The 86363-nt window shown below is 35.9% G+C and carries 88 protein-coding genes, 1 tRNA gene, 1 other RNA gene, 1 pseudogene and 2 riboswitches; of the genes and pseudogenes, 23 read left to right on the forward strand and 68 right to left on the reverse strand.

Annotated features, from left to right (window positions below; translation table 11 throughout):
- Positions 1 to 268: 268 nt before the first annotated feature.
- Positions 269 to 469, reverse strand: a complete 201-nt coding sequence (locus tag J2S13_RS05865) for a YkzI domain-containing protein (RefSeq protein WP_307256789.1) — start codon at positions 467 to 469, stop codon at positions 269 to 271.
- Positions 470 to 621: 152 nt separating this feature from the next.
- Here J2S13_RS05865 and J2S13_RS05870 point away from each other — a divergent pair, with 152 nt between their 5' ends.
- Positions 622 to 1248, forward strand: a complete 627-nt coding sequence (locus J2S13_RS05870; RefSeq protein WP_307256790.1) for a YktB family protein — start codon at positions 622 to 624, stop codon at positions 1246 to 1248.
- Positions 1249 to 1322: 74 nt separating this feature from the next.
- Here J2S13_RS05870 and J2S13_RS05875 read toward each other — a convergent pair whose 3' ends face one another.
- The gene (locus tag J2S13_RS05875) at positions 1323 to 1598 is read right to left on the reverse strand and encodes a UPF0223 family protein (protein ID WP_307256791.1); all 276 of its coding nucleotides are present in this window, start codon (positions 1596 to 1598) and stop codon (positions 1323 to 1325) included.
- A 60-nt stretch (positions 1599 to 1658) separates the two neighbouring features.
- Positions 1659 to 2615: an NAD(P)H-dependent flavin oxidoreductase gene (locus J2S13_RS05880; RefSeq protein ID WP_307256792.1), complete on the reverse strand. Its 957-nt coding sequence runs from the start codon at positions 2613 to 2615 to the stop codon at positions 1659 to 1661.
- A 239-nt stretch (positions 2616 to 2854) separates the two neighbouring features.
- Between J2S13_RS05880 and J2S13_RS05885 the strand changes: the two genes are divergently transcribed.
- Positions 2855 to 4324, forward strand: coding sequence for an aminotransferase class I/II-fold pyridoxal phosphate-dependent enzyme (locus J2S13_RS05885; RefSeq protein ID WP_307256793.1), 1470 nt, complete (start codon positions 2855 to 2857; stop codon positions 4322 to 4324).
- A gap of 101 nt (positions 4325 to 4425) precedes the next feature.
- Here the strand turns inward: J2S13_RS05885 and J2S13_RS05890 are convergent, their stop codons facing one another.
- The 6 genes from J2S13_RS05890 to pdhA all read right to left on the reverse strand — a co-directional run bounded on the left by J2S13_RS05890 (position 4426) and on the right by pdhA (position 10084).
- Entirely contained in the window at positions 4426 to 4542 is a 117-nt protein-coding gene (locus tag J2S13_RS05890) for a GapA-binding peptide SR1P (protein WP_307256794.1), read from the reverse strand.
- A 218-nt stretch (positions 4543 to 4760) separates the two neighbouring features.
- Entirely contained in the window at positions 4761 to 4997 is a 237-nt protein-coding gene (locus J2S13_RS05895) for a hypothetical protein (RefSeq protein ID WP_307256795.1), read from the reverse strand.
- 220 nt (positions 4998 to 5217) lie between these two features.
- Positions 5218 to 6627: a dihydrolipoyl dehydrogenase gene (gene lpdA / locus J2S13_RS05900; protein WP_307256796.1), complete on the reverse strand. Its 1410-nt coding sequence runs from the start codon at positions 6625 to 6627 to the stop codon at positions 5218 to 5220.
- 4 nt (positions 6628 to 6631) lie between these two features.
- Complete coding sequence (locus J2S13_RS05905; RefSeq protein WP_307256797.1) at positions 6632 to 7918, reverse strand: dihydrolipoamide acetyltransferase family protein; 1287 nt, start codon at positions 7916 to 7918, stop codon at positions 6632 to 6634.
- 69 nt (positions 7919 to 7987) lie between these two features.
- Entirely contained in the window at positions 7988 to 8965 is a 978-nt protein-coding gene (locus J2S13_RS05910; protein WP_307256798.1) for an alpha-ketoacid dehydrogenase subunit beta, read from the reverse strand.
- A gap of 3 nt (positions 8966 to 8968) precedes the next feature.
- Positions 8969 to 10084 (reverse strand): pyruvate dehydrogenase (acetyl-transferring) E1 component subunit alpha, encoded by a 1116-nt coding sequence (pdhA, locus tag J2S13_RS05915; protein ID WP_307256799.1) that lies wholly within the window; start codon positions 10082 to 10084, stop codon positions 8969 to 8971.
- A gap of 775 nt (positions 10085 to 10859) precedes the next feature.
- Here pdhA and def point away from each other — a divergent pair.
- A complete protein-coding gene (gene def / locus J2S13_RS05920; RefSeq protein ID WP_307256800.1) occupies positions 10860 to 11414 on the forward strand; it encodes a peptide deformylase in 555 nt (184 codons plus the stop codon).
- A gap of 268 nt (positions 11415 to 11682) precedes the next feature.
- Here def and J2S13_RS05925 read toward each other — a convergent pair whose 3' ends face one another.
- On the reverse strand, positions 11683 to 12456 hold the full coding sequence (locus tag J2S13_RS05925; RefSeq protein WP_307256801.1) for a Cof-type HAD-IIB family hydrolase: 774 nt from the start codon (positions 12454 to 12456) through the stop codon (positions 11683 to 11685).
- A gap of 653 nt (positions 12457 to 13109) precedes the next feature.
- Between J2S13_RS05925 and J2S13_RS05930 the strand changes: the two genes are divergently transcribed.
- Both J2S13_RS05930 and rnjA read left to right on the forward strand, forming a co-directional pair.
- A complete protein-coding gene (locus J2S13_RS05930) occupies positions 13110 to 13316 on the forward strand; it encodes a DNA-dependent RNA polymerase subunit epsilon (protein ID WP_307256802.1) in 207 nt (68 codons plus the stop codon).
- A 6-nt stretch (positions 13317 to 13322) separates the two neighbouring features.
- Complete coding sequence (gene rnjA, locus J2S13_RS05935) at positions 13323 to 14990, forward strand: ribonuclease J1 (RefSeq protein ID WP_307256803.1); 1668 nt, start codon at positions 13323 to 13325, stop codon at positions 14988 to 14990.
- 137 nt (positions 14991 to 15127) lie between these two features.
- Here the strand turns inward: rnjA and J2S13_RS05940 are convergent, their stop codons facing one another.
- The 7 genes from J2S13_RS05940 to J2S13_RS05970 form a co-directional block, all read right to left on the reverse strand.
- Positions 15128 to 15793: a potassium channel family protein gene (locus J2S13_RS05940; protein ID WP_307256804.1), complete on the reverse strand. Its 666-nt coding sequence runs from the start codon at positions 15791 to 15793 to the stop codon at positions 15128 to 15130.
- Positions 15794 to 16018: 225 nt separating this feature from the next.
- The gene (locus J2S13_RS05945; protein ID WP_307256805.1) at positions 16019 to 16474 is read right to left on the reverse strand and encodes a TlpA disulfide reductase family protein; all 456 of its coding nucleotides are present in this window, start codon (positions 16472 to 16474) and stop codon (positions 16019 to 16021) included.
- A 74-nt stretch (positions 16475 to 16548) separates the two neighbouring features.
- Positions 16549 to 17097: a peroxiredoxin gene (locus tag J2S13_RS05950; protein ID WP_307256806.1), complete on the reverse strand. Its 549-nt coding sequence runs from the start codon at positions 17095 to 17097 to the stop codon at positions 16549 to 16551.
- Between the two features lie 355 nt (positions 17098 to 17452).
- Complete coding sequence (ccpC, locus tag J2S13_RS05955; RefSeq protein ID WP_307256808.1) at positions 17453 to 18328, reverse strand: transcriptional regulator CcpC; 876 nt, start codon at positions 18326 to 18328, stop codon at positions 17453 to 17455.
- A gap of 139 nt (positions 18329 to 18467) precedes the next feature.
- Positions 18468 to 19970 carry an MDR family MFS transporter gene (locus J2S13_RS05960; protein ID WP_307256884.1) on the reverse strand — a complete coding sequence of 501 codons (1503 nt, stop codon included), beginning with the start codon at positions 19968 to 19970 and terminating at the stop codon, positions 18468 to 18470.
- Between the two features lie 106 nt (positions 19971 to 20076).
- On the reverse strand, positions 20077 to 20541 hold the full coding sequence (cbpB, locus tag J2S13_RS05965; protein ID WP_307256809.1) for a cyclic-di-AMP-binding protein CbpB: 465 nt from the start codon (positions 20539 to 20541) through the stop codon (positions 20077 to 20079).
- Between the two features lie 749 nt (positions 20542 to 21290).
- A complete protein-coding gene (locus J2S13_RS05970; RefSeq protein ID WP_307256810.1) occupies positions 21291 to 21545 on the reverse strand; it encodes a YkuJ family protein in 255 nt (84 codons plus the stop codon).
- Between the two features lie 221 nt (positions 21546 to 21766).
- Between J2S13_RS05970 and J2S13_RS05975 the strand changes: the two genes are divergently transcribed.
- Positions 21767 to 22018 (forward strand): glutaredoxin family protein, encoded by a 252-nt coding sequence (locus J2S13_RS05975; protein WP_307256811.1) that lies wholly within the window; start codon positions 21767 to 21769, stop codon positions 22016 to 22018.
- 94 nt (positions 22019 to 22112) lie between these two features.
- On the opposite strand, the gene J2S13_RS05980 is transcribed toward J2S13_RS05975, so the two are convergent.
- From J2S13_RS05980 to J2S13_RS05995, 4 genes are all read right to left on the reverse strand, one after another.
- Positions 22113 to 22349: a hypothetical protein gene (locus J2S13_RS05980; RefSeq protein WP_307256812.1), complete on the reverse strand. Its 237-nt coding sequence runs from the start codon at positions 22347 to 22349 to the stop codon at positions 22113 to 22115.
- A gap of 69 nt (positions 22350 to 22418) precedes the next feature.
- On the reverse strand, positions 22419 to 23633 hold the full coding sequence (locus tag J2S13_RS05985; protein WP_307256813.1) for an EAL domain-containing protein: 1215 nt from the start codon (positions 23631 to 23633) through the stop codon (positions 22419 to 22421).
- A 421-nt stretch (positions 23634 to 24054) separates the two neighbouring features.
- Entirely contained in the window at positions 24055 to 24819 is a 765-nt protein-coding gene (gene fadH / locus J2S13_RS05990; protein ID WP_307256814.1) for a 2,4-dienoyl-CoA reductase, read from the reverse strand.
- Positions 24820 to 24999: 180 nt separating this feature from the next.
- Positions 25000 to 25215 carry a hypothetical protein gene (locus J2S13_RS05995; protein WP_307256815.1) on the reverse strand — a complete coding sequence of 72 codons (216 nt, stop codon included), beginning with the start codon at positions 25213 to 25215 and terminating at the stop codon, positions 25000 to 25002.
- Between the two features lie 250 nt (positions 25216 to 25465).
- Here J2S13_RS05995 and J2S13_RS06000 point away from each other — a divergent pair, with 250 nt between their 5' ends.
- Positions 25466 to 26341 (forward strand): metallophosphoesterase, encoded by an 876-nt coding sequence (locus J2S13_RS06000; RefSeq protein ID WP_307256816.1) that lies wholly within the window; start codon positions 25466 to 25468, stop codon positions 26339 to 26341.
- 333 nt (positions 26342 to 26674) lie between these two features.
- Here J2S13_RS06000 and J2S13_RS06005 read toward each other — a convergent pair whose 3' ends face one another.
- Complete coding sequence (locus J2S13_RS06005) at positions 26675 to 28777, reverse strand: RNA degradosome polyphosphate kinase (protein ID WP_370873972.1); 2103 nt, start codon at positions 28775 to 28777, stop codon at positions 26675 to 26677.
- Positions 28778 to 28797: 20 nt separating this feature from the next.
- Entirely contained in the window at positions 28798 to 30324 is a 1527-nt protein-coding gene (locus J2S13_RS06010) for a Ppx/GppA family phosphatase (protein ID WP_307256818.1), read from the reverse strand.
- Positions 30325 to 30557: 233 nt separating this feature from the next.
- Here J2S13_RS06010 and J2S13_RS06015 point away from each other — a divergent pair, with 233 nt between their 5' ends.
- Complete coding sequence (locus J2S13_RS06015) at positions 30558 to 31022, forward strand: YkyB family protein (protein ID WP_307256819.1); 465 nt, start codon at positions 30558 to 30560, stop codon at positions 31020 to 31022.
- A 138-nt stretch (positions 31023 to 31160) separates the two neighbouring features.
- Here J2S13_RS06015 and J2S13_RS06020 read toward each other — a convergent pair whose 3' ends face one another.
- From J2S13_RS06020 to ykzS, 8 genes are all read right to left on the reverse strand, one after another.
- Positions 31161 to 32066, reverse strand: coding sequence for a chemotaxis protein (locus tag J2S13_RS06020; RefSeq protein WP_307256820.1), 906 nt, complete (start codon positions 32064 to 32066; stop codon positions 31161 to 31163).
- A gap of 263 nt (positions 32067 to 32329) precedes the next feature.
- Positions 32330 to 33325: a magnesium/cobalt transporter CorA gene (corA, locus tag J2S13_RS06025; protein WP_307256821.1), complete on the reverse strand. Its 996-nt coding sequence runs from the start codon at positions 33323 to 33325 to the stop codon at positions 32330 to 32332.
- 182 nt (positions 33326 to 33507) lie between these two features.
- Positions 33508 to 33684 carry a hypothetical protein gene (locus J2S13_RS06030; RefSeq protein WP_307256822.1) on the reverse strand — a complete coding sequence of 59 codons (177 nt, stop codon included), beginning with the start codon at positions 33682 to 33684 and terminating at the stop codon, positions 33508 to 33510.
- 69 nt (positions 33685 to 33753) lie between these two features.
- Positions 33754 to 34617, reverse strand: a complete 864-nt coding sequence (locus J2S13_RS06035; protein ID WP_307256823.1) for an NAD(P)-dependent oxidoreductase — start codon at positions 34615 to 34617, stop codon at positions 33754 to 33756.
- A 280-nt stretch (positions 34618 to 34897) separates the two neighbouring features.
- On the reverse strand, positions 34898 to 35680 hold the full coding sequence (locus J2S13_RS06040) for an SDR family oxidoreductase (RefSeq protein ID WP_307256824.1): 783 nt from the start codon (positions 35678 to 35680) through the stop codon (positions 34898 to 34900).
- Between the two features lie 363 nt (positions 35681 to 36043).
- Positions 36044 to 37765, reverse strand: coding sequence for a phosphoenolpyruvate--protein phosphotransferase (ptsP, locus tag J2S13_RS06045; RefSeq protein ID WP_307256825.1), 1722 nt, complete (start codon positions 37763 to 37765; stop codon positions 36044 to 36046).
- Positions 37765 to 38031: a phosphocarrier protein HPr gene (locus J2S13_RS06050; RefSeq protein ID WP_307256826.1), complete on the reverse strand. Its 267-nt coding sequence runs from the start codon at positions 38029 to 38031 to the stop codon at positions 37765 to 37767. The genes ptsP and J2S13_RS06050 overlap by 1 nt, the downstream gene beginning before the upstream one ends.
- A gap of 393 nt (positions 38032 to 38424) precedes the next feature.
- Positions 38425 to 38613: a protein YkzS gene (gene ykzS, locus J2S13_RS06055; protein ID WP_307256827.1), complete on the reverse strand. Its 189-nt coding sequence runs from the start codon at positions 38611 to 38613 to the stop codon at positions 38425 to 38427.
- 163 nt (positions 38614 to 38776) lie between these two features.
- Between ykzS and J2S13_RS06060 the strand changes: the two genes are divergently transcribed.
- Positions 38777 to 38953, forward strand: a complete 177-nt coding sequence (locus J2S13_RS06060) for a YkvS family protein (protein WP_307256828.1) — start codon at positions 38777 to 38779, stop codon at positions 38951 to 38953.
- A gap of 144 nt (positions 38954 to 39097) precedes the next feature.
- Here the strand turns inward: J2S13_RS06060 and J2S13_RS06065 are convergent, their stop codons facing one another.
- Positions 39098 to 39211, reverse strand: coding sequence for a DUF6254 family protein (locus J2S13_RS06065; RefSeq protein WP_307256829.1), 114 nt, complete (start codon positions 39209 to 39211; stop codon positions 39098 to 39100).
- A gap of 118 nt (positions 39212 to 39329) precedes the next feature.
- Between J2S13_RS06065 and J2S13_RS06070 the strand changes: the two genes are divergently transcribed.
- Both J2S13_RS06070 and J2S13_RS06075 read left to right on the forward strand, forming a co-directional pair.
- Positions 39330 to 39941: a CPBP family intramembrane glutamic endopeptidase gene (locus J2S13_RS06070; protein ID WP_307256830.1), complete on the forward strand. Its 612-nt coding sequence runs from the start codon at positions 39330 to 39332 to the stop codon at positions 39939 to 39941.
- A gap of 149 nt (positions 39942 to 40090) precedes the next feature.
- A complete protein-coding gene (locus J2S13_RS06075; RefSeq protein ID WP_307256831.1) occupies positions 40091 to 40834 on the forward strand; it encodes a DUF8580 domain-containing lipoprotein in 744 nt (247 codons plus the stop codon).
- Between the two features lie 82 nt (positions 40835 to 40916).
- Here J2S13_RS06075 and J2S13_RS06080 read toward each other — a convergent pair whose 3' ends face one another.
- Positions 40917 to 41951, reverse strand: coding sequence for a YkvI family membrane protein (locus J2S13_RS06080; RefSeq protein WP_307256832.1), 1035 nt, complete (start codon positions 41949 to 41951; stop codon positions 40917 to 40919).
- Positions 41952 to 42270: 319 nt separating this feature from the next.
- Between J2S13_RS06080 and J2S13_RS06085 the strand changes: the two genes are divergently transcribed.
- Entirely contained in the window at positions 42271 to 44436 is a 2166-nt protein-coding gene (locus tag J2S13_RS06085) for an ATP-dependent Clp protease ATP-binding subunit (RefSeq protein ID WP_307256833.1), read from the forward strand.
- Positions 44437 to 44500: 64 nt separating this feature from the next.
- On the opposite strand, the gene J2S13_RS06090 is transcribed toward J2S13_RS06085, so the two are convergent.
- The gene (locus J2S13_RS06090) at positions 44501 to 46195 is read right to left on the reverse strand and encodes a M3 family oligoendopeptidase (protein ID WP_307256834.1); all 1695 of its coding nucleotides are present in this window, start codon (positions 46193 to 46195) and stop codon (positions 44501 to 44503) included.
- A gap of 160 nt (positions 46196 to 46355) precedes the next feature.
- On the reverse strand, positions 46356 to 46805 hold the full coding sequence (locus tag J2S13_RS06095) for a MarR family winged helix-turn-helix transcriptional regulator (protein WP_307256835.1): 450 nt from the start codon (positions 46803 to 46805) through the stop codon (positions 46356 to 46358).
- A gap of 272 nt (positions 46806 to 47077) precedes the next feature.
- Here J2S13_RS06095 and J2S13_RS06100 point away from each other — a divergent pair, with 272 nt between their 5' ends.
- Complete coding sequence (locus tag J2S13_RS06100; RefSeq protein WP_307256836.1) at positions 47078 to 48559, forward strand: ATP-binding protein; 1482 nt, start codon at positions 47078 to 47080, stop codon at positions 48557 to 48559.
- Positions 48560 to 48792: 233 nt separating this feature from the next.
- On the opposite strand, the gene J2S13_RS06105 is transcribed toward J2S13_RS06100, so the two are convergent.
- From J2S13_RS06105 to J2S13_RS06120, 4 genes are all read right to left on the reverse strand, one after another.
- On the reverse strand, positions 48793 to 49050 hold the full coding sequence (locus J2S13_RS06105; protein ID WP_307256837.1) for an aspartyl-phosphate phosphatase Spo0E family protein: 258 nt from the start codon (positions 49048 to 49050) through the stop codon (positions 48793 to 48795).
- Positions 49051 to 49362: 312 nt separating this feature from the next.
- Positions 49363 to 49851, reverse strand: a complete 489-nt coding sequence (locus J2S13_RS06110) for a methylated-DNA--[protein]-cysteine S-methyltransferase (RefSeq protein ID WP_307256839.1) — start codon at positions 49849 to 49851, stop codon at positions 49363 to 49365.
- Between the two features lie 15 nt (positions 49852 to 49866).
- Complete coding sequence (locus tag J2S13_RS06115; RefSeq protein ID WP_307256840.1) at positions 49867 to 52023, reverse strand: PAS domain S-box protein; 2157 nt, start codon at positions 52021 to 52023, stop codon at positions 49867 to 49869.
- A 156-nt stretch (positions 52024 to 52179) separates the two neighbouring features.
- On the reverse strand, positions 52180 to 52434 hold the full coding sequence (locus J2S13_RS06120) for a hypothetical protein (RefSeq protein ID WP_307256841.1): 255 nt from the start codon (positions 52432 to 52434) through the stop codon (positions 52180 to 52182).
- Positions 52435 to 52601: 167 nt separating this feature from the next.
- Between J2S13_RS06120 and J2S13_RS06125 the strand changes: the two genes are divergently transcribed.
- Both J2S13_RS06125 and J2S13_RS06130 read left to right on the forward strand, forming a co-directional pair.
- Positions 52602 to 53630, forward strand: a complete 1029-nt coding sequence (locus J2S13_RS06125; protein ID WP_307256842.1) for an acyltransferase family protein — start codon at positions 52602 to 52604, stop codon at positions 53628 to 53630.
- A 291-nt stretch (positions 53631 to 53921) separates the two neighbouring features.
- Positions 53922 to 55688: a B12-binding domain-containing radical SAM protein gene (locus J2S13_RS06130; protein WP_307256843.1), complete on the forward strand. Its 1767-nt coding sequence runs from the start codon at positions 53922 to 53924 to the stop codon at positions 55686 to 55688.
- Between the two features lie 123 nt (positions 55689 to 55811).
- Here J2S13_RS06130 and ykzE read toward each other — a convergent pair whose 3' ends face one another.
- The 3 genes from ykzE to J2S13_RS06145 all read right to left on the reverse strand — a co-directional run bounded on the left by ykzE (position 55812) and on the right by J2S13_RS06145 (position 57535).
- The gene (ykzE, locus tag J2S13_RS06135) at positions 55812 to 55940 is read right to left on the reverse strand and encodes a protein YkzE (protein WP_307256844.1); all 129 of its coding nucleotides are present in this window, start codon (positions 55938 to 55940) and stop codon (positions 55812 to 55814) included.
- Positions 55940 to 56101: a protein YkzP gene (gene ykzP, locus J2S13_RS06140; protein WP_307256845.1), complete on the reverse strand. Its 162-nt coding sequence runs from the start codon at positions 56099 to 56101 to the stop codon at positions 55940 to 55942. The genes ykzE and ykzP overlap by 1 nt, the downstream gene beginning before the upstream one ends.
- A gap of 78 nt (positions 56102 to 56179) precedes the next feature.
- Positions 56180 to 57535 (reverse strand): TrkH family potassium uptake protein, encoded by a 1356-nt coding sequence (locus J2S13_RS06145; protein WP_307256846.1) that lies wholly within the window; start codon positions 57533 to 57535, stop codon positions 56180 to 56182.
- 279 nt (positions 57536 to 57814) lie between these two features.
- On the opposite strand from J2S13_RS06145, the gene J2S13_RS06150 reads away from it, so the two are divergent.
- On the forward strand, positions 57815 to 58018 hold the full coding sequence (locus tag J2S13_RS06150) for an alpha/beta-type small acid-soluble spore protein (RefSeq protein WP_307256847.1): 204 nt from the start codon (positions 57815 to 57817) through the stop codon (positions 58016 to 58018).
- Positions 58019 to 58162: 144 nt separating this feature from the next.
- Here the strand turns inward: J2S13_RS06150 and J2S13_RS06155 are convergent, their stop codons facing one another.
- The 5 genes from J2S13_RS06155 to J2S13_RS06175 form a co-directional block, all read right to left on the reverse strand.
- The gene (locus J2S13_RS06155) at positions 58163 to 58930 is read right to left on the reverse strand and encodes a TerC family protein (protein ID WP_307256848.1); all 768 of its coding nucleotides are present in this window, start codon (positions 58928 to 58930) and stop codon (positions 58163 to 58165) included.
- 106 nt (positions 58931 to 59036) lie between these two features.
- A riboswitch (yybP-ykoY riboswitch) is annotated at positions 59037 to 59135 on the reverse strand.
- Between the two features lie 63 nt (positions 59136 to 59198).
- Entirely contained in the window at positions 59199 to 62279 is a 3081-nt protein-coding gene (locus J2S13_RS06160; protein ID WP_307256850.1) for an efflux RND transporter permease subunit, read from the reverse strand.
- A 244-nt stretch (positions 62280 to 62523) separates the two neighbouring features.
- A complete protein-coding gene (gene nhaC / locus J2S13_RS06165) occupies positions 62524 to 63900 on the reverse strand; it encodes a Na+/H+ antiporter NhaC (protein WP_307256851.1) in 1377 nt (458 codons plus the stop codon).
- Between the two features lie 400 nt (positions 63901 to 64300).
- Positions 64301 to 65872: a peptide chain release factor 3 gene (locus tag J2S13_RS06170; RefSeq protein ID WP_307256852.1), complete on the reverse strand. Its 1572-nt coding sequence runs from the start codon at positions 65870 to 65872 to the stop codon at positions 64301 to 64303.
- Positions 65873 to 65945: 73 nt separating this feature from the next.
- Positions 65946 to 66185, reverse strand: coding sequence for a YueH family protein (locus J2S13_RS06175; RefSeq protein WP_307256853.1), 240 nt, complete (start codon positions 66183 to 66185; stop codon positions 65946 to 65948).
- 291 nt (positions 66186 to 66476) lie between these two features.
- Between J2S13_RS06175 and J2S13_RS06180 the strand changes: the two genes are divergently transcribed.
- Positions 66477 to 67694, forward strand: coding sequence for a NupC/NupG family nucleoside CNT transporter (locus tag J2S13_RS06180; protein ID WP_307256854.1), 1218 nt, complete (start codon positions 66477 to 66479; stop codon positions 67692 to 67694).
- A 95-nt stretch (positions 67695 to 67789) separates the two neighbouring features.
- Here J2S13_RS06180 and J2S13_RS06185 read toward each other — a convergent pair whose 3' ends face one another.
- The 6 genes from J2S13_RS06185 to J2S13_RS06210 all read right to left on the reverse strand — a co-directional run bounded on the left by J2S13_RS06185 (position 67790) and on the right by J2S13_RS06210 (position 74268).
- A complete protein-coding gene (locus J2S13_RS06185; RefSeq protein ID WP_307256855.1) occupies positions 67790 to 68842 on the reverse strand; it encodes a M42 family metallopeptidase in 1053 nt (350 codons plus the stop codon).
- Between the two features lie 252 nt (positions 68843 to 69094).
- A complete protein-coding gene (gene metC, locus J2S13_RS06190) occupies positions 69095 to 70270 on the reverse strand; it encodes a cystathionine beta-lyase (RefSeq protein WP_307256857.1) in 1176 nt (391 codons plus the stop codon).
- A 6-nt stretch (positions 70271 to 70276) separates the two neighbouring features.
- The gene (locus J2S13_RS06195; protein ID WP_307256858.1) at positions 70277 to 71383 is read right to left on the reverse strand and encodes a methionine biosynthesis PLP-dependent protein; all 1107 of its coding nucleotides are present in this window, start codon (positions 71381 to 71383) and stop codon (positions 70277 to 70279) included.
- A gap of 68 nt (positions 71384 to 71451) precedes the next feature.
- Positions 71452 to 71561, reverse strand: a riboswitch (SAM riboswitch).
- 64 nt (positions 71562 to 71625) lie between these two features.
- Positions 71626 to 72648 carry an ABC transporter substrate-binding protein gene (locus J2S13_RS06200; RefSeq protein WP_307256860.1) on the reverse strand — a complete coding sequence of 341 codons (1023 nt, stop codon included), beginning with the start codon at positions 72646 to 72648 and terminating at the stop codon, positions 71626 to 71628.
- Positions 72649 to 72734: 86 nt separating this feature from the next.
- A complete protein-coding gene (locus J2S13_RS06205; protein ID WP_307256861.1) occupies positions 72735 to 73499 on the reverse strand; it encodes an ABC transporter permease in 765 nt (254 codons plus the stop codon).
- On the reverse strand, positions 73483 to 74268 hold the full coding sequence (locus J2S13_RS06210) for an ABC transporter ATP-binding protein (RefSeq protein WP_307256862.1): 786 nt from the start codon (positions 74266 to 74268) through the stop codon (positions 73483 to 73485). The genes J2S13_RS06205 and J2S13_RS06210 overlap by 17 nt, the downstream gene beginning before the upstream one ends.
- A 291-nt stretch (positions 74269 to 74559) precedes the next feature.
- Here J2S13_RS06210 and J2S13_RS06215 point away from each other — a divergent pair, with 291 nt between their 5' ends.
- The 3 genes from J2S13_RS06215 (at position 74560) to J2S13_RS06225 (ending at position 77202) form a co-directional block, all read left to right on the forward strand.
- Positions 74560 to 75384, forward strand: coding sequence for an MBL fold metallo-hydrolase (locus J2S13_RS06215; protein ID WP_307256863.1), 825 nt, complete (start codon positions 74560 to 74562; stop codon positions 75382 to 75384).
- Between the two features lie 175 nt (positions 75385 to 75559).
- Positions 75560 to 76816 (forward strand): NAD(P)-dependent malic enzyme, encoded by a 1257-nt coding sequence (locus J2S13_RS06220; protein WP_307256864.1) that lies wholly within the window; start codon positions 75560 to 75562, stop codon positions 76814 to 76816.
- A gap of 215 nt (positions 76817 to 77031) precedes the next feature.
- Entirely contained in the window at positions 77032 to 77202 is a 171-nt protein-coding gene (locus tag J2S13_RS06225) for a hypothetical protein (RefSeq protein ID WP_307256865.1), read from the forward strand.
- Between the two features lie 96 nt (positions 77203 to 77298).
- Here J2S13_RS06225 and J2S13_RS06230 read toward each other — a convergent pair whose 3' ends face one another.
- The 6 genes from J2S13_RS06230 to J2S13_RS06255 all read right to left on the reverse strand — a co-directional run bounded on the left by J2S13_RS06230 (position 77299) and on the right by J2S13_RS06255 (position 81388).
- Positions 77299 to 77934, reverse strand: coding sequence for a spore coat protein (locus J2S13_RS06230; RefSeq protein WP_307256866.1), 636 nt, complete (start codon positions 77932 to 77934; stop codon positions 77299 to 77301).
- 127 nt (positions 77935 to 78061) lie between these two features.
- Positions 78062 to 79213 (reverse strand): KamA family radical SAM protein, encoded by a 1152-nt coding sequence (locus tag J2S13_RS06235; protein ID WP_307256867.1) that lies wholly within the window; start codon positions 79211 to 79213, stop codon positions 78062 to 78064.
- Positions 79214 to 79408: 195 nt separating this feature from the next.
- On the reverse strand, positions 79409 to 79633 hold the full coding sequence (locus J2S13_RS06240) for a hypothetical protein (protein WP_307256868.1): 225 nt from the start codon (positions 79631 to 79633) through the stop codon (positions 79409 to 79411).
- A gap of 27 nt (positions 79634 to 79660) precedes the next feature.
- Complete coding sequence (locus tag J2S13_RS06245) at positions 79661 to 80587, reverse strand: DMT family transporter (protein ID WP_307256869.1); 927 nt, start codon at positions 80585 to 80587, stop codon at positions 79661 to 79663.
- Between the two features lie 104 nt (positions 80588 to 80691).
- Positions 80692 to 80997 (reverse strand): hypothetical protein, encoded by a 306-nt coding sequence (locus J2S13_RS06250; RefSeq protein WP_307256871.1) that lies wholly within the window; start codon positions 80995 to 80997, stop codon positions 80692 to 80694.
- Between the two features lies 1 nt (position 80998).
- Positions 80999 to 81388 (reverse strand): hypothetical protein, encoded by a 390-nt coding sequence (locus J2S13_RS06255; RefSeq protein WP_307256873.1) that lies wholly within the window; start codon positions 81386 to 81388, stop codon positions 80999 to 81001.
- A gap of 147 nt (positions 81389 to 81535) precedes the next feature.
- Here J2S13_RS06255 and J2S13_RS06260 point away from each other — a divergent pair, with 147 nt between their 5' ends.
- A complete protein-coding gene (locus J2S13_RS06260; protein ID WP_307256875.1) occupies positions 81536 to 81781 on the forward strand; it encodes a hypothetical protein in 246 nt (81 codons plus the stop codon).
- 15 nt (positions 81782 to 81796) lie between these two features.
- Positions 81797 to 82027: a hypothetical protein gene (locus tag J2S13_RS06265; protein ID WP_307256876.1), complete on the forward strand. Its 231-nt coding sequence runs from the start codon at positions 81797 to 81799 to the stop codon at positions 82025 to 82027.
- An 80-nt stretch (positions 82028 to 82107) separates the two neighbouring features.
- Here J2S13_RS06265 and J2S13_RS06270 read toward each other — a convergent pair whose 3' ends face one another.
- The 3 genes from J2S13_RS06270 to J2S13_RS06280 all read right to left on the reverse strand — a co-directional run bounded on the left by J2S13_RS06270 (position 82108) and on the right by J2S13_RS06280 (position 83380).
- On the reverse strand, positions 82108 to 82296 hold the full coding sequence (locus J2S13_RS06270; RefSeq protein WP_307256877.1) for a hypothetical protein: 189 nt from the start codon (positions 82294 to 82296) through the stop codon (positions 82108 to 82110).
- A gap of 12 nt (positions 82297 to 82308) precedes the next feature.
- Positions 82309 to 82746 (reverse strand): Hsp20/alpha crystallin family protein, encoded by a 438-nt coding sequence (locus J2S13_RS06275; protein ID WP_307256878.1) that lies wholly within the window; start codon positions 82744 to 82746, stop codon positions 82309 to 82311.
- Positions 82747 to 82912: 166 nt separating this feature from the next.
- The gene (locus tag J2S13_RS06280; protein ID WP_307256879.1) at positions 82913 to 83380 is read right to left on the reverse strand and encodes an Hsp20/alpha crystallin family protein; all 468 of its coding nucleotides are present in this window, start codon (positions 83378 to 83380) and stop codon (positions 82913 to 82915) included.
- 153 nt (positions 83381 to 83533) lie between these two features.
- Between J2S13_RS06280 and J2S13_RS06285 the strand changes: the two genes are divergently transcribed.
- Positions 83534 to 83674, forward strand: a complete 141-nt coding sequence (locus tag J2S13_RS06285; protein ID WP_307256881.1) for a hypothetical protein — start codon at positions 83534 to 83536, stop codon at positions 83672 to 83674.
- Positions 83675 to 83766: 92 nt separating this feature from the next.
- Here J2S13_RS06285 and J2S13_RS06290 read toward each other — a convergent pair whose 3' ends face one another.
- The 6 genes and pseudogenes from J2S13_RS06290 to J2S13_RS06315 form a co-directional block, all read right to left on the reverse strand.
- Positions 83767 to 84165: a thiol-disulfide oxidoreductase DCC family protein gene (locus J2S13_RS06290; RefSeq protein WP_307256885.1), complete on the reverse strand. Its 399-nt coding sequence runs from the start codon at positions 84163 to 84165 to the stop codon at positions 83767 to 83769.
- A 142-nt stretch (positions 84166 to 84307) separates the two neighbouring features.
- On the reverse strand, positions 84308 to 84514 hold the full coding sequence (locus J2S13_RS06295) for a YozQ family protein (protein ID WP_307256882.1): 207 nt from the start codon (positions 84512 to 84514) through the stop codon (positions 84308 to 84310).
- Between the two features lie 256 nt (positions 84515 to 84770).
- Positions 84771 to 85160, reverse strand: an RNA gene (rnpB, locus tag J2S13_RS06300) — RNase P RNA component class B.
- A 27-nt stretch (positions 85161 to 85187) separates the two neighbouring features.
- Positions 85188 to 85276, reverse strand: a tRNA-Ser gene (locus J2S13_RS06305).
- A 199-nt stretch (positions 85277 to 85475) separates the two neighbouring features.
- Entirely contained in the window at positions 85476 to 85961 is a 486-nt protein-coding gene (locus tag J2S13_RS06310) for a PaaI family thioesterase (RefSeq protein WP_307256883.1), read from the reverse strand.
- Between the two features lie 186 nt (positions 85962 to 86147).
- A pseudogene (locus tag J2S13_RS06315) lies at positions 86148 to 86363 on the reverse strand (IS4 family transposase); the annotation flags it as partial.

Below are 86363 nucleotides of genomic sequence, written 5' to 3' on the forward strand. Positions count from 1 at the left end.
GTCTATCATATAGGGGACACCTCTTCTGTATGGTAGTGATTTCTAGTCAATCTCACTATACCAAAGATTGAGGTGTTTTTTTATTTTAAAAAAGGTTGTCAAGCAATAAAATGAATAGACTTTAAACTCAATGCAGCCAACATTTAGCACCCATTATTTTGGTGCGAAAGTTGAGTTTCTAATAAAAACGGATCTAACCCTTTTCCTTTAGATCCGCTTCCCCTTCACCCTCATTATTCATGATGCACTAACCCGCTTCAGCTAAAAATTATGAAGTATATTCTTTTAATTGAATGAATTCATTCCGAAGTTCATGCAATTTTTGCTTACATTTTTTCATTTGTTTTTCATTTTTTTCTTGAATCGCTTCATAGAGTACCGCCAATTCATAATCTAATTCCAGGCGAAGGACTGCTAATCTTTCTTGGGCTTTGGATTTCTTCTTTTTTCCACTTGCTACCTGCTTCATGAAAAAGCACCCCTTTTTGAATCGATCACGCCGATTCCTTTTAATACATTGTATGAAATTCATGTTGGACTTGTAACAAATTTGTGTGTTTAAACTAGCTTTGAACAACTTTATGTTAAAATAATGAAAACGTTGATTTAGGAGGAACGGATATGAGTTTCAATGGATTCACTAAAGAGGATTTTGATGTGTTTGCAATAGAGGGGCTAGAACCAAGAATGGAGTCATTGAAGGCAACGATTCGACCTAAACTTGATTACCTAGGAAACCATTTCTCTCCTACATTGAGCGCATTAACAGGAGACGAAATGTTTTATCATGTAGCTAAACATGCACGCCGTACTGTTCATCCACCAAATGATACTTGGGTAGCCTTTGCAAATAATAAGCGAGGGTATAAAAAACATCCTCATTTCCAAATTGGATTATGGGGTTCACATTTATTCATATGGTTTGCCGTGATTTATGAAGCACCAACCAAAGTTCAAATCGGTCATTCTTTTGAAAAACATCTGGACGAAATTTATAAAATGACCCCACGTCATTTTGTTTGGTCTTTAGACCACATGAAGCCTGATGCATCAAAAATGGAGGATTTGTCACAAGATGATTTGCAAGCGATGTTTCAACGAATGCAAACGGTAAAAAAAGCTGAAATTCTTTGTGGATTCCATATTCCAAAAGATGAAGCGATTTTTATGTCTGGTGGAGAGCTTATAGAAACAATCGATGAGGTTTTTAAAAACTTAATCCCTCTTTATAAACTGGCAAGCCATTAAAAGCGGAATGTCGTATACCTCTAAATAAGGAAGGATGATCCAAAAGTTTTACTCTTTGGATCATCCCCCATTCTTTATGACTTCATCGCAATCCATTGGTCATTTCTAGATTCTTTCATTTTTTTCACAACATGATAGGATGAGTAACCACTTTCCTTTTCGAATTCCTTAAAAATTTTCTTCTCCTCAGCGATACTTGGAACAATTTCTTTAAATCGATGGTAATATTTTTTAAAATTATCCCTTTGTATCCCCTTTTCATAAGCTTTCTCAACCGCCTCAAAAAATTTGACCACATCGATCACTTCATTTGTCGACCAATCCATTGAAAAAGGATATTGATATTCCATGATGCAACACCTCATTGTACCTGAGTTTTCCATTCAAAATAAAAAATATGATATTTCTTATTATGACCAATGTGAGCGAATTGTTTCTCCTTGTTGGATCATTCTTGAAATGAGTTCTTCTACAGAAGGAACGTCTTCTATTAGCCCCATCACTTGCCCGGCCCATGCAAATCCTTCGTCTTCTTTCCCTTCGTGGATGTATCTTTTATTCGCAATTCCACTTATGTATTCTTTCAGCGATTCATATCCCAAGTGTTCTTTCTCAATACTTAAGATTTTCTCAGTCCAACTATTCGAAATCGCTCTTGCAGGAGCCCCTATAGATCGTTTAATCACAACCGTTCCATTTTCATCGCCCTCAACTAAAGCATTTTTATATAGTGATGATGCATGAACACATTCTTTCGTAGCAATGAATCTTGTCCCCATTTCAATTCCTTCTGCACCCAAACTTAACGCCGCCACTAGACCTCTTCCGTCTCCGATCCCACCAGAAGCAATGACTGGAATATTCACACTATCAACCACTCTCGGTACTAATACAAAAGTTCCTATATCATCCCTTCCAAGATGCCCCCCGCCTTCTTGCCCAACAACCATTACAGCATCTGCGCCTAATTTCTCTGCTTTTTGTGCTTGACGAACGGCTGCCACAAGAACAAGCGTCTTAATGCCCGTACCTTCAAGCATTTCAAAAATGGGTGTAGGATTGCCACCTGTCATCGAAATTACTGGAACATTTTCTTCTATGGCAACTTCTACATATTCCTTAAATGGGCGTCGTTGCTGTCCAATTGAAAAGTTCACACCAAATGGTTTATCTGTTAGCTTTCTTACTTTATGAATTTCCTCCCTTAAATCATCAGGACTAGAAAGTGACATTGCTGTAATCTGCCCCAAACCTCCTGCGTTTGACACAGCTGCTGCTAAGTCTGAATAAGCTAAATGAGCCAATCCCCCTTGTATAATCGGATATTTAATCCCTAATAATTCAGTTACTTTTGTATTCCATTTCATTTCATCATTCCCCCTTAATTTTTAAATTCTTCTATTTTTAATAAAATCCTGCTACAAGATCATAATTGAAATGAATTATACATAAAATAATTCTTTTAATCCATCTATCCTCAATGCTATAATCTTTTTGTTTCTTTAATAATTTTTCGCCACTTCTGCAACACAACAGTTTTCCCCTCTTAAATTTTGAAAGGGAAAAAGAATAGGCTTGTTATTTTTTATAAAGAGGTGTTTAATCATTGTCACAGTACCAAACGCCATTATTTAGTGGCTTATTAAAACATGTTGAGAAAAATCCCGTTCAATTTCATATTCCAGGACATAAAAAAGGGGCTGGAATGGATCCAGCATTTCGAGATTTTATTGGTAAAAATGCTTTATCGATTGATTTAATTAATATCGCCCCTTTAGATGACCTTCATCAACCGAGAGGAATGATTCATGAAGCCCAGCAACTTGCAGCAGAAGCATTTGGTGCAGATCATACATTTTTTTCAGTACAGGGAACAAGTGGAGCAATTATGACGATGGTCATGTCTGTTTGCGGACCAGGCGATAAAATTATCATTCCAAGAAATGTCCATAAATCGGTCATGACGGCAATCGTTTTCACTGGGGCGATTCCTATTTTCATTCACCCGGAAATAGACAAGAATTTAGGAATTTCACATGGAATAACGCCTGATTCTGTCGAAAAAGCGCTCAACCAACACCCTGATGCAAAAGGAATCCTTGTCATTAATCCTACTTACTTCGGGATTTCGAGCGATTTAAAGCAAATTGTCGAGATTGCCCATTCGTATCATGTCCCAGTATTAGTCGATGAAGCACACGGGGTTCACATTCATTTTCATGATAAATTGCCATTATCCGCTATGCAAGCAGGAGCTGATATGGCAGCAACAAGTGTTCATAAGCTTGGGGGCTCGATGACACAAAGCTCCATCTTAAACGTTCGAGAAGGTCTTGTTTTTGCAAAACGAGTACAAACGATATTAAGTATGCTTACAACGACCTCAACTTCCTATATTCTTTTGGCTTCATTGGATGTGGCCCGAAAACAACTGGCGACTGAAGGGAAACAACTAATTGATCAAACCATCGATTTAGCCCAGTCGATCAGAAGCCGGATTAATGAGATTCAACATTTATATTGTGTAGGTGAAGAAATTTTAGGGACGAAAGCGACCTATGATTATGATCCAACCAAATTAATCATCTCTGTGAAAGATTTGGAGATTACCGGATATGATGCAGAGAAATGGTTGCGGAAAGTTTACAATATTGAAGTGGAATTATCAGATTTATATAATATTCTTTGTATTATCACTCCAGGAGATAGTGAATATGAAGGTGATATACTCGTGGAAGCATTGAAAGAAATGTCTAATCAATTCTCACAAGAAACTGAGGAAGAACATATTGAAGTGCTTCTTCCAGATATTCCTTTACTGGCATTGTCCCCGCGGGATGCTTTTTATTCAGAGACAGAAGTCGTGCCATTTGAAGAGTCTGTTGGTCGAATTATTGCGGAGTTTATTATGGTATACCCACCTGGAATTCCAATTTTTATACCAGGAGAAATTATAACCGAAGAAAACTTAATGTATATTAAGAAAAATATGGACGTTGGTTTGCCTGTCCAAGGACCAGAGGATTTCGAATTAAAAACTTTAAGAGTGATAAAGGAATATGAAGCGATCAAATAAAACGAATAAACCTTCTAGGAATAGGAGGTTTATTCTATCACTTTTTAAAAGTAAACAAAAAACCGACTAAATAAAAGTCGGTAATCTATTATTATCAAATATTAATCATCTATTTCAGTGTGTTCTTCACAACCGCAATGAGAGTATAAAACCGTTACTTTTTCATCTTCAAAGTAGTCGATCGTTTCTAAGCAAGATTGACAAACGATTGTCCCCATAATAATCTTCCTCTCGAAGTTTATTTGAAAGCGTTTCCTGATCCTGTTTTAATAATAATATAACATATATACATTTTCAACCCCTAATTGTATGACACATTAATTTTTTCTTCCGAATTAATTATCCTTTACTGATAGTTAATCAGAAAATTCCGCCTTTTCAACGAATAAAATTGACAGGATAAAAAATGTCCATTATATTGATTTAAATACCTTTTTTATACATGAACGAATAAATAACGCAAACAGAAATAGAATAATAAACTACTTATTGTTACGATTCCAACTAGCTTAATTGATTGAATGAATTTATTTGCGATGATCCCACCTATATAGATGAAAATGATAAACATTACCCATTGGTACAAAGTATGATCGCCCTTTGATAGCCACTCGGCAATCGAATAACAACTCCAAACCAACAATTGTATGAGGAAGACAACATAAATTACCATGAGTTCACCAGCTTTAGCTTACTTTTTCTTTATGTATGAACAATGCAGCATGATTAATACTCTTATTGTCAATATATGTATTCATTACATCTCTAACACCTAATATTCGTATTTCCTATCTTTATATTGTTGAAATCGCCCTTAAAACACTCTTCCCGGTCCCAGACAAAGAAAAAAACCCTTTATTCAATAAATGAACAAAGGGTTCCTAACCTCATGATTAACGTACGATATGAATCGGAGTTCCAAGCGCTACTTCGGCTGCTTCCATTGAAATTTCACCTAATGTTGGATGAGCATGTATAGTCATCGCAATATCTTCAGCTGTCATTCCAGCTTCTATTGCAAGACCTAATTCAGCAATCATATCAGATGCGCCAGCACCTGCGATTTGAGCACCAATAATTAAGCCGTCTTCTTTACGTGTAACAAGTTTCACAAAACCTTCAGTACTATTAAGAGCAAGTGCACGTCCATTTGCTGCGAATGGGAATTTTGCACCGATTACTTCAATTCCTTCATCTTTTGCTTGTTGTTCTGTAAGCCCGACTGTTGCTAATTCTGGGTCAGTGAAACAAACAGCAGGAATCGCTAAGTAATCGATTTCTGAACGTTTACCAGAAATTGCTTCTGCAGCAATTTTTCCTTCATATGAAGCTTTATGTGCAAGTGGTGGTCCTTGAACAATATCACCAATCGCATAAATAGAACTAATATTAGTTCTGCATTGTTTGTCGATTTCGATTAAACCGCGGTCGGTTAACTTAACACCAACTTGTTCTAATCCCATTTCATCCGTATTAGGTCTGCGTCCAACTGTTACAAGTACATAGTCTGCTTCTACTTGTTCTTCTTTTCCTTTTGCCTCATATGTTACGACGACACCATTAGCCGTTTCTTCCGCTTTCTTTGCCATGGCTTTCGTAACAATATTGACACCTTTTTTCTTCAGGTTTCGTTTTACAAGTGCTGACATTTGTTTTTCAAAACCATTTAAAATTTCATCCGCACCTTCAACAATTGTGATTTCAGTTCCAAGATTAGCATAGGCAGTACTTAATTCAGCACCGATATAACCTCCGCCAATCACAACCATCTTTTTAGGGATTTCTTTTAAATTTAGAGCCCCTGTTGAGTTTAATACACGGTCAGAGAATTTAAAATTAGGAATTTCAATTGGTCTAGATCCTGATGCAATAATCGCATTTTTAAATGTATAAGTTTGGGCTGAGTTTTCATCCATTACACGCAATGTATTTGCGTCAACGAAATATGCTTCACCACGAACAATATCCACTTTATTTCCTTTTAACAGGCCTTCTACCCCACCTGTCAGTTTACTAACTACACTAGCTTTCCATTCTTGAACTTTTTCGAAGTTGACAGAAACATTTTCTGCAACAATTCCAATATCATCAGAATGCTTCGCTTGTTCATAACGATGGCCTGCTGTAATAAGTGCCTTAGACGGAATACAACCAACATTTAAACATACTCCACCTAAATTTTCTTTTTCAACAATAGTTACTTTTTGCCCAAGCTGCGCAGCCCGGATTGCTGCAACATAACCTCCAGGTCCAGCTCCGATCACGATTGTATCTGTTTCGATTGGAAAATCTCCTACTACCATTGTCTTACGCCTCCATTAGTAATAATTCTGGATTATTTAATAGACGCTTAATATGGTTAAGCGCATTTTGAGCTGTAGCACCATCAATAATTCGATGATCAAAGCTCAATGATAATGCTAACACAGGTGCAGCTATAATTTCACCATTTTTTACAATAGCTTTTTCTGAAATTCTTCCAATACCCAAAATAGCTACTTCCGGATGATTAATTACTGGAGTAAACCATTGCCCACCAGCAGATCCAATATTCGTGATTGTGCATGAGGCTCCTTTCATTTCTTGAGGAGAAAGTTTGCCTTCACGGGCTTTTGTTGCAAGCTCACTTATTTCTTGGGAGATCGCAAACATGGATTTACGGTCTGCATCTTTTACGACTGGTACTAACAATCCCTTATCTGTATCCGCAGCAATTCCAATATTATAATAATGTTTATGAATGATTTCCCCTGCTTCATCATCAAGCGACGTATTAAGTATAGGAAATTCACGTAATGCGCTCATTAATGCCTTCACAACATAAGGTAAGAAAGTCAGTTTAATTCCTTTTTGGGCTGCTACTTCTTTAAATCGTTTTCGATGATCCCAAAGTTTTGCCACATCGATTTCATCCATTAATGTTACATGTGGAGCCGTATGTTTAGAATGGACCATCGCATTGGCAATGGCTTTTCTTATTCCACTCATTTTTTCACGAGTTTCAGGATATTGACCTTCCGGAATGACTTGAACCTGATCTTTACTAGTAACCCCTGCCGATTGATCTTGGACTTCAACTTTTTCTTGTGATCTTGTCTCCCCGGAGATAAATTGATCAATATCTTCTTTTAAAACGCGACCATTTTTCCCCGATCCTTGAACCTTTTGAATATCTACCTCATGATCACGTGCATATTTACGAACTGATGGCATAGCGATGACACGATGTTTTGTTGAAGGTTCTTCCTCGTTTTGTTTTGGCAACTCTTGATCAGGTGAAGCTTGTTTGGGCTGCTGTTCCGGTTCTTTCGTTTCTTCCTCATGGGCGTCGCCCTTAAATTTTAGATCCTCATACCCCGGGGCATCAAATTTCACAAGAACGTCACCAACTACAGCAACTGTCCCTTCATTAACAAGAATTTCTTCTACTGTTCCAGTTACTGGAGAAGGAATCTCTACGACTGCTTTATCATTTTGCACTTCGCAAAGTACGTCATCTTCAGCTATTTGATCGCCTGGTTTTACAAACCATTTAACAATTTCACCTTCATGAATCCCTTCACCAATGTCCGGTAATCTAAATTCAAAAGACAATGTTTTCACCTTCCTATATAAAAATCTTTTTTCTTTCGAAGAAGAAATGGTAAGTCAACCCTTCACCATTTAAAATGTAAGGACTTTTTTTGCTGTTTCCATAATATCTTTAAAGTTCGGTAACCAAACGGCTTCCGCTTGTGGGAAAGGGAAGACAGTATCAGGTGCAGCTACACGTAAAACAGGAGCTTCTAAACTAAGAATAGCCCTTTCCGTAATTTCTGATACGATATTCGCAGCAATCCCTGCTTGTTTCTGTGCTTCTTGAACAACGATTGCCCGACCTGTTTTTTCGACGGAAGAAATAATCGTTTCAATATCTAATGGTTGAATGGTACGTAAATCGATCACTTCTACTGAATATCCTTCTTTTTCTAATTCATCCGCCGCTTTTAAAGATTCATGAACCATCGCCCCGTAAGTAATAACTGAAAGATCTTTTCCTTCACGTTTTACTTCTGCTTTCCCAATTGGAATGGTATATTCCCCTTCTGGTACTTCTTGACGGAATGAACGGTATAATTTCATATGCTCAAGGAAGATGACTGGGTCATTGTCACGGATCGCTGAAATTAATAATCCTTTAGCATCATACGGTGTAGATGGGATGATTACTTTTAATCCTGGTTGTTGAGCAACTAAACCTTCTAAACTATCTGCATGAAGTTCAGGTGTATGGACCCCACCGCCAAATGGTGAACGGATTGTAATAGGTGCATGATGACTTCCTCCTGTACGGTAACGCCAACGTGCCATTTGACCACTAATAGAATCCATCACTTCATAAACAAATCCAAAAAATTGAATTTCAGGTACCGGCCGGAAACCTTGTAATGTTAATCCAATCGATAAACCACCAATACCAGATTCAGCCAGTGGCGTATCAAATACACGGTCCTCTCCAAATTCTTTTTGTAGGCCTTCGGTTGCACGGAATACGCCGCCATTTACGCCAACGTCTTCACCAAACACTAACACATTTTCATCATTGCGTAATTCCGTGCGTAATGCATCGTTGATAGCTTGAATCATTGTCATTTGCGCCATGGCTTATTTCGACTCCTTTTCTCGATAAATTTCATATTGTTCTTTTAAGTTATAAGGCAATTCCTCATACATAATAGACATTAAGTCCGTTACTTTTTGTTTTGGTGTATCATCGGCTTTTTTGATGGCTACTTTAATATCTTCTTTCGCCTTTTCAATCACTTCATTTTCCATTTCTTCATTCCAAAGTTCCTGTTTTTCCAAATAGCTTCGGAAACGAACAAGTGGATCTTTTTTCTCCCATTCAGTGTCAAGGTCTGATGTACGGTAACGGGTCGGATCATCTCCAGCCATTGTATGAGGTCCATATCGATAACACATCGTTTCGATTAATGTCGGACCTTCCCCATTAATGGCGCGTTCACGAGCATCATGTACTGCGGAATAGACAGCAAGTGCATCCATACCATCAACTAAAATACTTGGAATGCCTACCGCAACCCCTTTTTGAGCAATCGTTTTAGCAGCGGTCTGCTTTTCACGAGGAGTAGAGATGGCAAATTGGTTGTTTTGAACAACAAAGATCGCAGGAGCATTAAAGGCACCGGCAAAGTTTATTCCTTCATAAAAGTCACCTTGTGAAGAACCGCCATCACCTGTGTATGTAATCGCCACTGCTTTTTTACCACGTTTTTTTAGCCCTAAAGCAACGCCGGCTGTTTGCACATATTGTGCTCCTATAATGATTTGAGGTGGTAAAACATTTAATTCTTCTGTTCCTTTTAACCCCGCAAAATGTCCACGTGACCATAAAAAAGCTTGGTATAAAGGTAAGCCATGCCATACGATTTGTGGAACATCGCGATAACCTGGTAGAATAAAATCTTCTTTTTCAAGTGCGAAATGAGAAGCAATTTGTGATGCTTCTTGGCCAGCAGTTGGAGCGTAGAATCCAAGACGACCTTGTCTATTTAAAGAGATGGAACGTTGATCAAGAATCCTTGTATAGACCATTCGCTTCATCAATTCTTGCAATTGTTCATTTGTTAAATCGGGCAGTGCTGCCTCATTAACAACTTCTCCTTTTTCATTTAAAACCTGTAACATTTCAAATTGCGCTTCTATATTTTCAAGCGTCTTTTTAACATCTACTTGTTCTTTATTTGTTTTTGCACCCATTCGTGTCACCTCTTCCTTTCTAATTAACGTTTGAGACATACCTATTTAATAGGGTACCCAAACCATCGATTTCATTACCTTTAATTCACACTTTCCTTTTTGATTTCTTTCCTTCAACCATCATATATTAGAAGGGGCTAGGCTTTAAAACTGTATTATTATGAAACAAAATAATTATAGTACAACTTTATAATTATATAAATTAGTTTAAACCACCGCTTGATAAAAAGTCAATAAAATTCCACCAAATTAAGATTTTTATCACAATCATTAGAAAATAAAATGTTAACTGTATTATAAAAAACAATAACACTGTTATATAATATTCCCTAAAAATTATCCGCTGTTATAGATTAGTTTTTTTATAAAGTGAGACTTCATCCCCCACTGAACATTAGTTGAGCTTATCGGGCCTTTAGGGGCAGTGATCATCCTCCACCTATCTTCTTTATTACCAAATCATTATGAGGTGAAGGTTTTACTGCCCATTAAGGCGGGATAAACAGATAACTGATTTGAATGAGCCATCTCTAAACCATTGCCCAAGGCCACATTCCATTCCCTATGTTCGCAGTCTTAATGAATTTGGTATATAATGTTTTTTTAAGGGACTCAAATTTCTTCCCAATGTAGGGTTATTCTCATTTACTTTATATGACTTCATTTAAACATCAACTTGTTTTCATAATGAATGAATTTACATTTTCAGATCCTAAGTTTTGTTTTATCATTTGGGATTTGTTTGTTTAGATTTTGAATTGGAGGAATGTGTAACATGATTACGATGAAAGATATTATTCGAGAGGGGCATTCAACTTTACGTGAGATTGCCAAGGAAGTGACTTTGCCCGCTTCTGATGAAGATAAAAACACGCTAAAACAATTAATGGAATTTGTGATCAATAGTCAAGATCCAGAAATATCAAAGAAATACAATTTAAGACCGGGGATTGGTTTGGCAGCTCCACAAATTAATGTTTCCAAAAGAATGATTGCTGTTCATGTGCAGGATGAGAATGGAAAATTATTTAGTTATGCTTTATTCAACCCCAAAATTGTTAGTCATTCAGTTGAAAAGAGTTATTTAGCTTCTGGGGAAGGCTGTTTATCTGTGGATCGCGATGTTCCTGGGTTCGTCCCTCGTCATGCTCGTGTTACGGTGAAAGGAATCAATCTAGATGGAAAAGAAGTAAAAATCCGGCTGAAAGGATTGCCTGCCATCGCATTTCAACACGAAATCGATCATTTAAATGGAATTATGTTTTATGATCATATTGACAAGAAAAACCCTTTTCAAACAATTGAAAATGCCATTGCTATTGGAAGATAAGGGCAAACTTCAGTGAAGATCCAGGAGTAACAAATGCGGAAGCGCCTTGTCCATCGGCATACGAATTTTGCAAGTTGAGACTGAGATAAAGGAAACGAGAGCGAGGTAGTTCACGAGCTGATGTTGACATATCGTAGGGAGAAAACGGAGAAATTCCGACGATAGTCGCTGAAGGCTAGCCGTGGACAACATTTTTAAGGTTATCCACAGTACTAAATTTTATAGTTTCCTAAATAGTAAAAAACCGAGTAGCAGACGCTCGGTTTTTTTACTCAATTAACCCAATCTTTTGAAGCCCCTTATAAATCCCATCTTCTTCAACATTTGTTGTGACAAAGTCAGCAACATGTTTCAATTCATCACAAGCGTTTCCCATAGCTATACCTGTTCCGGCAGCCTCAAGCATTTCAATATCATTTAAACCATCACCAAATGCATATACATCCTCCATTGAACCCCCTAAACGGTTCATCACTCTTTTAATCCCTTCAGCCTTTGAACCACCTGCAGGTAAAACATCTACGGAATAATGATGCCAGCGAATAAACTTAAAGTCCTGGAAATTTTCTCTGTAAAAGGAATCTTCTAGATCTTCGCAACATAACAATGCCTGATATATTTCCTTTTCCTCATAAAAAGAAGGTTGATACGTAGGATAAGGGCATTTAAGACTAGCTAAACTTTCACCAACAAATAAGGAACCTTTTTTGTTTGCAACCATCATTTCTTCATTCAGAAAGACTAGCGGGTGGTTTCTCTTCATCGTCGAGGCTACAAATGGAGCGAATTTTTCTAAGTTTAATGGATTTTTATAAATGACCTCATTTTCAAACACAACGTATTGCCCGTTAAAACTGACGAATGAATCGATTTCAAGCTCTCTCCTAAGATCGGCGAACATAAAAGGGGCCCGTCCTGTTGCAATCGCTGTGTACACGCCATTTTCTTTTAATAATTGCACGGCTTTTTTCGTTCTATCCGGCAATTTTTTCTCACCATCTAATAATGTTCCATCTATATCAAAAAAAACAATTTTATTCATGTATACTTCTTTTTCCCTTCCTTTTCCATTTTTTTAGATCACTTTGTTGAACTTTCTTCAGTGTGAATGATATCCGCTTTATTTTTTACCAATAAACGGTATGAAAAAAATCCCTTCATTGTTCATATACTAACATTAAACAAACTACATTACCAAAACGTATGTTTCAATTTGGACAAGTTTATAGTAAAATAAAGTTAAGGAAGTGATCCACAATGTTGAAGAAGCTAAAAAGAAAGCTCTTAAAACAGTGGAAGGACCTGTTAAGAAAAAAAACAATCGCATAACTTTTCAAATTTTCGCCCTTCCTTAAGTTTTGAAGGGCTATCTTTATGTTTGAAAGATGCTCCTCCTGCACACTTCATTGCAATGAAAGCAAAGTATGATGACGCTGGGTGTGTTACTAAACATCCCTTGATCCATCATAACAATATTTTTGAAAAGATTATTATGCTTTTAAATTTGTTTTGAAAATGACGAATGAAAAAACATGAAAAAGTTGATAACTTTTTATATAATAGAAAAAGTTACTATTTTGGGGATTCAGAGGCGATCTATAAAGCGAAGGCCACCGGACAAATGACCTCGAGCAGCCAGGAGCCGCAGCACTAGGTTACCCTCTTAAGAAATATAAATTAAGGAGAGAAAGAAGAATGATTTATAAAATCTATTATCAAGATAGCAAAACAGAGATTCCTGTACGTGAAAATACAAAAACTTTGTTTATGGAAGCTATCAGCGAAAGAGATGTACGCCAAAAATTGAAAAACCGCCCGATCAACGTTGAATATATTCAACTTTTAGAAGGACCATATTTGGAATATGAAAAACAACGCGAAGATTTCAAGGTGGAGAGCTAAATCTTTATGAAATTTGTAAAAAATGATCAAACAGCTGTTTTCGCCCTTGGTGGTTTAGGCGAAATCGGAAAAAACACATATGGCGTACAATTTCAAGATGAAATTATTTTAATTGATGCTGGGATCAAGTTCCCAGAAGACGAACTATTAGGGATTGATTATGTCATTCCTGATTATACCTACTTAGTAAAAAACGTAGACAAAATTAAAGGTCTGTTCATTACTCATGGACACGAAGACCATATCGGCGGAATCCCTTACCTGCTTCGTCAAGTAAATATCCCGATCTATGGTGGCAAACTGGCTCTCGGTTTAATTAAAAATAAACTAGAGGAACACGGTCTTCTACGCCAAACAGAACTTTATGAAATCCAAGAAGATGATGTGATCAAATTTAGAAAGACATCCGTTTCATTTTTCAGAACAACTCATAGTATTCCTGACTCCTATGGAATCGTCGTAAAAACTCCACCAGGGAATATTGTGCATACTGGGGATTTTAAATTTGATTTTACACCGGTAGGAGAACCGGCAAACCTAACAAAAATGGCTGAAATAGGAAAAGAAGGAGTACTTTGTCTACTATCCGACAGTACAAACAGTGAAGTGCCTAACTTCACGATGTCAGAACGCCGAGTTGGAGAGAGTATCCAAGATATTTTTAGAAGAGTAGATGGAAGAATTATCTTTGCTACTTTTGCATCCAATATCCACCGACTTCAACAAGTGACAGAAGCAGCAGTTTCAAACGGACGGAAGATTGCGGTATTTGGACGAAGTATGGAAGCGGCTATCGAAATTGGACAAGATCTTGGATACATTAGATGTCCGAAAGATACTTTTGTCGACCATGGACAGATCAATCGTATACCTGCTAACCAGGTGACTATTTTGTGTACAGGAAGCCAAGGAGAACCGATGGCTGCCCTATCAAGAATTGCGAATGGCACCCATCGTCAAATCCAAATTCATCCTGGTGATACGGTTGTATTCTCATCATCACCTATCCCTGGGAATACCATCAGTGTCAATCGTACAATTAATCTACTTTATAAAGCAGGCGCTGATGTCATCCATGGTTCATTAAGCAATATTCATACTTCAGGGCATGGAGGACAAGAAGAACAAAAATTAATGCTCAGATTAATGAAGCCAAAATATTTCATGCCAATCCACGGGGAGTACCGGATGCAAAGAACACATGCCCAATTAGGACAAGATTGCGGCGTTCCTGAAGATCATTGTTTTATTATGGATAACGGTGAGGTTCTTGCTCTTGGTAAAAACAGTGCAGAAGTAGCAGGGAAAATTCCTTCTGGGTCAGTATATATAGACGGCAGTGGCATTGGTGATATTGGGAATATTGTGTTAAGAGACCGCCGAATCTTATCAGAAGAAGGTTTAGTCATTGTAGTCGTAAGCATTAATATGAAAGAATTTAAAATCGCTGCTGGCCCTGATATTATTTCACGAGGATTCGTCTACATGCGCGAATCAGGTGATCTAATTAATGTGGCGCAATCTATGATTACAAAACATATTAATAAAGTATTGGAAAGAAAAACATCCCAATGGTCTGAAATTAAAAACGAAATTACAGAAACTTTGGCACCATTCTTATATGAAAAGACAAAGCGCCGACCAATGATTTTACCGATCATTATGGAAGTATAATTTTTAGAAACTAATGCGCAAGCGCCGTAGCACTGGCGTACGGGTTTCGTAGTTTTCGATTGAGACAAAAGAATTTAACGGTTTCCAATAACAAAAAAGCGGAAATGATTCCGCTTTTTTGTTTCTCTAATGAATAGTTATGCATGTAATACTTTCTTTTCAAAGCGGTTAATGTCTGAATCGGCACCGATGACGATCATGACATCTTGTTTTTGGATAAGCTCATCTGCAAGTGGAGAGATGATAATTTCACTTCCCCTTTTAATTGCCACAATATTAATTCCATATTTTGCTCGAATATCTAAATCCATTAATGAATGTCCATCTAATAAATCGTTCGCGACTAATTCTACAATGGAGTGTTCATCTGAAAGCTCTAAATAATCTAATACATTGTTCGATACGATATTATGCGCAATTCTTTTCCCCATATCTCTTTCTGGATGGACAACATGATCGGCGCCAATTTTTCTCAGTACCTTTTCATGATAATCATTTTGAGCTTTTGCTGTAATTTGATTAATTCCGATTTCCTTTAACATCAATGTCGTTAAAATGCTAGATTGAATATCATCACCAATCGCCACGATCACATGGTCAAAGTTACGGATCCCCAAACTTTTTAAAACAGCTTCATCCGTCGTATCAGCAACAACCGCATGGGAAGCAATCTTTGAAAATTCATTTACTCGATCTTCATCTTTATCAATCGCCATGACTTCCATTCCTTCTTCAGAAAGGGCCGAACAGATACTTCCTCCGAAGCGGCCTAATCCTATTACAGCAAATTCCTTCTTTTTCATAAAATCTCCTCCACTATAAGGCAAAAATATAAGGCAAATTTTATATTTATTTTAGCATACTTGTCCATCTTTTCTTAATCCTTTCCCTTCACTGCCTTACTTAAAAAAATCCCATAAAAGAACAAATGTGCAAACGCATCGATCATCGGCGTACGGATAAATTTTATAGTTTCCTAAAAATAAAAAAATCCGATCAAAAAGGAACTTTTGACCGGTTGCAAAATGTTATTCAGCTTTCTCCATTTCATCTAAAACGCGATTCACACGTTTTTCTAACATCTTCATTCCACTTCCTCCAGCTTGGAAGTGCCGAAGATTTCCTGATTTATCAAAAACATAATAAGCAGGAACATATTGATTTTCAAATGTATCTGTAAGTTTATGTTCACTATCAACAAAGATTGGTTGTGTAATTCCATGTTCTTCAGCGACTTTTTTAATATCTTCAATATTTAAGTCATCTTCAGAACGTGGCATATGGACAGCCACTACATTTAATTTATCTTTGTATTTATCACGAAATTCATTTACATGTGGCATTGCTTCTTTACATAAATGGCAACTAATAGACCAAAAATGAAGCAAAGTTGGCTTTTCTCCCACAAGTTGTTCCCTTGTCACTTCACCATTTAACCATTGTGTCGCACCAACTAATTCGGGCATTGGTTCACGTAGTTTCATATACATCCTCCTTTGCAATCATGTGTTTCAAAAGGCCTAACAATATCTGTTAGGCCTAGTGTTATAACTAACAATTATACGTTAAGAGTATTTTGACCTGGTTTCCAGTTTGCAGGACAAAGTCCACCAGTTTGTAATGCTTGAAGTACACGAAGAGTTTCGTCTACATCACGGCCGATATTATTGTGGTTAACTACTTGATATTGTAATTCACCTTCAGGGTTGATAATGAATAGACCACGTAATGCAACCCCTTCTTCTTCAATTAGAACACCGTAGTCGCGAACTACTGTATGATTAGTGTCTGCAGCTAATGGATATTTAAGCTGGCCAAGACCATTGTCTTTACGATCTGTATTAATCCATGCTAAGTGTGTATGAATTGTATCAGTTGAAACGCCGATTACTTCAGCATCTAAATCTTCAAATTCTTCATAACGGTCAGATAAAGCTGTAATTTCAGTTGGACATACAAAAGTGAAGTCCATTGGATAGAAGAACAATACTGTCCATTTATCATTTTTGATGTTTTCTTCAAGACTTACCTTTCCGAATTCTTTGTTTGGCAATACTGCATCCATTTCAAAACGTGGAGCTTGTTTACCTACCATGCGTTCTGCCATGAATAATCCCTCCAAATATTTTAATTTTTATGATTGAGAAAGTAAATGATTGATTCTCAATTACTTTCTTACCAACAATAATTATTGTAAATAAACAAAGGATTTAAGTCAACTCTTATTTATAATGATTCTAAATTAGAATTTAATATAAATAAGATGTTATCTTCCATATTTGATTTTCCCTTTATTGTTATAAAATAAACAAGGAAATCATATGCATCCTCATACTAATTGGAGAAAATTTCTTGTCACTCATAGTTTATCATGCTTTCGGAATTGGACAAAATATTATGCTAGTTCAAAACCCGTTTTATTTTTTAAACTTCACAGCTTGTTCATTCTTTCCCTCTCTTTCTTAACTCCCTCGGGAAAACTCACGAATTACTTCTACAAATGCTCGAACTTGCTTAAGTTGAAAAGCAGAATCATACCCTAATAACCAAGTATCCCTTTTAATAGGTGTATTATGTTCATCTACTAGTGGTACCCTATAAAAGTCCCCTTCTGAGCCATTTAACGTAATCGCTGGTAAAATGGCATAACCAATTCCGTTAAATGTCATTTGTTTGCAAGTTTCAATTTGATCCACTAAAATCGACCTCTTTGGCATCATTTGAAATTGTCGATACCACCAATCTTGTATTTCCTGATAATAATTCGAATCACTTTTAAATTGGATAAAAGGACGATCAGTTTCAAGGATTTGTTCAACTCTTTGAATCTCTTTATCAACTAAATATAGGCTATCTTCGAATAAATGGATTTTTCTCCCTTTCCAATCCGGCGTTCCACGAATAATACCAATATGTACGTTCCCCTCATATAAAGCCTCCGATATTTCACTACTCCAACCTGTCATTAAAGATATTTTGGCATGGGGATATTTTTCCACATATTTCTTTAACACTTGCGGAAGCCAATTTTGACCGACAATGGAGGCACAAGCAATTTTTAATGTCCCATATACCTCTGTTTCTAACGCTTGAATCGTATCCAACACTTTTTCTTTTTTATGTAATACTTCATTTGCAAATGCAATCACCAGCTCGCCAGCAGGAGTTAAAGATAAGCCTTTAGGAGAACGATTAAAAATTTTCGTTCCCCATTCCTTTTCAATGGTTTGTAGACGTTGTGAAAGTGCTGGCTGGGAAACAAACAACCGCTCTGCTGCTTTTCTCATATTCATTTCCTGGGCAAGAACTGATAATAATTGAAATTCTGTAAATGACATAACCTACTCCTTTATCGATAAAACTTCACTTCAAAAAAACTTCGTAAATTTTGTCTTTAGAGCGGTCTAGAATTTGCAAAGATGCCTTAATTTTCAAAAGGTCGTATCAACCTTACGGGGCTCTTAAAAGACAATTCCATTATCCTTCTTTTTTAGGCATGAATAACAAAAATACAAATGAAATAATGGCAAATAGAAACACAACAAAATAGACTGTATTTAACGATACCGTTAAACCTTCTTGCAATATTTGTTGAACCTCTAGAGATAAATGACTTTTCCCTTCAGAACTTAATAATTCGTTAACAGAGCTTATGGACAAAGAGGTATCGACGGAGGCACCTTTTTCATTAAGATAGCTCTGCAAGCGACTATTTAAGATCCCGCCGAGCAAAGCAGCACCAACTGTATTCCCGAAATTTCTCATAAACATATTGGCTGCTGTCGCAATCCCACGTTGTTGCCATTCTACTGTCTCTTGAATCGAAACAATAAATGCGGTGGAAGTTAACCCCATTCCAGCTCCAAAGAAAAAGGATGAAATGCCGGCCCAAATTGGACCATAGCTCGGTTTCATCATAATAAATAGAATTCCACCTATCATGAGTAATATTCCGCCGATCATCGATGTTTTACGATACCCAATACTAATGATCAATCGGCCTGATATTGTAGATGCAATGGGCCATCCGATTGACATGGCCGTTAAGGTAAATCCTGCGACCGTGGCGTTTTGCCCCATTACAGCTTGGACAAATGTCGGTAAAAAGCTGGAAATACCAATTAACATGACACCGGTGGTAAAAGATACAGAGTTTGCGATAAAGATGGATCGAATCCTCCAAATATCAAATGGCATCAGTGGCTCTTTTATATTTCTTTCATGCCGTATGAAAAGCCAAAAACATATACTAGCGAAGAGAATAAGTGTGAAGCTTGTTACAGAAATCCATTTTATTCCAACCCCACCTTCTATTAATAAAAACATTAAAGCAAAGATGGATAATGCAAATAAAAAAGAACCTTTGTAGTCAATGACAGGCTTTTTCTTATCAATTTCTTCATGAAGGAAAAACCATATTCCTAATATCGATAATACTCCTAGTGGAATATTCATCCAGAATACATATCTCCAACTGACGTACTGAACTAATAGCCCACCAATTGCAGGGCCAAATATAGCGGATATTCCCCAAACACTGGATAAATACCCTTGAATCTTTGCTCGCTCTTCTTTCGTATAAATATCTCCCACAATGGTCGTAGCAACAGGCATAACAGCGCCAGCACCTAAACCTTGAATAAAACGATAGACAATTAATTGAACCATTGTATCAGCAAATCCGCATAAAATCGAACCGATCAAAAAAAGGGAGATCCCAATCGTTATAATCAGTTTGCGACCAAATATATCTGAAAGCTTTCCATATATAAGAACTGTCACCGTGTTCATTAATAAATAAGCGGAAAACACCCAGCTATATAAGGAAAAACCGCCTAAATCAGCCACAATGGAGGGCATCGCGGTTGAAACAATTGTCGCTTCAATTGCCCCCATAAACATAGCTAACATTACCGCGGCTAAAACTAACGGCCTCTTTGTTTTCCTTTTTTCTGATGTCATAGACTTGTCCAGTTCCATCAAGAATCAACCTCCCCAAAAATAACAAGCTCCCAAATTTGGGAGCAAAAGCTACAAGTAGCGGTGAATTAACATTTTATATTAATCCTATTCTTTTTTCTTTCAGTTACGACTCCTGTATGTGTGATTGATGGATTAAATGATTCGTATATCGTTTTAATTGTTTTAAAATGACTCTGCGTGTTAAAATCCCTTCAAATACTCCACCTTCATTTTCTACACACAAAAAGGGATGATCGATTAATAGATCAAGTGCATTATAAAAACGATCATCTAACAAAAATCGAGGAATGTTTTTTTCCATCACATCTTCTACTCTCATGCTTTCAAGCTTTTCAAACTCAATTCGTTCCAAGCCGAGTATGGATTCTGTAATGATTGGGGAACTTATTAAGCCATGCAAGCGAAAATGTGCGTCTAAAACAGGAATGGCTGAGTACCCGCTTTTGGTTAATACTAATAAAGCATGTTCTAAATTATTACCAAGTTGCACATGAGCTACTTTTTCTGCTGGTATAATATAATCTTTTAAATCGGCCTCTAAAAACTCTATATTTTGGAAAGAAATCATCAGAACTCCTCCCCCTCTATTTTTCGTATAAATGCTTCCATTATTTCCATCCAACATTTTTCCAGGATCACGGATCATTAAAAAGATTCAGTACCTTAATAAAAAATCAATCATTACCCTTTTTTAGTAACAATATTCCTCCGTTCAAACTCACATCTTTCACATTGGTATATCACATTCTGATTTGATTGTGCAGTTAAGACTTGATGTATTCCCTCTTGATTTCCACAGATAGGGCAAATGACAATCGGGTTAAAATTTTTCTCTTGTTCCATTATTCATCACCTCATCTACTTAGGATGAGTAGTTTTACTATAATTTATGTGAATCTTTCGTTTTAGGACACCTATCGGCCATCATTTTCTTGATTTCAATTATTTCCTTTTTAGTGTTCAATAGTTCAGCACATAAGATCAACATAAAAAATAGATGAATAACAAAAAGGACGATTAGTAACTTCATATTTCACATCACCTGCTACAGTTTTTTCAAGTTAGGCGGAGATAACTGTCTAATAAGACAAGGAGATCATGGAAATGAGTAGCTTACAGTGGTCATCCTAAAAGGAACTGGGTGAAAAAGATATGGGGAAAAATCACTTCGGTCAATTCGAAATGAGGATAATGATCCAAATCATTCAATTATCATTATAGCAAAAGACAAGTGGAAATTTCTATGAAAAAATAATTGTTCTTCATTATGAAAAAATCCTCATTGAGAAAACACTCATTGAGGAGTCAAAAAAATAATTATGGTTGTTGTTTTTCTTCTTGTAAAAGTTCAAATATTTCAATTGCGGTCATATCAATATCATCAAATGGATATTTCTGTGATTTTCCATCCTTTTCATACACTTCCAATTCAAAAGTATCTTTGTTTGGAAAATATTTGACTTGACATAGTGTTTTACCATTCACTTCAAATAAACGCTGTTGGATCTCTCCCGTTTCAGATCCTTCCTGAAGTGATTTCAATCTTTGAATGATTCCGAGCAATTGTGACATATTGTAGGATATCCCCTTTCATCTACTCTTGATTATGATAGATTGTACTGTCGGCAATTTTTAATGTAGAAAATAAAGAAACAAAAGAAATATACCATACATCCCTTTCTATCGCCAACTATTTTTATTAAATTTCAATAACGTGCAGAAACTTTTTGACAAATAACGAATAATTCTTCATGATAGATAAGGGTTAAAATCCATTTTTTGAGGTGAATATTTTGGGAAACGTTACCATTTATACACAACCAGACTGCCCTCCTTGCAAAATTGTCAAACTATTTTTGCAGGATAAAGGGATTTCTTTTATCGAAAAAGATATTTCAAAAGATCCTCAGGCGAAAAAAACACTTATTGAGACATATCAATCCTACTCTACACCAACTGTTGTCGTCGAAGGGAAGGTTGTAACAGGATTCAATTTAGAATTACTATCTAAAATGTTAAAAGACAGTGAAGAAGGCTGTCCTTAAAAGAAGTGTAAGGCAATTCCCAACCGATACTAAATGTTTCATGGAACACTTAATAAACGATGAGCCAGTACACTTAAAGGACAGCCCAAAACCATTAATAAAATTTAAAGAACAGATAAAGTATGAATAGGAGGAGAGCCCCGAACCCGATGATATAGGATAAAAAAATGGGGTTTCTTTTATAAGCACCCTCCTGTACATCTTTTGGAATTGCCGTATCTTGATTCCCCTTTAGAGTTTTCTGCAATCTCGTCACTTTCAATGTATAGACAAAACCGATTGCTGCAATAAGTAGAACAAGCAGGGATAGAATCATCATATACGTACTCATTTTGCAACACTCCTATTAAACAAGGATTACCCATAATGTCTCCCTGAAAGGTTTTTTCTATACATCACATCAATCATAAAGAAGTCCGTCTTGATCATATAAAAAGTCATATGAGAGATCCATGAATAAATATTCATTTTCGAAGACAGGATAAGAGAAAGTACGAATCATTTCTCCCATTTCGATATCTCGGTATAAATCGGAAATAAGGCCATTTCGATCTTTTCTCATTTTGAAAATATTCTCTAAAAAATAAGGTCGCCAACTCCAATTTTTATTGAAGTATTCTGGCTGAACGATCCATTCGCCATTCTTTTTAAAATAATTTGGGGATAACTCAAAACCATTTTCATCACAAATATATAAACGAAAACACATATGTTCAAATCGATTTGCTATTCCCCTTAGTAAGTCTATTCGCGAATCTGCCTGTTTTTTTATCTTTGGCAATACGGATTGAAGATTGCTTTGAATGGAATCGGCTAATAAAAATACTTTTTCCAATGAACGTTTTTCATGAAGAATAAATTCTTGACATTTTTGTCTTAGCTTCTCTTTCAACATATTTTCATCGCAGAAATTTGCTTGTGGTCTTTGCAAGTAATATCCCTGATAATATCTTCCACCATGTTTCCAAGCATATTGAAGTTGATATTCAACTTCGATATTTTCAAATAGTAAGGATGCACCAATTTTTCTTGCAAGCAGAGATAAAGAATAAAGGATATCTTTATACATCAGGCTCGTCGTTTCATTGCGTAAAGCGCTTAAATTAATTTTCAATATATCAGGAGAACAATTAATCACTTTATGTATATTTCCATCAGTCTCCCCTATATGGTCAATAGCAATGCGAATTCCATGGGTTTTATAGTATTGAAGCAAATGTTCAATCTCTGATTCATAATGATATTCAGATATTTCAATGACAATACAATCAAGCGATAATCCTTTTTGTTCATAGGATAGGAGCGTATGTAATAAATCTTCCCCATAATCTTTCATTAAAAGCTTTGGGTCTTTATTAATAAATAAACTTTTCTTTAAACCTTCTCCTACGTATAAATCAAGTGCTTTAACTAAAAGAAGGTGATCCACTTCCAAATGATATTCTTCTGGTACCTCTTTATCCTGAAAAAAAGGCCCTAAGCTTACGATCTCGTTTCCATCAGCGTACCTACCTAGTACTTCATAACCAACTATTTTATGTTCATCCGCACTGAAAATAGGCTGAAAAAATGGGATAACACGGTCTAAGTTGGACATAATTTCTAAAGCATCCATTTAATAAAGCCTCCAATTTAACAATTGACATGTATAATTATACACAAACTTTAATAAAATTCAATCATCCCGAAAGAATTTTTAAAAAGGCATTTATCCATCCTTAAAGCAGTAAACCCTCCACCTCAATATGATGAGAAAATAGGTGGAGGATAACTGCCCATAAGGATCTGACGTGGAAAGGATGTGACTTGCCAGGCGAAGCCACAAGACTTGGGTTCTTTAGCCCGGTAAGTTCAACTAACATTCAATGGGGGATAATGAACCCCCCATTAAATGAATTTTTACTTTTGGTATTCATAATATCAAATTTTGGGGGATCTGTGCGTAATATATGGGAAGAAATAGAAGAAGTGATCAAAATAAAGTGCCAAGCATCTCATTCTATATGAATGGGAGCTGGGCATTTTTTTAATTGACATTAGAATGGGAATTGATTTAACCACTGTCCTCCATCCATTGTGATACATTCTCCATTTATATAAGCTGCTTCTTTCGATAATAAATAATAAGCAAGACCTGCAATTTCTTCTGGTGTACCAAGTCTTCTTAATGGGACACTTTTTAATGTTCGTTCAGCAGACTCTTCTGATTCCCATAATTTATCTGCCCCACCCGTACGTTCAATCGGTCCTGGGGCGATTGCGTTTGCTCGGATTCCATATTGGCTGCCCCATTCTACAGCAAGGGTACGTGTCATCGATAATACACCTGCTTTCGCTGCAGCGGAATGAATAACACCAGCGCCTGCATTCCAAGCATATGTAGCCACCATATTGACTATTGAACCTTTAATTCCATTTTCGATCCAGTAGTTTCCTACCGCTCTTGAACAATAAAATGTTCCATTTAATACAATATCAATGACTGAATTCCACCCATTTACAGATAATTTTTCGGCTGGACAAATAAAATTACCCGCAGCATTGTTTACTAAAAAATCTATGGTTCCAAATGTTTCAAGCGTTTCCTTTACCATTCTATCCACATCTTTAGGGTTTCGGACATCCATTTTTACTAATAATAACTCACCATTTTCCCCGGCGATTTCCTGTTTGGCCAAGTTTAATCTTTCTTCATCGCGACCGGTAATGGCAACTTTGCCACCTTCTTGCAGAAATCTCTTCGCCATATATTTCCCCATGCCACTTGAACCCCCGGTAACAATTACTACACGATTTTTCATAAAAAATTCTCCTCCTTTGTAAAATGAATGAATATTCACTCACTATATTGTACCATAATGCTAAAAAAGAAATCTATTAAAAAAGAGCTATCTCACTCTATTAAAAAAAATTATCACCTAAGATTTTTATGAATTCATCATTCAAAATTTTAATATATACTGCCACGCTCCATTTTCCTTCTAAAGGTTATTCTTTTTTAATGTATCATGAAGTCGGACTAGAGTTTTGATGAGCGTCTTTTTTTTATGAAACCCCTTCATATTAACGGTAATCTCATTTAATTGGGCAAATACTTGCCCCCAAGCGCCATATGTTTCAAACCCATATATATGGATTTTAATGAATCCCTTATTAGATGGAATCAAAATCAGCTCCATTCGATCGCTTTTGTTCATGTTCCTTAACTCCTTTAAATAATTGCACCATTTTTATGGTTCATTTTTTTCTATCTACCATCGTAACTTATTCGTTGCATATCGTATAGTAGTAGAGTAACTGAATGTATGTTACAAAAATGTAATCTATAAACAAGCTTTTTGCCCTTCTCTTCTTTTTTTCCTTTTGGTAGCATGTAGTTATCGCTTTTATACAAACGAAAAAAACATCTGTAAAAAGATGGAATGACCATAGATAAGGTTGGATATCATGAAGAAAAAAATTTCAAGAAGATCCTTTTTCAAAAAAATAGCCTTCAGTTCTCTTACATTATTTAGCTTGTCTTATGGGGGGTATTTCTACGCTCGTTTCATTGAACCAAGACGGTTAGATATAACAGAGATAGAGATTGAACATACGCTTATCCCTCCATCTTTCCAAGGCATGAAGATTTTACAATTTAGCGATACTCATATTGGCTTTCAATATGATCCAGCCATGCTATTAAACCATGTGGAAACAATCAATTCACTTCAACCTGATATTGTTCTTTTTACCGGTGATTTACTAGATGAGCCAAATCAATATGATGATATCGAAAAAATCATTTCTATCCTAAAAATGATCAAGGCCCCTTTTGGAAAATTTGCAATCTACGGCAATCATGACCACGGCGGGTATGGAACAGACATTTATGAAAGAGTGATGAGAAACTCTGGTTTTACATTATTAAAAAATGAATCTAAGGTCATTTCGATGATCGATCAAAGCAAAATTTATATTGCGGGTGTTGATGATCTAATATTAGGAAAACCAGATATACATGCTACCCTTCGTTCTATTCCAAATGAGCAATTTACCATCTTGCTTGCTCATGAACCTGATTTTGCAAATCAACTTCCGAAGCATCGTATCCACTTGCAATTAAGTGGACATAGTCATGGGGGACAAATTCGCCTCCCTTTCATTGGTGCGCTGTATACCCCACCTTATGCAGAAAAATATCAAGATGGACAGTATTATATTCCTCTTCAAAAGATGACCCTATATGTGAATAGGGGGATCGGAACAACAAGACTTCCGTTTCGATTTCTGGCCGTTCCGGAAATAACGATCTTTACATTAACCTCCAAAACAAGTCCATAAGTTGGCCTTGTTTCTTTTGGGGGTTTTTCCTTTATTATTATTTTGAAATATACGGCTATTCATTTGCATGACAGAAAAATGTAAGAATTTCCATAACTAATATTTTCATAAAGTGCAACTTCATTCAGTAGGGGTTTTCTTCATCCCCTACTGAATGTTGGTTGACCTTATCGGACCTTAGGGACAGTGATCCTCCACCTATCTTCTTTGTTTCCAAATCATTTTGAGGTCGGAGGTTTTACTGCCCGTTATGGCGGGATAAAATGAATCAATCCATTAAAATAGCGGAAAAAAAGAGGCCTTAAATGAGCCTCTAAAAAGTAAAAACATTTTTTATTCTTCATCATCAAGGGTTACTTGATATGCTTTCTTCAGCAGTTCTATTTGACTATTCACAAGATTTTGATCATTTTTCTTAACATAATGGTATTTTCCCTCATTATCTTGATAACGAGCCTTGATATTATCATTTAATTGTAGAGTTAAAATTGAGAATAATCGTTTTTTCAACTCGCCCTCATAGATCGGGAATAATATTTCTACCCGTTTCACCATGTTTCTTGTCATCATGTCTGCAGAAGAAAGATAGATTTTCTCTTCTCCATTATGATGAAAATAATAGATTCGACTATGTTCAAGGAAACGACCGACAATACTAACGACCTGAATGTTTTCACTTACTCCTGGAATCCCTGGTCGTAAACAACATATTCCACGAATAATACAATTGATTTTCACTCCAATAATTGAAGCCTCATATAGTTTCATAATAAGAACTTTATCTGTTAAGGAGTTCATTTTTAAGATGATTCGTCCATTTCCGTACTTTTTATGAAATAATATTTCTTGATCTATTAATTGAATAAATTTTTTACGAATTCCAAAAGGCGCCATGGTAATATGGTGAAACTTAGGGATTTCTGTATAGCCACTTAAATAGTTAAAAAAGTTTGTCGCATCAATTCCAAATTTCCTTTTGGATGTAATGAGCCCCATATCGGTATATAATTTAGCCGTTTGATCATTATAATTCCCTGTACCTAAATGAACAAAGCGCTCAATTCGTCCGTTACGTTTTCTGACGACCAATGTAATTTTACTATGGGTTTTTAAATTATGCATTCCATATATTACATGACAACCTGCTTTTTCCAGCTCCTTTGCCCATTGAACATTATTTTCTTCATCAAAACGAGCTTTTAACTCAACGAGAACTGTTACTTGTTTGCCATTTTCAGCCGCCCTTTTGAGTGCTTCAATAATAGGGGAATCCCCACTAACTCGGTAAAGTGTTTGTTTAATCGCTAACACACATCGATCATCCGCTGCTTGTGAAACAAAATCGACAATGGGTTCAAAAGATTCATAGGGATGATGGAAAAATAAGTCTTGCTCCATCGCCTTTTGAAAAATGGATTCATCAGATTTCACATCCATAGGTGGCTGTGGTATAAACGTCTCATACAATAATTCTTCTCTTGTCTCTTTAATCTTTTTAATAAAAGAAAATAAAAATGTTAAATCAAGGGGCCCGTTATTGATATATAAATCTGCATAAGATATTTCTAATTCTTTTAATAGATATGTTATGACGCGCTCATCCATATCTTTATCCTGGAATTCTAAGCGCACCGCTGCTCCCCATTTTCTTTTCTTTAACTCCTTTTCTATTTCCAAAAGTAAGTCTCTTGCTCCTTCCTCATGAATGGTTAAATCGGCATTTCTTGTAATTCGGAAAACATTGACAGATTTCACTTCATATCCTGTAAATAGTTTATTTATGAAAAAAGCAATGACATCTTCCAAATACACATAGCATTCCATATCATCAAAAGGAACTTGAATGGTTCGATCTAATACAGCAGGTACTTGAACGAGAGCTACTCGATCATGACCTTCTTCATCATTTTGTTCGTGAAGCATCACAACGATATTAAGGCTTTTGTTTGCGAGCATTGGGAATGGACGGTATGCATCCACAGCCATTGGCGTTAACACTGGAAAAATTTGTTCATCAAAATATTTTTCTAAAAAGGCAATCTGTTCTTCTTGTAATTCATTTATATTTTTAAAACAAACATTAGCATCCAAAAGGGCTGGAATTAAAACAGAATTAAATGTGTTATACTGTTTCTCCACAAGAGCATGAGTCCTATCACTAATCGCCTTTAATTGTTGAATAGGCGTCAAACCAGCCTTATTTTCTGGTTTATTAAAACCCGCTTTTACCTGATCTTTTAAGCCTGCTACCCTTACCATAAAAAATTCATCTAAATTTGAACTAAAAATAGCTAAAAATTTAAAGCACTCAAGAAGTGGGTTATTTTGTAATGTAGATTCTTGCAATACTCTTTCATTAAAAGCCAACCAACTAAGTTCGCGATTATTGTAATATTCTGGATTCTCTAAATTTCTTCCCCTATTGCTTCCCACGATGGCACCTTCTCTTTATCTTTTTATAATAGTTGAAATATTACATTAATAGGTAATTGCAATACTTTTTCAAGATGTCGTCTTTGTTTTTCGATTTGCTGTTGTTCTGCTAAATAGCCCTTTATACAATAGCCCTTTACTACTATTTTATCATATTCTTTCAAAATTTGGATTTCTTTTACAACATTTCTTTTCGTAACATTTAAACTGTAACAGAATTTTAACAATGAGCCGTGCTCTCTTATCCAACTGATTTCTTCCTTCGAAAACCATTCAAGAAATGGCTGCAAATACTGCTTTAGTGTAGAAAAATTCTTATAAGAAGCGATCGCAGCAATCATAATTTTTTCTTTATGGGTTAATCCGAACATAACCGTGTTAGATAAGATATAAAAAGTATGCTGACTTTTTTCTGATCTACCTAAATACTCCCCCAAGTAGAACAAAGTAGTTGCTTGTTTTAATAAAAATCTTTGTTCTGGAGTTGTAGGGAAAAAATGATGGTTTTGTAATCCGACTAGCATTTGATGGTACAACCACTGCATTTGTGCGATGTGTTGATGGTTCTGCTGAAAGGTTTCTAGCAAGTCCATTACACTATTTTCGATACAATCTGAAATGAGTTTCCATTTCGTATCTGTTAACATTTCCATTACGAACCCATCTCTAAGACCCTTTCCACTAAACATCAATCCAGGCGAATCACAAAAAGAAATTAAATGGTAAAGGATCTCAACGGCAGGTAAAATCAGGTCTGCCCTATCTTTTGATAACCCATCCACTTTTTCTAATTGTTCATAATTAAGAGGAAGGAGCTGCTCACGAAGATGACCGTATTCTTGTCGTGACATTTCATATTGATGCACTATACTTAAAGGATAATCCCTCTTTTGCTGATCGATCTGAGCTAAATTTCTCGCACTCCCTCCGATGGTGATAATTGGCAATTGCTTGTTTTTTAACCATGGCAATGTCTCAAATTGTTGAATAATATATTGCCCTATCTTTTGCAGTTCCTCCGATGTCATTTGGTTTCCTTTAATGAACTGTTGCTTTAAGGAAACGACACCAAATGGAAAGCTATGAGAGTTTTTTAATTGTCTATCTTCAAAATACGTGATTTCCGTGCTACCTCCCCCAATATCAATCGTAATTCCCGAATTAACAGGGAGTGTCTTTAAGACAGCAGATAATCCATAATAGGCTTCCTCTTGACCAGATAAGATTTCCACTTCAAACTTGGTTAATTGATGAATCCTTTTAACTATTTCTTCTCGATTCATCGCTTGTCTTATAGTGGCTGTCGCAATACAGACGACTTCCTCTACCTCGTGGAAAAGAATAATCTCCTTGAAACTAGTTAATACTGATAGCAAATGGTCCATCCCAAGTTCATTGAGATAAAGATCCTTGCCCAAAAAATTTCGAAGTCTTGATGGTACCTTTACATTTTCAAGTTCGTGTATATTTGTTTTTCTTAATGAATAAACTACTAGTCGAATTGTATTAGATCCAATGTCAATTACGGCATATTTTTTGTACTTTTTCATATTTTCCACTTTATCACTCATCCTTTTAAAAAATATTTCATTTTTGTAAATATTTCGTAAAGAATATGTAGACTTTTCCATCTATTTTTTACTATAAACTGTAAACTTTTCTGAAGAAAGATTTTTTTCTTTAGTGTAAACAAAAAAACCTCCATTAAAACATAGCGAACACTTTTCATTTAGTGTAAAAAAAGATATAATATTAGAAAAAGGTGCGAAAGGAGCATTTACCCTTGAAGACCCAAAATGAGTTGCCCTCATTACCCCCAACAGCATCAAACCTCTCAAAAGCAATCTTTACAGTAAATCGTCATGCAAAAACAGCTACGAATCCAAAATACTTATACGGTTTAAAAAAGAAGGCCATTTTAAAAATGATCACAGAAGGAAAAGCTAAAAAGATTGGATTACATTATTCCGCTAATCCAAAATTTAGTCAACAACAATCAGATGTTCTTGTTACATGTGGGGAGTATACTTTCCATATTCCGCCTTGTAAAGGGGATTTCGATACATTGCCACATTTAGGCCATCTTGATAAAAAAACTCGAAATCCAAAAAGCCGTTTAAACCTTCTACAAGCTAAAAAATTGCTTCAAGATTACACGGGGATGAAAGAAACTGGCACTCATTCATCTAATAGAAAAAAAAGATATACACGTCCCGTTTTCAAACCATTAGGTGAATCTTTTTATTAATCATAGAAACAAAAGCTACAGCGCCTACGCCTTGCTCATCGGCGTAGGCGCTGTAGCTAGACGGCAACAACCCAAAAGGGCATCGGTTCAAATAAACCGATGCCCTTTTGTATTTATTTCCCCTTGAGATGGAAATTTTTATAATATAAGCTTGTCTATCTTCATTACAAGTTCAGCGATTTCAGGTTTACTTACTTGTGCGTTAGCCCCGACCCTTTCTCCTTTGTGACGGAGGTCATCTGTAATCAATGAAGAAAAGATGACAACAGGAAGTTTATTTAATACGGGATGTTCTTTAATCCGTTTTGTAAAATGATGCCCATCCATTTGCGGCATTTCAATATCCGTAATGACGATTTGGACTCTCTCTTCAATATGAATCGTTTCTTCGGCAAGTGATTCTAAGTAATGTAAACCCGCTTGCCCATCTTCAAAAAACTCCACATTTTCATATCCTGCTTCAGCTAATGTATCACCAATCAACTTTCTTAAAAGGGCTGAATCCTCTGCAACAACAATTTTCTTTGATGAACGTTCTCTTTTCCCTAATTTTTTAATTTGACCAACATGAATCCCAGACTGTGGATTGATATTGACCACAATCTTTTCAAAATCTAGTAACAGGATCATTTGTTCATCCCTTTTAACAACTCCTATAATTTGGCTATTTCCACCTTGATACATATCGGAGGGTTTTTCAATATCATTCCATGAGATCCGATGAATTCTTGATACATTTTGAACATGGAATACAGCCTTTTGTTTATTAAATTCCGTCACGATATACTTATCAGTACTCCTACTTTCAATGGAGGGAATCCCTAATACTTTTGACATATTAATCACAGGGAGAACTTCCCCACGTAGTTGAATAATCCCTTCAATATGTTCATGGGCATGGGGAACAAATGTTACAGGCAGTGGTTGAATTATTTCCTTTACTTTGATCACATTTATCCCATATTTATTGTTATTTACTTCAAATTCAACAATTTCAAGTTCATTTGTTCCACTTTCAAGTAATATACCAATCTCATTATTCATGAAAAACGTCCTTCCATCCTTTTTCTTATACTATACCATGTTCCACCATTATAGATCATCTTTCTCAAGTTATTCTCATTTTTTCTAGGATATAGGATTTATTTTTCATAAAGGTGAAAAGTAATATCTCGGGTCACGTTTGATCCTTTTCGTGGCTAATCCACGTTTTCTTTCATCCGAATCACGAAATCTTGTCCAATGATCGATACGTTAGATTTTAAAATAGGCATGCTCTTCTAGCTCTATACAGAAGATTCTGGTCCCTATTTCAACTGAATCTTCCTTTTTCCCTTTAGCTTTTTCTTCCCTAAACGTAGCCAACCTACCTTCATAAAAATCGTAACCATAATCAGAGCAATTAATGACATAATTCCCAAAATGAAGAAATAGCCATATTTAAAGTGTAGTTCTGGCATATGATCGAAATTCATCCCATAAATGCCTACAATAAACGTTAATGGCATAAAAATCGTTGTAATAACAGTCAAGGTCATCATCGTTGTGTTCATCCGGTTTGAACTAATCGATAAATAATTATCACGTATATCAGACGAAAATTCTCGATAGGATTCCAACATCTCAACTAATTTAATTAAATGATCATAAATATCATGAAAATACAATTTATGTTTATGCACAGACTCCAATCGAACCGAATTGAGCATTCTATACAATAAGTCTCTCATCGGGATGAATGAACGCCGTAATTTGGACATATCATGACGAATGTCAAAAATCTTATCCATTAACTCATTGATTGACTCATCTTCTGTGTTATCCTCAATTTGATTCAACTGGTCCTCAATCCGATAGACAGGAGGAAAATAATCATCTACTAACTTATCAACGATACTATGTAAGACGAGAAATGGCCCCTCCTTTAAAATATCGTCCTTTTGGATTTGATCCCATAAATTATTTAATGCACGTACTTGTTGTTTATGAAAAGTGACAATGAATTGATCACTGATAAAAATATCCACTTCATATGCTTCAAGAGTGGCTTGATTAATCGCATGTACTAAAAAAAAGAAATATGTATCATAAAAATCCACCTTTGGACGTTCACTTCGGGAGTCTAAGCAGTCCTCAATCGCAAGAGGATGAAAGCGAAAAAAATGTCCTAGTAGTTTTTCCTCTTTTCTTGTCGTATCGGAAAAATCAACCCAATACCAACTCACATCAGTTTTTTTCACATCTTGTAACGGTACATTATACATAACTTCTCCATCTTTTTTCAACACACATGTACGAATCATACCTAACTCCCTTTCAGCCCATTTCCTCATAATTTTCTCAAGCTCCAGAATGGTGAAAGACTCTTTCGAGGATTGGGATTTTATAAATGAAATGATTGTCGATCAAGAAAGGGACATGCTTACCGGTGTATTTGGAATAAATAATAAACGTGCCATTCACGGGCACGTTTATTAATATAAAATTATCCTTTATATCGACCGTTATTTTTTGAAGCTTTTTCTTTCTTCGCTTTATCTTTATGAATTTTATTAGTTGCTGCACTACCAAACTCATGGGAGAATTCAGAATCTAGGACAGCTGAATCGAATCCTTTTTTATTTTTCTGATCGGCATCATTTTTCTTCGTTTTTTTAGCCATAATATTTCCTCCTTTAAAATACTAATGTTAGTATGTGAGGAAATGGTTCATTTATTCAAAAAAATAAAGTTATGACCAATATTTGATGAGAGCCTGTGTTCCGTTGTATTCTTCCCCTTTTTGTGCCACTTTTTCATACATTTCTTTTGCTAGTGTAAGGCCAGGTAAATCGATGCCTAATTTTTCTGCTTCAGATAAAGCGATCTTCATATCTTTAATAAAATGCTTGATATAAAAACCTGGTGCATAATCCTTTTGAATGATTCTTGGGGCTAAGTTTGAAAGTGACCAACTTCCTGCGGCGCCAGATGAAATACTCTTTAACACCGATTCAGGATCAAGTCCTGCCTTTTCTGCATACAAAATAGATTCACAGATTCCAATCATATTGGTACATATCGCAATTTGATTACACATTTTTGTATGCTGACCTGCACCTGCTCCTCCTTGATAGACAATATTATCCCCGAAAGTGGAAAGGAGGGGATGCACTTTATTGAAGATGTCCTCATCTCCCCCAACCATAATAGCCAAAGTTCCGTTTTCAGCCCCTATATCTCCACCTGACACGGGTGCATCAAGCGAAAACATTCCTTTTTCTTTTGCCTGTATGTAAATATCTTTAGCAAGTGAAGGCTGTGAGGTGGTCATGTCAATTAAAATTTGTCCACCCTTCCCATTCGGAATCAATCCATTTTCTCCAAAATAGACTTCCTCCACATCTTGTGGCTCCCCAATGATCGTGAATATAATAGATGCTTGTTCAACCATTTGCTTTGGGGTTTCTGCCCATATCGCTCCATTTTGAATCAATTCCTCTGCCTTTGATTTAGTTCGATTATATACGATCAGTGGGTAACCCGCTTTTTGAATATGTCCCGCCATACTTTTTCCCATTACACCTGTCCCTATAAACCCAATTGTACTTTTCATTTCGTTTCCCCCTTAATTCATTTAGACTGTTTCTTATTTCTATTTCCTTCTTATTGTACTCATGAAGCTTGTATATTGAATAGCTTCATCTTAGAATCAAGTGCTCGTTCTCAAAAAAAAGAGAGCCTGTAGAATACATGGCTCTTTTGAAAAGGGGGGTTGAATGAGAATCTCCAATTGATATGCTCTTTCTCATCATTCCCGCTTTTTATCCTCTATAAACACCCATTTTAATAAAAAAAGCCTTATTTTATATTAAGTTCCAGGAAATTATCCCTCATTAAATCGACTTGACCATCCCACCATCTACCAAAAAACTGCTTCCTGTCATATAGGAGTTTTCATCAGAGGCTAAAAAAGCAACAACATTCGCAAATTCCTCTGGCTCTCCATACCTTTTCAACGGAATTTTTTCTTTCATGACTTTTTGTACTTCCTCTATTGGTAGATTTAATTTTTGGGCATTTATCTCATCTAGTTGACGGATTCTTTCGGTTGCAATTCTTCCTGGTGCGACAGTGTTCACCAAAATACGGTAAGGAGCAAATTCCTGTGCTAATGTTTTTGACAAACCAATAATGCCTGTTCGAAATGTATTCGATAAAATCAATCCAGGGATTGGTTCTTTAATAGAAGAGGAAGCGATATTAATAATTTTCCCTCCAGATTGTTTTAAAGATGGAAGTGCCTCACGAATAATCCGAATATAAGATAATAAGTTCAACTCAAACCCATTGTTCCAATCCTCATCTGACATATCCTCAAATGTTCCTGCAGGAGGACCCCCAGCATTATTCACTAAAATATTCAAGGGGCCGAACGATTGATTCGTTTCAGTCACCATGTTTTTAATATCCCTAGCATTTGTCACATCACATTTAACCCATTTGATGACCCCTTCACTATTTGGTGCTAGTTCCTCTTGGATCATTTGAAGCTTTTGTTCATTTCGGCTTGCTAACATCACATTTGCGCCTTCTTTGGCAAACTTTCTAGCGATTGCTTCACCTAAACCTTGGCTAGAGGCAACAACGAGTGCATTTTTTCCTTTTAAATTTGGCAATTCTTTCTCCTCCTCTCTCTTCCTATTATAATAGATTCGCAATTTTCATGCATTTCCCTTTTTTCGCTCTTATTTTCCGTCTTTTTCATCGTCTTCTTAAGAAAAACAACGAAAAGCGCCTAAACCATCGGCGTTCGAATTTCGTAGTTTTCGACTGAGATAAAGGAAACACGGCGAGGCCCTTCACGAGCTGATGTTGACTTATTGGAGGGAAAAGACGGAGAAATAAGCTAACCGATTGGCGCTGAAGGCTTGCCGTGTATAACATTTTTTATAGACTTATCCAAAGTTCTAAATATTAAGTACACTAGACAAAAATAAAAAGCGGAATTGGCTCCCGCTTCATTTGGAATTTTTTTAATGCTAATTGATTTTTATACTTTGTTCTAATTCTTCTATTACTTTTTCACCCGTTGTCAAATTTAGTAAACGCTCAGAAAGCGCTTGCATTTCTACTCTATTTAATTTTTTTATTAAAGAACGAGCTCTCAAAATTGAATGAACATTCATTGAAATCCCTTGAACTCCTAGCCCTATTAAAATAGGGATCATCCGTTCATCTTCTGCCATTTCTCCGCACATTCCAACCCATATTCCTTCCTTTTTAGCAGCATCTACAATCATTTTAATGAATCGTAAAATAGCAGGATGGTATGGTTGATAAAGATACTCCACCTTTTCATTCATGCGGTCGGCGGCCATTGTGAATTGAATTAAATCGTTCGTTCCAATGCTAAAAAAATCGGCTTCTTTTGCAAAGTGATCAGCCATCAATGCAGATGAAGGGGTTTCAATCATCATTCCAATTTCTATTTTCTCAGAAAAGTGAATCCCAGCTAATTTTAGCTTGTCTTTTTCCTCTTCCAGAATGTTTTTGGCCTCTTGAAATTCAGTTAAAGTTGCAATCATTGGAAACATGATTTTCAAATTCCCGTATGCACTTGCACGTAATAATGCACGAAGCTGTGTACGAAAAATCATTTGCTCCTGAAGACATATACGAATCGCCCGAAATCCTAAAAACGGATTGATTTCACTCGGAAATTGTAAATAAGATAATCCTTTATCTCCACCAATATCAAGAGTCCTAATGATGACTGGCTTTTCGTCCATTTTTATAAGCACTTCTTTATAAGCCTCGAATTGTTCTTCTTCACTCGGAAGTTCTTTTCTACCCATGTAGAGGAATTCCGTTCGAAACAATCCAATCGCTTCCCCACCATTTGACAGTACAGTATGTACATCCTTGGGGGTATTGATATTGGCACCGATCTTAATCAATCGGCCATCTTGGGTTAATGTCGTTTCATTTACCAATTGAAACCATTCCTTCTTATCCGCTTCGTATTGGAGGGACATTTTTTTATAGTTTTCAATTATTTCTCTAGTTGGATTGATATGCACTTTCCCATTTATTCCATCAAGAATGACAAGATCCCCAGTTAGAATTTCATTCATTGCCTGCTTCGTCCCCACAACAGCAGGGATTTCTAATGACTTAGCAATAATTGCGGTATGGGAAGTCCGCCCACCAATATCAGAGATAAACCCTTTTACAAATGATTTATTTAATTGAACAGCTTCAGAAGGGGATAAATCCGCTGAAACAATAATCACTTCTTCCGTGATCAACTTTGGATTAAGCCTATGTACATTTAATAGATGAGAAAGAATACGTTTAGAAACATCTTGGATATCTGCCACACGTTCATTCATGTATTCATTCTCGATCGTTCCAAACATGGATAGATGAAAATTTATCGTTTCACTCAATGCATATTCTGCATTTACTCGCTTTTTTCTTATCCGATCCATGACCATTGAAATCAACTCAGGATCATTGACTAAACATAAATGCGCATCGATAATAGATGCCTCTTCCTCGCCTACATTTTTTTTTGCGTGATCCTTTAGCTCCAAAAGTTCTTTTTCAGCAGAGTGTAAAGCCTTTTTAAATCGAGCGACTTCTTTTTCACATTGGGTTACTTCTTTTTTCTCGAAGGAAAGATCAGGCTCTACCATTCGATAGGCCTTAGCAATCGCAATCCCCCGTGAAGCCCCAATTCCCTTTAATACTTTTGACATTATTCCGCTAAACCTTCGTTATTTAACATTTCCCCTAATGTTTGTAACGCTTTCTCTTGGTCACTTCCTTCTGCAAAAATACGAATTTTTGCACCTTGACCAATTCCTAAAGACATGACACCCATAATTGATTTTAAGTTGACGATTCGTTCTTTATATTGAAGTTGTAATTCGCTTTCAAAACTACTTGCAGTTTGGACGAGTAATGTTGCAGGACGTGCATGAATACCCGTTTCTGCAGTCACTGTAAATTCTTTTTGAATCATGTTATTCACCTGCTCCTTTACACAACAATTTAATAAGATGTTCTAACTCTAATAGTCTCAATACCAATCAAAGCTTCCATTTTATATAAAATTAAATCAACTAGAGAAGGAATAATTCTACATTAACCAATCTTTTATTATTCGTCAATTTACTACCGTAACATCAATAATATTTCATTATCTTTATGTATTCTAAGTAAAAAAAGAGTGACTAGACTAGTCTATTTGCCACCCTTTCCATTAATAATTCCAGCCCTAAATGGATAGCAATTCCCCAATTGGTTGAAATTTCACTTTAAAGACAATTCGTACACTATACAAATCAATCGAATAATTCATTATCATCTCCTCCCCCTTTATTTGTGAATATTTTAGTGAAATTTACAAGCTTTTTTAGCTTCTTGCCTCTTCTAAATACTCATATTCTACATTTCCTCCTCGATCAGCGATCCCACGAAAATGTTTAAAGTCTTCCCTAGCCACCAACAAACGACGAAATGTTAAAAAATCTTCCTTTTTTACATAGATTTTCTCAATTTCTCCATTTTTCAGTTGATCCATCAATTCATTAAACGAATCCATCCTTCACACCCCTAAACTTGAAATTATCTTAAAATTCAGCGAAATCCCTTTACCTTTCTTCTAATTTAAGGCAAACTGTAAATAATTGATTGTATTCTCGGAAAAGTGTTTTTTCATGTTCCATCATCACCATAAACATCATTTTTGTAAAGGAGAGAGGGTATTGAATATAGCTCAAATTGGGGACGTTATTGAATTTAGAGAAGGACTGAAGGGAAAAGTTGAAAAAGTAAATGACAATTCGGTTATTGTGGATTTGACATATATGGAAAACTATCGGGAACTTGAGTTAGAAGAAAAAACCGTAGTAAACCACAAGAATTATACAATTCTCGATTAAGTCTAACAACAAATTTTGATCTATACAAAAAGGATGTCCTAGAAATATATGCCTGCTTCATTAAAAAATCAAACTGTTGATTTTGAACAGTTGACATGTTGAAATGAGTATACATACTTTTTCTTTTGGACATCCCCTTTCATCCTATTCTTTTTCTTTTCCAGCTAGATCTTTAAATGATGCCACTTTCCCATGTGGATTCTGTTTTTCTTTTCGAACTTTCCATTGTCTTTCTTTTTCTCTTTTCTGCATCGTCATATTCTCAATTTCCTCCTTTAATTTACTCTGCCACCTATCACCTTTTTATTCACTTTCATTTACATCTTTTATGAAACTTTGTTACAATATAGTCTGAAAATTAGAAAGGAGTAAGTGAATGAAAGACTGCACAAAGGATTGGCGGCTTATAAGTAGTATTGTGCTGGCACATATTCTTTTATATATTACATTTTCTGACAAGGATATCTTTTGGTATATATATACTGCCGCGAACCTATTTTTTATCAGTTTTGCCATTGTCAGTGAACAAATCGATGATAAACAAAAAACGAGCAATTATTTATTGTACGGGATTCTTTCAGGTCTTGCATTATATGGACTTTTTTGGATTGGAGATTGGCTTCTTTCCATCCTACCTACAAATTGGGATCGTGAAGTATCTAGAATTTATAAATTATATAGTCCAGAATTTTTTTGGCACTATATCGTGTTAATTCTCGTTTTTATTCCTGGAGAAGAGATCTTCTGGAGAGGCTTCGTTCAAAAAAGGTTATCCATCTATTTTAATCAATGGACCGCATTAATCGTATCATCTCTTCTATATGCTTCTATTTTTATATACGCAGACAAAATGATTTGGATGATTGCAGCGTTTTTTGCGGGAATATGTTGGGGTTTATTATACATATGGAAAAAAAGCATTCCAATGTTAATTATCTCTCATCTTGTTTTTGATTTATTAGTGATCGTGTTATTACCATTTCGATAGAGTGGCAATAAAATTTTTCAAACGAATGAAAAAAGGTGAACACTATTTTTTTATGTTTTCCTTTTTTCATATGGTTGATATTATTTTGTAACCAATGGAACACTATTTTGGTTTACAATGGAAATAGAAGAAATGAGGAGGAGATCTTAGTGAAAAAATGGCAGATTATTTTACTTTCCGGAGCGATCATCTCAGCTCTAGGTCTAGCTGCTTGTGGAAATAGTGAAAAGACGAATCAAAATAAAGTAGAAAAATCAGAAAACGATGCTTCCCAACGTGCAAATGATAACCAAAAAGTTAATGAAGCAGACGGAGAAACAACAGATCCTGACACACCCGTTTCAGAAGAAGTGACTGATTCCGAACAATCAGAAAATCCAGGTGAAACAAATGAGGAAAAGAAAGATTCACCAAAAGACGAACAAACGATTCGTCAATTAGAGCAAAACCTTAACTACACTGTGAACGATGAAGAAAAACAAGATACAGCTTTTCTCTCAGAAAGTGACAATCAAAAATTTTCAATGTATGTATTACCAAAATACGAATTAACAGCTGAAGAGCCCAATAAAGATATCGTTTTCCTAAAGGATAATGATCGGTTATTTATGCGTATTGAATTGATTGGGAAAGATCATGATTGGCAACAAGTAGTTCAAACATCTAAAGAACAATTAGCAGCTGTGAATCAAAAGATTGAAACAGTACAAGCTCCTACAGAAGGTTGGTTAAAAGACGCGGAAATCTATAATGCAAAAAATACAGAAGACAGCGTTTCTGCTTATTTAATCCCATCTGACAAAACCGCTCTTAAAATCACTGTATTTGATGATATAAACGGAAGCCAATTAGATGCATTTTTAAAAATGGCTGAAACAATCCAAGCAAAATAAGATTCATTCGAATGACCTTAAGAAGGGATTTTTCAAAATGACAATCTAGTCTTTCTTTGGAAAATCCCTTTTTTCATTTGAATCACACAACTTTCGCCTTTTTCCACAATAATACAAAAAAAACTAAACTAAAGTACCCAAATAACGGATATAGATAAGACAATAACGTTCCATAATGAATTTGACTTAAAATAAACGAAACAATTAGGACAAATAGATAAATAAGGATGCTATGGACTGGGATATATTTTTTTATTTGCTTTTCCAACCCATAAATATTCCCAATAACGGATGTAAATATTTCTCCATAAATAATACATACATAAATCCAATATAATCCGGCCCCTACTGTTTTCATTACGGATGCCATCGGAATTTCATACATCTCTACATTCGGTAACCCGATTAAGGTAAAATGACTGGAAATTAAGATAATCGTTAAAAAAAAACCACCGATGATCCCTCCCCATCTTACCATTTCTCGGTCATTGACCTCTGTGGCAACGGGAACTAAAACTGCCTGTGCGAGAGCTAAATTTAAAGCCGTATATGTAAATGGTGCTACGACCGAATTCCACCCATCCGTAATGACTGGGATATGCATGAAGTTAACAAAAAATTGTGAATCCGTAATAGAATAACTCATGACAATTAAATTGAATGTGATCATTAAAGGAACGACAAACGTATTGACAGCAAACAACCCTTTTGTTCCCACCATCATAATAATGAAACTAAGGGCAATCGTAATAAAAATTCCCATCTGCTTTGTCAACATTAATTGTTCTTCAAACACCGCCCCCGCACCAGCTAGCATAACCCCACAAACACCGATCAACATAACCATCATGATCAAACTCATCGCCTTCCCCAATACTGGGCCAAATAAATAATCATTTAACTCTTCATAGGATTTCGCTTTTAAATCAATGGCCTTTTCCATCAATTTACAACCTAATACAATAAATAGATAGCCACTAATAAGAATAGTAAAAAAACCAATTAAGCCGAAACGGGAGAAAAACTCGACTATTTCCTTTCCTGTAGCAAATCCCGCTCCGACCACTGTTCCTATATAAACAGCTGCAATTTGGAAGGCACCGTAAATTTTTTTCAATTCAATCCCCCACTTCAAAGCTCTTACTCCACTATATGTACAAGCAATCTTTTTAGAATCAAAACACCTGTCTTGTTGTAAAAAAAATCTACTTTTTTTGAAAAAAGACTTGAAAGTCAAGAAAGGTCAAACTATAATATACGTATAAGGTCAAAGATAGTCAAAGTCAAAATAAAACTTACCATCTTGTTTCTAAAAACGAGATATGGGGGGAAAAGGGTTTAGCAAATGTAAAATTTCATTCAATCTCTTTCATTGGTCAAAGTTAGTCAAAGTCAAGCTGCTTTTTTATAAAAAATTAAAGATGGGGGAATGAAAATTGATTTGTCAAAAATGCAAACAAAATCAAGCAAATATTGAATTCCATATACAGTTAAATGGTCAAAAGAAAAACTATCATCTTTGCACAAACTGCTATAAACAAGAAAGACAAAAATTAGGTTTAAACTCAGGAGGTGCCGCTATGAATTTTCATCAATTTGAAGGATTTCCAATGGATGAATTGTTCAAAGGTTTTGGAGGTTTTTCATTCCCTTCAAACTCTATGGATCCGTCTACTACTCCATCACAAGCCAAACCATCTAAGGGTGGAAATGGATTTTTAGACGGATATGGTCGAAATTTAAGCCAAATGGCTAAAGCAGGTTTAATTGACCCTGTGATTGGAAGAGATGAAGAAATTAAACGTGTGGTAGAGATTTTAAACCGTAGAAACAAAAATAATCCTGTTTTAATCGGGGAGCCTGGTGTTGGGAAAACGGCCATTGCAGAAGGATTAGCATTAAAAATTTCAGAAGGTGAAGTACCTTCAAAACTAAAAAACAAAGAGGTTTATTTATTAGACGTCGCTTCATTAGTGGCTAATACAGGAATTCGTGGTCAATTTGAAGAAAGAATGAAGCAACTTATTTCCGAACTTCAAAGTCACAAAAACATTTTACTATTTATCGATGAAATTCATCTATTAGTCGGAGCAGGTTCTGCGGAAGGCTCAATGGATGCAGGCAATATTCTAAAACCAGCATTAGCCCGTGGGGAATTACAAGTAATCGGTGCAACAACATTAAAAGAATATCGTCAAATTGAAAAAGATGCCGCACTTGAACGCCGATTCCAACCTGTTCAAGTAAATGAACCATCTCTTGAAGAAACAATGGAAATTATTCAGGGATTACGTAAACGTTACGAGGATTTCCACCAAGTTCAATTTACTGATAAAGCGTTAACCGCCTGTGTAAATTTATCACATCGTTATATTCAGGACCGTTTCTTGCCAGATAAGGCGATTGACCTAATGGATGAAGCTGGTTCCAAATTAAATTTAAACATTGATACACAAGACAAAGATGAAATTCAAGCGCGCCTTACTGCCATAGAGAAGGAAAAAAGCGAGGCACTAAGCAAAGAAAACTATGAAAAAGCTGCCAAATTAAGAGATGAAGAGGCACGACTAGAAAAACGTTTAAACCATCAAGATGATGAAGAAAATCGGCCAGTTGTAACAGTCGAGCATATTCAAGAAATAATTGAAACGAAAACTGGAATTCCGGTTGGAAAACTTCAACAAGATGAACAATTAAAAATGAAACATTTAGAAGAAAACTTAGCGAAAAAAGTAATTGGTCAACCGGAAGCCGTTAAAAAGGTAGCCAAAGCCATTCGCCGTAGCCGTGCGGGATTAAAATCAAAACAACGACCAATTGGATCTTTCCTATTTGTCGGTCCAACTGGCGTAGGGAAAACAGAATTATCAAAAACATTGGCTGAAGAATTATTCGGCTCAAAAGATGCGATGATACGTCTCGATATGAGTGAATATATGGAGAAACATAGTGTTTCGAAATTAATCGGTTCACCTCCAGGATATATTGGACATGATGAAGCCGGTCAATTAACTGAAAAAGTAAGACGAAACCCATATAGCATTATCTTACTAGATGAAATCGAGAAAGCACATCCAGATGTTCAGCATATGTTTCTACAAATTCTAGAAGATGGTCGCCTAACTGACAGTCAAGGAAGAACCGTTAGCTTTAAAGATGCGGTCATCATTATGACAAGTAATGCTTCAGTTCACACAAAAGAATCAGCAGCGATTGGGTTTGAAAATAACGAAGCCCTTAAAGAGTCTTCCGTTTTAGACTCATTAGGTAGCTTCTTTAAACCAGAATTTCTAAACCGCTTTGACAATATTATCGAATTCAAATCACTTGATAAGGAACATTTGAAGCAAATTGTTAACCTAATGCTTTCGGAGTTAAACACAACACTAAAAGAACAAGAAATGCAATTGGATGTACCCGAAAATGTAAAAGATCGACTAGTTGAACTTGGCTACCATCCAACATTCGGTGCCCGTCCGCTACGTCGAGTGATCCAAGAAAAACTTGAGGATGAAATGGCTGATTATATTCTCGATCATCCTGAAACAAAGCATTTAAAGGCCATTCTCGTCCATGACGACATTCACATTGAAAAAGCCTAATATTTTAAAGGGAGGGCAAAATTAAATCGCCCTCTCTTTCTTATTGTTAAAGGCCCACTCACTATTACAATGAGCCATCCTCCACATTTCCTAACCATTTTCTTATAGGTTCCATAACCGTTTTGACACACCCCTCCTCAAAAGGAGAAATTAAATGAGCCTTTTTTACAATTTCAGTAAAAGAAAGACTACCACCTATTTCACAAATACGAACATAATCCTTCCATGCCTCTTTTCGATTCTCTAACGACCGTTTCCAAAATTGCAGGGCGCAGACTTGAGCAAGTGTATAATCAATATAATAAAAGGGATCATTGTAAATATGCCCCTGTTTTTGCCAGAAGCCACCTCTTTCCAAGTAATCGAATCCATCATAATCACGATGTGGTAAATACACTTTCTCCAAGTCTTTCCACGCTTGTTTACGCTCTGCAGGTGTTGCCTCAGGATGTTCATATACAAAATGTTGAAACTCATCAACCGCCACTCCATATGGTAAAAATAATATCGCCCCACTTAAATGTGAGAATTTATATTTTTTAGCGTCTTCTTGAAAAAACAATTCCATCCATGGCCATGTAAAGAACTCCATACTCATCGAATGAATTTCACAGGCTTCATATGTAGGCCAGTAGTATTCTGGAATCTCAAAATGTCTGCTTCTATACACTTGGAATGCGTGTCCTGCCTCATGTGTTAACACATCAATATCCCCGGAAGTTCCATTAAAATTCGAAAAGATAAACGGAGATTGTTCATTTTCAATTAAGGTACAATATCCGCCGCCGGCCTTGCCCTTTTTTGCAACTAAGTCCATCAAGTCCCTTTCGACCATATAGCGAAAAAACTCACCCGTTTCGCTCGACAATTCCGTATACATTTTCTCACCATTTTTGATAATCCATTGTGGTGAACCTTTTGGTACAGCATTTCCTGATGAAAATTCAAATGATTCATCATAGAATTTAAGGTCCTCCACTCCGATCCGTTGCTTTTGTCGGTTTCTTAGTTCAGTCGCTATTGGAACAATATATTCCTTCACTTGGTTTCGAAATGTTTTCACCATCTCAGCATTATAATCAACACGCGACATTCTTAAATAACCTAACTCAACAAAATTTTGGTACCCCAATTTTTTTGCTATTTCTGTTCGGACTCTTACTAATTCATCATAAATGGAATCGAATTCCTCCTCATGATCCGCGAAAAATTGAAAGCGTGCTTCTGTTGCCTGCTTCCTAAAAGTACGATCATGAGATTCCGCAAATGGCTCCATTTGGGCAAGATTTCTTTCTTCGCCTTCAAAATGAATTTTGGCGGAAGCCACTAATTTCGTATATTGTGATGATAGTTTATTTTCTTTTTCTAATAAGGGGACGATTTCTTTTGAGAAGGTTTTCAACTGCATTTCGGCTAATAAAAAAAGCTGCTTTCCCCATTTCTCTTCTAATTCCTCACGATATGGAGAGGTAACTAAGCATTGGTAAAAGTCAGCTGTAATTCCATCCATTTTAGGGGCTAATTCATCCATATAATCTTGTTCTTGTTTGTAATACTCATCATATGTATCAATGGTGTGACGAATCAGACAAATATTCATCATCGTACTGACATCATTGCGAATAATATTTATTTTTTTCATCAACTCGTTTTGCTCCTCGGCTGAAGAAGCCTTCTGAAAGGCTGTAAGCAATTCCGTCATTTCTTTATCAATTTCCGCTATATTCGGACGTTTATACTGATATTCATGAAATTTCAATTCAATCACCTATCCCTGTAAAATTCATATTTCATCTTATAGTAAAATAATATTCTTCATGGATCCAATTATATCCTTTTTATCGTTCTAAATAGAATCAAGCCTCGAAATTTCTTTATGAGTGAATTCAGAAAAAACACCCCCATATCATTAGGAAGTGTTAATAAGATAAATTTTTAATTGATAACCCTAGTTTCTTTAATAACCGAATGACTTCATCCTTCTCCTCATTCGACAATACATTCATTAATTGATGAATATTCCTTTCATGTTGTGGAAAAATATCCTCAATAAAATTCTTCCCTTCTTCAGAAATTTCGGCATAGGTCACACGTCGATCCTTCGGACATGATACCCTCTTTAATAATTTTTTCTTTTCTAGCTTATCCACCACATAGGTAATGCTTCCTGATGCTAATAATATTTTATTCCCTATTTGTTGTAGAGGCTGAGGCCCTTTATGAAATAACAATTCTAAAACAGCAAATTCTGTCGGATTTAACCCTTGCTCTTGAATAAATTCATTCACATCCTCACTAATTGCTTTATAGGCTCTGGACAAAACAATAAATAATTTTAAAGATTGCTTTATTTCATTTCTTTTTACCATTAATATTCTACCTTCTTATCTAGTTTCCTCATTTCTATTCATTATATTATAGGTTTCAACCTGATAAAACAATGAACGATTCATTCTCCTTCTCCCCGTTTTTACTAGTTTATTCTTTTGGATAGTATATATCCTAAAATCCTCTGAATTTAAAAAGTGGGTCATCAATCTTTTTTTCAATGTCCAATTATTTTATTTCATGGTTCATCCTCTCATTTTTCGACAGTTTTTGATATAATGATTCATATGAATATAAAGATAGGACGTTGGTTATGTCGAAACAAAAACAAATATGTGTTTATTTTCTAATAGTCATTATTCCTACTATTATTTCCGTCCTCGTCTTTTTTAACTTTTTAAAAGAAAGAGAAAAAGCTGAGACCGATCGCCATTTGGAATGGGTTGCATCCATTCATAAAAAACAAATGGATCAATTTATCGGGGAAACAATGATAAGCAATAATATTTTGGCTGTTAGTTTTGAACCGATGTTAGGCCAGTTGAATAGCATAAAAGCCACTTTAATAAAGACAATTGATAAAGACCCTAGATACGGTGGGATTTACTTATTAGATCAAAATGGGAACATCATTACTGGCACAAATGATCTCCTTAAACAATATAATTTAAAAAATATGCAATACTTTAAAGAAGTGATGTTAACAAAACAAACGGTTGTTTCCGAACAGCAAGAGAAGTTGGTAAATGGTCAAAGTGTTTTAGCTGTGGCGACACCGATTCTAAATGAAACAGATGTAAAAGCTGTTCTAGTCTCTCATATACGGATTGACTACATACAAAACATTATGAAACTATTAACACCTGAGCAAACCGTTACATTTGTAAATGCAAAAGAAATTCCTATATTTACTGTGAATGGTGATTCAATCACCCAAAATGATGATTCTGTCGTCTACCCATTAGATCGACTTCCGTGGAATATCGTATTAAAAAAAGATTATACGATTTATGAGAATGTGATAAAACAAACGTTCATATTTTCTATTATTACTTTTGTTCTGCTTCATTTTCTATATTTGTTTTTTAAATATCGAATGTTAAAAAAACAAACAATCATGGAACGAATGCAAAATGAAGCGCAAAAACTAGAATTAATCGGGACGCTCGCTGCTAGTACGGCCCACGAAATTCGCAATCCATTAACAGGGATTAAAGGTCTCGTCCAACTATTAAATGAAAAGTATACGGATGAATCAGACCAATTTTATTTCTCAGTTATTGATAAAGAAATCGCGAGAATTAATCAAATTGTAAGTGAATTCCTAATCCTTGGAAAGCCCACTGTCCAAAAAATGCAATCCATTGATATTAACGAAATTATTAAGGATTTAAATCCACTTATTTATTCGGAAGCTAATTTGTATAATGTTCAGTATAAAGTCCATTTAACGGAAAATCCTCTTTATATCAAATGTTGTAAGGATCAAATGAAGCAAGTGATTTTGAATTTAGCCAAAAATGCTTTCGAAGCGATGGCTTCTGAAGGAACATTGGAACTTTCAGTGGAATTCAACGATCATTTTTGCCATATTTATTTAATTGATAATGGTCCAGGTATTTCCGAAGAGGATTTAGCAAATATTTTTCTTCCGTTTTTCACTTCCAAAGAAAGTGGAACAGGACTGGGGTTAGTCGTATGTAAACGAATTATTGAAGCATTTAACGGAGAAATAAAATTGAAAAGTAAAGTAAACGAAGGAACAATGGTGACACTTATTTTACCTTTAGGCTAGGTACAAGATGTAAAAAGCAAATGAAACAGCAAGCAGTCACTTCTCTTTTCCAAGAAGTTGACTGCTTTACATATTTGAGACCACCTTAATGAAAAATAGCGATAAAGACGGTAAATTAATAGACCACACATCATTTATGATTGACTATTCAGTCGGGGCAAGTTCATTAGATAGATCATATAATGTGCATTTTTAAAAATATACCATTTCAACAACAACCAAATGATCTTATATTATTTCCCTGATTCTGTAAGAACCTTCCTTTCCATAATAACGAATGACATGACCCTACTTTCCCCATTTCTTTTTACAAAACGAAAAAATGACTGTTGCATCGCTTGATACTTGTTTAATAGTTGATCTAATTCTTGGCTGCATCGAATGGTTTCGCTAGCGCCGAGCCCTAATCTTTGTCCATAATACGTCATTTCCTCTCGCTTTGTTTGAATTTTCTCTAAGAGCTCTTGTTTTTCATCAATTGAATATTTCACTCTAAACTTCCCCCAAAACTTTTCTTTTTTTATGATACCGTTGAATTATCGCAAGTTTTCTGAATAAAGTAAATAGCTTCGCAAAACTAGACATAACCTTTAAAAGATTATCATCTTTCGACAAACTGTTTTTTAACTTATTGGAATATTATGGGTATTTTAATGCTATTATAAGGTCATATAGTTATTTTGGTTAAAATGGGAAATAAAATGTCATGAAAGCATTCATATGTAAATGGGAACGTTTAAAGACATGTAAAATGATTAAGACAAAAAAGCCAAAGAATTTTTACTTGGTCTTTTTTTCAAATTTTACAACTTTATTTCTTCAAAGGCCTTTTCGATTTTAAGCAAACTTTCCTTTTTATCGATTTGTTTCCCTGCATACCCTGTTAGCTTTTTATTCTTTCCAATCACTCGATGGCACGGGATGATGATTGGAATAGCATTCGCTTTATTGGCCTGTCCAACCGCGCGCACTGCTTTTGGCTTTCCAATCTTTTCGGCGATATCTTGATAAGAGCATGTCTCCCCGTAAGGAATTTGAAGTAATGCTTCCCAGACCGCCCGTTGGAAAACAGTACCTTCGTAAAAAATTGGAACTGAAAATAGTTTTCGCTCCCCTTGAAAATATTCTAGCAATTCTCTCTCTGCCTGTTGCAATATTGGATGATCAGGTTGAAATAGGCAATCTTCTTTTTCCTCTATTACTTCGAATTCGATGGAAGTAATAGAGGAATCATTCGCAACAATGGAAAGGGGTCCTAGTATGCAATGGAAAGTTAGAAAATATTGAGTCAACGCAGTCTCTCCTCTCTATGATAAATGTTGAGGTAATAATATGTGAAAGGCCGTTCCCTTCCCCACTTCACTTTCAACATTGACAATTCCATTATGTTCTTTAATTATTTTAAAACTAACCATTAGGCCTAAGCCAGTCCCACGGTCTTTCGTTGTATAAAATGGTTCTCCCAAGCGATTTAATTTTTCATCGGACATTCCTATGCCCTCATCGATAATCGAGATGGAGATATATTTCTGATCTTTTTGATTTACTTTCACATAAATATGTCCACCTTTTGGCATCGCCTCAATGGCATTTTTAATAATATTAATAAAAACTTGTTTTAATTGATTTCCTTCTGCATAAATTTCCGGTAAATCAACCTCAGCTTTAAGCTTCAGTAGCACATTATGCATCGTTGCTTGAGCGTTTAATAATTCAATCGTTTCCTGCAGAATTTTCGTTATATTAGCCTTTTTATACTGAATAGCTTGAGGTTTTGCCAAGATTAAAAACTCAGTAATTATGGATTCAATTCGACTTAATTCCGTCGTAATTACATTAAAGTACATCCCATACTCGTCTTCCAAATCACTTTCTAGAAGTTGGATAAATCCTTTTAATGCGGTCATCGGATTCCGTATTTCATGAGCTATTCCAGCAGCTAATTCCCCAACAATATTTAATGTATCCGATTTCTTTAATTTCTCTTGAATTTCTATTTCTTCTGTCAAATCACGAATAATCGTTAAATGAAGTTGCGAATTAATATGCATTTTGGTTGACACTTCAAAATAATAGTTCCGATCATTCCTCTTGACAGAAACAATCGAATTTCCTTTCCCCTCTTCTGCTGTCTTTTTCCAATGCATCATCACTTCCTCATTATGACTAATTCGTTCAAACACTCGAATATCACGTCCAATTAGCTGTTCTCTTGTCCATTTTAATATTTTACAGACAGAGGGATTCACATCGACAATTTTGTAGTTTTGATTCCACAAAATCATCCCATCAACCGTCCCTTTAAATACTTTCCGAAATCTTTTCTCACTCTTTCTTAACTGACGTTCGATTTCATATCGTTCACTTATATTTCTGAATATACTAATACTATAGCCGTCTTCAGAATGGAGTTTTATTGTAAATTCAAGATGCTTTTTTTGGCCATTTGGCATTAGAAAGTGAAGGTCCTCCCTTACCTCCCCATTTTCATTTAATTTATGGGTGGTATCTATAAATTTTTGATCCTGTTTATTTAAAATAAAATCAGAAATTTTTTTATTTATTAGCTCCTCCATTGTACATTCAAAAATCTTTAAGGCAGAATCATTCGCTTTGATCGCGTGACCATCCTTATCCCAAAATACAATTCCATCAATCGCCTCATTAAATAGGGCCTCGAACATTTTCTCGCTTTTTTCTAAATTCATTTTCATTTGACGTTGTAATGTAATATCTTTAAGAATCACCATATTGATTCCATCTTGAACATTCCGACTTAAAGTAAATTCAGCCACAATATAGCTGTCATTTTGAGCAATGGGGATTTCCCCACATAGCCTCCCTCCTTTGCGGAACAATTTTGCAAACCGTTTAAATTCATGGTGAAATTCATTAGGGATTAACGATTGAATGGGGGATGATTCTATTTCCTTTATATCCATATTCACAATGTTGGAAAAGGCAGGATTTACATACAAAATCATTCCATCTTGATCAAATAAAATAACCCCGTCTGTTATATGCTGGAAAATATCTTTAATATTAAATGTCGCAAATAGTTGGTTTTCACTTATTTCCTTCTTTTCCACCACTTCATTTATATAACAAATATCTAACTTCATTTCGACCTCGCGATGAATGGTCAAATGAACATATTTACAACTCCTGTCCTTTAACTTCATAAACATCTCCCCTTTGAAATGAGGGCGAACTTCTAAGCAGTCGAATGTAGCTGCTTGTATGGATGGAAATAAATCATTCCACTTCATTGAATTTAATTCTTCTTCATTGTAGAGTGTAAAAGTTTCTGCTGCCTTATTAGCCAGGACGATATTTGACTGAAAATCTTTTACTACTATTGCCTCACTTGATCCTTCTATTATTTTTGGTAATAATTGTACAAGTTTTCCTTGGTCATCATGAAAAACCGCTGATCCGCAAGTACATTGGCAACTTCTAAACACTCTTTCTCCTCCTAAAATGATTTTTTCTTTTCTATGGAATTGTGTATAATAGTAAAGTTCCTTTATCTGAATTTTGATGAAATGACCTTCAATTAGTGGGGGCTTTGTTAATCCCCCACTGAACGTAAGTATGAATCTACTATAAAAATACCAGTTTTAACGAGGAAGCAAACGGGTAACATGATTGAAAGCATAAAGTAAAACTTCATTTAGTGGGGGCTCCATCCCCCACTGAATGTTAGTTGAACTTGCCGCTCTATAGTACACCATGTCTTGTGGCATTGGCTGGCAAGTCACATCCTTTTCGTTGTCGGACCTTGCTGGGCAGTTATCCTTCACTATCTTCTTTGGTTCTTCATCATTTGCGGTGGAGGTTTTACTGTCCGTTAAGGCGGGAGAAAAAATGAACATGAGGAATCCTCCTAAACCTTTATTGAAAGTCAATGGATCAGTTGTATAGTCAAAACTATAGGTGGTTATGAGCGAAGCCACATGAGATCGCTTTCTGAATATAGGCTCCATTTATGAACCTATTTCATAAAAAAATGCTCAACCCCTGTTCTAAAAAGGTGATAAGAATGACAAAACGTAATTTTTATTTTGATAATGCAAAGTTTATTTTGATTTTTTTCGTGGTGTTTGGACATCTAATCCAGTCATATATACATGACGATTCCATTTTTTTCACAATTTATACAACTATTTATATGTTTCATATGCCTGCCTTTATTTTAATGTCAGGATTTTTCGCCAAAAATTTTCACAAAAAAGGATATGTAATGAAGCTATTAAAAAAATTATTACTTCCTTACTTTTTATTCCAAATAACCTATACGATCTATTACTATTTTCTATACGATCAAAATTCGTTAGAGCTTGAACCATTGATCCCTAACTGGTCCCTTTGGTTTTTACTCAGTTTATTCTTCTGGAATATTCTGCTCATATTATTTGTGAAACTTTTAAACTTACGGCCAGCCGTTTCATTATTACTTGCATTTTTATTGGGATTAGCTGTTGGGTGTTTGAATGTCCCACTTGACTTTCTAAGTTTTTCTCGTACTTTTGTATTTTTTCCATTCTTTTTACTAGGTTATTATTTGAAGAAAAAACATTTCACTCGATTATTTTCAAACAAAGTTCGGTTTCTAAACTTTTGTTTTATACTTTGTTTGTCTTCAACTATTTACTTTATACCAGAAGCGAACGAAAAATGGTTACTAGGCTCAATGCCTTATAATGAATTTGATACGAGCAATTTACTCGGAATCCTAATAAGAGCCGGACTATACATTTTGAATTTGATGATGATCGCATGTTTCTTTACATTTGTACCGAAAAAGCAGTTTTTCTTTACAAATTGGGGGAAAAATACATTATACGTATATTTATTACACGGCTTTTTCATCAAAGCCTTTAGAGAAAGTGAAATTAAAGATTCATTCGAATCCATTGTTTTATTATTAATTGTATCCCTCCTTATCACGGTATTTTTATCTAGTAAATTCATGACGACCATTGCACAACCCGTTATTGAATTAAGATTAGGTAAATTAAAGAGATGTTTTCATCAGATAAGGAAAAAGTTACATTATATTGAGAGTTAAAATCCTTTCAATTTTTCCACATATTTTGATATAATTCGAAAAAAATGATTAAATTCCTGCATAAAGGGGTATATTTCTTACCCCTTTTTTATGTGTTAAGAATTGGAACTCGCTGTTTTCTTGATATTTCTAACAAAAGAGTGAAAAATACTATATAGAACCCCCTTTGTACAACGTAATAGTTCGAAAATAATGTTACAGGAAAATGAATCCATCTATATGATAATAGACGATTCCCTGTAAATCCAGATGATAAGATAAGAGGGATTAATATAAAAGGAGATTATATACATGAACGTGGTTGTTAGTACGCTAAATGCTAAATTTATTCATACGAACTTAGCGATCCGCTATTTAAAAGCGTATGCAGAACCAGATTATAAACTATTGATAACTGAATATACGATTAAAGACCCAGTGATCAATATTGTGACAGATCTTTATCAAAAAAAGCCTGATGTGATTGGCTTCAGCTGTTACATATGGAATATAGAAGAAACAATAAAGGTCATTCAAATGCTTCGAAAGATCATGCCTAATGTGGTCATAATATTAGGTGGGCCTGAGGTGACATATGATGTTCCCGATTGGCTTAAAAAAATTCCAGAAATTGATTTCATTGTCATTGGCGAAGGAGAGCAAACATTTAAACAATTATTAGATGAATTAAGTGGAGAACAAAAGTTTGAACAAATTTCTGGAATCGGCTACATGAAAAATGGACAAACGCAAATTAATCCGCAAAGGAATAAACTTGATTTGCGGGAAATGCCTTCACCTTTCCGTTTTGAAGAAGATTTATCCCAGCTTTCTAAAAGAGTGACATATATAGAAACAAGTCGTGGCTGTCCTTTCAGTTGCCAATTTTGTCTATCTTCTATTGAGGTTGGTGTCCGTTACTTTAACCGTGAAAAAATTAAAGAGGATATTCGCTTTTTAATGAAGCACGGGGCAAAAACGATTAAATTTGTTGATAGAACTTTTAATATAAGCCGTAGCTATGCGATGGATATATTCCAATTTTTAATTGATGAGCATTTACCTGGGACGGTCTTTCAATTTGAAATAACAGCCGATATTATGCGTCCAGAAGTGATCGACTTTTTGAATAGAGAAGCCCCACCCGGATTGTTTCGTTTCGAAATTGGAGTACAATCAACAAATGATTTGACGAATGAATTAGTTATGCGTAAACAAAATTTCAAGAAATTAACTCGAACCGTCAATATGGTGAAGGAAGGAAAGAAAATCGATCAGCATTTAGATTTAATTGCAGGTTTGCCCGAGGAAGATTATCATTCTTTTCGTAAGACATTTAATGATGTGTTTGCATTAAGACCTGAAGAATTACAGCTTGGCTTTTTAAAAATGCTTCGAGGTACAGGTCTTCGCATCCGTGCTAGAGAACACGATTACATTTATATGGATCATTCACCATATGAGATACTACAAAACAACGTCCTATCCTTTGAAGACATTATTAAAATTAAACAAGTGGAAGATGTATTAGAAAAATATTGGAATGATCATCGCATGGATCAAACTATTGAATATTTAGTAAGTGATGAGTTCGATACCCCATTTGATTTCTTCCAATCTTTTGGAACTTATTGGGAAGGTCAAGGATGGTCTAAAATTGGTCACCAAATGGAGGATCTATTTAAACGTCTATTACATTACATTGAAACAAAGGGATCCGAGAATCTCCCTATTATTAAAGGTCTATTAAAATACGATTATTTAATGAAGCATCGGTATAAACCACGCAAAACATGGTGGGAACCGACATTAAGTAAAAAAGAACGAAGCATGATGTATAAGCAAATATTACACCGTCCTGAATCACTGGGAGAATCATTTGCAACATTAAAATTTTCGGAAAAAGAGTTATTTAAGCACACCGTCATAGAGAAATTTCCATTTGACATTCATACTTACTTGACCAATCGGAAAATAGTATGCCAACCAAGTTATGTATTAGTCTATTATGAAATTTCTACTGGGAATCCAGTCGCTTTCTTCGTGCCTGATGAACTAGAAAACTATATAGCATTTTAGCTATGTGAAGGTAGGATAAAAGCCTGGGAAATGGGGGAACTTCCATTTCTCAGGCTTATTTTTAAGGTGAACAGTCCTTATATATTACAGGTTATCATGAATTTAGAATTCTGTTCCCAAACATCATTTACAATCTTTATCCTTTTTCTTATATTTTGTTTGATTTTTCAATGTAACCTCATAAAGCTTTGCAGTGTTTACATCGCCAAATTCCATTCCATATTCTTCTTGATCTTGTTTTTTCTCCCTCATTATGCTCGTCCTTTTCTGCCTTGTTTGGAATTACGATTACCATGCTTCGCATTATTTTCACCATGTGTGAATTCAGCTGAAAACTCACTTTCTTGAATATTTTTCTTAGGTGTTTTGCTGTATTTTTCCACCGCATGATGTTCCGCTTTTCTCTTCGCCATGATGACTCCTCCTTCATAAAGGATAGTCTTATCATGGCTATTAATGAAAAAATTATGCCCCTTAAAGCTTTGCTTTCGTTATCCGATACTCACTCGTTCTTTTGGATAATGATATTTAGAAACCTTTTCTCTGCCCCCAATCATAAATAAGAAGGAAAGAATACCGACACGACCGATAAACATTAAAACGATCAGCACAAGCTTTCCAACAACTGTTAATTCATCGGTAATTCCCAAAGATAAACCACATGTACCAAAAGCAGAAGCGACTTCGAAAATAATCTCAATCAATTCGTGATCTTCTGTCACTAATAAAATTAGAGTAGCAGTCAAAAAGATGGAGACGGCCATAATTGTTACCGCAATAGAACGCATAATATCAATTTCATGAATTTCTCTTTTGAAAATTTTTATATCCCGACGTCCTCTTGCAAAGTTCATGACAAATAACATATTCAATGCAAAAGTAGTTGTCCGAATCCCTCCTCCAACCGAACTTGGTGAGGCACCGATAAACATTAATACACTCATAACAAGTAATGTCGGTGTAGAGAATACATTCGGATCAACCGTTGCTAACCCCGCACTTCTTACTGTAACCGATTGAAACAATGAATAAAATAATGCCTCATGCCATGTTTTATCTAGGAAAAATAACTGATTTTCAATTAGAAAGATCAGAATCGCTCCAACTACTAATAAAATGCCAAAAAATAATGTCGTGATTTTCGTGTAAAGTGAAAAATAAAATTTTTGATGATCATTTCGGTGAAAAATATATTCTTTTGTTTCCACCAATACTGGAAAACCAATAGCCCCAGCAATAATTAATAGCATGGTAATGAACTGAACAAAATAATCATCAGCAAAATCAATCAATGAATTTCCCGTTATATCAAACCCAGCATTTGTTGTGGCACTTACAGAACTAAAAAGTCCATGTAAAAAAGCCTCATACCAAACAGGATAGTAATTTAAGTAATAAATCCCTAATACAACAGCTCCGATCAGTTCGATCGTAATTACAATCCTAAAAATTTTCAATAATAATTGAACAAGTCCTGATAAGGAAGTTTGATTTTGATCAAGCATAATTAATCTACGTTCTTTTAATCCAATTTTCTTCCCCATAATCATCCAAAAAACGGTGCCAAGCGTCATAATCCCCACTCCACCAAACTGCAATACAAACATGAGTAGAAAAATTCCTGTTGTCGAAAATGTATCTACAATCGAGATCGTTGATAAACCCGTTACACTAACAGCACTTACTGCAGTAAATAAAGCATCGATAAAAGTCCACTCTACTCCTGGTTTTAAGGCCACAGGGAGGCTTAGCAACAGTGTAGAAACTGTAATCGCGATTAAATAATAACTTACGAAAACCTGTGCTGGAACCAATTTTTTCATATGTTTACGTATATTTTTCTGCATAATGATTCCTATTCCCTTTCCATTTGTCGTCCCATTCTATGATAAAGAAAATCCTACTAATTTTAAAGGTCAATTTTTTTCATTATGTCTAACATGATTGAACAAGCTTTTCCAGTTATGAATCGTCCTTTATTAGCGAAAAATAACCATATTCATTAATAAAGTGAAACTTCTCTCAGTGGGGGGTTTTACTGCCCGTTAAGGCGGGATCAAATGAAATCTCATTCAGTGGGTTTTCACATTAGGGGTGGGAATTAAAAAATACTAGGAGTGATCAACATGGCAAATAGCCGAAATAAATTATTAGTCCCAGGGATTGAACAATATTTAGACTCTGTAAAATATGAGATTGCCCAAGAATTTGGAGTACAACTGGGATCAAGTACTGCTGCACGTGCGAACGGTTCAGTCGGTGGTGAAATAACAAAACGACTCGTACAACAAGCACAAGCACAATTAAATGGACAAGATCCTTTCAAATAAAATTTTTTGAAAAAGGAAACTAATTTGAGGCAGTCATATAGGTAGACTGCCCTATTTCCTTATTTATCGTAATGCATTCAAACTTGTCCAAAAAGAAAAGACCTCCTTGAGGGAAGAATGCCTTAAAAGAAGTCTTTAATATCATTAATAACTTTCACTAGTTTGTGCTCTTTTTTTCGAAAAGAAATACCCACCAAGTGCAATAGCGATTAATACGACCCAGAAGGTGATTTTCCAAGCAAATGTTTCTGGAAAATGCTCATTTAATATTTGTACTTCTGGATGTGCGAGGGTAAATACCGCCAATTTCACGCCAACCCAGCCAACAATCATAAAGGCAGCTGACTCCAGTGTCGGATATTTCTGCAACACTCGAACAAACCATGTTGCCGCAAATCTCATGATGATAAGACCTATAATCCCACCAAGGAACATCACTAAAAATTGACCTCCGTCAATACCACCTATATGGAACCATCCTGTCGGGCTCAATGTTACAGCTAAAGCAACCGCTGCTAACATGGAGTCAATTGCAAAGGCAATATCCGCCACTTCTACTTTTAATACGGTCATCCAAAATGACGAACCTTTCAGTTCCTTATGTTCTTTATGTTCTCCTTCTCCGCCTTTCCATCTTTTATAAAAATGATTCAACGTAATAAAGAACAAATACAATGCACCAATTGCCTGCACTTGCCATACATTAACTAGAAAGGAAATGAGAAATAAAGCTACAAAGCGGAAAATAAATGCTCCAAATAATCCATAAAACAAGGCTTTTTTCTGCTTTTCCTTTGGTAAGTGCTTTACCATAACTGCCATTACGACAGCATTATCTGCGGCTAGTATTCCCTCTAGCCCAATTAAAATTAATAAGACCCAACCATACTCTAATAAGATTGAAAAATCCACAAGCGATCTCCTCCCTAATATCTTTATCTTTTCTAATAACTCTTGTTGTAAAGCCGGTAAAAAACAACAAAAAAGACCTTTGCCTTGTACCGGCAAAGGTCTTGCTGAACATGAGATCATGTCAACAAAGCCGATGAGAAGAATCTCATGAATTGACGACTTTGTTTTAGGCATTAGCCTAACGCTACTCCCCTTTGACTGTGAAAGTCGGGTATTAATTTGTTATTCATAGTATAGCGAAAAGCGTTTCATTTGTAAACCATTATTTTTACCGTCTTGTTTTTTTTCTTTTGTTCATTCTTCGAGTTTCTTTATCAAAAAAACTATAAATGATCGGAACAATATACAAAGTTAAAAATGTACTACTAATTAATCCACCGATTACAGTAATTCCCATTGGCTGATTTAATTCGGTCCCTTCACCAATTCCAAGTGCTATCGGTACTAGACCTAAAATGGTCGTTAAAGCCGTCATCAAAATAGGTCTTGCCCGATCTTTCACTGATTCAACAATGGCTTCAAAACTACTTAAACCTGATTTTTTCCGTTGGTTGATATAATCCACAATGACGATTCCATTATTTACAACAATTCCCGCCAGGATTAATATTCCAATCACTGCTGTAATACTAATAGGTGTTCTCGTGATCGTCAAGGCAATGGCTACCCCAATCACCATTAAAGGCACCGAGAACATAATGACAAATGGGTATTTAAATGATTCATATTGAGCAGCCATCACGATATAAATCAATACAATGGCCAAAAGAATAGCCATGATCATATCGTTAACAGAGTTTTCAAGCATTTCCCTTTCTCCACCAAATGAAATAGTTGTTTCATCAGGTAAATTTAAATCTGTCATTTTTTCATCCACTTTTTTCGAGATATCCCCTAAGTTGGTAGTCGATTTATACTTCAATGTAAATTGAACAGCATCTTCTTGGTTAATACGATTAATCGTAACGGGTCCTTCCTTCACTTCAACTTTTGCTATTTTGTCAAGAGCGATATAGGAACCATCTGGTTTTTTTAATAAAATTTGTTTTAATTTATCCAAATTTTTGGTGACATCTTTATCATATTGAACATATACATCCTGTACGTTGGATTGTTCATTGATCATTTGAGTTGTAAGAACCCCTCGTGTTGCATCATTCACCATCATGGCAATTTGGGCTGGAACGAATCCTGCCTCAAATGCTTTCTCACGATCAATCTCAATTTGAATTTCATCAACCTTATTCGTTAAATCAGTTGACAATTCTGTGACATCTTTCAAATCTTTTAAAGAATTATAAATTTTATCGACTGATCGGTTTAATCGTTCTTTATTTGAATCTTGAATGCTAAAGACTAATGTTTGTGGTGCTGTTCCAGTGGCAGATTGTAAATTAATATTCACTTCCGCTGATTGATTAGCTTTAGTTGCAGATGTTTCAATATCCTTTTTCATATCATCCACTATGGCAAACACAGAACGATCACGTTTATCCAGTGTCTTCAACTTCACGTAAATTTCAGCAATATTCGGACTACCCGATCCCCTTGCTGCACCTTCTTGGGTAGAACCGATTAGACTAACAAAGACCTCAATATCCTCTTCTTTATTCAATTCTTCCTCAATTGCTTTTACCACTTTTGCTGTCTCATTTAAAGAGGAGCCATTTTCTAAATCAACACGAACACTGAAAAAACCTTCATCTGTTGGAGGCAAAAATTGCGTACCGACCGTTGTCAGTCCATACCCCCCGCCAACAAGCAAGATGAATGTAAAAAGTAGAACAAGTGCGCGGTGTCCGAGAGCCCAACGAATCGAACGATCAAGCCTTCTCATCGGTTTCGAACGGCGTCTTCTCGCTTCATAATCGCCTTTAGGTGGCTTTAACCAGCGACTTGCCATCATCGGAATAACCGTTAAGGCGACGATAAGAGAAGCAAATAAGCTAAAAGAAATCGTAAGCGCAAATTCTTTGAAGATTTCCCCCAAAATTCCTGAAATAAATACGACAGGTAAAAATACGGCGATTGTCGTTAAAGTAGAAGCTGTAATGGCTGCACCAACTTCTTTTGCACCATCATATGCCGCTTTTTTCGAATCTTTCCCCATTGATAAATGTCGATAAATATTTTCAATCACGACTATGGCATTATCGACAAGCATTCCGATCCCTAATGCTAGTGCACCAAGTGTCATAATATTTAAATCGAATTTCGCAAAATACATTAATACAAATGTGACGATAACAGAATAGGGAATCGCTACCCCGATAATGAGGGGACTTCTTATATTTCTTAAAAAGAAAAACAACACGAGCATGGCAAAAGCCCCACCAAGTAAAAGGGAGTTGCCGATATTACTAATCGAAAGTTGAATATAATCCCCTTGGTCAAACAAGATATCAGATTGAATATTCTTATATTCATCCTTCTTTAATAAGTCCTCTAATCTTTGTTGAAAATCTTTAGATACTTCAGCTGTATTAGCATCAGATTGTTGAAGGACACTTAATAATACCGCTGGTTTTTCATTTGCACGCGTAATCGTTTCACTTTCTTTTGTGACAGATTTGACATTTGCAACATCAGAAATTTTAATTTTTTCCCCATTTAGCGGGTTTGTAGCGATGACTAAATTTTTTATATCCTCGACATTATGTAATTGACTCAAAATTCTAGTTGTTAAAGCTTTTGTTCCAGTTTCAACAACATCCCCTGGCATTGAAATATTATGGGATTGAATCAAATCCACTATATCCTTCTGAGTTAGCTTGTATTTCTTTAAGTTTTCTTCATTCAATTCTACCGTGACTTCTTCAACAGAGGAGCCAGAGACATTGACACTCGCCACTCCTTTTACCGTAACTAACTCTTGCTCTAGCTTTTCCGCGAGCTTTTGGATAGAATCCTCCTCTTCAGTTGATCGAAGGGAAAGTTGGATAATCGGGAACTGGGATGGATCAAATTTAAGAAATTTTGGTTTATTAGCGTCCTCTGGCAATGGAGTTTGATCGATCCGTTGTAATACATCATTTTGAATTTCATCGATTTTTGTACTCCAAGAAAATTCCATTAAAATGAAATTGGAGCCTTCATTCGTTGTAGATGTAATATTTTTTATCCCTGGCAATGTTGCCAAGTTTGCCTCAAGCGGTTTTGTTACTTTTTCAACAATTTCAGTTGGGCTAGCTCCTTGATAGGAAGTAACAACAACCGCAACAGGTGGATTAATATCCGGTATGAGTTTCAATGGTATTTTAAAAAGGGAGACAATTCCCAAAATCATGATTAAAGCCATCGTTACGATCGTAAAAACGGGCCTTTTTATCGAAAACTGACTAATTTTCAAAAAGATTCTCCTCTCTTTACTCTTACATTTAGAATATGTACTCTCTTATACTTACTATAAATAGGTATATATTCATTCGCAACTTTAAGAGCATAAAATATTTTGATATTCAAAAAGTCATATAGTGAAACTTCATTTAGTGGAGGTTTTATTGCCCGTTAAGGCGGGGTAAAATGGGTGAGATCATAATAAAATACCAAGCATTCATCCCAATCAGGAGAGAGCTTGGCACTTCCACTTTTTATTATTTTCGCGATATAGAAAATCCTGTTATTCCAAATAAGATGGTCAATATTGGGCTTAATAGACAAAAAAAGGCAAATGGAAGATAGCTCATCGTTGGAACTTCTAATACTTTTGTAATAAACACACCGCAAACTCCCCAAGGGACGAGTGGATTGATGACCGTTCCCGCATCCTCCAATGCTCTGGATAAATTTTTCTTTTGAAGCCCAAGACGATCATATTGATTTTTGAAAGCCTCGCCTGTTAATAAAATAGATAAATATTGCTCCCCAACTAGCACGTTAATTCCGACAGCAGATAAGGCAGTAGAAAAAATGAGTGAACCAACTGTCTTCAATTTATGTTCAATGGTTTTAAATAGCTTAGGAATAATTCCTAATGTGAATAATAGCCCACCCAATCCTAATGCCAGTAGTACAAGGGAAATAGTAAACATCATACTATCCATGCCACCACGTGTAAGCAATGCATCAATATCAGCATTCCCTGTCTTAGAAACATATCCAGAAAACAAAATGTTGAACACCTCTGACAAGGAATAGGAAGTATGTATAAAGGAGAAACATACTGCTACAGCTGAACTAACAGCCAATGTAATGAAAGCAGATATTTTTTTGATCGAGAAAATAAGCAAGATGATTAATGGAATAATGGCATACCAATGAATTAGTTCTTCCTTCATTAATGTATGTTGCATTTCCTCAATCTTTGGAAAATGTGTTAACTCAATTTTAGGTGAAAGAAACGCAAAGGCTATAATCGAAAATAAAAAAGCCGGAATCGTCGTCCATGCCATATTGCGAATATGTGTAAACAAGTCAACTTCCACAATGGAAGCTGCTAAATTTGTTGTATCTGATAATGGTGACATTTTATCACCAAAAAAAGCACCTGACACAATGGCACCAGCCGTAATGGCAAGTGAAGCATCAATCGCTGCAGCCACCCCGATAAAAGCCACTCCTGCAGTAGCAACTGTCGTTAACGAACTTCCTATACATAAACCAATAATGGCTGTGACAACAAAGATAATCGCATAAAAGAAATAAGGTGTCACTAAATGAAAGCCGACATAAATAATAGTTGGAATCGTTCCACTAAGCATCCAACTGCTAATTAAAATCCCAATAAAAAAGAAGATAAACACAGCTCCCATTCCAGATTTGGCACCATTGAAAACTCCCATCTCCATTTCATGAAAAGGGACTTTTCGAATAAAGCCATATAACATCAAAAGAAAGATGGCCAATAGAAGTGGAATATGTGGAACAGTTTCCAAAAAAATAATACAATAGCTGATGATTCCAACAATCGCAATCGTTAGTAATATGGCTTCCTTCAATGATGGCTTTAAAACTGATTGCACACTAAACATATTACACCCCCGAAAATAATAACAAATGCGTAAGCAACGCAGCTTGATCTTCTTTCCACAGTTCTAAATTTTGTGATTTTAAAAAATAAAAAAGCATCATCATCCCTCAGGTTAGGGACGAAGATGCCTCCGCGGTACCACCCTACTTGGTAAAGAAGTTCTTTACCCTCTTATCGTATTCTGCTTTATTTCGGATAGTGTAGTTCACTTTATTGCCGCCCGAATTCTCACCAACCATTCGGTCTCTTCTTGCTGCCTACAAAAAAATTACTGAAGCTATCCAGCAGATTATTTATCTATTTCACTTAGACGCTTTCCTGTAATGAAGCATATTAATAATTTACCATGAATAACTAAGATGTCAATCTATTTTTTTCATTTTATAAAATAAATTAAAAAACTATTCCATTAAATTATATAATTCAATATTTGGGTTCTTTTCTTGAAACCATCTAGAAGCAAAATCATTTTCAAATAAAAACAACAAGCGGTCATAGCGGTCTTTGACTAATAAATTACGAGAAGTAGATAATGATTCATCAACGTCTTTTTCGTTTTTAATCCACAGTGCTATCTTACTTCCCATAGGTTCCATTCGAACTTCAGAGTGATACTCTTTATTCATTCGGTGTTCAAATACTTCAAACTGCAATTGGCCAACTGCCCCTAATATATATTCTTCTGTACGGACTGTTTTATATAATTGAATCGCTCCTTCTTGCACGAGCTGTTGAACCCCTTTATGGAAGCTCTTTTGCTTCATCACATTTTTAGCAGACACTTTCATAAATAGCTCTGGCGTAAATTGCGGAAGTTTTTCAAAATGGAATAAATCTTTTCCTCCCACTAGCGTGTCGCCAATTTGATAAGTCCCTGTATCATATAGGCCGATAATATCGCCACTTACCGCCTCATTTACTGTGCTGCGGTCATCCGCCAAAAATTGTGTAGACTGTGATAATTTCATGGACTTTCCTGTTCTCGATAAGGTAACGTTCATTCCCCTTTCAAACTTTCCAGAACAAATTCTAACAAATGCGATCCGATCTCGATGGGCAGGGTTCATATTCGCTTGAATTTTAAAAACAAACCCTGAAAAAACATCTCCAGTTGGATCAATTTCTCCTACATCTGATTGGCGCGGTTGAGGTGCTGGTGCGAATTGTAGATAGGTTTCCAAGAATGTTTGAACTCCAAAATTTGTTAAAGCACTTCCGAAAAACACAGGAGTTAAAGTCCCATTTTGCACACGTTCCTTAGAAAACTCATTCCCCGCTTCATCTAATAAAAGTACTTCTTCCAACATTTGATCATAAAGACTTGATTGTTGAATGGGGTGTTCCTTCATTAACTCTCCCTCTTCATTCAAGGGCAAATAACGATCTTCTCCATCTGCACGGAATTGTTCAATCCGATGATAATAACGATCATAAATTCCAAAGAATTCTTTCCCCATTCCAATTGGCCAGTTCATAGGAAAAGACTCAATTCCTAATACTTCCTCTAGTTCAGCTAATAATTCTAAAGGTGGTTTTCCTTGACGATCTAATTTATTGATAAAAGTAAAAATCGGAATTCCCCTCATCCGACATACTTTAAATAATTTAATGGTTTGTGCCTCAATTCCCTTCGCCGCGTCGACAATCATTACAGCACTATCTACAGCCATTAAAGTACGATACGTATCTTCACTGAAATCTTGGTGTCCAGGTGTATCCAAAATATTTACCTGAAATCCCTGATAATCAAATTGCATAACAGAAGAAGTAACTGAGATTCCCCGTTGCTTTTCTATTTCCATCCAATCTGATGTTGCATATTTACCTGTTTTCTTTCCCTTTACAGTACCAGCATCACGAATGGCTCCTCCAAATAATAGAAGTTTTTCCGTTAGAGTTGTTTTCCCTGCATCAGGGTGAGAAATAATCGCAAATGTTCTTCTTGAGAGTACTTCTTCTTTTAATGAATCCATAAATATATGTCAAATCCTTTCGATGAAATCTATCTTTATTGTATTACTTTTTTTATAATGAAAAAACGAAAGTTCACATTTCCCTCGTCCACTGGGCTATTCTTAACGCCATTGCGTAAGCCTCCTGATCAGATACGACTCTAGTTAAGGAATGCTTTAATTTTTGATTCAATTCCTCCCCCGCTTCTTCATACGAAAAAGAAAAGGACCATTCTTTTTCGGGTAGCGCTACTAGAATATATTCTTCTTTTTTATTCTCATAAATATAAACATGAACTTCTTGTTCTTCTATGACCGTTTTTCGGATTTTCAAAAGACTCACCTCATAAATGAAAATGGATATTTAGAGCATACTATATTTAATAGCAAAATGGGATACATTACAAGTTAGATAAAGTTTTTTTCATAAAAAAACCTTCATTCGGCTAGGGATCATACTTCACAAAATATTCTGAGCTAAAGAACGCTATGTCCTGTCCGTCTTCAAACATTTAAGGGGCTAAAGCTTCTTTAGATTCTCATTATTTGAAGTGAGAGAGTTTTACTGCCCATCGTACGTGGTATAATATAAAGAATTATTTAAAATGGAAGTTGGAGGAGAAACATGAATTTTTTATGGGGAATTATTGGAATTCTTGTTGTACTAGGAATTGGTTTTATTTTTTCAACTAATAAATCGAACATTAAATGGCGTACTATATTAGGTGGACTTGCGATTCAATTAATATTTGCTTTCATTGTTCTAAAGTGGGATTGGGGAAAGGAACAAATGGAAAATTTAACAATGCTTGTGAACGCCATAATTAATTATTCAAATGAAGGAATTAACTTCCTTTTTGGTGGACTTTTCACCAAAGAATCGAACATTACATTTGTCTTTGCTTTTCATGTGTTGCCTGTTGTGATTTTCTTCTCAAGCTTAATATCTGTTCTTTATTACTTAGGTATCATGCAATTTTTCATCAAAATAATTGGCGGTTTTTTATCTAAACTTCTTGGTACTAGAAAAGCGGAATCATTATCAGCAGCGGCTAATATATTTGTAGGGCAAACAGAAGCTCCTCTCGTTATTCGGCCATATATAAATAAAATGACTGAATCTGAATTATTTGCGGTTATGACTGGTGGTTTAGCTTCTGTTGCCGGTTCTGTATTAATCGGATATTCCTTACTTGGTGTTCCGCTGGAATACTTATTAGCCGCAAGTTTTATGGCTGCACCTGCTGGCCTAGTCATGGCGAAATTATTTATCCCAGAAACGGAAAATATCCCAGAGCCGAAAGAGTTTGAAATGGATGTAGATTCTGAATCGACCAATGTCATCGATGCGGCAGCACGCGGAGCAAGTGTTGGACTTCAATTAGCTCTAAATATTGGGGCAATGCTTCTTGCTTTTATTGCATTAGTTGCTTTAATTAACGGGATCTTAGGTTTTCTCGGAGGACTAGTTGGGGTAGAACATCTTTCATTAGAGCTAATTTTAGGTTATATCTTTTCGCCTCTTGCTTTTGCCATTGGGGTTCCTTGGAATGAGGCTGTACAGGCTGGAAATTTTATCGGGCAAAAATTAATTATTAACGAATTTGTCGCCTATTCAAATTTCGCTCCAGAAATACCTAATTTATCTGATAAAACCGTTGCAGTTGTAAGCTTTGCCCTCTGTGGGTTTGCTAATATTTCTTCCATGGCCATTCTTTTAGGTGGACTCGGGAACTTAGCTCCGAATCGCCGTGGGGATATCGCTCGTTTAGGCTTAAAAGCTGTTCTAGCAGGGGCACTTGCTTCTTTATTAAGTGCAGCCATAGCCGGAATGCTCATGTAGACTTTAAGGGATGAATCTCCTTTAGACCAACTAGTTTTTCAAACATTGAAAGAATCCCTTAGTCCAAGATCATTCGGGACTAAGGGATTCATCCATTAACATTCAACTGCCTTTGATTGTACGTATGCATAGAGAAGTTTTTCAGTATGGTGTAATGAGGATTCATGTGTCCGTTCAAATGCATGAGAAGCATCAATTCCAGGACCTACTAATCCATGAATAATGTCATTTCCAGCTCGAATAGCTGCTGAGGCATCTGAACCGTAATAAGGATAAATATCTACTTTATAATCAATGTTATTTTCTTCGGCTAATTGAATCAAATGTTTTCGTAACCCCAAATGATATGGGCCACTTGAGTCTTTTGCGCAAATTGAAACTGTGTACTCATCTGATGCTTGCCCATCTCCTAACGCTCCCATATCAACTGCTAAATATTCAACCGTTTCAACAGGAATATTGGAATTTCCTCCATATCCGATTTCCTCATTATTTGAAATTAAAAAATGGGTTGTAAAAGGCAAACGAATCTTTTCTTCTTTTATTCTTTTAATTAATTGAAGCAAAATGGCAACACTTGCTTTGTCATCAAGATGACGAGATTTGATAAACCCACTGTCCGATATTTCTACTCGAGGATGAAAAGAAACAAAGTCTCCTACTTCGATTCCAAGAGCACGAACATCTTCGGCATTTTTGACCACTTCATCAATGCGAACTTCAATATTCTCCTCATTTCTTTTTGCATCCCCTGCCTCTTTATAGACATGAACAGAGGTTTGATGCATTAAGATTGTTCCTGAAAATAACTTTCCGGAGCTCGTTTCAATTTGGCAATACTCCCCTTCAACTGAATTCCACTTAAATCCCCCAATCATGGATAATTTCAATCGGCCATTTTTTTTAATCTCCTTCACCATAGCCCCCAATGTATCAACATGTGCCGTTAAAAAACGTTGGCGTTTTTCATTTTCACCGGGGATCGTGATGAGTAATCCCCCCTTATTATTCCTCTTCATTTCATATCCTGTTTCTTTCAAATAGGATTCCACGAAGCGAATGACCTTATATGTATTTCCAGTTGGGCTTGGAATTGATGTTAGTTGTTGGATTAAATTCATCGTTTCTTTCGTATTTGGATATGTCATGATCTATTCGACCCCTTTCTAATTACTTTATCAATTCTATTCTATCCTAATTGAACGAAACAGTAATCCCGCAATGCTTATAAAGATAATTTAAAGCTCTATTCAGTGAAGCTTTACTGTTCGTTACGAGGCGGATAAAAAAAACCTTCAATGAAGAGCTTCTTTCATCTCTTGTACATTGAAGGTTTCCTCTAAATAGATCATAGTATTTTTATGTTTTTACTCAGTTTTAAAGGCCTAAAATTCCTTTTTTTATACAATTACTGAGGATTCCGGAACATGAATGAATGCCTGTTCAAAATCCTTTATTAATTCATCGACATTTTCAAGACCTACTGACAATCTTAATAGTCCGTTAGAAATTCCTCTTTTCTTTCTTTCAGCTTCTGGCATTGCAGCATGACTCATTTTAGCGGGATAGGATAGGATCGACTCTACCGCCCCCAAACTAACAGCATAAACAGGAATTCGAACGTGTTGAATAAAGTTTCTTACAGCTTCCTCATTTCTTAATGAAAACGATAGAACAGCCCCAGGTCCTTCTGCTTGCCGCGTTTGAATGGAATGTCCAGGATGAGTGGATAGTCCAGGATAAAACACTTCATCTACTTTTGAATGGTTGTTTAGATAGTTCGCTATTTTCGTTGCAGACTCTGATGATTGTTTCAATCGTACGTGAAGTGTCTTCAATCCCCGAAGAACAAGCCATGAATCATGAGCTCCTAATACTGCTCCGAAGGCATTTTGTAATCCGTATAATTGTTGGGCTAATCCTTCATCCTTCGCAACGGCCAATCCAGCAAGTACGTCACTATGCCCCGCCAAAAATTTCGTCGCACTATGAAGAACAAGATCTACCCCTAAGTCTAGCGGTCGCTGTAAGGCAGGCGTTAAAAAGGTATTATCTAAAAAGGTGAGACATCCATTGGCTTTCGCTAATTTGGCGACCCCCTGTATATCGGTCACTTTGAGCAGTGGATTCGACGGTGTTTCCATGTAAATCACTTTTGTATTTTCTTGAATATTTGAAGCAACTGTGTCCAAATCCGTCATATCGACAAATGTATGTTCAATTCCGAAACGATTCAACACAGTGTTAATCATCCGGTACGTTCCACCATAAACATCTTCGGTAACAAGTACATGATCACCCTTTGAAAGAAGAAGAAATGCCGTAGAAATTGCTGCAATTCCAGATGAGAAAGCAAATCCTTTAACCCCTCCCTCAAGTTGGCTAATCATTTCTTCCAATGCCTCTCTTGTCGGATTTCCCGATCGGCTATAATCATACTTTCCAAACTGATCAAAATCTGGCTGATGAAATGTAGAAGCAAGCTGGATTGGAACACTTACCCCTCCTGTTTCCTTGTCAAATTTATGTTGGTTATGAAGCAATTGAGTTTGAAATGTATACGATTGATGAGTCATTCTTCTTCACTCCTTCATTTTTTTAAACGCGTTTTGTAAATCCCTGATTAAATCTTCGGTTCCCTCCGTCCCAACAGAAAACCTTAACAACCGATTACAAACTCCATTAGCCAAACGTACTTCATAAGGCATATCCATATGGGTTTGTGTTGCCGGATAGGTGATAAAACTTTCTACTCCTCCTAAACTTTCTGCAAATGTAATCAGCTGTAAGTTTTGCAAAAATGGATTGACCCATTCTTCTTTCTGCAATCGAAAAGAAAGCATCCCACCGCGTCCCGGGTATAAAACATCTTTCACATCGTCACAACATCGTAAAAATTCACTTATTTTTTGAGCATTTTTTTCATGTTGAACCATTCGTAAACCTAATGTCTTCATTCCACGAATAAGAAGCCACGAATCAAATGGAGATAATACTGCACCAATTGAATTTTGATATTCTTTTAGTTTGGCCGAAAGTTCTTCCCCTTTAGTAACGACAAGTCCCGCAAGCACATCATTATGTCCCCCTAAATACTTTGTTGCACTATGAATCACAATGTCAGCTCCTGAAAAAATAGGCTGCTGAATAAAAGGAGTATAAAATGTATTATCCACAATCAATAACACCCCCTCTTCTCTTGCTACATGAGCGACCTCATCTAAGTTCACTTCTTGCATCATCGGATTAGTCGGAGATTCAACAAAAATAGCTTTCGTTTGGTTTGTGATCTTCTCCCTTGTCTTAGTTAAATCTTGAAAATCATCATAGACAAAAGATAGTCCATATTTTTTCCATCCCCGTTCAAAAAGGCGGTACGTTCCACCATAAAGATCCGCTGATACGATAAATTCATCACCAGAATCGAATAATGAAAGAACCGTTTGAATCGCCGCCATTCCTGAGCTAAATGCAAAGCCAGCATCTCCATGTTCTAAATCGGCAATGGCCTTTTCTAAAATGTCTCTAGTTGGATTTCCACTTCGAACATAATCATAGCCCGTCGACACCCCAATCCCTTCATGTCGATAAGCAGTAGAAAAGTAAACAGGTGGATTGACGGTTCCCGTAATGTTTTCACTTCTGTTTCCAATCTGAGTTAACTTTGTTTGAATGTCTTTAAAACCCATTTTCTCACCTCTAAGTAAAAATAAAAAAGCCTTCTGTAAGAAGAAGGCTTTTGTCAACAAGATTCCTCTTCTCATCTCTCGAACTAGGATTGTTCGCTGGATTTAGCACCATTGCTCTTTTAATTAGCCGGTTGCTGAAGCTTCATAGGGCCAGTCCCTCTGCCTCTCTTGATAAGAAAATATTAAATTTTCAAAAATTTCTGTCTTTCTATTAATTTAACGGATTGGTGGAGAAAATGCAATCATTTTTTTGTTACTTTTTTATTTTCTAAGAATTGTTTATCAATTAGTTCTGCAAATTTTGGCTGATCTTTTAAAAACTTAAGATCATAGGAAGAATCGGCAAATTGTTGAATAACATCTGCATTTACTTCAGATGTGTAATGAATTCTTTCCCAAGAACGGTCTACAATATCTTTCTCTAATTCTTGTTTTGTAATATCTTTAATAGTTTTTATGGCAATTTCTTTCGCTTCCTCTGGATTCTCATTAATAAATTGAATGGCTTCTTTATGAGCATCCACTATTTTTTTTACTAATGCTGAATCTTCTTTAATTAATTTTCCACTTGTAGCTAAAACGGAGTTAGGTAAAGTCGTGCCAAAAGAAATTTTATCACTGTCAACAATGACCTTTGCACCTACTTCTTTCACTAGCAAGGAAGCCCATGGTTCAGGAACGGAAGCAAAATCAACTTTTCCTGATTGAAACAACCCTGCATACTGTGCTGGATTTCCAGTAGTATGTTTCATCGTTCCACCGATTCGAGTAGATTTAAGACCGTAGTCCTTGGCAAATGTTTCAAATTGAACATCATGTGTACATCCAACCCCAGGAGTAATAAATGTCTTACCTGCTAGATCATCAACGGTTTGAATGCCACTTTTTTTACTTGCTACAACGACCGTTCCACCAGAAGATCCGCCTGCAATAATTTTCACATCGGCTCCATTCGCAAAATGATTCATCACTGGACCTGGTCCTACTAAACCTGCTGAAATATCCCCTGTCTTAAGGGCCGTCATAAAAGCACCGCCATCGGGAAATGTTTTATATTCAATAGTCACATCTTCCCCTAATACTTTTTCAAACAATCCTTTTTCCTTTGCAATCATTGCTGGAACATGGTCAATATTTGGGAAAAAGCCGATGACAACCTTTTTCTTGCCGTCGTCTGAACCTGAGCTTTTTTCCGAACTACAACCAGCTAGGACACCTGCTAGTAATAATAAGACTACCGCGAAAAAACTCATGAAATTTTTCATCATTTTATCCCCTTTCTTAACATTCTAATGGTAAAATCCCTACATTTGTCGGTTAATAACACATGAAGAAGATGCTTTAGCAACTATTAAGACGATGCTTGCTCTAATCCCCAACGTCTCATCACATTCTTTTCAACACGTTGGAAAAATAGTAAATCGACAATTGTACCAATAACTCCGATCAAGATCATCACCGCAATGACCAAGCTCATATTTCCAAAGTCTGAAGCGTATTTTAACGTGTATCCTAAACCAGGACCTGTACTTAAAATTTCCCCCGCCATTAAAGCTCTCCATGCGAATGCCCATGCAAGTCTTGCACCTGTTACCGCATACGGGATCGAAGCTGGAAATATAATTTTGATAAACAAATCAAATCCGGAAGAACCCATTGTTTGTGCGGCTTTAATATACAGTGGGGAAACATTTTTAATACCAATTCGCATATTGATTGTCATGACTAATGTTCCACCGAGAACGACGATAAAAATAACCGCTTTTTCATTCAATCCAAACCACATGATTGCTAGTGGCAGCCAAACGATACTAGGAACACTCTGAAGAGCTAGAATAAGTGATCCTAATGTGTCATCTGCTGTTTGCGATTTAGCCAATAAAATTCCTAACGATGTCCCTAGAATAAGTGCGATCGTTAATCCAATCAATAGTCTTTGGAAGCTTGCACCTAAATCATAAATAAGTGTTTTGTCTATGAATCCTTGGATAAGAGCCTCCCATACATCGGTCGGTTTTGGCATGATGTCTGGGCCCCATCCACCAGCACGTACACTCATTTCCCAAATGACAATAAAGAGGACGTAGAAGACAATTTGTTTAATTACCCGCTGCATAAGCTAATTCCTCTTTAACGACTTTATCAATCTCACCTTTCAGGAGATCGACTATTTTTTCTTCAAGTATGGCAACTTCCTCTTGATTAGATTGACGAGGTCTGGGGAGATTAACGTCAAGATCTGCAATAATTCTACCTGGCCGAGTCCCCATGACGATGATCCGGTCTGAAAGCTTTATCGCTTCGTTAATACTGTGGGTAACGAATACGATTGTTTTCTTCGTATCGACCCAAATCTTCTCAAGTTCTTCATGAAGTCTTGAACGAGTTTGTTCGTCCAATGCCCCAAATGGCTCATCCATCAGTAATAATTTTGGGTCCATTGCTAAAGCTCGAGCAATTGCTACCCGTTGTTGCATTCCCCCTGATAACTCGTGAGGAGAGTGCTCGGAATAATTACTTAATTGCACCATTTGTAGAAAACGGAGAGCCACTTTCTTCGCTTCACTCTTATTCATTTGTTTTCTTAAAGGGAACATGACATTTTCCACAACAGTCATCCAAGGGAATAATGCAGCTTGTTGAAAAACCATTCCGCGGTCGATTCCAGGCTTAATAATTGGACTCGCCTCTAAGAAAATTTCGCCCGTTGTAGCATTGGTTAATCCAGCAACCATCGATAATAGAGTCGATTTACCGCAACCAGATGGGCCTATAATCGAAACAAATTGCCCCTCTTCAATTGAAAAATTTATATCCATTAACACATCTTGTGTCATATGACGATTTTTATATTTTTTTGAAAGATTCTTAAATTGTAAAAACATCCTTTCACCTACTTTAATTATAATTCCTATATATTAAATCGGATTAATTAGTATTATAGCGTTTCACACGATAATGTCAATTATTTCTCGCTATATTTTGAAATTTATTTGCCAATAAAAAAATGAATAGTTCATTTCATTCCAAGCATCCTATCTATATATGGATAATTTTAAAAATAATTGAAGAAAGTGATGAATGTGATGAATGTGAAAGTATTTTATTCATTCAACCTATCGTTTGGTCGGTGATTAATCGTTCTATTTATCAAAATAGTGAGGGGGAAAATTCTGATGGATATCCAAGGGAATCAGGAACAACAACCATTATTTCAGCCTTTCTTTGCACAAGCGGAAAAAGGGTATGAAGTCCTTCCCGATTTATTTGTATTGCGCACGATGATAGTCAATGTATGTTTTGTTGGGGAAAGAGGTAGTGATCACTGGGTTCTAATTGATGCAGGAGTTGGGCCCGCTGCAGAGTCCATTCTGCAAACTGCTGAAGAACGTTTCAGAGGGATCCCGCCTAAAGCCATTATTTTAACCCATGGACATTTTGATCATGTTGGAGCATTATCTGAATTACTGGAGCATTGGGATGTTCCTATATTTGCTCAAGAGGAAGAATTACCTTTCTTAACGGGAAAAGAAGATTATCCACCTGCGGATCCAACAGTAGGAGGCGGCTTAATGAGTTTGATTTCTCCTTTATATCCAAATGAAGCCATTAATCTTGAAAATCGTATTCATGCCTTGCCAATCGATCATAAGGTTCCATACATGGATGGTTGGAGATGGGTCCATACACCGGGACATACACCAGGACATATTTCCTTATTCCGGCATGAAGATAGCGCTTTAATTGCTGGAGATGCATTTATTACAGTGAAGCAAGAATCTGCTTTAGCTGTTATAACACAGGAGAAAGAAATTCATGGTCCCCCAGCCTATTTTACAACAGTTTGGAAAGCTGCTTGGCACTCAGTCCGAATCCTTGAAGCCCTAAAACCAGCCTACGCCATAACCGGACACGGCTTTGCTATAGAAGGAGAAGAATTAACAAAAGGCCTAGAAAACCTAAGCTGCAACTTCAAAGAAATCGCAATTCCCAATAATTAGAGGGTGCCTGGCACCCTCTAATTTTGCCCAATTATAAATTATTTTAAAATTTTCAGAAAATTTTGTTGCTATTTTCGAAATGTCTGTTATATAATAAATAAAAATATGAACAACTGTCTTAATACAGGAAGTGGTTGTGATAAAGAGACTTTTTTAAGGGAGTGGAAATAACAAAATGAAAAATTTGAAACAAGAGGCATTAGATATTCACCGTTACCACCAAGGAAAATTAGAGGTGAGCGCAAAGTTAAACGTGAAGGATATAAAAGATCTTAGCCTAGTCTATTCCCCTGGTGTTGCTGAGCCATGTCGGGAAATACATGAAGACAGCGAAAAAGTTTACGATTTTACAATGAAAGCAAACACGGTTGCAGTCGTAACAGATGGTACAGCTGTATTAGGCTTAGGTGATATTGGTGCTGATGCTTCTTTACCGGTTATGGAAGGAAAAGCGATTCTTTTCAAGAACTTCGCTGGTGTCGATGCATTCCCAATCTGTATCGGTTCAAATGACATTGAAGAAATTATTAAAACAGTTAAACTTCTAAAAACTGGATTCGGTGGTGTCAATTTAGAAGATATTAAGGCTCCAAATTGCTTTATCATTGAAGAACGTTTAAAAAAGGAACTTGATATTCCAGTCTTCCATGATGATCAACACGGAACTGCTATTGTTACATTAGCTGGTTTAATCAATGCTTTAAAACTAACAAAAAAATCATTTGAAAATTTAAGAATTGTCATCAATGGAGCGGGTGCAGCTGGAATGGCCATTGCCAAGCTTTTATTAAGCTTTAATGTACAAGAGATCATAATGTGTGATTCAAAAGGTGCTATTTATAAGGGCCGGTCAGAAGGTATGAACCCAGTGAAAGACCAAATTGCTGAAATGACAAACCATGGAAGAATAAGCGGAACGTTAACTGATGTCATCGAAGGAACAGATGTATTTATTGGTGTTTCCGTTGCTGGCGCTTTAACGGAGGAAATGATTAAAAAGATGAATCATGACCCAATTATTTTTGCAATGGCCAATCCTGACCCAGAAATTTTACCGCTAGAGGCAAAAGCAGCAGGTGCGAAAATTGTTGGAACAGGCCGTTCAGACTATCCAAACCAAGTGAATAATGTTCTAGCATTCCCAGGAATTTTCCGTGGGGCATTAGATACGAAATCAACAGATATCAACGAAGAAATGAAGGTTGCGGCGGCTTATGCAATTGCTTCCTTAATCTCAGAATACGAACTCCATGAAGACTACATCATCCCTTCTCCGTTTGATGCTCGCGTAGCTCCAGAAGTTGCAGCTGCAGTAGCAAAAGCTGCTATGGATTCAGGAGTGGCAAGAAAACATATAGATATCGAAAGTTTAAAAAATAAAACCTACCAACTTTCTGCCATCCAAGTCAAACCCGTAGAACTGATCATGTAATCACATCAAAATCAAATTGTACCAAAACCCTACAATTAATTTGTGGGGTTTTTTCAGGTGCTTTTTTCCAGGTGCCAGGCACCATCCAGGAAATCCCAACTTCATCTAAAAAGTTCCCCTTCCATCCGGTTTTCACCTTTTTCATTTGGTTTCATACATTATTTTAAATAAGGTATCTGCTTTCTCGTGATTTGGTGATCAGGGGGGAATTTGAAATGAAAAATAGGCGGTCTCATCCGAAACCACTAATGTATATTGTCAACCCTAAGGTTGTTCCTGTTCAAAAGGAAACTCAAGATGTCTCCATATCTCATTGTAATGTTGTAACTAAACGTGGAAATGGTTCGAAATGGACAAATAAAAAATCCAAATTTTCAAAGAAATAATGATGGTATTTAAAACCAACTGGAATTTCCCCACATATGCATTCATCGTGGAAATTCCAAAAAAGCAATCGACAAATTGTCGATTGCTTTTTCTTATTAATGGGTTCCCGAAGGATTTGTTGAAAATTTCACTTGTCCTTGACTAGGGGCAAATCCAGAAACCATTTGTTGCGTAGTTTGCTGATCAAACTGTGGCACTTGATAATATTGATTTTTATTTTGATAAAGAAAAATTTCATAGGCCATTTCGATGTAGTTTGGAACACTATCTGCAATCATTCTACGAAGAATTGGATTCGTCACTTCAGTAGCCACTTTAGCATAAGTTGTGGCAGCTGATTTCATTAGACCCAACATTTGACTAGAAATTTTTTCACTATTGATTTCTGAAATGGATTGACAAGGTTTCTTCGGTTGTGAAGATTGCATTCCAAAAACAACCTCATTTTCTTGTTGCATCATATAAGTTTGTGTAGGATGTGACGGTTTTTGCCCCGTAGACAAGGCCTCAACGGTTATATTATAACAATCAGAAACAAACCGATAATGACGGTCTATCATCCCCTTAAGTTCTTGACAGCTCACATTTTGACGTAACATCATATATTGATCCAATAAATTGATCGTACAAGATAGAAGTTCATGAACATCAAATAATTCATGCCCTCCATGATTGTATTTAGACGGAATGGATTGTGAATGATTCATCGTTTCTGTACTCATTTGTGTCATCTGATATTCCCCCTTTTAAATAATGCGCATACTCTCAACGCTTTTTTAGAATTTGTCAATCATCTAAAAAACATTCAGTTAAAGGGGAACCAATTTCAGTAAAATCAAAGGATGAACACGTTTTCATTTAATTGAATACAGGTTGCTTCTTCTCCTTCATCGTTTCAACCATCTTTTTAACAGGCTTTTTCCAATACCTTTCATTTCCAGGTAAGTCATCAAACCACGAAGCATGATCTGGACATTCCAATACCATAAATTGACCATAGTTTCCTTCTCTTGATTGGTGATATTTTAAGTAAGCCCTTCCATTTTCAATAGCTAATATTTCAATTTTTCCTGATGTATGACTCATGGACAACCGAACGCGTTTTCCAAGGCCAGATGTTCTCATTTTTGCCTGTTCTACAATTTTATACACGTCTTTTAGTGGCAAAACAAAATCATGATTTCCCGCAACAGGACGGTTTACAAAGAAATAATAAGGATGGACCCCAGCAAAGGATAATTCATCAAGTAATTTCCCTAATACAACTGGATCATCATTAATTCCTTTAATAATAGGGGTTTGATTGACTACCATTGCCCCTGCATTTTGAAGCGCTTGAATGGCCTTTCTAGCTTGATCAGTCATTTCTCTAGGGTGATTAATATGTGCCATGATGTAAATTCTTTTTTCAGGGGAGGAGTTCTCACGGATTACTTGTAGTAATTCTTCATCTTCATATATTCTCATCGGGTTAAACACAGGTAATTTCGAACCGATCCGAATGATTTTAACATGGGGTATTTCACGCAAACTTTCGATAATCCCGCGGAGTTTTTTCGTTGCTAAAATGAGCGGGTCACCGCCTGTAAGGAGGACGTTGTTGATTTCTGGATGACTGCGAATATAATCCAAACCTGGTTGAACATCTGACATGGCCTCTTTTATATCATTTCGGAACAATCGTTTTCTAAAGCAATATCGACAGTAGGCCCCACAGACTTCAGACACAAGTAGAAGTGCAGTCGTTTTGTATTTATGTTGACATCCTGGAACGACATAATTCGTCTCTTCATCAGAAGCATCCCATCGACCATATTCATTCAATTCTCCTTCATTTGGGATCACTAATCTACGTATGGGATCATTAGGATCATCCCAGTCAATCAATTTTAAATAATAATCATTTACACGGAACACATACTTTTCCGTAATGGATTTCAATTTCATCCGGCTTTCTTCAGGGATTTGTGTAATCTTATCAAGATTAGTTACATATTTAAGTCTTGTCATACCCTTCACCCTTTCTTATTTATCGTCCATCATTATCGTACTATAAGAAAGGAGGCACTTGACTGAATTTCCAATAATATTCAAATAGTTTTCAACATTTTATGAATCTTTTTCAACAAAACTTGTAGAAAAAGGGTGAAAATTGGACCCATAGCGCAAAGCACACAAAAGAAAAAAACCGCCATTCAGCGATTTTCACAATAATTCTTGTAATAGATGATTTCGTTTCTGCCTTTCCTCTTCTGAACTAAGATCATATTTTTTTAATAAGTGGAACACTTCATTTAACACATCTTGAGTGTGATCGTTTTCAAGGAAGGTTTCAAATTGTGAAATAATTTCAGCTGGTAAATAATCGTACTGTGCTTCAAATTTTTTTCGAACATCTTCCTTCGTGTGGTCAATTGGACATTGTCCCATTTGCTTCGGCTCCCTATCTCACTTTTTTTATGATGCTTCTTTTGGAGAAAATTGATTTTTCTTCACCTTTTTGGATACCTGTGTAGATAGATACACTCCTAAAATAACAAATAAACCACCAAGTAGTTGGTACCAAGCCAAACTTTCCCCGATAAAAATAATGGCAAAGATAGATGCAAAAACCGGGATAAAGTTAAGGAATATTCCTGCCCTATTCGCTCCGATTTCACTGACAGCTGTATTCCATGCAATGAATGCAACAATAGAAGCAAAGGTACCGATATAAAGAACGGCAAAAAAAGAAGAAAAAGACCAAACGAAATATGTATGTGGATCTAATACTTCACCCATAAAAAATGGGAATAACATGATAATTCCAAGAATGATTGTCACAAAAAATGTCGAATAATTAGGTAAAATATTGGAATACTTTTTAATCATAATGGAATATACACTCCAGCAAACAACCGCAACAATCATTAATAAATCGCCTTTATTAAACGAAAGAGAGAGAATATTATCAAACGAACCTTTAGAAAGAATAAAAACTACCCCACCTAATGAAAGAATCGTACCCAACATTTGATTTCTGTTCAAATGCTCCTTAAAGAAGACAAAGGAGAAAATAAAAATAATGATGGGTGTAGATGAGTTCACGAGGGAAGCATTAATTGATGTCGTATGATGCAAAGCAATGTACACTAATGTATTAAACCCCGCGACACCCGTTAATGCCATGAACAAAACGACTGGCCATCTTTCTTTAATCGTTTTCCATTCTTGTTTTAGCGGATTCCAAACAAATGGAATAAAAATAATCAATGCCGTACACCAACGAAGGAAAGAAAGAGTGTAAGGTGGTAATTGATTTGAAACAGCACGTCCAATTACAAAGTTTCCCCCCCACAAGATCGTTGCTAATACAAGTAGGAAATAGGGAGAGGGCTTTTTCATTTTCGTTCACTTCCATTCTTTTATTCACCATTATATAACAATTCCTGATATCATTCTATGTTTTTCTATACAACAACTTGCAAATAAATTCATTCACTCCCCCTTTATTCCTCCTGAACGATGTCATTATCGGAATGAAGGATTTTTTGATTGATCAGTTGATTTATCCAAGCTGGCTGCGCCGTCTCTTTGCTTTCATTTAATACGTCGATACAATCTTTTTCGTCCAAACGTGATATTAATTCTTGTAAATGATTATGATCCCCTTGAATCGTTCCAAATCCTTGATTCTGTTTGGAGTGGCTCGTAAAATCTGTTGGTAAATTATTTCCAAAATTTACACAAGAAGCGCCTTCTACTGATCCAATTCGAATAGAACCGATGATAAAGGTCGGGGAAAAAGTCTTCAAATTATTCACTTCCTTTATTCATTGTACGTTCAACATGATAAAGAATATTTCTTCCATTAAACTGAATGGAAATATCCCCATTATGATCTTTCCTCTTTTTATCCGTTTCATTTTCCTTTTTCTTGCCGCCTTTTTCTACTGCTTTTTCTTGCTTTTTTTTCTCTAGAGCAGGTGAAAAAGTATTTCCGAAATTAAGCATTCCACTTAAATCCTTAATATCAATTTTATCTAGATGATAAGCCAATTCCTCAAGATTTAGAGATTCAATATTTACAGTGTTAATCGATAAATGGATTGTTTGTTGTCGTTTTACTTCGTTTAATTGTTGTTCTAACCGTTCTATTTTTTTATAGATGTTTTGGAGATCATTAATTAAATTCTCGATCTTCACTTTGCCTCACCCTTCAAAGTATGGTACGGATTGTCATCGATTCGCATATAATGACTTATATAGTGAAACTGCCCTCATCGATCCATATTCTTGTTCTCCTGATTCATCCCCCTTCATTTGAATAAGAAAAAAAGGAGGAGAATGGTGATGCCATCTACAATTATTTTTAATACGATTGCTGCGAATGGAATGGAAACGAATGCAGCGATTTTTGTTGGGGAGAATAGTGCGTCTGGATGGGATTCAAATAATAAGAACCAAACGAGTATCGGATTCATATTTGGAGTGGGAAATGCATTTCCGTATAACTTTAATCTATTGTATGATAATGATTATCTTGATACGCCCATTGTAGATAATGATGTGGAGAATGCGCCAGCCGCTCAAGCCTAGGAGATGTCACCAAAAATGACTCCAAACATCATTTTTCATAATATTACTATTCATGTGATTGAAGATAATTCAGGGATATTTATAGGCTCAAATGTGATGACTAATTTTAGTACAAATGTTCATAACAAAAGTGGATTTGGAAGTGTCTATGGAAATCATAATCAGATGTCTAAAAACGTCCATATTTTCCATGATGATGATGTGATTGATACTCCTATTAAAAGCATGACGGGAGTACCTAAATGAAATTAGGGGTGAGGATGCCAGGCTTCTAAGATATTTTGATGCCTGGCATTTATTATATTTCTTCAGGCAGCCTATCCCTTTTACTTTTCAGAAGACTTTATGATTGCCATATTTTTCTTTATTACATTGGAATGTCCAGAAATCTGACCAAATCCTTCATTTGACTGTCGGTCATGTTTCCATCGGTATTGGATGTTCATCCCATAACATATACTTGAAGTATTAAAAATCGTATCGACTTTAAAATCTTTGTACCGTATGGTCGGCAATGGAATCCCCCCTTATGAATGGAAATGAATTTGAATATTTTCCCCATTCTCCTCTTTTTCAAATTGTTGGTCGAAAGGAATAGTGATCAATAGTAAACCGTTCCAGTAGTTAGCATGGATGGAATCTAATAAACAGTCTTTCGGCAACCTAATTTTCCGCTTGAAAGGCCCAATCGCTCTCTCATCTTGGATCATTTCTTCTAAATCTTTTCCATAACTTCGTGTTAACTCACCTTCTATAATCAGTGTATAGGAGTACAAGCGAATGGATACATCTTCTTTTGAATGTAAGCCTGGCAATTCCACCGCAATAATGAGTTCGGTTTCCCCCCTCGCAATATCTACCCTAGGTCCGACAAAAGGTAAAACATCGGACATCACTTCCCAAAAATCTTCTCCTAATATTTTTTTCGCCTCTTCCATTGAGTGAAAGTGTTTCTTTGGCTTCATTCATCATTCCTGCTTTCAAAATATTTTTATTGTTTATTTATATGGGAAAGGAATTCATAATATGTCTTGCTTTACCATCTTGAACACGGGCTCGCTAGAATCACACCTTATCAGCCCCTTATTTCAACATAAAAAAAAAGACCCTTGAACATCATGAGCCTGTTATTTACCCATATGGATTGATTTTTTTGATTGGAATCATTCTTTTTTCTGTTTCCTTTGCTTTGGGCAAACGGATTTCTAACGTATCGTCTTGGAAAAGTGCGGTCCCTAACTTAGGTTGCACGGCTACTGTAAGCGGAATCGTCAATTTCTCTTTTTCAGAAAAGGAAATCGATAAATAGAATGAACCACATTGAATAAGAATATCGTCCACAGCGATTTCATTAGGTAGATTTATTTGAATGATCATATAACCATGAATATTATATATCTGATAATTGTTGAACTTCTTGGGGGTTGGTTTCTTTTTCATTGGGGGTTCCCAAGGGATATATTCATTCCCATCAGGAATAGTCGGTAAATATTTCGAAAGAAGGTCGTTCATGTGATGATCAAAATTTGATGGATTATTTAGATTTCCATTCATGATGGATAGAAAAGTTTTTAATGGATCAAAGTTTTGCCAATCCACATCATATCCCCTCCCTAGGCGTTACTTATACATATGAATCCGGATCATAATTGGTCACTAATAGACATTTTTCAAATGGAAATAAACACCTCGTAATCTTTTTTAATTTCCTCCTCACACTATAGAGGAAAATCATACTGGAGGGATTGGGAAATGTCTCATACATGCTTTTATTGCGGATATGAAATAGAGGAAAACAAAATACATGAAGTAACATTAATTAAATCTCAACAAGAAAGTGATGAGACACTTTGTGATGTATGTTATTCAGATTGGTTAGAAGGGATTAAGTAACATCTTATTCAATAAAGGGTCGTTTCTCCCATTTTCAAATTTACATGGGGGATCCCTTTTTTATTTTTCCTAATATGGATTCCACCTTCATTCTATTCTTCCTCTTCCATAAATCGTGATTTCCATTCGGGTTTTGGAATCACACAAGTAGTGCTTTTTCCAAAAAGATGATAGCGATGTTTAGCAACGAAATCATACATTCCATCTCTTAATGACTTTGGCAACAGAATAAATACATAACAAATAGGCCATAGATGGGATAGTTTTTTGGCGATTCTTAAGGCTGCAGTGGATTTCTCGTAAAGTTTTCCATTTTCAATGAAAATCATTGATTGGTTGCCAGTTGGATTTTGATCATATTGACTTAAGATTTTTCTTCCAATTTCAGATTGTAGTGAGGCAAAATGGATATTTCCATTTTGATCCCGCTTTAAAATAAACTGTACAGCCCTTTGACATAATAAGCACTCTCCATCAAACATCACAATCATTTTCTTCAATCCTCTCCCCCCTTTCCTTCATTCTAACAAGTACATGTAAAACGATCATGACTTTTTTCGTCCAATAAATACAAATTTTTATGTATTTATTGAAAAAAAGCCCCCATCAATGATGACGAGGACTTTATCAAGGTTAACCTTTTCGTAGAATTTTTTCACTTTCTTCATCGTTCAAATTCTTCATTTTATTGTCAATTGTTCCTTCCATTAGCGTATCACTTACTTGTTCATGAGTAGCAGCTAATCCGGAAGCTAATTCATTATCATTTGTGTAATCTTCAGGATCATAATGTCTACCAGCAAGTTGATCTGTTTGAAATGACTCTTTATTTTGTATCATTTTATCCCCCTTTCCATGATTATGAAAACGTTACTGTTTAGCAAGACGATAGAAATCATATTTTTCTATGTTCGACTAATAGCTGTCATATTCATTTTCCCAAAATTGTCCCTTCATCATTCATGCTTAATTGAATTCTTTTTTCAATAAAAAGAAGCACCCAAAACGTACAAAGTACATTTCGGATGCTTCTATATGTGAAGAGCAAGGAGCCCCTCTTGATTCATATCATAAAAATTCTCTAAAGGTTATGGACCTTCGTAAGCCGCGTTCTGTTCATTTCGTGCTACAAGCGGAATTTCCTCGCACATAAATGGAGAATCATCTATCTCACAGATTACTGTGGTGTCTGTCGGTTCAATTCCTTTCAGACACTTCCCCTACCATTGTTTGGGTTTCTCGCTCATGGGGTTTACCTCGTTCCACCTTCAATGTTTCCAATGAAGCTTCGTCACTGTGGCACTTTCAGAGTACTAGAACCATATCCGAAAAAGGACTTAGGTACTTTCCCCGCCGTCAACCAACAGGATTGTTAGTTGCCCTAGCTTACGGTTTCGCTAGGCATGATCACTACAGGCATCGCAGCCTGTGCGAGCGCGGACTTTCCTCACAAATCACCAGGAATTTGTGCGATTCTCTCCAGCCCATACCTATATAATAAATGGTTTTCTAACAGAGAGCAAGGGATTCGAACCCTTGAGACGCTATGAACGCCTACGCGATTTCGAGTCGCGCTCCTTCAACCAACTCGGACAGCTCTCTAAATCATCATTTTATTAAATTTGTGACAAGGAAAAGTATAGCATATATTTTCATAGAAGTAAACATCTTATAACTTTTTTATGATTAAAAATCCGCAAATATTATTATTTCATTTGCGGATTATATTCTTTCAAATATTATAATAAATGGCTCTAACACAGAAAAGTAATCGCTTACATTTTGCGATTAAATTCATATCTTATTGGTTTTGTAAAAATGTAGCTGGCATCACAACCGCAATGACTTCCCCTTTTACACAAACCGTATCACCAGCATAAACTTCTGTTACAACTTTAAATTTTTTCGGATGGATTTCCTCAACCTTTCCAACCGCTTTTAACGGACATCCATGTGGAGTTGGTTTCAAAAAGTCCACTTTTAACGAACCAGTCACAAATCGAGGTGGCTCAGCCCCGTCTCCCACAACATGTCCATTTTTTTTATGCAAAGCTAGTGCAGCTGAACCTGTCCCATGACAATCGATTAATGAAGCAATTAACCCTCCATAAACAAAGCCAGGAAGAGCAGTATGTTCTGGTTTTGGTTCATAAATCGTTACAGTTTGATCCCCTTCCCAAAAGGTACGGAAATGATGGCCAGATTCATTTTTTTGACCACATCCATAACACCAGGAAAAATCATCAGGATAAATATCTTGAATAGCTTTTACTTCATTTTTGATCATGTCAATCCTCCCCTTTCATTAGGAAGTATACCATAAATACCCAAAGGAAATCACAAAATAATTAAAAATTTAGATTGTTCGAAAAATAATTGAAGGAGGTGATTATCTTCACAATTTACTTTAAATAAAAACAATGATTGACAAAAGTGTGAACAAATCATTAAAATAATGTTAACTATTATTAACTCAACTTTCGCAGAGTGATATCGGCAAATAAGCCTTGATATAACTAGGAAGGCCATCGATCCACTGTTCGAGTTGACTTTGAATTAATTTTTTGATTTTCCTATTCGTTTGCTTAAGTGCATCTTGAAGAAGCTCGATCAACTGCTGTAATGCGACAGCCCAATCAAGTTCATTCACTTCATCACATAATTCATAAAACAGACCACCGATTGTGCG

Origin of the sequence: Oikeobacillus pervagus, from assembly GCF_030813365.1 — a bacterium.
Taxonomy (GTDB): Bacteria; Bacillota; Bacilli; order Bacillales; family DSM-23947; genus Oikeobacillus; species Oikeobacillus pervagus.

Coding starts and splice junctions, on each gene's coding strand:
- J2S13_RS05865 (WP_307256789.1), bottom strand. CDS start 469: ATGAAGCAGGTAGCAAGTGGAAAAAAGAAGAAATCCAAAGCCCAAGAA.
- J2S13_RS06180 (WP_307256854.1), top strand. CDS start 66,477: ATGAATTTTTTATGGGGAATTATTGGAATTCTTGTTGTACTAGGAATT.
- J2S13_RS06225 (WP_307256865.1), top strand. CDS start 77,032: ATGAAAAATAGGCGGTCTCATCCGAAACCACTAATGTATATTGTCAAC.
- J2S13_RS06200 (WP_307256860.1), bottom strand. CDS start 72,648: ATGAAAAATTTCATGAGTTTTTTCGCGGTAGTCTTATTATTACTAGCA.
- J2S13_RS05925 (WP_307256801.1), bottom strand. CDS start 12,456: ATGAATAAAATTGTTTTTTTTGATATAGATGGAACATTATTAGATGGT.
- J2S13_RS06100 (WP_307256836.1), top strand. CDS start 47,078: ATGTCGAAACAAAAACAAATATGTGTTTATTTTCTAATAGTCATTATT.
- J2S13_RS06265 (WP_307256876.1), top strand. CDS start 81,797: ATGACTCCAAACATCATTTTTCATAATATTACTATTCATGTGATTGAA.
- J2S13_RS05945 (WP_307256805.1), bottom strand. CDS start 16,474: ATGAAACTACGTGAACCAATGCCCGAATTAGTTGGTGCGACACAATGG.
- J2S13_RS06125 (WP_307256842.1), top strand. CDS start 52,602: ATGACAAAACGTAATTTTTATTTTGATAATGCAAAGTTTATTTTGATT.
- J2S13_RS06240 (WP_307256868.1), bottom strand. CDS start 79,633: ATGGGACAATGTCCAATTGACCACACGAAGGAAGATGTTCGAAAAAAA.
- J2S13_RS06095 (WP_307256835.1), bottom strand. CDS start 46,805: ATGGTAAAAAGAAATGAAATAAAGCAATCTTTAAAATTATTTATTGTT.
- rnjA (WP_307256803.1), top strand. CDS start 13,323: ATGAAATTTGTAAAAAATGATCAAACAGCTGTTTTCGCCCTTGGTGGT.
- ykzP (WP_307256845.1), bottom strand. CDS start 56,101: ATGGCGAAGAGAAAAGCGGAACATCATGCGGTGGAAAAATACAGCAAA.
- J2S13_RS06260 (WP_307256875.1), top strand. CDS start 81,536: ATGCCATCTACAATTATTTTTAATACGATTGCTGCGAATGGAATGGAA.
- J2S13_RS06120 (WP_307256841.1), bottom strand. CDS start 52,434: ATGTTCATTTTTTCTCCCGCCTTAACGGACAGTAAAACCTCCACCGCA.
- J2S13_RS06070 (WP_307256830.1), top strand. CDS start 39,330: ATGAAAGACTGCACAAAGGATTGGCGGCTTATAAGTAGTATTGTGCTG.
- J2S13_RS06195 (WP_307256858.1), bottom strand. CDS start 71,383: ATGGGTTTTAAAGACATTCAAACAAAGTTAACTCAGATTGGAAACAGA.
- J2S13_RS06295 (WP_307256882.1), bottom strand. CDS start 84,514: ATGATACAAAATAAAGAGTCATTTCAAACAGATCAACTTGCTGGTAGA.
- J2S13_RS06030 (WP_307256822.1), bottom strand. CDS start 33,684: ATGGCTAAAAAAACGAAGAAAAATGATGCCGATCAGAAAAATAAAAAA.
- J2S13_RS06020 (WP_307256820.1), bottom strand. CDS start 32,066: ATGAATAATGAGATTGGTATATTACTTGAAAGTGGAACAAATGAACTT.
- nhaC (WP_307256851.1), bottom strand. CDS start 63,900: ATGTTTAGTGTGCAATCAGTTTTAAAGCCATCATTGAAGGAAGCCATA.
- J2S13_RS06210 (WP_307256862.1), bottom strand. CDS start 74,268: ATGTTTTTACAATTTAAGAATCTTTCAAAAAAATATAAAAATCGTCAT.
- J2S13_RS05940 (WP_307256804.1), bottom strand. CDS start 15,793: ATGAAAAAGAAGGAATTTGCTGTAATAGGATTAGGCCGCTTCGGAGGA.
- metC (WP_307256857.1), bottom strand. CDS start 70,270: ATGACTCATCAATCGTATACATTTCAAACTCAATTGCTTCATAACCAA.
- lpdA (WP_307256796.1), bottom strand. CDS start 6,627: ATGGTAGTAGGAGATTTTCCAATCGAAACAGATACAATCGTGATCGGA.
- J2S13_RS05985 (WP_307256813.1), bottom strand. CDS start 23,633: ATGGATGCTTTAGAAATTATGTCCAACTTAGACCGTGTTATCCCATTT.
- J2S13_RS06170 (WP_307256852.1), bottom strand. CDS start 65,872: ATGGATTCATTAAAAGAAGAAGTACTCTCAAGAAGAACATTTGCGATT.
- J2S13_RS06065 (WP_307256829.1), bottom strand. CDS start 39,211: ATGACGATGCAGAAAAGAGAAAAAGAAAGACAATGGAAAGTTCGAAAA.
- J2S13_RS06310 (WP_307256883.1), bottom strand. CDS start 85,961: ATGATCAAAAATGAAGTAAAAGCTATTCAAGATATTTATCCTGATGAT.
- J2S13_RS06150 (WP_307256847.1), top strand. CDS start 57,815: ATGGCAAATAGCCGAAATAAATTATTAGTCCCAGGGATTGAACAATAT.
- J2S13_RS05910 (WP_307256798.1), bottom strand. CDS start 8,965: ATGGCGCAAATGACAATGATTCAAGCTATCAACGATGCATTACGCACG.
- J2S13_RS06010 (WP_307256818.1), bottom strand. CDS start 30,324: ATGAAAAAGTACAAAAAATATGCCGTAATTGACATTGGATCTAATACA.
- J2S13_RS05890 (WP_307256794.1), bottom strand. CDS start 4,542: ATGGGGACAATCGTTTGTCAATCTTGCTTAGAAACGATCGACTACTTT.
- J2S13_RS06050 (WP_307256826.1), bottom strand. CDS start 38,031: ATGATTCAAAAAGAATTTACAGTGACTGCAGAAACGGGTATTCATGCA.
- J2S13_RS06035 (WP_307256823.1), bottom strand. CDS start 34,617: ATGAAAAGTACAATTGGGTTTATAGGGACAGGTGTAATGGGAAAAAGT.
- J2S13_RS05895 (WP_307256795.1), bottom strand. CDS start 4,997: ATGGTAATTTATGTTGTCTTCCTCATACAATTGTTGGTTTGGAGTTGT.
- J2S13_RS05960 (WP_307256884.1), bottom strand. CDS start 19,970: ATGGAACTGGACAAGTCTATGACATCAGAAAAAAGGAAAACAAAGAGG.
- J2S13_RS06245 (WP_307256869.1), bottom strand. CDS start 80,587: ATGAAAAAGCCCTCTCCCTATTTCCTACTTGTATTAGCAACGATCTTG.
- J2S13_RS06205 (WP_307256861.1), bottom strand. CDS start 73,499: ATGCAGCGGGTAATTAAACAAATTGTCTTCTACGTCCTCTTTATTGTC.
- J2S13_RS06215 (WP_307256863.1), top strand. CDS start 74,560: ATGGATATCCAAGGGAATCAGGAACAACAACCATTATTTCAGCCTTTC.
- J2S13_RS06145 (WP_307256846.1), bottom strand. CDS start 57,535: ATGCAGAAAAATATACGTAAACATATGAAAAAATTGGTTCCAGCACAG.
- def (WP_307256800.1), top strand. CDS start 10,860: ATGATTACGATGAAAGATATTATTCGAGAGGGGCATTCAACTTTACGT.
- J2S13_RS06290 (WP_307256885.1), bottom strand. CDS start 84,165: ATGATTGTGATGTTTGATGGAGAGTGCTTATTATGTCAAAGGGCTGTA.
- J2S13_RS06220 (WP_307256864.1), top strand. CDS start 75,560: ATGAAAAATTTGAAACAAGAGGCATTAGATATTCACCGTTACCACCAA.
- ccpC (WP_307256808.1), bottom strand. CDS start 18,328: ATGTCATTTACAGAATTTCAATTATTATCAGTTCTTGCCCAGGAAATG.
- J2S13_RS06275 (WP_307256878.1), bottom strand. CDS start 82,746: ATGAAGCCAAAGAAACACTTTCACTCAATGGAAGAGGCGAAAAAAATA.
- J2S13_RS06000 (WP_307256816.1), top strand. CDS start 25,466: ATGAAGAAAAAAATTTCAAGAAGATCCTTTTTCAAAAAAATAGCCTTC.
- fadH (WP_307256814.1), bottom strand. CDS start 24,819: ATGAAAAATCGTGTAGTAATTGTTACCGGGGGTTCAAGTGGCATGGGG.
- J2S13_RS05870 (WP_307256790.1), top strand. CDS start 622: ATGAGTTTCAATGGATTCACTAAAGAGGATTTTGATGTGTTTGCAATA.
- ykzE (WP_307256844.1), bottom strand. CDS start 55,940: ATGAGGGAGAAAAAACAAGATCAAGAAGAATATGGAATGGAATTTGGC.
- ykzS (WP_307256827.1), bottom strand. CDS start 38,613: ATGGATTCGTTTAATGAATTGATGGATCAACTGAAAAATGGAGAAATT.
- J2S13_RS06285 (WP_307256881.1), top strand. CDS start 83,534: ATGTCTCATACATGCTTTTATTGCGGATATGAAATAGAGGAAAACAAA.
- J2S13_RS05875 (WP_307256791.1), bottom strand. CDS start 1,598: ATGGAATATCAATATCCTTTTTCAATGGATTGGTCGACAAATGAAGTG.
- J2S13_RS06235 (WP_307256867.1), bottom strand. CDS start 79,213: ATGACAAGACTTAAATATGTAACTAATCTTGATAAGATTACACAAATC.
- J2S13_RS06230 (WP_307256866.1), bottom strand. CDS start 77,934: ATGACACAAATGAGTACAGAAACGATGAATCATTCACAATCCATTCCG.
- J2S13_RS06130 (WP_307256843.1), top strand. CDS start 53,922: ATGAACGTGGTTGTTAGTACGCTAAATGCTAAATTTATTCATACGAAC.
- pdhA (WP_307256799.1), bottom strand. CDS start 10,084: ATGGGTGCAAAAACAAATAAAGAACAAGTAGATGTTAAAAAGACGCTT.
- ptsP (WP_307256825.1), bottom strand. CDS start 37,765: ATGTCAAAAGTATTAAAGGGAATTGGGGCTTCACGGGGGATTGCGATT.
- cbpB (WP_307256809.1), bottom strand. CDS start 20,541: ATGATTTCTTTCCAAAATATAGAGTTTTTAGAGGCCGATTTAAAAGAT.
- J2S13_RS05970 (WP_307256810.1), bottom strand. CDS start 21,545: ATGTCACAATTGCTCGGAATCATTCAAAGATTGAAATCACTTCAGGAA.
- corA (WP_307256821.1), bottom strand. CDS start 33,325: ATGATTCGTACATGTGTGTTGAAAAAAGATGGAGAAGTTATGTATAAT.
- J2S13_RS05930 (WP_307256802.1), top strand. CDS start 13,110: ATGATTTATAAAATCTATTATCAAGATAGCAAAACAGAGATTCCTGTA.
- J2S13_RS05880 (WP_307256792.1), bottom strand. CDS start 2,615: ATGAAATGGAATACAAAAGTAACTGAATTATTAGGGATTAAATATCCG.
- J2S13_RS05950 (WP_307256806.1), bottom strand. CDS start 17,097: ATGGCAGAACGCATGGTAGGTAAACAAGCTCCACGTTTTGAAATGGAT.
- J2S13_RS05995 (WP_307256815.1), bottom strand. CDS start 25,215: ATGAACAAAAGCGATCGAATGGAGCTGATTTTGATTCCATCTAATAAG.
- J2S13_RS06185 (WP_307256855.1), bottom strand. CDS start 68,842: ATGACATATCCAAATACGAAAGAAACGATGAATTTAATCCAACAACTA.
- J2S13_RS05980 (WP_307256812.1), bottom strand. CDS start 22,349: ATGAGTACGTATATGATGATTCTATCCCTGCTTGTTCTACTTATTGCA.